The 112390-nt window shown below is 65.6% G+C and carries 105 protein-coding genes (2 of these 105 only partly in view); 50 read left to right on the top strand and 55 right to left on the bottom strand.

Annotation, left to right across the window (positions count from 1 at the left end):
* The 4 genes from BIWAKO_RS30200 to BIWAKO_RS30185 all read right to left on the bottom strand — a co-directional run.
* A protein-coding gene (locus BIWAKO_RS30200) for a DMT family transporter (RefSeq protein WP_069881785.1) crosses the window boundary here: on the bottom strand, positions 1-786 show its 5' portion. Its footprint begins 150 nt before the window's first position; only the first 786 of its 936 coding nucleotides appear in the window; it begins with the start codon at positions 784-786; the stop codon falls past the left edge of the window.
* A gap of 10 nt (positions 787-796) precedes the next feature.
* A complete protein-coding gene (locus tag BIWAKO_RS30195; RefSeq protein ID WP_069882933.1) occupies positions 797-1522 on the bottom strand; it encodes an alanyl-tRNA editing protein in 726 nt (241 codons plus the stop codon).
* A gap of 115 nt (positions 1523-1637) precedes the next feature.
* Complete coding sequence (locus BIWAKO_RS30190) at positions 1638-2468, bottom strand: AraC family transcriptional regulator (protein ID WP_069881784.1); 831 nt, start codon at positions 2466-2468, stop codon at positions 1638-1640.
* Positions 2469-2573: 105 nt separating this feature from the next.
* Positions 2574-3575, bottom strand: a complete 1002-nt coding sequence (locus tag BIWAKO_RS30185; protein ID WP_074471637.1) for a helix-turn-helix transcriptional regulator — start codon at positions 3573-3575, stop codon at positions 2574-2576.
* Between the two features lie 319 nt (positions 3576-3894).
* On the opposite strand from BIWAKO_RS30185, the gene BIWAKO_RS30180 reads away from it, so the two are divergent.
* Positions 3895-4686 carry an acid phosphatase gene (locus BIWAKO_RS30180; protein WP_069881783.1) on the top strand — a complete coding sequence of 264 codons (792 nt, stop codon included), beginning with the start codon at positions 3895-3897 and terminating at the stop codon, positions 4684-4686.
* A gap of 78 nt (positions 4687-4764) precedes the next feature.
* On the opposite strand, the gene BIWAKO_RS30175 is transcribed toward BIWAKO_RS30180, so the two are convergent.
* The 3 genes from BIWAKO_RS30175 to BIWAKO_RS30165 form a co-directional block, all read right to left on the bottom strand.
* A complete protein-coding gene (locus BIWAKO_RS30175) occupies positions 4765-5181 on the bottom strand; it encodes a GFA family protein (RefSeq protein ID WP_069881782.1) in 417 nt (138 codons plus the stop codon).
* Positions 5182-5325: 144 nt separating this feature from the next.
* Positions 5326-5790 carry an SRPBCC family protein gene (locus BIWAKO_RS30170; RefSeq protein ID WP_069881781.1) on the bottom strand — a complete coding sequence of 155 codons (465 nt, stop codon included), beginning with the start codon at positions 5788-5790 and terminating at the stop codon, positions 5326-5328.
* Positions 5787-6107, bottom strand: coding sequence for an ArsR/SmtB family transcription factor (locus tag BIWAKO_RS30165; protein ID WP_069881780.1), 321 nt, complete (start codon positions 6105-6107; stop codon positions 5787-5789). Before BIWAKO_RS30165 ends, BIWAKO_RS30170 begins: the two co-directional genes overlap by 4 nt.
* A gap of 342 nt (positions 6108-6449) precedes the next feature.
* Here BIWAKO_RS30165 and BIWAKO_RS30160 point away from each other — a divergent pair, with 342 nt between their 5' ends.
* On the top strand, positions 6450-7115 hold the full coding sequence (locus BIWAKO_RS30160) for a DUF5701 family protein (protein WP_069881779.1): 666 nt from the start codon (positions 6450-6452) through the stop codon (positions 7113-7115).
* Between the two features lie 98 nt (positions 7116-7213).
* Here BIWAKO_RS30160 and BIWAKO_RS30155 read toward each other — a convergent pair whose 3' ends face one another.
* Positions 7214-8326, bottom strand: coding sequence for a Gfo/Idh/MocA family protein (locus tag BIWAKO_RS30155; RefSeq protein ID WP_069881778.1), 1113 nt, complete (start codon positions 8324-8326; stop codon positions 7214-7216).
* 353 nt (positions 8327-8679) lie between these two features.
* Here BIWAKO_RS30155 and BIWAKO_RS30150 point away from each other — a divergent pair, with 353 nt between their 5' ends.
* Positions 8680-9039: a DUF2200 domain-containing protein gene (locus BIWAKO_RS30150; RefSeq protein WP_069882931.1), complete on the top strand. Its 360-nt coding sequence runs from the start codon at positions 8680-8682 to the stop codon at positions 9037-9039.
* 10 nt (positions 9040-9049) lie between these two features.
* Here BIWAKO_RS30150 and BIWAKO_RS30145 read toward each other — a convergent pair whose 3' ends face one another.
* Positions 9050-13288 (bottom strand): autotransporter domain-containing protein, encoded by a 4239-nt coding sequence (locus BIWAKO_RS30145; protein ID WP_069881777.1) that lies wholly within the window; start codon positions 13286-13288, stop codon positions 9050-9052.
* Between the two features lie 331 nt (positions 13289-13619).
* On the bottom strand, positions 13620-15017 hold the full coding sequence (locus BIWAKO_RS30140; RefSeq protein ID WP_069881776.1) for a DUF2252 domain-containing protein: 1398 nt from the start codon (positions 15015-15017) through the stop codon (positions 13620-13622).
* Positions 15018-15304: 287 nt separating this feature from the next.
* On the opposite strand from BIWAKO_RS30140, the gene BIWAKO_RS30135 reads away from it, so the two are divergent.
* From BIWAKO_RS30135 to BIWAKO_RS30125, 3 genes are all read left to right on the top strand, one after another.
* Positions 15305-15511 carry a DUF3311 domain-containing protein gene (locus BIWAKO_RS30135; RefSeq protein WP_069881775.1) on the top strand — a complete coding sequence of 69 codons (207 nt, stop codon included), beginning with the start codon at positions 15305-15307 and terminating at the stop codon, positions 15509-15511.
* A 54-nt stretch (positions 15512-15565) separates the two neighbouring features.
* Positions 15566-17110 carry a monocarboxylate uptake permease MctP gene (gene mctP, locus BIWAKO_RS30130; protein WP_201788668.1) on the top strand — a complete coding sequence of 515 codons (1545 nt, stop codon included), beginning with the start codon at positions 15566-15568 and terminating at the stop codon, positions 17108-17110.
* A 155-nt stretch (positions 17111-17265) separates the two neighbouring features.
* Positions 17266-17475, top strand: a complete 210-nt coding sequence (locus BIWAKO_RS30125; RefSeq protein WP_141740293.1) for a hypothetical protein — start codon at positions 17266-17268, stop codon at positions 17473-17475.
* A 67-nt stretch (positions 17476-17542) separates the two neighbouring features.
* Here the strand turns inward: BIWAKO_RS30125 and BIWAKO_RS30120 are convergent, their stop codons facing one another.
* Positions 17543-18502, bottom strand: coding sequence for a LysR family transcriptional regulator (locus BIWAKO_RS30120; RefSeq protein WP_084652021.1), 960 nt, complete (start codon positions 18500-18502; stop codon positions 17543-17545).
* 121 nt (positions 18503-18623) lie between these two features.
* Between BIWAKO_RS30120 and BIWAKO_RS30115 the strand changes: the two genes are divergently transcribed.
* The 3 genes from BIWAKO_RS30115 to BIWAKO_RS30105 all read left to right on the top strand — a co-directional run bounded on the left by BIWAKO_RS30115 (position 18624) and on the right by BIWAKO_RS30105 (position 20417).
* Entirely contained in the window at positions 18624-19352 is a 729-nt protein-coding gene (locus BIWAKO_RS30115) for an SDR family oxidoreductase (protein WP_069881773.1), read from the top strand.
* Complete coding sequence (locus BIWAKO_RS30110; protein ID WP_074471636.1) at positions 19352-19699, top strand: Atu4866 domain-containing protein; 348 nt, start codon at positions 19352-19354, stop codon at positions 19697-19699. The genes BIWAKO_RS30115 and BIWAKO_RS30110 overlap by 1 nt, the downstream gene beginning before the upstream one ends.
* 196 nt (positions 19700-19895) lie before the next feature.
* Positions 19896-20417 carry a nuclear transport factor 2 family protein gene (locus BIWAKO_RS30105; protein WP_069881772.1) on the top strand — a complete coding sequence of 174 codons (522 nt, stop codon included), beginning with the start codon at positions 19896-19898 and terminating at the stop codon, positions 20415-20417.
* Here BIWAKO_RS30105 and BIWAKO_RS30100 read toward each other — a convergent pair.
* The 8 genes from BIWAKO_RS30100 to BIWAKO_RS30065 all read right to left on the bottom strand — a co-directional run bounded on the left by BIWAKO_RS30100 (position 20399) and on the right by BIWAKO_RS30065 (position 27718).
* The gene (locus BIWAKO_RS30100) at positions 20399-20830 is read right to left on the bottom strand and encodes a LysR substrate-binding domain-containing protein (RefSeq protein ID WP_069881771.1); all 432 of its coding nucleotides are present in this window, start codon (positions 20828-20830) and stop codon (positions 20399-20401) included. The genes BIWAKO_RS30105 and BIWAKO_RS30100 overlap by 19 nt on opposite strands.
* A 111-nt stretch (positions 20831-20941) precedes the next feature.
* Positions 20942-21523 (bottom strand): hypothetical protein, encoded by a 582-nt coding sequence (locus tag BIWAKO_RS30095; RefSeq protein WP_069881770.1) that lies wholly within the window; start codon positions 21521-21523, stop codon positions 20942-20944.
* A 324-nt stretch (positions 21524-21847) separates the two neighbouring features.
* Positions 21848-22555, bottom strand: a complete 708-nt coding sequence (locus BIWAKO_RS30090) for a L,D-transpeptidase family protein (RefSeq protein WP_069881769.1) — start codon at positions 22553-22555, stop codon at positions 21848-21850.
* 343 nt (positions 22556-22898) lie between these two features.
* Positions 22899-23912, bottom strand: coding sequence for a proline racemase family protein (locus BIWAKO_RS30085; protein WP_069881768.1), 1014 nt, complete (start codon positions 23910-23912; stop codon positions 22899-22901).
* 37 nt (positions 23913-23949) lie between these two features.
* Positions 23950-24735: an ABC transporter permease gene (locus BIWAKO_RS30080; protein ID WP_069881767.1), complete on the bottom strand. Its 786-nt coding sequence runs from the start codon at positions 24733-24735 to the stop codon at positions 23950-23952.
* Position 24736: 1 nt separating this feature from the next.
* A complete protein-coding gene (locus BIWAKO_RS30075; RefSeq protein WP_069881766.1) occupies positions 24737-25570 on the bottom strand; it encodes an ABC transporter permease in 834 nt (277 codons plus the stop codon).
* A complete protein-coding gene (locus tag BIWAKO_RS30070) occupies positions 25570-26628 on the bottom strand; it encodes an ABC transporter ATP-binding protein (protein ID WP_069881765.1) in 1059 nt (352 codons plus the stop codon). The genes BIWAKO_RS30075 and BIWAKO_RS30070 overlap by 1 nt, the downstream gene beginning before the upstream one ends.
* A 46-nt stretch (positions 26629-26674) precedes the next feature.
* On the bottom strand, positions 26675-27718 hold the full coding sequence (locus tag BIWAKO_RS30065; RefSeq protein ID WP_069881764.1) for an ABC transporter substrate-binding protein: 1044 nt from the start codon (positions 27716-27718) through the stop codon (positions 26675-26677).
* 105 nt (positions 27719-27823) lie between these two features.
* On the opposite strand from BIWAKO_RS30065, the gene BIWAKO_RS30060 reads away from it, so the two are divergent.
* The gene (locus BIWAKO_RS30060) at positions 27824-28876 is read left to right on the top strand and encodes a GlxA family transcriptional regulator (RefSeq protein WP_069881763.1); all 1053 of its coding nucleotides are present in this window, start codon (positions 27824-27826) and stop codon (positions 28874-28876) included.
* 90 nt (positions 28877-28966) lie between these two features.
* On the opposite strand, the gene BIWAKO_RS30055 is transcribed toward BIWAKO_RS30060, so the two are convergent.
* Complete coding sequence (locus tag BIWAKO_RS30055) at positions 28967-30046, bottom strand: TRAP transporter substrate-binding protein (protein ID WP_069881762.1); 1080 nt, start codon at positions 30044-30046, stop codon at positions 28967-28969.
* A 150-nt stretch (positions 30047-30196) separates the two neighbouring features.
* Here BIWAKO_RS30055 and BIWAKO_RS35665 point away from each other — a divergent pair, with 150 nt between their 5' ends.
* From BIWAKO_RS35665 to BIWAKO_RS30040, 3 genes are read left to right on the top strand one after another with little or no spacing between them, the layout of a single operon-like run.
* Complete coding sequence (locus BIWAKO_RS35665) at positions 30197-33202, top strand: PAS-domain containing protein (RefSeq protein ID WP_141740292.1); 3006 nt, start codon at positions 30197-30199, stop codon at positions 33200-33202.
* On the top strand, positions 33199-33594 hold the full coding sequence (locus BIWAKO_RS30045; RefSeq protein ID WP_069881760.1) for a response regulator: 396 nt from the start codon (positions 33199-33201) through the stop codon (positions 33592-33594). Before BIWAKO_RS35665 ends, BIWAKO_RS30045 begins: the two co-directional genes overlap by 4 nt.
* Positions 33591-34742, top strand: coding sequence for an adenylate/guanylate cyclase domain-containing protein (locus tag BIWAKO_RS30040; RefSeq protein ID WP_069881759.1), 1152 nt, complete (start codon positions 33591-33593; stop codon positions 34740-34742). Before BIWAKO_RS30045 ends, BIWAKO_RS30040 begins: the two co-directional genes overlap by 4 nt.
* 236 nt (positions 34743-34978) lie before the next feature.
* On the opposite strand, the gene BIWAKO_RS30035 is transcribed toward BIWAKO_RS30040, so the two are convergent.
* Positions 34979-35206, bottom strand: coding sequence for a hypothetical protein (locus tag BIWAKO_RS30035; RefSeq protein ID WP_069881758.1), 228 nt, complete (start codon positions 35204-35206; stop codon positions 34979-34981).
* A 50-nt stretch (positions 35207-35256) separates the two neighbouring features.
* On the opposite strand from BIWAKO_RS30035, the gene BIWAKO_RS30030 reads away from it, so the two are divergent.
* From BIWAKO_RS30030 to BIWAKO_RS30005, 6 genes are all read left to right on the top strand, one after another.
* Entirely contained in the window at positions 35257-36027 is a 771-nt protein-coding gene (locus BIWAKO_RS30030) for an SDR family oxidoreductase (protein WP_069881757.1), read from the top strand.
* Between the two features lie 21 nt (positions 36028-36048).
* Positions 36049-36492: a cupin domain-containing protein gene (locus BIWAKO_RS30025; protein ID WP_084652019.1), complete on the top strand. Its 444-nt coding sequence runs from the start codon at positions 36049-36051 to the stop codon at positions 36490-36492.
* A gap of 105 nt (positions 36493-36597) precedes the next feature.
* Positions 36598-37806, top strand: coding sequence for a bifunctional alpha/beta hydrolase/OsmC family protein (locus tag BIWAKO_RS30020; RefSeq protein ID WP_069881756.1), 1209 nt, complete (start codon positions 36598-36600; stop codon positions 37804-37806).
* Complete coding sequence (locus BIWAKO_RS37450; RefSeq protein ID WP_371332115.1) at positions 37746-38234, top strand: MFS transporter; 489 nt, start codon at positions 37746-37748, stop codon at positions 38232-38234. The genes BIWAKO_RS30020 and BIWAKO_RS37450 overlap by 61 nt, the downstream gene beginning before the upstream one ends.
* Positions 38235-38267: 33 nt before the next feature.
* Positions 38268-38678, top strand: coding sequence for an antitoxin Xre-like helix-turn-helix domain-containing protein (locus tag BIWAKO_RS30010; RefSeq protein ID WP_069881754.1), 411 nt, complete (start codon positions 38268-38270; stop codon positions 38676-38678).
* On the top strand, positions 38672-39367 hold the full coding sequence (locus BIWAKO_RS30005) for an RES family NAD+ phosphorylase (protein WP_069881753.1): 696 nt from the start codon (positions 38672-38674) through the stop codon (positions 39365-39367). Before BIWAKO_RS30010 ends, BIWAKO_RS30005 begins: the two co-directional genes overlap by 7 nt.
* A gap of 410 nt (positions 39368-39777) precedes the next feature.
* On the opposite strand, the gene ltaE is transcribed toward BIWAKO_RS30005, so the two are convergent.
* The 4 genes from ltaE to BIWAKO_RS29975 form a co-directional block, all read right to left on the bottom strand.
* Positions 39778-40824, bottom strand: coding sequence for a low-specificity L-threonine aldolase (gene ltaE, locus BIWAKO_RS30000; protein ID WP_084652017.1), 1047 nt, complete (start codon positions 40822-40824; stop codon positions 39778-39780).
* A 273-nt stretch (positions 40825-41097) separates the two neighbouring features.
* Positions 41098-41700 (bottom strand): alpha/beta hydrolase, encoded by a 603-nt coding sequence (locus tag BIWAKO_RS29995; RefSeq protein ID WP_069881751.1) that lies wholly within the window; start codon positions 41698-41700, stop codon positions 41098-41100.
* A gap of 135 nt (positions 41701-41835) precedes the next feature.
* Positions 41836-42534, bottom strand: a complete 699-nt coding sequence (locus tag BIWAKO_RS29990; protein WP_069881750.1) for an NAD-dependent epimerase/dehydratase family protein — start codon at positions 42532-42534, stop codon at positions 41836-41838.
* A 1869-nt stretch (positions 42535-44403) separates the two neighbouring features.
* Positions 44404-44862 (bottom strand): Lrp/AsnC family transcriptional regulator, encoded by a 459-nt coding sequence (locus BIWAKO_RS29975; protein WP_244523587.1) that lies wholly within the window; start codon positions 44860-44862, stop codon positions 44404-44406.
* A gap of 181 nt (positions 44863-45043) precedes the next feature.
* On the opposite strand from BIWAKO_RS29975, the gene BIWAKO_RS29970 reads away from it, so the two are divergent.
* The 3 genes from BIWAKO_RS29970 (at position 45044) to BIWAKO_RS29955 (ending at position 48197) form a co-directional block, all read left to right on the top strand.
* The gene (locus tag BIWAKO_RS29970; protein ID WP_069882927.1) at positions 45044-46153 is read left to right on the top strand and encodes a trans-sulfuration enzyme family protein; all 1110 of its coding nucleotides are present in this window, start codon (positions 45044-45046) and stop codon (positions 46151-46153) included.
* 68 nt (positions 46154-46221) lie between these two features.
* Entirely contained in the window at positions 46222-47073 is an 852-nt protein-coding gene (locus BIWAKO_RS29965) for a DMT family transporter (RefSeq protein ID WP_201788667.1), read from the top strand.
* 422 nt (positions 47074-47495) lie between these two features.
* Positions 47496-48197, top strand: coding sequence for a L,D-transpeptidase (locus BIWAKO_RS29955; RefSeq protein ID WP_069881744.1), 702 nt, complete (start codon positions 47496-47498; stop codon positions 48195-48197).
* 71 nt (positions 48198-48268) lie between these two features.
* Here the strand turns inward: BIWAKO_RS29955 and BIWAKO_RS29950 are convergent, their stop codons facing one another.
* Entirely contained in the window at positions 48269-48448 is a 180-nt protein-coding gene (locus tag BIWAKO_RS29950) for a hypothetical protein (RefSeq protein ID WP_176733443.1), read from the bottom strand.
* A 99-nt stretch (positions 48449-48547) separates the two neighbouring features.
* Positions 48548-49264 carry a GntR family transcriptional regulator gene (locus BIWAKO_RS29945; protein WP_074471635.1) on the bottom strand — a complete coding sequence of 239 codons (717 nt, stop codon included), beginning with the start codon at positions 49262-49264 and terminating at the stop codon, positions 48548-48550.
* Positions 49265-49348: 84 nt separating this feature from the next.
* On the opposite strand from BIWAKO_RS29945, the gene BIWAKO_RS29940 reads away from it, so the two are divergent.
* The 9 genes from BIWAKO_RS29940 to BIWAKO_RS29900 are packed head-to-tail and all read left to right on the top strand — an operon-like array spanning position 49349 to position 59708.
* The gene (locus BIWAKO_RS29940) at positions 49349-50368 is read left to right on the top strand and encodes an Ldh family oxidoreductase (RefSeq protein ID WP_069881743.1); all 1020 of its coding nucleotides are present in this window, start codon (positions 49349-49351) and stop codon (positions 50366-50368) included.
* Positions 50369-50373: 5 nt separating this feature from the next.
* On the top strand, positions 50374-51615 hold the full coding sequence (locus BIWAKO_RS29935; protein ID WP_069881742.1) for an iron-containing alcohol dehydrogenase: 1242 nt from the start codon (positions 50374-50376) through the stop codon (positions 51613-51615).
* Between the two features lie 18 nt (positions 51616-51633).
* Entirely contained in the window at positions 51634-53112 is a 1479-nt protein-coding gene (locus tag BIWAKO_RS29930) for an NAD-dependent succinate-semialdehyde dehydrogenase (protein ID WP_069881741.1), read from the top strand.
* A gap of 48 nt (positions 53113-53160) precedes the next feature.
* Positions 53161-54276: a mandelate racemase/muconate lactonizing enzyme family protein gene (locus BIWAKO_RS29925; RefSeq protein WP_069881740.1), complete on the top strand. Its 1116-nt coding sequence runs from the start codon at positions 53161-53163 to the stop codon at positions 54274-54276.
* Between the two features lie 33 nt (positions 54277-54309).
* Positions 54310-55908, top strand: a complete 1599-nt coding sequence (locus BIWAKO_RS29920; RefSeq protein ID WP_069881739.1) for an ABC transporter substrate-binding protein — start codon at positions 54310-54312, stop codon at positions 55906-55908.
* An 11-nt stretch (positions 55909-55919) separates the two neighbouring features.
* The gene (locus tag BIWAKO_RS29915) at positions 55920-56855 is read left to right on the top strand and encodes an ABC transporter permease (protein ID WP_069881738.1); all 936 of its coding nucleotides are present in this window, start codon (positions 55920-55922) and stop codon (positions 56853-56855) included.
* Positions 56855-57736, top strand: coding sequence for an ABC transporter permease (locus BIWAKO_RS29910; protein ID WP_069881737.1), 882 nt, complete (start codon positions 56855-56857; stop codon positions 57734-57736). The genes BIWAKO_RS29915 and BIWAKO_RS29910 overlap by 1 nt, the downstream gene beginning before the upstream one ends.
* Entirely contained in the window at positions 57733-58719 is a 987-nt protein-coding gene (locus BIWAKO_RS29905; RefSeq protein WP_069881736.1) for an ABC transporter ATP-binding protein, read from the top strand. Before BIWAKO_RS29910 ends, BIWAKO_RS29905 begins: the two co-directional genes overlap by 4 nt.
* The gene (locus tag BIWAKO_RS29900) at positions 58716-59708 is read left to right on the top strand and encodes an ABC transporter ATP-binding protein (protein ID WP_069881735.1); all 993 of its coding nucleotides are present in this window, start codon (positions 58716-58718) and stop codon (positions 59706-59708) included. The genes BIWAKO_RS29905 and BIWAKO_RS29900 overlap by 4 nt, the downstream gene beginning before the upstream one ends.
* A 119-nt stretch (positions 59709-59827) precedes the next feature.
* Here the strand turns inward: BIWAKO_RS29900 and BIWAKO_RS29895 are convergent, their stop codons facing one another.
* The gene (locus tag BIWAKO_RS29895; RefSeq protein WP_069881734.1) at positions 59828-60856 is read right to left on the bottom strand and encodes a GlxA family transcriptional regulator; all 1029 of its coding nucleotides are present in this window, start codon (positions 60854-60856) and stop codon (positions 59828-59830) included.
* A 121-nt stretch (positions 60857-60977) separates the two neighbouring features.
* Here BIWAKO_RS29895 and BIWAKO_RS29890 point away from each other — a divergent pair, with 121 nt between their 5' ends.
* Positions 60978-61790 (top strand): SDR family NAD(P)-dependent oxidoreductase, encoded by an 813-nt coding sequence (locus tag BIWAKO_RS29890; RefSeq protein WP_069881733.1) that lies wholly within the window; start codon positions 60978-60980, stop codon positions 61788-61790.
* A gap of 61 nt (positions 61791-61851) precedes the next feature.
* Positions 61852-63177 (top strand): epoxide hydrolase family protein, encoded by a 1326-nt coding sequence (locus BIWAKO_RS29885; RefSeq protein WP_069881732.1) that lies wholly within the window; start codon positions 61852-61854, stop codon positions 63175-63177.
* A gap of 188 nt (positions 63178-63365) precedes the next feature.
* Here BIWAKO_RS29885 and BIWAKO_RS29880 read toward each other — a convergent pair whose 3' ends face one another.
* The 7 genes from BIWAKO_RS29880 to BIWAKO_RS29850 form a co-directional block, all read right to left on the bottom strand.
* The gene (locus BIWAKO_RS29880; RefSeq protein ID WP_069882925.1) at positions 63366-64352 is read right to left on the bottom strand and encodes an ABC transporter ATP-binding protein; all 987 of its coding nucleotides are present in this window, start codon (positions 64350-64352) and stop codon (positions 63366-63368) included.
* Complete coding sequence (locus BIWAKO_RS29875) at positions 64349-65368, bottom strand: ABC transporter ATP-binding protein (protein ID WP_069881731.1); 1020 nt, start codon at positions 65366-65368, stop codon at positions 64349-64351. Before BIWAKO_RS29875 ends, BIWAKO_RS29880 begins: the two co-directional genes overlap by 4 nt.
* Positions 65365-66180, bottom strand: a complete 816-nt coding sequence (locus BIWAKO_RS29870) for an ABC transporter permease (protein WP_069881730.1) — start codon at positions 66178-66180, stop codon at positions 65365-65367. Before BIWAKO_RS29870 ends, BIWAKO_RS29875 begins: the two co-directional genes overlap by 4 nt.
* Before the next feature lies 1 nt (position 66181).
* The gene (locus tag BIWAKO_RS29865; RefSeq protein ID WP_069881729.1) at positions 66182-67114 is read right to left on the bottom strand and encodes an ABC transporter permease; all 933 of its coding nucleotides are present in this window, start codon (positions 67112-67114) and stop codon (positions 66182-66184) included.
* A gap of 115 nt (positions 67115-67229) precedes the next feature.
* Entirely contained in the window at positions 67230-68843 is a 1614-nt protein-coding gene (locus BIWAKO_RS29860; protein WP_176733442.1) for an ABC transporter substrate-binding protein, read from the bottom strand.
* Between the two features lie 40 nt (positions 68844-68883).
* Complete coding sequence (locus BIWAKO_RS29855; RefSeq protein WP_084652012.1) at positions 68884-70095, bottom strand: enolase C-terminal domain-like protein; 1212 nt, start codon at positions 70093-70095, stop codon at positions 68884-68886.
* A 7-nt stretch (positions 70096-70102) separates the two neighbouring features.
* The gene (locus tag BIWAKO_RS29850) at positions 70103-71377 is read right to left on the bottom strand and encodes an enolase C-terminal domain-like protein (RefSeq protein WP_244523586.1); all 1275 of its coding nucleotides are present in this window, start codon (positions 71375-71377) and stop codon (positions 70103-70105) included.
* A 167-nt stretch (positions 71378-71544) separates the two neighbouring features.
* Here BIWAKO_RS29850 and BIWAKO_RS29845 point away from each other — a divergent pair, with 167 nt between their 5' ends.
* Positions 71545-72249, top strand: coding sequence for a GntR family transcriptional regulator (locus BIWAKO_RS29845; RefSeq protein ID WP_069881727.1), 705 nt, complete (start codon positions 71545-71547; stop codon positions 72247-72249).
* An 87-nt stretch (positions 72250-72336) separates the two neighbouring features.
* On the opposite strand, the gene BIWAKO_RS29840 is transcribed toward BIWAKO_RS29845, so the two are convergent.
* Together BIWAKO_RS29840 and BIWAKO_RS29835 are read right to left on the bottom strand one after the other, a co-directional pair.
* Positions 72337-72750, bottom strand: a complete 414-nt coding sequence (locus BIWAKO_RS29840; protein WP_069881726.1) for a nuclear transport factor 2 family protein — start codon at positions 72748-72750, stop codon at positions 72337-72339.
* A 14-nt stretch (positions 72751-72764) separates the two neighbouring features.
* Positions 72765-73457 (bottom strand): GntR family transcriptional regulator, encoded by a 693-nt coding sequence (locus BIWAKO_RS29835; protein WP_069881725.1) that lies wholly within the window; start codon positions 73455-73457, stop codon positions 72765-72767.
* Between the two features lie 241 nt (positions 73458-73698).
* Between BIWAKO_RS29835 and BIWAKO_RS29830 the strand changes: the two genes are divergently transcribed.
* The 7 genes from BIWAKO_RS29830 (at position 73699) to BIWAKO_RS29800 (ending at position 82123) form a co-directional block, all read left to right on the top strand.
* On the top strand, positions 73699-75531 hold the full coding sequence (locus tag BIWAKO_RS29830; RefSeq protein WP_069881724.1) for a gamma-glutamyltransferase family protein: 1833 nt from the start codon (positions 73699-73701) through the stop codon (positions 75529-75531).
* 57 nt (positions 75532-75588) lie between these two features.
* Positions 75589-77109 (top strand): ABC transporter substrate-binding protein, encoded by a 1521-nt coding sequence (locus BIWAKO_RS29825; RefSeq protein WP_069881723.1) that lies wholly within the window; start codon positions 75589-75591, stop codon positions 77107-77109.
* Positions 77110-77127: 18 nt separating this feature from the next.
* A complete protein-coding gene (locus tag BIWAKO_RS29820) occupies positions 77128-78144 on the top strand; it encodes an ABC transporter ATP-binding protein (RefSeq protein ID WP_069881722.1) in 1017 nt (338 codons plus the stop codon).
* A complete protein-coding gene (locus tag BIWAKO_RS29815) occupies positions 78141-79277 on the top strand; it encodes an ABC transporter ATP-binding protein (RefSeq protein ID WP_244523585.1) in 1137 nt (378 codons plus the stop codon). The genes BIWAKO_RS29820 and BIWAKO_RS29815 overlap by 4 nt, the downstream gene beginning before the upstream one ends.
* A gap of 5 nt (positions 79278-79282) precedes the next feature.
* A complete protein-coding gene (locus BIWAKO_RS29810) occupies positions 79283-80224 on the top strand; it encodes an ABC transporter permease (protein ID WP_069881720.1) in 942 nt (313 codons plus the stop codon).
* Positions 80225-80227: 3 nt separating this feature from the next.
* Positions 80228-81109 carry an ABC transporter permease gene (locus BIWAKO_RS29805; protein ID WP_141740290.1) on the top strand — a complete coding sequence of 294 codons (882 nt, stop codon included), beginning with the start codon at positions 80228-80230 and terminating at the stop codon, positions 81107-81109.
* A 315-nt stretch (positions 81110-81424) separates the two neighbouring features.
* A complete protein-coding gene (locus BIWAKO_RS29800; RefSeq protein WP_244523584.1) occupies positions 81425-82123 on the top strand; it encodes a cysteine hydrolase family protein in 699 nt (232 codons plus the stop codon).
* A gap of 88 nt (positions 82124-82211) precedes the next feature.
* Here the strand turns inward: BIWAKO_RS29800 and BIWAKO_RS35660 are convergent, their stop codons facing one another.
* The 5 genes from BIWAKO_RS35660 to BIWAKO_RS29780 form a co-directional block, all read right to left on the bottom strand.
* On the bottom strand, positions 82212-82532 hold the full coding sequence (locus BIWAKO_RS35660; protein WP_176733441.1) for a hypothetical protein: 321 nt from the start codon (positions 82530-82532) through the stop codon (positions 82212-82214).
* An 875-nt stretch (positions 82533-83407) separates the two neighbouring features.
* The gene (locus BIWAKO_RS29790) at positions 83408-84472 is read right to left on the bottom strand and encodes a Cj0069 family protein (RefSeq protein WP_069881718.1); all 1065 of its coding nucleotides are present in this window, start codon (positions 84470-84472) and stop codon (positions 83408-83410) included.
* A 4-nt stretch (positions 84473-84476) separates the two neighbouring features.
* Positions 84477-84611 (bottom strand): hypothetical protein, encoded by a 135-nt coding sequence (locus BIWAKO_RS37195; protein WP_274533601.1) that lies wholly within the window; start codon positions 84609-84611, stop codon positions 84477-84479.
* Positions 84612-84641: 30 nt separating this feature from the next.
* Positions 84642-85112: a chromate resistance protein ChrB domain-containing protein gene (locus tag BIWAKO_RS29785; RefSeq protein ID WP_069881717.1), complete on the bottom strand. Its 471-nt coding sequence runs from the start codon at positions 85110-85112 to the stop codon at positions 84642-84644.
* The gene (locus BIWAKO_RS29780) at positions 85109-86080 is read right to left on the bottom strand and encodes a Fe-Mn family superoxide dismutase (protein ID WP_069881716.1); all 972 of its coding nucleotides are present in this window, start codon (positions 86078-86080) and stop codon (positions 85109-85111) included. Before BIWAKO_RS29780 ends, BIWAKO_RS29785 begins: the two co-directional genes overlap by 4 nt.
* A gap of 98 nt (positions 86081-86178) precedes the next feature.
* Here BIWAKO_RS29780 and BIWAKO_RS29775 point away from each other — a divergent pair, with 98 nt between their 5' ends.
* On the top strand, positions 86179-87165 hold the full coding sequence (locus tag BIWAKO_RS29775; RefSeq protein ID WP_069881715.1) for a chromate resistance protein ChrB domain-containing protein: 987 nt from the start codon (positions 86179-86181) through the stop codon (positions 87163-87165).
* Between the two features lie 16 nt (positions 87166-87181).
* Positions 87182-88597 carry a chromate efflux transporter gene (gene chrA, locus BIWAKO_RS29770; protein ID WP_069881714.1) on the top strand — a complete coding sequence of 472 codons (1416 nt, stop codon included), beginning with the start codon at positions 87182-87184 and terminating at the stop codon, positions 88595-88597.
* 85 nt (positions 88598-88682) lie between these two features.
* Here the strand turns inward: chrA and BIWAKO_RS29765 are convergent, their stop codons facing one another.
* Positions 88683-89546 (bottom strand): LysR substrate-binding domain-containing protein, encoded by an 864-nt coding sequence (locus BIWAKO_RS29765; RefSeq protein ID WP_069881713.1) that lies wholly within the window; start codon positions 89544-89546, stop codon positions 88683-88685.
* Between the two features lie 209 nt (positions 89547-89755).
* Between BIWAKO_RS29765 and pbfA the strand changes: the two genes are divergently transcribed.
* The 3 genes from pbfA (at position 89756) to BIWAKO_RS29750 (ending at position 93053) form a co-directional block, all read left to right on the top strand.
* Positions 89756-91117, top strand: coding sequence for a (R)-1-hydroxy-2-aminoethylphosphonate ammonia-lyase (gene pbfA, locus BIWAKO_RS29760; RefSeq protein ID WP_069881712.1), 1362 nt, complete (start codon positions 89756-89758; stop codon positions 91115-91117).
* A gap of 35 nt (positions 91118-91152) precedes the next feature.
* Positions 91153-92163: a 2-hydroxyacid dehydrogenase gene (locus BIWAKO_RS29755; RefSeq protein ID WP_069881711.1), complete on the top strand. Its 1011-nt coding sequence runs from the start codon at positions 91153-91155 to the stop codon at positions 92161-92163.
* A gap of 119 nt (positions 92164-92282) precedes the next feature.
* Positions 92283-93053 (top strand): 2'-5' RNA ligase family protein, encoded by a 771-nt coding sequence (locus BIWAKO_RS29750; protein ID WP_069881710.1) that lies wholly within the window; start codon positions 92283-92285, stop codon positions 93051-93053.
* Between the two features lie 202 nt (positions 93054-93255).
* Here the strand turns inward: BIWAKO_RS29750 and mnhG are convergent, their stop codons facing one another.
* From mnhG to BIWAKO_RS29715, 7 genes are read right to left on the bottom strand one after another with little or no spacing between them, the layout of a single operon-like run.
* Positions 93256-93624: a monovalent cation/H(+) antiporter subunit G gene (gene mnhG / locus BIWAKO_RS29745; RefSeq protein ID WP_069881709.1), complete on the bottom strand. Its 369-nt coding sequence runs from the start codon at positions 93622-93624 to the stop codon at positions 93256-93258.
* A complete protein-coding gene (locus BIWAKO_RS29740; RefSeq protein ID WP_069881708.1) occupies positions 93621-93902 on the bottom strand; it encodes a K+/H+ antiporter subunit F in 282 nt (93 codons plus the stop codon). The genes mnhG and BIWAKO_RS29740 overlap by 4 nt, the downstream gene beginning before the upstream one ends.
* A complete protein-coding gene (locus BIWAKO_RS29735) occupies positions 93899-94384 on the bottom strand; it encodes a Na+/H+ antiporter subunit E (protein WP_069881707.1) in 486 nt (161 codons plus the stop codon). Before BIWAKO_RS29735 ends, BIWAKO_RS29740 begins: the two co-directional genes overlap by 4 nt.
* Positions 94381-96015, bottom strand: coding sequence for a monovalent cation/H+ antiporter subunit D (locus tag BIWAKO_RS29730; protein ID WP_069881706.1), 1635 nt, complete (start codon positions 96013-96015; stop codon positions 94381-94383). Before BIWAKO_RS29730 ends, BIWAKO_RS29735 begins: the two co-directional genes overlap by 4 nt.
* On the bottom strand, positions 96015-96356 hold the full coding sequence (locus BIWAKO_RS29725) for a Na+/H+ antiporter subunit C (protein WP_069881705.1): 342 nt from the start codon (positions 96354-96356) through the stop codon (positions 96015-96017). The genes BIWAKO_RS29730 and BIWAKO_RS29725 overlap by 1 nt, the downstream gene beginning before the upstream one ends.
* Positions 96347-99253 carry a monovalent cation/H+ antiporter subunit A gene (locus BIWAKO_RS29720; protein ID WP_371332234.1) on the bottom strand — a complete coding sequence of 969 codons (2907 nt, stop codon included), beginning with the start codon at positions 99251-99253 and terminating at the stop codon, positions 96347-96349. Before BIWAKO_RS29720 ends, BIWAKO_RS29725 begins: the two co-directional genes overlap by 10 nt.
* Positions 99253-99756, bottom strand: coding sequence for a GreA/GreB family elongation factor (locus tag BIWAKO_RS29715; RefSeq protein WP_141740289.1), 504 nt, complete (start codon positions 99754-99756; stop codon positions 99253-99255). The genes BIWAKO_RS29720 and BIWAKO_RS29715 overlap by 1 nt, the downstream gene beginning before the upstream one ends.
* Positions 99757-100303: 547 nt before the next feature.
* On the opposite strand from BIWAKO_RS29715, the gene BIWAKO_RS29710 reads away from it, so the two are divergent.
* The 4 genes from BIWAKO_RS29710 to BIWAKO_RS29690 all read left to right on the top strand — a co-directional run bounded on the left by BIWAKO_RS29710 (position 100304) and on the right by BIWAKO_RS29690 (position 105652).
* Positions 100304-101074: a DeoR/GlpR family DNA-binding transcription regulator gene (locus BIWAKO_RS29710; protein ID WP_069882920.1), complete on the top strand. Its 771-nt coding sequence runs from the start codon at positions 100304-100306 to the stop codon at positions 101072-101074.
* Positions 101075-101146: 72 nt separating this feature from the next.
* Positions 101147-103579 (top strand): GcvT family protein, encoded by a 2433-nt coding sequence (locus BIWAKO_RS29705; RefSeq protein WP_069881702.1) that lies wholly within the window; start codon positions 101147-101149, stop codon positions 103577-103579.
* The gene (gene purU, locus BIWAKO_RS29700; RefSeq protein ID WP_069881701.1) at positions 103576-104478 is read left to right on the top strand and encodes a formyltetrahydrofolate deformylase; all 903 of its coding nucleotides are present in this window, start codon (positions 103576-103578) and stop codon (positions 104476-104478) included. The genes BIWAKO_RS29705 and purU overlap by 4 nt, the downstream gene beginning before the upstream one ends.
* Before the next feature lie 238 nt (positions 104479-104716).
* Positions 104717-105652, top strand: coding sequence for a bifunctional 5,10-methylenetetrahydrofolate dehydrogenase/5,10-methenyltetrahydrofolate cyclohydrolase (locus BIWAKO_RS29690; RefSeq protein ID WP_069881699.1), 936 nt, complete (start codon positions 104717-104719; stop codon positions 105650-105652).
* A gap of 96 nt (positions 105653-105748) precedes the next feature.
* Here BIWAKO_RS29690 and BIWAKO_RS29685 read toward each other — a convergent pair whose 3' ends face one another.
* From BIWAKO_RS29685 to phnY, 5 genes are all read right to left on the bottom strand, one after another.
* Entirely contained in the window at positions 105749-107413 is a 1665-nt protein-coding gene (locus BIWAKO_RS29685; protein ID WP_069881698.1) for a Na/Pi cotransporter family protein, read from the bottom strand.
* Positions 107414-107535: 122 nt separating this feature from the next.
* Positions 107536-109251, bottom strand: coding sequence for a putative 2-aminoethylphosphonate ABC transporter permease subunit (locus BIWAKO_RS29680; protein ID WP_074471634.1), 1716 nt, complete (start codon positions 109249-109251; stop codon positions 107536-107538).
* Positions 109248-110339, bottom strand: a complete 1092-nt coding sequence (locus BIWAKO_RS29675; protein ID WP_069882918.1) for a putative 2-aminoethylphosphonate ABC transporter ATP-binding protein — start codon at positions 110337-110339, stop codon at positions 109248-109250. The genes BIWAKO_RS29680 and BIWAKO_RS29675 overlap by 4 nt, the downstream gene beginning before the upstream one ends.
* A 123-nt stretch (positions 110340-110462) precedes the next feature.
* On the bottom strand, positions 110463-111482 hold the full coding sequence (locus tag BIWAKO_RS29670; RefSeq protein WP_069881697.1) for a putative 2-aminoethylphosphonate ABC transporter substrate-binding protein: 1020 nt from the start codon (positions 111480-111482) through the stop codon (positions 110463-110465).
* A 102-nt stretch (positions 111483-111584) separates the two neighbouring features.
* Positions 111585-112390: the 3' portion of a phosphonoacetaldehyde dehydrogenase gene (gene phnY / locus BIWAKO_RS29665; protein ID WP_069881696.1), read on the bottom strand. 646 nt of this gene lie beyond the right edge of the window; only the last 806 of its 1452 coding nucleotides appear in the window; the start codon falls outside the window, past its right edge; it ends in the stop codon at positions 111585-111587.

Genomic DNA, 112390 nt, shown 5'->3' with positions numbered 1-112390 from the left:
CAGGGCGACGAGATGGAAGGAGGCGCCGGTCACGCTCGGCCCCAGCGTACTGACGCAGCGATTCCAGATGATGAAGGCGAGCAGCGAGGCGAAGACGCCGATATAGAGCACCGCCGCGATCGGGCCGGGCGATATCGGGATCGTCGCGCCCTGGGCGAGCTCCGAGATCCAGAACGGCAGCAGCACCAGGAGGCCTGCCGCCATTGTCGCAGCCAGGAAGAGGAGCGGGTCGAGATCGGCCGGGCGGCGGCGCAGCAGCACCGAATAGACCGCGTAATTGGCGACCGCGATCAGCACCAGCGGCTCGCCGCCAGTGAGGCTCAACCCCGACAGCGTCGAAGGCGCACCGCGCGCGACGATCCAGCTCACGCCGACGAAGGAGATGGCGATGCCGCTAAGCGTGCGGGCCGAGACACGCTCGACGCCGAGCATGAAGGCGGCAAGCGGCACCATCAGCGGCAGGGTCGAGTTCAGGAAGGCGACGCTCGCGGCCGGCGCGCTCTGCAGGGCGAGATAGCCCAGCGCATTGTAGCCGGCGATGCCGAAGGCGCCGCAGGCGAAGACGAGGCCGCGCGCGCGGATGAGCGCCTGCCGTTGCGCACTGAGCGTGCCGAGAACGAAGGGCAGCAGGCAGGCGAGCGCAACGAGCCAGCGGCCGACCGCGAGCGAGACAGGGGGGAAGGAGCCTGCGAGAGCCCGCCCGAGCACGAGATTCCCGGCCCAGAATAGCGGCGGCAGCGGCAGGAGCAGCAAGGGCTGCGCCCAGAGGCGCTGCAGAAGGTTCATCGCGCCGGCCTCACGCGACGCCGGACAGGCCGATGCGCAGCCGGCGGTTGTGCCGGCCCTTATTGTCGATCTTCAGGATGCTGATCGGCGGCGAGACCCCGGTGGACGCGAGATGCGTGCCGCCGCAGGCCTGCCGGTCGAGCCCGACGATCTCGACGATGCGGACCTGACCGTCCGCCGTCGGCGGCGGGGCGACAGAGCGCGAGCGGATCAGGCCAGGCTCCGCAAAGACCGCGGCTTCCGCGACGTGGCTCTGCCGCACCGGCAGATCCTGGCGGATCAGCGCGTTGACCCTGCCTTCGATGGCGCGCAGGCGCTCGTTATCCGCCTCGGGCAAATCGAAATCGATGCGCGCCGTGCCGTCCTCGTTCATCTGCACGCCGGTGACGAGCGCACCGTTGAAATCCTGGAAGACGACGGCATTCACGATGTGCAGATCGGTGTGCAGCGCCCGCATCACCTGCCGGAACGGGCCATCGACCCGGGCTTCGACAGGGGCGGCCGGCAGTTCGAGCGGTTCCGCCAGCAGGTGCCAGAGCTGACCGCCCTCGCTTTCGAAGCCCGCAATCGCGACTTCGCCGCCAGTCCAGGCGAGCGTGCCGCGATCGGGCAATTGGCCGCCGCCGCCGGGATAGAACGGGCTTTCCGCGAGAACGACCCGGCCCGGCCGTGCCTCCATGACCTCCGTCGCCAGCGTCAGGACATCGGGATGATCGAGGCAGTAGTAGCGGGACATGAAACTCACCTTGCGGGCGGCCCCGACGGGGGCGTGCCTGCAGGCGAGAATGGCGCGGCGCGGCGCGCGTCTATTGGCGAAAATTGAGAGCGCGATCAGATCGCCCGTGTGTGCTTCAGCCGGCGGCGGCGCGCACCCATTGCAGCGGCGTGATGCCATAGCTGCGCTTGAAATGCCGCGTCAGCGCGCTCTGGTCGTAGAAGCCGGCGTCCTGCGCAGCAGCAGCGATCGTCGCGCCGCGCCCGAGCGCCTCGGTCGCGGCCCTGAGGCGTAGCTGCGTCAGATAGGCATGCGGGGTCAGCCCCGTGCTGCGCTTGAACAGGGTGATGAGCTGGAAAGGCGTCAGCCCGACCTCCAGCCCCATTTGCTCCAGCGTGAGGTCCTCGGCATGACGCTCCCGCATGATCTCGCGGATGCGGGCGGCCTTGGCGCGGTCCCGTGACGGCACCATCAGCCGCGGTTCGCCCGCGGCATGGCGCCGGATCAGGGCACCGAAGCTGCGCAGCAGAAGCTCGCGCTCCTCGAGCGGATCGTCGCCCTGGTCGAGGATGCGGTGCAGGTCGAGGAAGGCCTCGATCAGATCGGGGTCGTGGACGGCATTGCTGCTGAAATAGGCGGTCTCGTCGAGGCCGAGCGCAGTCTTCAGCGTCTCGATTGCCGGCGGTGTCAGATAGAACCCGCGATAGAGCCAGCGCCGGCTCCAGCCCATCCGCCCGGAATGGGGCTCGTCGGGGTTGAACACCAGCAAGCTCGAGGTCTTGGCCTCGTCGCTGCGCCCGCGGCTCTTGAATTCGGCGCCGCCGGTTTCGGTGACGGCGACGACAAAGCCGTCATGGCTATGGGGCGCATAGTCATGGCTGGTGAAATCGGCAACGAGGCAGCTCAGGCCCGGAACCCGCGGGTCGTGCCAGTAGCGCGAGGAGTTGCGGAGGTCGATGCGGGCCAAGCTGCGATCCGGACGGTGAGGGCGGCTGCGATGGTGCGACGATCCATGCAAGATCGCAACCAAGCTGCATTACCGAAAGCGCGACGGCCGCTCCTCGACCCGCACTTATCCGAGCCGCGATTGTTCACGGAACTGACGTGGCGTTACGCCGGCAATGCGGCGGAAGGCGCGGCTGAAATGCGCGGGATCCGTGTAGCCGGTCGAAAATGCGACATCGATGATCCTGGAATCCGTGTCGCGCAGCAGCCTGGCCGCATTCTCATATCGGACCGTGTCGAGGATGTCCGAATAGGTCAGGCCGACATGCGAGAGCTTCCGCTGAAAGCTTCGGGCGCTGACGCCCGCCATCTCCGCGACCTCGGCCAGAGCCGGGGTTCGCTCATCCAGATAGGCCGGCAACATCAGCTTGAGCAGCCCGACGATGTCAAAGGCCGAGGGACCATCGGCGTGATCGTGCGGCGGAGCACATGCGTCGGTCGAACGGTTGGAAAGACCAAGGAGCGAGATCGGCAGGCTGATCCAGGCCGCTTTCTGGCCTGACAGGAACCGCACATTGGGCCAGGCGGCCCGCGTCGCCGGACCCGGCGTGTAGCGCGCCTCGAAGGCAATCGTCGCCGGCATCCAGTCGGGCCCTGCGAATTGCCGGATGATGTAGACCGGGAAAATGTTCTGGATCCATTGCGCGTATTCCAGATTCAGCAGCCCATTCGTCCCGGCGAGCCTGCTGCAGACCCGCGCGTGATCGTCATGGTGCTCGATCCACATGCTCAGGATCGTATCCTCCCGTGAGGCCCAGCGGCAGGCGTGCCGCAGCGCAACGAGCAGCGTCGGGGAGTGGGCGATCAGCGCCCGGGTCCTTTCTCGCAAATGCAGGAAATGCAGCCGTTGGGTCGCGAGGAAGCCGAAATCGTCGATGCCCTGGGTTCTCCCGGCGGTTGCCGCGAAGCGCAGCACCGGCAGGAGCGGGAGGAAGAGATCGCTCTTGTCCTCCAGCGACGAGGGAAGCCGGAACTTCTCCAGGAGCGAATGTGTCGGCGCGCCCATCTCGTCCAGAATTCCGACGAACGGCAGAAGGAACTGGCCGCGCGTCAAAGGGATATCAGCCATCGGATCTCGCCGTGATCGCCGGGACGACGTGTTTCATGGGGCTGGGGCTTCCCTGGGATTCGCGCAACCTGAGCAGAATAGCCGCTCGCGATTGGCGCGAAATGGCAAGACTGCGATCTACCTATGCACGAAATGCTGCGAACAGGTGTTCGTCTGCCGGGCGGGAAGTGCGCTACGTCAGGCGGCCCGGCCTTGTCAGGCGATTCCATCAATCGCAACGGGACATAAGGCGATCCCCGGGCGGGTTATGAATTCGGCGATGTCGAAAGGAATGGGAATGTCTATGACTGCGACTGTGGCTCGGGCCGCAGGGACGTCCATGCTTGCGCTCATCGCGCTCTGCGGGCAGGCCTTTGCGCAATCGGGTGAAGCCCAGCCCAAGGTCACCGATCCGCATTTCAAGATCGCGCCGGGCTATCTCAAGCCATCGGAGCTACCCGACAGCCTGGTCCTGCTGGGCCCGCCGCCCGAGAAGGACTCGGCTGCGCTGGCCCGGGACGAAGAGGCGCGCAAGGCGACGCTCCCCCTACGGAACACCAGCCGCTGGACGCTCGCCCGTACCGACGCCGATCTCGCCTTTCCGCAGGCCGCCGACAATTTCTCCTGCGCGATGGGTGTCCGGATCGATGAGAAACAGACCCCGCGCCTCTATGCGATGACGCAGAAGATGCTGTCCGATTTCGGCCTCTCCACCTACGGCGTGAAGAACAAGTACAACCGCGTCCGGCCCTTCGTGGTTCACAACGAATCGACCTGCAGGGCGGATCAAGAGGCGATTCTGCGGAGCGATGGCTCCTATCCATCCGGACACACCGCCGCGGGCTGGGGATGGGCCCTCGTCTTCGCGCAGATCAATCCCGAGCGCTCGAATGAACTGCTCGCGCGCGGTCTCGCCTTTGGGCAGAGCCGCGTGATCTGCGACGCGCATTGGCAGAGCGATGTCGATGCGGGGCGGATCATGGGCGCGGCAACCGTCGCGCGGCTGCAGACCAATGCGGCCTTCCTCGCGGATCTCAAGGCGGCGAAGGCGGAGGTGAAGGCAGCGAAGGCGAAGCGCGTGAACCCGATGCCGGATTGTGCTGCCGAGACCGCGGCCCTGTCCGGGCAGTAATATGTCCCAGCCGGGCGGCCGCCATGCACCTCCACAAGGGGCGCCGGCCGCCCATCGAAGCTCCGCGTCCGCCGCCGGTCACCCTGGCGGCATGCGCTCGAAGACCGGCAGCGCGGGGTCGATCCTGTCCCAGCCATGGCCGCGAATGCCATAGGCGACCATGTGGGGATTGAACTGGCCGGGGTCGTCAAGGCTCGCCGCGTGGACCGCGATCAGCTCCGGCGCCGCCTGGAATGTCAGGTAGACCGGCGTTCCGCAGGTCGGACAGAAGGCGTGGATCTTTTCGTTCCCGCTATCGCCCGCCACCCGCCAGGTCTTCGCGTCGCCTGCGATGGCCACATCGGCGCGCCCGGCGAAGGTCAGATAGGAGCTATGCCCCGTACCACTGCGCTTCTGGCAATCCCTGCACTGGCAGTGGATCTCGACGATGGGTTCGCTGCTCGTCTCGTAACGGATCGCGCCACAGGCGCATCCGCCGGCAAAGTGCCTGGTCATCGTCGTTCTCCTGCTGCCAGATTGCCGATGGCACTGGATCGCCGCACGTCCGTTCGGGCGCGGGATGGGCGATCCAGCTGTTTGTTCGAGCATCGGATCTTTCCGGAAAGCGGATTCCACGTTCCGGTCCGATGCTCTAAGGGCTCAGGCCGCTTTCTTCTTGCCGAAGACGTCGAGCCCCCGGCCGGTTTCCAGGAAGGATTTCAGGCTGGAGAGAACCGCCGGCCACCCCTGGCTGATCCCCTTCGCCATGCTGCTGCCGGCCTGCAGCTCGTCATGGCTGACGGTCAGCCGGGTCATTCCGTCATAGTCGTCGATCTCGAAGGTGACCCGGCTATGGCTCGCCGGATCGGCGGCCTGCGCGGGGCTCGCCCATGTGATGACGAGGCGTGACGGCGGCGAGACCTCGACGACCTTGCCGACCAGCTCGACGGTCCGCGCGTCATTGGCGCGGATATGCTGCCAGCCCGATCCGGCCTGCCAGTCGGAGACGTTCTCATGGCCCCAATAGCGCCGAGCGACCTCAGGTTTGGTGATGGCCTCGAACACCTTTTCCGGGGTCGCGACAATATAGGTCACATAGACAAAGCTGGTCGTTTCCGTGGTCATTCTTCGCCTCCTTCAATGTCTTTCTTCAGGTCGTGGAGCAGGCTGAGCCTGTGCCGTTCGAACTTGCGGACCCAGCGCTCGTAGACCTCGTGGATCGGCACCGGATTGATGAAATGCAGCTTTTCCCGGCCGCGCCTGACCGTGCTCACCAGATTGGCCGCCTCCAGGATGCCGAGATGCTGCGTCGCGGATTGCCGGGCCATGTCCAGGTTCTCGCAGAGCTGGCCGAGCGTCTGCCCGTTCCTTTCAAACAGCAGGTCCAGCAGCTTTCTGCGCGTCGGGTCCCCCAGCGCCTTGAACACGTCGTCGGCGTCCATCGTCCTCACTCACTCTGCAGGGGTAGGATATGCAGGTAAACACCTGCATGTCAAATGGCGGCGGCTGAGCGATCGCGGGACGCCTTGCGATCGAACGCGTGTCGGAGCACGGCGCCTCCATCTTTCGATCGCCCCGGCTTCGTCTCTCGTCCTATCGAGACCGCGCTGCAGCGGCACGGTTTCGCGGGCGGGATCGACTGCGGACCGCGAGTCCACCCGCATGGAACAGACCGGCAACGTGAAAACGGTCCCCGCTCCCCCTAAATGTCCTGGCGAGACCCAGATCAGCTTTCAGAAAAACCGCCCGATTTCAGTCGAGGCGGAAAGGGGAGACGGCCGCGCATGCTCAATCATTTTGACCGACAGGCGGAGTGGCTCCTGAAGGTTGGCTATCCCGAAATGATGGGGATTTCCGACGGGCAGTTTTGCGCGAAGCTGGCGCCGCTTCGATCCAGGTTGACGCTCGCAGAGCCGGTCGAGCGCCGTGGAAATATCCCCCTGTGCATTGCCTTTCGTGAAGGCGTCGTCGGCATCGCCGATGCCATGTCACGCATTCAGGCAAGATCGGCCAACGGGATTGTCGACATGACACCGCTTTCGCCGGCGGACTTTCATGTCCTCTACGAGCTGGAAATCCCGACCGGCGAATTCTACCTGCTGCTCGACGTCGACACGGGACGGGATTCCCTCAACGTCAGCCCGGAGAACGCGCTGGCCGCCATCAGGGGGCAGGGCAGAACTCCGCTGACATTGGCGGAAGGCGTCGCCCTTACTGCGCAGGTTCCGGAATTGCTGACGAATGGCAAAGATTACAATTGCATCCAGATGCCTGGATCACGGAAGCCGTCTGATCAGCGGGTGCCGTCAATCTGGTTCAGCAAGGGTGCGCCACGATTGGGTTGGTGTTGGGATCGCAACATCCATACCTGGCTCGGATCCGCGTCCGCCGCCTGTCGACTGGGCGCGACGAGCCCGACCATGGGCGGCCCCCCGGCCATGCCGGCATGAGATGAAGGCGCAGAGGCGAAACGATCGCGCGAACGATCGCTGCGGGGCGCCCTGTCCCGATCCGCGATGGCCGGCAGCCGCCAGACGGCGCGACGGCGCTACACCTCCGTCCAGCGTCCCTCGCGGAAGCTCCTGGCGGCGGCATCGACCGTGCGCTCGATGCGCAGGCCGGTCTCGAAATCGATGAGATGAGCCGGCTCGCCGGCGATGGTCCGCATCAGCTCGCGGCATTCGATGATCTTGAGCTCGTTGAAGCCGAGCCCATGGCCGGGCGCAGGAATGAAGCGGTCATAGGGCTCGTGCACCGGCGCCGTCAGGATGCGGCGAAAGCCCTGGAGATCGCTGCGTCCCTCGGCGGTGTAGAGCTCGATCTCGTTCATCCGTTCCTGGTCGAAGCTGATCGTTCCCTTCGCCCCGAAGACCTGCACGAAGATCCGGCCCTTGCGGCCCCAGGCCGAGCGATTGAGCGCGACGAGCCCGGACGCGCCCGAAGCGAAGCGCAGCAGGATGGTCGCGATGTCGTGCGTCTCGACCGGCCGCGCCCCGCCCTCCTGCAGCGGACGCGTCGGATAGGGTTTGCCCATGTCGGCCATGACCTGCGCCACCTCGCCGACCAGCACCTTGAGCAGCGAGAAGGCATGCACGCCGAAATCGTCGAGCGCGCCATGGCCGGATTGAGCCGCGCTCTTCCAGGAGAAAGGCGCTTCGGCATCGGCCATGAAATCCTCGTCCATCTCGACGCGGACATGGTTGACCGACCCGATGGCGCCTTCGCCGATCAGCCGCGCCGCCAGCCGGATGGCCGGATTCTGGATGTAGTTGTAGCCCAGTGCCGCGACCTTTCCCGCCGCCCTGGCCGCAGTGAGCATCGCCTGCGCATCGGCAAGGCTCGTCGCCATCGGCTTCTCGCACCAGACATGCTTGCCGGCCTCGAGCGCCGCAATCGCCATCTCGGCATGGAAGGCGTTGGGCGTGGTGATCGAGACGATGTCGACCTCGGGATGGGCGACGAGCGCTCGCCAGTCGGCGGTGGACCCGGCGAAGCCGAACTCGCGCGCCCGTCTTGCAGCCAGCGCATCGTCCACCTCGCACAGCATGGCGAGCCTTGGGCGGGCGACATCGCCGAAGACCGGAGCGACGGCGTTCCAGGCCAAAGCGTGGCATTTGCCCATATAGCCGGTGCCGATGAGGCCTATGCCAAGTGCGCGCATGCAAGTTCTCCCGAGCTTGGGGGATGGTTGTGCTGGTCGGGGTGAAGGGTTGGCTCAGACGGTGCCGCCGAGGGTTCGCAGTTCCTTTGCCGTCGGCCATCAGGGCGCCCAAGCATCAAGAGAGCAAACCTGACGCCATCGTTCAAGGTGCGAGGCGGCCAGAGCCGCTCCCGCATGGCGTCGGAATGCAATTCCCTTGGCAGGGCGTGCCAGCAGACGAAGCTGACCTTGAGCACACAGGACGCCTGCGAGCTGGAGGCTGGCCGCCCCGAACCTTGAACGATAGCGTCAGGTTTGCTCTTTTGGCGCTTGGGCGCCACCAGCGCTGGCGCCGACCTGGGGTAGTGGACGTGATGACCCAGCACCGCATTTACACAATGAGCGTCGCCAAGGTCTATCCGCTTCTGGTCGCCAAGGCGGAGAGGAAGGGCCGCACGAAGGCGGAGGTCGACCAGATCATCCACTGGCTGACCGGCTATGGCCAGGAGGCGCTCGCCTGTCAGCTGGCGAAGAATACTGATTACGAAACCTTCTTCGCTGAGGCGCCCGCGCTCAATCCTGCGCGAGCCGATATCAGCGGGAAGGTCTGCGGCGTCCGTGTCGAAGAGATCGCCGAGCCGCTGATGCGGGAGATCCGCTACCTGGACAAGCTCATCGATGAACTCGCCCAGGGGAGGGCGATCGATAAGATCCTACACCGTCGGCCGGGATAGGTCCGGCTCCTCAGAACCTGACGTCGACCCTTCCTTTCAGGGCCTGATACCTGGAGCGTTCGCCGATGGCGGCGGAGTAGGTCAGGCCGAGGCTGGTGGCGGAGGAGAGGCGCCAGTCGAGGCCGGCCTCAGTGGCGAGCGCATTGCGGTCGATCGCAGCGGCGTAGACCTGCGCCGGGGTGGAGCCGAGCAGGAAGGCGGTCTTCGCCACCGGGGTCAGATCGCCAAAGCCGTGACGCCAGCCGAGCATGGCGCGGGCGAAGAGCGGCGCCGTGCCGAGCTGCGCCTCGGCGCGCAGGCCCAGCGTGCTGAAGCCGAGCGTCTGCTCAGAGGAGAACAGCCTGAGCGCGGCCGCGCCGCCCTGTTCGGTGCCGGCATCGGTCGAGACCCGGATCAGGGCGAGCTGCGCGAAGGGCTCCAGCGCAAAGCCCTGGAAGGCAAAGCCATGGCCGAGCTCGGCGAAGGCCTGCGCGGTCGAGCCCGGGCGCTGCAGGTGCAAGACATCGCCAAAACCGCGGATCGCGACCTGGCGGCGGATATCGCTCTCCGACCAGGAATAGGCCGCGCCCATATCAAGGCGCAGGCTGCCGAAGCGGGCGCCGGCATAGAGGCCGGCATGGCCGCTTTCGAGCCTGCCGGAGGAGAGCCGGGCGTCAAGATCGAAGCGCGACTGGCTGTAGCCGCCAGCGAGGCCGAGCCTGAGCGAGGAGCCGGGATTGTCATAGACCAGCATGTCGGCGCCGAGGAGCGCGCCGCCGCTGCGGCGCGACTGGCTCGCCGCATTGCCATCGGCATTGCTGTTGCCCATGCCGCCGAAGGCTTCGCCCCAGAATGCGTAGCGCGACTGCGGCAGCGGGGCGGGCATGGCGACCGCGCCCTTGCGGCCGGGCAGGTCGGCGCTATAGGCGGCCGCGACCTCTCCGGCAGGCGCCGTCAGCAGCGGCCCGCGCAGGCGCGACAGTATGGTCTCGCGCACCAGCCGGCTCTCGTCGATCATCACCGCGACGGCTTGCGCATGCGCTTCGCCCGAGAGCAGGTCGAAGCCGGCGCGCGCCTCGGCCGCTGTGCTGGAGAGCAGCGTGTCATAGACCGGGTTGCCGGCGCTGAGCCGCTCCGCCGCATTGGCGATCAGGCCCTGGTTGCGGGTCAACGCGACCGTGGCGAACCCGGTCTGGTTGCGCGCCATGGTCAGCGTGACGCTGGTTGCGCCATAGCTCAGCGACGGCGTCAGGAAGGCGAGGTTGGAGGTGACGTTGGCGAACTGGCCGGAGACGCCGCCCGCGGCGGTGAGGATCGTATAGTTCGTGCTCGCCGCGTAATTGCCGGTCTCGGCCAGGACTGCGACCGTGCCACCCGCGAGCGTCGCCAGGCCCGAGGCCACGATCCGGTCGCTCTGGCCGGCCGCGTTGACCTCGACCTGATAGATCGAACCCGAGGCGAACGCGACATTGCCGGAGACGGTCAGCGTGCCGATCGAGTTGCCGGGCGCCACCGTCGCGCCGCCGCCGACGCTGATCGCTCCGACCGTGCCGGAGCCGCCGAGCGTACCGCCGGCCAGCGTCACCGCACTCGCCAGCGAGCCGTTGACCACGAGCTTGCCGGCCTGGACCTGCGTGCTGCCGGCATAGCTGCTGGCGCCCGACAAGGTCAGCGTGCCGGCACCAGCCTTGGTCAGACCGCCGCTGCCGGTGATCGACCCGGCGAAGCCCGTCGAGCTGTTGTCGGAACCGGCGGTCAGCGTCCCCGCGCCGAGCGTCACCATGCCCGCGCCGGCAAGCGAGCCGATGCTCTGGCTGAACCCGGCCAGATCGAGCCGCGCGCCCGATGCCACCGTGAAGGCCGAGGCGGCTGAGAACGAACCGACCTGGCCCGCCCGCAGGGTTCCGCCTGAGACCGTGGTCGCGCCGGAATAGCTCTGCGTGCTCTTCAGCAGCAAGGTGCCGGCCCCGGCCTTGCTGAACGCGCCCGTGCCCGAGAAGGACTGCGAGAGAGTGAAGCTGTTGCCGGCATCGGCAATGTCGAAGCCGCCGCCCGCCGTGCCGAAGACAACGGCGCGGTTGAGCTCGGTCAGCGTCGTCCCGGTCACCTGCAGCACGCCGCCGTTCAAGGTCAGCGCGCCCGAGGTCGAGCCAAGATTGCTCTCCCTGGAGATGCTGATCGCCCCGCCCGCGATCGTCGTGCCGCCGGCATAGCTGTTCTCCTGCGTCAGTGTCAGCGTGCCCGTGCCGACCTTCCTGATGCTGCCGGCGTCGTAGATCATCCCGGTGAAGCTGGTCGAAGCATGGGTCGCGCCGGTCTCCAGCGTCGAGCCGCTCTCGATCCGGATCTGGCCAGCCCCTGCGATCGAGCCGGCCGTGACCGTGCCGAGATTGTCGTTCACGCCGAGCAGCGCACCAGACGCGATCGTATAGTTCGAGGCCGCCGACATGGCGCGGGCGCCGTTGATGTGGAGCGTCCCGGCCGACACCGTGGTCGCGCCGGAATAGGTGCTGGTGCCGGAGAGCGCGAGCTGACCGGTCCCGTCTTTAGTCAGCCCGCCCGCGCCCGAGATCGTGCCGCTATGGCCGAAGACCTGGCCGCTCGCCACCTCGATCGTGCCGCCAGCGCTGCCCAGGGTCACCGCGCGCGCCGTACCGAAGCCGCCAGCGAGCAGCGTGCCGCCGTCCAGCGTCAAGCCGCCCGAGGCCGCGCCGAGATTGGCGTCCGACCCGACCGCGAGCTTGCCGCCCAGGACCGTCGTGCCACCGGCATAGGCGTTGTTCCCGGTCAGCGACAGCGTGCCGGCGCCGGTCTTGGTCAAACCCCCTGTACCCTCGAGAATGGTCGAGACGGCGATATCGTGGCCATTGCTGTCGAAGACGACGCCGTTGGCGCCGAGAGTCAGCTGGGTGAAGCCGGACTGGTAGGAGAGGTAGTCGGCCTCGTTGCGGGTCGCGCGCAGGATGCCGCCGTCGAGGTTGAGCGTCGCCGTGCCGGCGCCCTTGATCACCTGGCCGGTCTCGAGCACGCCGCGGCCGTTCGTGGCATCGCCGAGCAGGTTCAGCGTGCCGCTGGAGCCCGAGTGGGTTGCCAAGGTCGTCGTCAGCGCGCTGACCTTGCCGCCATTGCTGACGGTCAGCGTGCCGGTGCCCTCCCAGCCGACAGTGATCCCCTCGCTGTTGCTCCAGGTCGAGCCGGTGCCGGTTACTGTGACCGTGCCGGTGCCACCGGGACTTACACCGAGAAAGCTATTTCTGCTCGTAACGGAGCCGCCATTCTCGATGTTCAGCGTGCCGGTACCGGAAATGCCGACAGAGAGCGAGTTAACATTGGTCCAGGTCGAACCCGCACCGGTCACCGTCACCGTGCCGGTGCCGAGGCCAGCGCCGATGGAGGCGAGGCCGCTGGTGACCATGCCGCCCTTCTCGATCGTCAGCGTGCCAGTGCCGCCGTAACCGATGACGATTGCGTCGTCACTGCTCCAGCGCGAGCCGGCGCCGGTCACCGTCACCGTGCCCGTGCTGCCAGAAAGCGAGCCGACATAGGCAAACAGAGTGCTCGTGACCTTGCCGCCATCGGCGATGGTCAGCGTCCCGGTGCCGCTATTGCCGACATGGAGCTCGCCAGTGTTGCTCCAGGTCGAGCCCGCGCCGGTCACGGTCACCGTGCCGCTGCCGTTGGAGGCATTGCCGACATAGCCAGTCACATTCGAGGCTGTGCCGCCATTCTCGATGGTCAGCCTGCCGGCGGCGCTCCAGCCGACATAGAGGTCGCCGCTATTGGTCCAGGTCGAGTTCGCGCCGGTCACCGTCGCCGTGCCGCTTCCAAGATAACCGATAACGCCGACCGTGTTCGAGACCTTGCCGCCATTCGCGACAGTCAGCGTCCCCGTGCCGAGGTCGCCGACCACGAGTCCGGCGGTGTTGGTCCAGGTCGAGCCGGTGCCGGTCACCGTCACGGTGCCGGTACCGCCGGCGCTCGCGCCGAGATAGCCAGTGGTGTTCGAAACCGTGCCGCCGTTCTCGATGGTCAGCATGCCGGTACCGGTATTGCCGATGGTGAGGCTTGCACCACCAAGATTCCAGTCCGGCAGCGGCGGTCCGGGCACGGTGGGATCAACGTCGCCGGTTCCGGTCACCGATTGGGCGAAGGCAGCGGGCGCGGCGGCGAGCAAGGCCAGGCCGAGCGCGAGCGCTGAAACGGATTGGCACAGCCGCACTGGCAGCAGCTGCGCCGGCAGCACCCGCGCAAGCTTCGAACTGTTTCGCATCGACATTCATAACCCCCGGCCGCAACCGGAGGTTTAGGTCACGGCGCCGGCAAGGCAATGAACTGCAGTTCACACCCCGCCAAATCGGTCTGGTGTGGCAGGTCTGCCGCGGCCCGCTGGCAAGGCTGAATGTCGGTTATCTGTCCTGAAGCCCGATTTCTGCCGCCGGGTTTGTATCGCGCGCCAATTCGCATCCCCGGTGTTCTATGCCGATTTCCCTTTGAGTCGCGATGGAGCGCTCTCCGATACATCGCCCGAGACGCCGGACGCCGCCTTGCCTGCGGGGATCGTCACCGCCCCCGGCGAGCGCAGCTCCCGCTTGCGGGGCTGTTCACGCCGCTTTGGTTCGCGCCTCCGTTGTCTTGCCGGGGTCCTTGGCTGCAACGAGCGCTGCATGGTCCAGTGCGGTCTGCACAGCATAGGCCATCGCGAAACTCGTCAAGGCGTCGTCGAAGATCTCGGACGCCCCCATGTAGCCGGCGATGGCCGCCGCATCGCCCGAGCGGGCATGCGCGCGTGCAAGCGTGCGGCCGCAGAGCTCGGCATAGGCCGTCAGGGCTTCGCCCTCGACGACTTCGGCAATCGATCCAAGATGACGGTTCTTGAGCTGCCGGACGTAGAAGTGACGCCCGCTGGCGCTGTCATCCGCCCAGCCCAGGAAGACGTCGCTCGCCGCCTGCAACATGCGTTGGCCTTCCACCACGCGCTGCCCCTGATGCGGCGGTCCCGGGTTCTTGCCCTTCGTCAGCCGGGAGAGGACGGAGGTCTGGGCCTCCTTGACCTGCAGGAACAACGGCTCGTCATCGGCCGTCATGAACAGGCCGATGACGCAGAACGTTCCGACGCTGCCGACGCCGACGACCTTGAAGGCGAGGTCCCGCAGGCCGTAGCGCGTCACCAGCACGCGGCGCTCGGGCGGCAGAGTCTCGCGATAGTGATGGAAGACCTTATGGGCCTGGAGCGAGCGCGTGCCGTCGCGTTCCTCAGGCAGATGATAGATCAGCGGCGGCCGGTCCTCGATGCCCCAGGAGCCGTCCGCCCCGGCATGCAGACGGGGAAAACTGCTGTCCTGCTGCGGGTTGCGCGACGCCTTGGTGAGCAGGCCTTGCACCTGCTTGCGCAGCGCCGGATCGTCGATCCGTTCCAGTTCCGCTCCGAGCTCGGTGCGCGCATGCCAGGCCTCCAGCGGAGTGAGCTTGGCCAGCCTGCGCAGCCGGCGGCGATAGGCGCTCACCGTGGCGGCAACGGTGAGCCGGGCGGCCCTCCTGGAGAATCCGGCGTCGAGCGCCGCTACGGCGACGCTGGCGGCCAGGCGCTTGAGATCGACGGCGAAGTCGATGCCCGACAGTGTTTCGTCGAAATCGTTGATGTCGAACAGGACGTTCTCTTCCGGCGTGGTGAAGGCGCCGAAATTCATGAGATGACAATCGCCGCAGGCCTGAACGGGCAGGCCGGCCGATGGGAGACCGGCCAGATCTTCCGCCATCACGGCCGCCGCACCGCGCAGAAAGGCGAACGGGCTCAGCATCATGCGCTCGTAGCGGATGGGCAGAAGCTCCGGAATGCGGCCGGCATCGGTCCCGGCGAGAATGGCGACGGCGTCGCTGCCGGGGCGGGGCGTCCAGTCGGCATGGCTCTCGCGCGGAACCTTGCCGCGCAGGGCCTTGCCGGCGGCGTAGCGCTCGGCACGGGACAGAAGCTGCGGCTTGGCCGGTTGATGTCGCGTCATGGGGGGCCTCGATCGTGCCGTTTCGGCCCGCATGGACATGCTGTTCGTCGACGGACCTGTCCCTGGCGGCGGTATCCTGCGACCCGTCGCCTGTGCAGACCCCGTTTATACCAGCCTCCGGAAGCGATAACCAAGCAAGGACCCGTGATCCGGATGCTGTCCGATTCCCAGGCGGCCAAGCATCTGTTCTCGTTGTCGCATGTATTGGGTGAGACATTGCCAGATCATGCCCAAGAGGAGCATACTATCTGATCTGGCCCCAAGGCACGATGTCGGGAGGGTTCGGAATGAACGGCTCCGGGGAAAGTCGCTGCGGATGGAGCTGGTGGTACCTGCTCTTCATCGTCCAGTTCATCGCGGTCCTCTGGCCGCCGTTCTACAACCGGATCGAACCTGTCTGGGCAGGTGTTCCGTTCTTCTATTGGTACCAGATGCTCTGGGTGCTGATCGGAGCGGCCTTCACCGCCATCGTCTACTTCGGGACCAAGGATTAGCTCGCCCGACCAGACCTTGTGCCTGAGGACGACGAGCTCCGAAAGGAGCGTGTCATGCAGGACGTGAACTGGACCGCCACCACGGTGTTCGTGGCGTTGTTCGGCTTCATCACGTGGCTCGGCTTCGCTGCCGCCAACTGGCGCAAGGCAGATCTCGACCAACTGCACGAATGGGGCCTCGGCGGCCGCAGATTCGGCACCTGGATCACCTGGTTCCTGGTCGGTGGCGACCTCTACACCGCCTATACCTTCATCGCCGTGCCGGCTCTCGCCTTCGGTGCCGGAGCTGTCGCCTTCTTCGCGGTGCCCTATACGATCGTGATCTACCCGATCCTGTTCCTGGTGTTTCCCAGGCTCTGGCATGTCTGTCACAGGCACGGCTACATCACGGCTGCCGATTTCGTCCGCGGCCGCTTCGGCAATCGCTGGCTGGCGCTCGCGGTGACCATCACGGGCATCCTCGCGACCATGCCCTATATCGCGCTGCAGCTCGTCGGCATCCAGGTTGTCATCGGCGCGCTCGGCATTTCCGGGACCGGCCTTGCCGCCGACCTGCCGCTGATCTTCGCCTTCCTGGTCCTGGCGGCCTTCACCTATTCGAGCGGCCTGCGCGCGCCGGCCTCGATCGCGATCGTCAAGGACATCCTGATCTATGTCACCGCCTTTGCCGCGATCATCGTCATCCCGATCCAGCTCGGCGGCTTTGCCAAGATCTTCGCCGCGGTGCCGGACACGAAGGTCCTGCTCGAAACGCCGGCTCCCGGCTCGACCGGCGCCTACAGCACCTATGCGACGCTGGCGCTCGGATCGGCGCTGGCGCTGTTCCTCTACCCGCATTCCATCACCGGCATTCTCAGCGCCAACGGTGGCCAGGCCATCCGGCGCAATGCGGCCATGCTGCCGGCCTATTCCTTCCTGCTCGGCATTCTGGCGCTATTTGGCTTCTTCGCGATCGCCGCCGGCGTCCGCAGCATGCCGGAATATGCGGCGGGCTTTGCCGAGTTCGGCAATAATTTCGCAGTGCCGGCCCTGTTCCTGCACAGTTTCCCGGCCTGGTTCGTCGGCATCGCCTTCGCCGCCATCGGCATCGGGGCCCTGGTTCCCGCCGCGATCATGTCGATCGCGGCCGCCAATCTCTATACCCGCAACATCCACCGGGAGTTCATCAACCGGAACCCGACCGACCGGCAGGAGGCCCAGATGGCGAAATGGGTCTCGCTGGTCGTCAAGCTGGGCGCGCTCGTCTTCATCCTGTTCGTGCCGACGCAATATGCCATCCAGCTGCAGCTGCTCGGCGGCATCTGGATCATCCAGACACTGCCGGCGGTGATGCTCGGCGTCTATACGCGCTGGTTCGACGGCTGGGCGCTGCTGATCGGTTGGCTGGCCGGGATCGTCGCCGGCACGCTGATGGCCTTCGCCTCCAATCTGACGCCGACCTTTCCGCTCCGCTTTGGCGGGCATGTCTTCCCGGGCTACACCGCCGTCTACACGCTGGTCCTGAACCTCGTCATCGCCGTCGTGCTGACCGTGCTTTTCCGGGCGTTGGCCCATTCGACCGCGGCCGACGAGACGATGGCCGCCGACTATTCCGCCTGACACCCCGGGGACCAGGCCGAATTTGGGCCACGTCCTCCCCGCAGCGCCACGCTTTCCCCTTCGCCTGGGCCGGGATGGCGGAGCCGCAGACTATTTGGCGCGTCGCCCCGGTTGTGAGATCGTCGCTTGATCAGGAGCGAAGAAGCGAGGGCCCTATGGATACGGACCAGGAGGCCAAGAACCGCGTCACGCAGATCATGCAGAAGCACCTGGAGCTTGCGCAGGAGCAGCTCGAAATGGCTGAGCGTGGCGTGCTTTTGTCGATCGATGGAGCACCCGAAGGGATCAATCTGACCAGGGAAGCACTAGCCATCCGCGTCGAGCAATTGCAGGGCGCCCTCCATCGACAGCGAGGGCGCGGCTGATACCAGCCACGCGCTCGCCAAGCGGGCCTAGATCGCCGTGCGTCCGTCCGGAGGCAGGAGCGGCGATCTAGCTCTTTGTTAAGGCATCGGATTTTTCCGAAAACCGGATTCCACTTTTCGGTCCGACGCTCTGGCGCTTCCGGCTCTTGCGGATGTGGTCGACGAAGGCGCGCAGCTTCGGCGCCATGTTCTGGCGGCTCGGATAATACAGGAAGAAGCCCGGGAAGAACGGGCAATACTCTTCGAGCACGGGAACGAGTTCGCCGCGCTGGATGGACGGCCGAAACGTTTCCTCCAACCCGATGGTGATGCCGCCGCCCGCGACCGCCATGCGGATCATCAGCGCCATATCGTTGGTGGTGGCTTCCGGCTTCACGTCAACCGCGAAACCCTGGCCCGCCTCCGCGAACTCCCACCGGTAGGGAGCCGCTCGTGGCGCCGGGCGCCAGCCGATGCAGCGATGCGCTGCGAGCTCGCGCGGATGGATCGGCGTCCCCCGGCGCGCCAGGTAGTCGGGAGCGCCGACCGCGACCTGGCGCTGCGGGGCGGAGACCGGAATGGCGATCATGTCCTGCTCGATGACCTCGCCGAGCCGCACGCCCGCGTCGTAGCCGCAGGCGATGATGTCGATCTCGTCATCGGTGACCAGGACGTCCAGCTGCACGTCCGGGCATGCCTCCCCGAAACCGGCGAGAAGCGGGCCTGACAGGAAACTCTCGGCGATCGAGGAGACGGCCAGCCGCAACTGGCCGCGCGGTCCGGAGCCGAGGTGATGAGTAGCCTCGGTCGCCGCGCGGATCTCGGCCAGCGACGGGGCGATGTCGGCATGGAGACGCTCGCCGGCTTCGGTGAGCCCGACGCTGCGGGTGGTGCGGTGGACGAGGGCGATGCCCATTGCGTCCTCGAGCCGCCTGATCGTCTGGCTGACGGCTGAGCGCGTCACGCCGAGCCGGTCCGCGGCTGCCCGGAAGCTTCGTTCCTCGGCGACCAGGACGAAGGTCGCGAGCGCGTTGAGGTCGGTTGCCATTGGTTAGAATGTCTAACCACCATGTCGCCGCTTGGCCAGATACCGGCGACAGAGCTGAGCGTCCATCTTCTCGATCACGGGTTCCGCACCACTGAGCGGAGCAAGCGAAAGGAGTTGGATCATGGCTATGGACAAGACCGTTCTGGTGACCGGGGCATCAAGCGGCATCGGCGTGGGCATCGCCCGCGAGCTCGCCGCCGCCGGAGCCCGTCTCATGCTGGGCGCACGCAGGGTCGAGCGACTCGACGCCCTCGCCGAGGAGCTTCGGCAGGGCGGCGCCAAGGTCGACTATCGCCGCCTGGATGTGACGCGTCGGGACGATGTCCTGCGCTTCGCCGACGCAGCCCGTCAGCAGTTCGGGCAGATCGACGTCATCGTCAACAATGCCGGTGTGATGCCGCTCTCGCCGATGGCCTCCCTGAAGGTCGACGAGTGGGACCTCATGGTCGACGTCAACATCAAGGGCGTCCTCTACGGAATCGCCGCGGTGCTGCCGGAAATGACGTCCCGGGGCTCCGGCCACATCGTCAATATCGCCTCGATCGGTGCGCTCAGCGTCTCGCCGACGGCGGCCGTCTATTGCGCCACGAAATATGCCGTCCGGGCGATCTCGGACGGCCTGCGCCAGGAGCGCGGCGATATCAGGGTCACCTGCATTCATCCCGGCGTCGTCGAAAGCGAGCTCGCCGACACGATCACCGATCGCGCGGCGGCCGAGGCCATGAAGACCTATCGTGCCATCGCACTCCAGCCTGACGCGATCGGACGGGCCGTCCGCTACGCGCTGGAGCAGCCCGAGGACGTTGACGTCAACGAGATCGTCATCCGCCAGACCAGGGCGCCGCACTGATGCGGGCCCGGAGCATCACCGTAGCGACGGGTCTCGTGGTGGCGCTTGCAGGTGCTGCCTTGGCGGAGAAGCCCATGATGCAGGCCACACATCCCTTTGTCGGCATGTGGGTCACCGACGACAACCGGATCCGCCACGAACTTCTGCCGGACGGCCGCTATGTCGAGGCGCGCGGCAACCGCGAGGGCGCCTATCGCGGGCGATACGAAGTGACAGGCCGACACATCGAATACTGGGACGATACCGGCTTCACCGCCGACGGCGACTTCGCCGACGCCGACACCCTCCACCATGCCGGCATGGTTCTTCGCCGGCGTGACCGGCCGTCCTCTGCGACGGTCCCCTAATGCATTGGCCCGAAAGTGGATTGCGGCTTTCAGAAAAATTGATGCAAAAACAAAGGGTTAGATCGCCGAGCCGGATGCGATATCCGGTCAGATGACCTACGCCGGGCTCCGGCCGCGGCCGCCCGCGCAGTGGCAGCGCGGGCCGCTTTCCCAACCACCCTGAAGCGCAACCACCCTGAAGCGAAGGAGACGTTCAATGAACTCTGCTGCCCCATTCAATCGATCTGCGACCGCCACCCGGCGCATCGGCCTGGCAGTCATCGTCGCCCTGGCCATCGCGCCGGCCATCGCCGCGCCGGTACGGGCCGACACCGCACGCAACGAGAGCATCGTGCGCGACGCGTTCCAGCGCTGGGCCGCCGGGGACAATGTGTTCCAGCAGCTCCTGGCTCCTGACATCGTCTGGACGATACCGGGCTCTGGTCCCGTCGCGGGCACCTATCGCGGCATCACGGATTTCACTGAGCGGGCCTCCGTGCCGCTGGTCAGCCGCCTCGCAACCCCGCTCGTTCCCCAGGTCCGGCACATCTGGGCCGTCGGCGACCGGGTGATCGTCCGCTTCGACGCGACGGCCACGACGACCGGCGGACACCCTTATCGCAACCAGTTCGCCTGGTTGTTCCGGATGAAGGACGGCAAGGTCGCGGAGGCCGAGGCGTTCCTCGACCTCGCCGCCTACCAGCAGGTCGTCGACAACAATCAGCCGCGCCAGCGCTGATGCTTCGAACGGAGCCGGCGGGCCGGCATCGGTTCAGGCCGGGAGCGGTCGGGGATCAGATGCGCGCGCTGCCCGGTTCCGTTGCGCCGGCCTGCTCGCAGGAGCGACAGAAAGGCCTGCGCAGCCCGGCAGACATAGCGCTCCTTGTGCTGCAGGGCGTAGAAGCGGCGTCGCGGCACGGTCGCAGCGACCGCAACCGGCGTCCCGGCGCGCAGCGCCACCGCGACCACAAGGCGCGAAACCACGGTCGCCCCGGCGCCGGCCTCCACCGCCGCCCTGACGGCTTCGTTCGAGGGCAATTCAAGCGCGATGCCGAGGTCCACGAGGCTCAGGCCGTCGCGCGAGAGCCTGGCGATGCTGCCGAATTCGCCGGCCTGCTGCCCGTCCTGGAAGGCGGCGGATGCAGACGGCATTCTCGCTGCAGAACTGGCGCTCTGGCTGCAACCAGGTGCGATGCTCGCCTCCTTTCGAATTGGAGCTCGCACCTGGCGTATCCGCCCATTGGCGGCGGTAAGCCGACGGGCTCAGTTCTTCTGGAAATGGAAGCCTTCAGCGAAGGTAAGCTCCACCATATCGCCACGCTTCAGGCGCCTGATCGCGTCTTGAATGCCAGGATCCGTGACTTCACGCGTCCGCGGTCCAAGCGGTCCGACATAGCTCACCACGCCTGTCGCCGGATCGAAACTCTCGAACCGCGCGGTCACGGTCAGTGTCCGCACGATGAACTTGTCCGGCAGGTTCTGGAAGCTGGGGTTGCTGACCGCCTCGGTGTAGACGATTGTCGGCTTGGCGCCCTTCCGAGCGCGCTTGGCACCAAGGATCACGCCTTCGACGCGCCGGATCCGGACGTTGTCGCCGGCGTTGATATTCTGCAGATCGCCGAACACGGACGGCACCGCGACGGGCCAGGTTTGGCGGCCCTGCCGGACGATCACCATGCGCTCGGCGGGGTTCACCTCGGCGACCTCGACATCAAGCTGCTCGACCTCCACCGGGCCGACGCCGGCGACGATGACTGTCTGGCTTGTCACGGTCGGACCGGTCGCGCAGCCCGCAACTCCCACCGCCAGGGAGACCGCAAGAACCAAGCTCATCTGCTTCAACATCGGGCTTCTCCATTTTCAAAAAGCAATCCGGCTTGAGAGCTGTTGCCGGCCCCCGGATCCCATCTGCAGATTAACGAAGGAACGAATGGATGACTGGGCGAGCTTCAGAAGGAAAGGCCAAGTGCGGCCACAACACAATAGGTGTTCGAATGGCTTAGCGGGGGCGCGATGAGACGTGGCCTCAGCTGACCGGCAATGTCCGATTTCAGGTCATCACGCGATGTCGGGACGCGGCGTGCCCCCGATTCCGGTCACGCTGCGAGACGAATGCCCGGCCCCGAACAGGCGCCGTCGCTGTCTTCGGGGCCGGGGGCTGATGCCTTGCTACGCCGGCAGGACGACGACCTTCGTCTTGACTGGTGTGCGCGAGTACAGGTGCATCATGTCCTGGCTGAGCAGGCCGACACAGCCGCTCGTGATGCCGTTCCCGATCGATTCCGGATCGCTGGACGCATAGATCGTGTAAAGCGTGTAGGCGCCGTTCTGATAGAGATAGAGCGTGCGGGCCCCGAGCGGGTTTTCGAGGCCACCGGGCATGCCGCGGGCGTATTTGGCCGCCTCGGGCTGGCGCTTGATCATCTCCTTGGGCGGTGTCCAGGTCGCCCATTCCGCCTTGCGCCCGATATAGGCGTCACCGCTCCAGCGGAACCCGTCGCGGCCGACATTCGCGCCATAGCGGGTGGCCGATCCGTCGTCCTCGACGCGGTAGACATAGTAATTGCCGGGATCGACGATAATCGTGCCGGGCGCTTCCTTGGTCTCGTAGCGAACGGTCCGGCGATAATATTTCGGATCGACCTTGCTGACATCGACCGCCGGGATCGGGAATTTCTCCTCGGGCACCGGCCCGTAGATCTTGGCCGCCTCTGCGAGGCTCATGCCGTCGGTCGTGCAGCCGGCGAGTCCGAGCGCGCCGACGCCGGCGGCAGAACCGACCAGAAACGACCGGCGGCTGATAAGTCCCGCGCGACGCCCGATCAGAGCGATCTCGTCCATCTTGCCGGCATCGGCATTGCCACCGTCCATGATCATGATTTTGGACTTCCCATGTCTTGCTGCCCGACGAGAGGATACTCGGGCATACACCCGCTGAGCGTCTTAGCTGCGCTAAGATTGCCGGTACATGGCCCGGCTGGCAAGCTCTGGCCTTTGTTGCACGGGGCTTGCCATGCACCAAGGCCGCTGCCGTCCCCGCTGTCTCGCAGCCTCACGTCGCGCTGGCTTCGACAAAAAAGTGCAGGTCATGGCATCGCTCGGGCCGGCGGCGCCTCGGCTCATTCGCCCGGCATTTTGCGCATTCGGGCCGGGCCTTGGGGACGCCATGAAGCCGATCGCGCCGGGACAGCCTGGCTTGGCTGTCCCGGCGCGATGCCGGTCAGGCGACGAGGAAGCCAGCGTCGACCGGATCGTCGCGGTTGATCGTCCAGCGTGCGGTGCCGAGCAGCCCGGCGGTGCCCTTCACGGTCGGGCGCACGGCGCGCGTGCCGTTCAGGTTCGCCTCGCCGATCAGGCAGCCTTCGAAGGTTCCCGAACCGAGCAGCCCTTCGGAGCGGATCGGCTGGTGCAACGCGAGCAGGCCGCGCGCCTCATACATCGCCATCATCGCGCTGGTGCCGGTGCCGCCCGGCGAGCGGTCGAGCTGGCCGGCGGAGAAGACGTGGACGTTCTTGTAGAAGGCGCCCTCGATCGTCGGCTCGTGCCAGAAGGTCACGAAGTTGAAGTTGTTGATGTGGCTCGACGCCGGGTGCTGGATGGCGACCTTCTGGCGCAGCTGCTCGCGGGCGATGATGCCGAGCCGGGAGAGCTCCGAGCCGTTCTCCGGCGAGATCCGCAGCGAGGTGCCGCGCAGGTCGATGATGCCGAAATAATTGCCGCCCCAGACGATGTCGGCCTTGAGCTGGCCGATGCCCGGCAGGTCGAAGGGCACGTCCTGCGCCGCGACATAGGCCGGCACGTTCTCGAAGCGCGTCCACAGCACGTCTGGTCCGTCATTGGCGACCTCGGCCGTCACCAGGCCGGCGGTGGTCTCGAAGCGGATCGTCGTGCGGCCATTGGCGCCGCGCCGAACGAGCCCGAGCGCGACCATCGCCATACCGACCGCGATCGTGCCGTGACCGCACATATGGGAGTACTGCGTGCCGTCGATATAGATCAGGCCGGCATCGTAGTCCGGGCTCGACGGCGGCGTCAGGAACACGCCGAACATGTCCTTGTGCCCGCGCGGCTCGCGCATCAGCGCGCAGCGCAGCCAGTCGTAGTTCTCCTCGAGGAAGCGGCGCTTCTCCAGGATGTTCGAGCCGGCGGGGTAGGGGATCCCGCTATGGATGATGCAGAGGGGCTCGCCCTCGGTGTGGGTGTAGACGACGTCGAAGACATTCTGCTGGCGCATGTGCGGGCTCCTTGGGACAAAAAGGGGGTGGGCGGGATCAGCGGCGCTCGGAGAGCACGTCGAGGCCGATGGTGAGGTCGAGCAGCACGATCACGATCGCGGCGACGATGATCGTCAGGCCGGAAACCGCCGCGATCGTCGGGTCGATCGTGTACTGCACGTAGTTGAACAGCTTGACCGGGATCGTGGTCAGCTCGGCCGTGGTGTTGAAGATGCTGAGCTCGACATTGATGAAGGAGGCGATGAAGGCGAAGATCGCGCCGCTGACGAGCCCGCTGCGGATCTGCGGCAGCGTCACCAGGAAGAAGGTCGTCAGCGGCCTGGCCCCGAGATCGGCCGACGCCTCCTCCAGGCTGCGCTGCTCGTCGCTGAGCTGCGGCAGCACGGCGCGCAGGACGAAGGGCATGATGATCACGACATGCCCGACGAGCAGGGCCGTGAAGCTGCGGACCAGGCCGATCGCGCTGCCATATTGCAGCAGCGCCGCGCCGAGCACGACATGCGGCAGGATCAGCGGCGACATCAGGATTTCCGACAGCAGGCGGCGGCCGGGAAAGCGATAGCGGGCGATCGCGATCGCGGCGGGCACCGCCAGCACGACCGCGACGATGGTCGCGGCGACCGCGAGCAGCGTGCTGGTCATGAAGGCCGAGACATAGGACGGGTCGCCCAGCATCTTGCCGTACCAGGCGAGCGTCAGTCCCTGCGGCGGGAAGGCGAGGAAGCTGGTCGTGGTCAGCGAGGCGCCGACCAGCACGACGAGCGGCAGGGCGAGATAGGCGAGCGCCGCAAGCGAGATGATCCTGACGAGGTGGGTGACCATTTCAGGCTCTCCTCGGCTCGCTGAGGCGCCCGGCGAGCGTGACGAGCACCAGCGTCAGCACCAGCATGGTGATGCTGAGCGCACCGCCATAGTTGAAGTCGAAGACCGAGCTGTATTGCTGGAAGATCAGCATGGAGAAGACGGTGATCCGCCCGCCGCTGAGCAGCGCCGGCGTGACATAGGCGCTGACCGCCAGCATGAAGACCATGACCGCGCCGGCCATCAGCCCGGGCAGGCTGAGGGGGAAGGTGATCGTCCAGAAGGTGCCGGCCGGCGTCGCGCCGAGATCGGCGGCGGCGTGTTCGAGCGCCGGATCGACCTTGGCGAGCGCGTTGCCGACCGCCAGCACGATGAAGGGCAGCAGGATGTAGACGAGACCGATCAGGATGCCGAGCTCGGTGCCGAGGAAGCGCATCGGCCGCTCGATCAGGCCAAGCCCGATCAGGCCGTCATTGATGAGGCCGTTGCGGCCGAGCAGCACCATCCAGCCGAAGGAGCGCACGATGTTGCTGGTGAACAGCGGCACGATGAGCAGGATCACGCAGAACCGGCGCCAGGGCCGCCAGCGCACCACGCGCACGAGATACCAGGCGAGCGGATAGCCGATCACGACCGAGACGAGCGTGGTCAGCGCGCCGATCCGGAACGTCACCCACAGCACATCCCAGTGATAGCTGTCGGCGAGGATGCGCAGGTAATGCGCGAAGGTCAGGTGACCGTCCGGCGTGGTCAGGCTTGCGATCAGGACGACCGCCATCGGCGCCAGGAAGAAGGCGACGAAGAACGCCGCCGGCAGGGCGCAGAGCAGCACGACATTGCGCAGCCTCCCACTCATCACGCGTCCCCCGGCACGAGGCGGAGATCGCCGGGGCGGATCGTGGCGAAGACCGGCTGGCCCGGCGCGAGGCCCGACAGCGCCGATGGCGCAAGCCTGGCCGTCAGGACGGTGCCGCCGGCCAAGACCGTGACGAGGGCATGGCTGCCGACATGGGTGATCTCGGAGAGTACGGATGGCAGGGAGAGCCGATCGGCGGCGGGCTCCGGCGCAATGAGGATATCCTCGGGCCGCAGCACGCCTGTCAGCACGCCTGGCAGGGCGTCCGCGGCGGGACGGATGATCGCGCCGTCCAGCAGGGACAGGCTGCCGTCGCCGCGCCGCTCGACCTCGAGCAGGTTGGCATCGCCGATGAAGTCGGCGGCGAAGCGGCTCGCCGGCCGGGCATAGATATCCTGGCCGCGGCCGATCTGCTCGATGCGGCCGCGGTTCATCAGCACGATCCGGTCGGCCATGCTCATTGCCTCGTCCTGATCATGGGTCACGAACAGGAAGGCGATGCCGAGCCGGTGCTGGATCTGCTTGAGCTCGCCCTGGACTTTCTTGCGCAGCTTCAGGTCGAGCGCGCTCAGCGGCTCGTCGAGCAGCAGCAGCTGAGGCCGGTTGACGATGGCGCGCGCCAGCGCCACGCGCTGCTGCTGGCCGCCGGAGAGCTGGGCCGGCAGGCGCTCGCCGAAGCCGGCGAGGCCGACGAGCTCGAGCGCCTCGGTGCTGCGCCGGGTTGCCTCGTCCTTGCCCGTGCCCTGGCGGCGCGGCCCATAGGCGACATTCTCCAGGACGCTCATATGCGGGAAGAGCGCGTAGTTCTGGAACACCGTGTTCAGCGGGCGGCGATAGGGCGGCAGCCGCGTCACATCCTCGCCGGCGAGCCTGACCGTGCCGGCCTCCGGCGTCAGGAAGCCGGCGATGCAGCGCAGCAGCGTGGTCTTGCCGCAACCCGACGGGCCGAGCAGGGCGATGAACTCGCCCTGTTCGACGGAGAGGTCGATCTCCGTCAGGGCCGCGTGCCCGCCGAAATGCTTGGACAGGCCGTCGATGGCAAGGATGGGGGTGCTCATTCTGCGGCCCGTGGTGCTCGTGCCCGGTCGTTCGCTTGGCGGACGCTCACTTGCGCGCGATCTCGCGGTTCCAGGCATCGACGACACCTGAGCGCAGCGCGTTGATCTCGCTCCAGTCGAAGAGCTGCAGGGTCTTCACCGAGCCGGTCTCGCCCCAGGGCAACTTGCGCGCGGTCTCGGGCTTGACGGCGACGTTCTTCACGGACGGGCCGAGATAGAGCTTCTCGGCGAGGCAGCCGGAGGCTTCCGGCGTCAGCGCCTGGTTGATGAATTTCGCAGCCGCGTCCTTCTTCGGCGTACCCTTCACCAGATGGAGGCGGGCATCGGTCGCCCAGGCGCCTTCCTTGGGCACGACGAAGCCGATCGGCAGGCCCTTGTCGGCAAGGTCCCAGGCGCCGACGTTGAAATGCGCGCCGATGATCGCCTCGCCGCTCTGGTAGGCATTGGTCGCAGCACCCGAGGAATCGAAGAACAGGGCGGCCTTCAGCTCCTTGATCTTCTTGAAGGTCGGGGCGAGGTCGCCGGCCTTGCCGCCCCAGATCTTCGAGAGGAACATGACGAAGGGCACGCCCGCCGAATTCGCCGGGGAGGGGATGGTGACCGCGTCCTCGAATTCCGGCTTCCAGAGGTCGTTCCACGAGGTCGGTGCGGTCTTGACCTTCTGGGTGTTGTAGGTGAGCCCGAGCGAGTAATAGCCGGTGCCGACCGCATAGGTGGTCGAACCGCTCTTGTAGACCGCCTCGGGCAGCGTGTTGGCGAGATTGGGGATCGCCGCCGCGTCGAGGGTGTCGGTTACACCTGCGGCGAGCGCCAGCTCGCTGATGCCGCCATCCATCCAGGCGACGTCGATGGTGGGAGCCGCCTTCTGTTGCTGCAGCTTCGACAAGGTGACGGTCGATGTGCCGATCTCCGCCTTCACGGCGATGCCGGTCGCCTTGGTGAAGGGTTCGGCGACGCAGGCGCGGAAGGCGTCGCCCCAGTTGCCGCCATACCAGGCGACCGTGATCGAAGCGGGTTGCTGGGCCAGCGCCGGCGCGGTCAGCAGGGTGGTAGCGAGCATGGCGGTCGCCAGCCGGACGGGTCTGTGCATCGTCGTTCTCCTCTGCCTGAGCGTCTTCGCGCTTCTACGATCATGGTGGGCGCGGCGACGGAAAGGCACTAGAATTCGCCGGCCGGAAATTTGAATAATCACGACATGAACACAGCGCAGTTTCCGCCATTGGCCAGCGAGCGGCCGCAATCCGCGCCCATTCCCGTTTCGCGGCTGCGGATCGGCTTCGTCCTGCTCGACCAGTTCACGCTCGCCGCCTTTTCCGGCCTGATCGATGTGCTGCGGCTGGCGGCGGACCATGGCGGCCGCAGTCGCCAGCTGCATGCGAGCTGGACCGTGATGAGCCTCGACGGAGAGCCGCGGCGCTCGAGCTGCGGTGTCTCGGTTACGCCGAATGCGGCCCTGCTCGATCCGGCCGGCTTCGACTATGTCGCGGTCTGCGGTGGCAACGACTATCTCAACGACGCCTTGCCCGAGAGCCTGCTCGACTATCTCAGGCAGGCGGCGGCGTCGGGCGCGCGCCTTCTGGGCATCTGCACCGGCACCTTTGCAATCGCCAGGGCAGGACTGGTCGGTCCGCGCCGGGTCTGCGTGCATTGGAACGTGCTGGATGCCTTCAAGCAGCGCTTTCCCAGGGTTTCGGCGGGGGTGGAGCGGCTCTTCATCGACGAGGGCGACCTGATCACCTGCGCCGGCTCGACGGCCGCGATCGATCTCGGCCTCTATCTCGTCGCGCGCCATTGCGGCCGCGACAAGGCCCAGCAGGCGATGCGCCACATGATGCTGCAGGACATGCGGCCGGCCGAGATGCCGCAGCCGCATTTCTACGCGGAGATCCGCTCGGATCTCGACATCCGGGTTCAGCAGGCCGCGCAGTTCATCGAACAGCGCCTCGACAATCCCCCGCCGATCGCCGCGGTTGCACGCTATGTCGGCGTCAGCCCGCGGCAACTCGAACGCCTGTTCGGCGCTTCGCTGGGCCAGAGTCCCGCGGCCTTCCAGCGCAAGCTGCGGCTCGACTATGCGCGCTGGCTGATCCTGAACAGCAAGCGCTCGCTCACCGACATCGCCATGGGCGCAGGCTTTGCCGACAGCGCCCATCTCTCGCGCGACTTCAAGGCGAGCTTCGGGGAATCGCCGCGCACGCTTCGGCAGAAGGGGTCGATCGGCGCGCCGATCCCCTATCCGGACCGATGATCGGGCCTCTCGTGCTGGCATCGGCTTTCGCGAAAACCGCGATCCCCGCTTCGGGCCGATGCGTTGACGACCGCGCCGGCGCGGCAGCGGTCAATTAAGCCTGCGACTGTTCAGGAAGGCGCGCTCCGCAATATCGCTCCATTCCATGATCGAGCTGCGGAATTCTTGGTAGCTTGCGTAGATCTTGCGGGAGAGGTCGTCGCCACTTCCGGCCTCCGCGACAACCTCCTGACTTGTCTTGATGAAAGCTCTCAGTAGGGAATCGTCGAATTTCTGAATCTTGACAGTGCCTTCCTCTCGCAGTTTTCGCAGCCACAGGGCGTTATTTGCGTTGAATTCTGCCAGGGAGCGCGAGTACTCGCCTGCCGCGCAAGCCTCGATCAGCCGTTGGTCGCTCTGATTGAAGCTTTCCCAGACGCGCCGATTGATTCCGAGGGTCAGGCCAGTGCCTGGCTCGTGGAACCCCGGATAGTAGAAGTAGCGAGCAGCCTTGTGCAGGCCGAGCGCCATGTCGAGCCAGGGGCCGACCCATTCGGCGGCGTCGAGGGCGCCGGACCGGATCGACCGGGCAATCTCGCCGCCTGGCACATTCACCACGATTGCGTCCATGCGCCGGAGCACCGCCGCGCCAAGCCCCGGTATCCGGTAACGCAACCCCCTGAAACCGTCCGGCGAGGTGATCTCGTCGACAAACCAGCCGCCGGTCTGGGTGCCGGTATTGCAGCAGAGGAACTGCTTCAAACCAAAATGACCGCTCAGTTCGTCCCACAACTCCTGCCCACCGCCATAGTGCACCCAGGCGAAGAGTTCGTCCGCGGTGTAGCCGAAGGGGACGGCTGCAAAGAAGTTGAATGCCGGCGACTTTGCTTCGAAATAATAATCCGCCGAGTGAAACATCTCGGCAATGCCGGCGGCCACCGCGTCAAAGGTCTCGAATGGCCGAACCAGCGCACCGGCAGGAAACACCTCGATTGCGATGCGGCCGTTACTCACCTCGCTGATCGTCTTCGCCAGGCGGATTGCGCTACTTTGAAGCCCGGGAGAGCCCTCAGGCCAGTCGGTCACCATCTTCAGCTGTCTGACGCCCTGCGCGAGCGCAGGGGCCGGGAAGCCCGACATCGCGCCCGCAGCAATCGATCCGGCCCCCGCCAGAAGATCCCGCCGTCTCATGAGGAATGACCTCCAAGGACATAGGTCCCCGCACCCGCCCAACTGTGCGGTCGGCAGTTTTCGGTCGATCTTCGATTGTTTCTCGCAACTATATGCTTAGACCATGCTAGGCTGATCCGCAATCTTGTCGAGGGTTGGGTGCAGTCGTCCGTGACAGCATTATCAACCGATAGGTCGGACGTTCGACAGTATCTGGCACGGAGCCTCGGCGTACGCGCGCGGCTGCTGCTCGCGTTCTTCGGGATAAGCGCCTTTGCCGTGCTGGCGGCGGCCGCGGGAATCTACGCCTTCCGTGAGGTTGGCGAGCGGCTCGACATTGTCGACAGGCGCGTTTCACCGACTTTGACGTCACTGGAGCTCTCACGCTCTGCCGAACGCATCATTGCAGCCGCACCCTCCCTGCTGGCCGCCCCGGACCGGAAGCGCCGGGACGCGATCAAAGTCGAGCTCGAGGACGAGGTCGGTCGTCTCAACAGCAAGCTGGTCGAACTGAAGAACGATCGAATGGAGGCATTGCCGCTCCTCAGGATCGAGCCGATCATCTCATCGCTGACGGTCAATCTCGCTGGGCTCGAGGGCGTGGTCGCGCGCCGGCTCGACGCCAATGAACGTCTCAAGACATTGGTGCGCGGCGTTTTCCAGACGAATGAAGAGACCGGACGCCTGCTCTCGAACTGGCTGACGGTTGTGGACCGCCAGGTATCCCAACTCGTCGAGGGCCTGCGAAAGGCGGAGCCCAGTGCTGACGCGACGCAGCGGCTGGCATCGCTGATCGAATTGCGGCGGCCGGCGCAAACGGCGCAACAGCAGTTTTCCGAAGCAGTGGACATGCTCGCCGAAGCCTCGACCACGGACCAGGATCGACGCCTTTCCGTTCTGGCTTTCCAACTCGGCCGGACGTTGCGCGATCTCGACGTCACGGCGAACGGAATGGATCCGAAGCTGCGGCCTCTGTTCCTGGAGCAGGTCGCCAAGTTGCGGGAGTACATTGCAGGCCCGAATGCCATGGTGGAGGCGCGCAAGCAGGAACTTGCCCTCATCGGGGACGGCCAGGGGCGGCTCGCGGAGAATGCCGGCCTGGCGCTGCAGCTCACCGCTGCGGTCGATCAACTCGCGACTGCAGCCAAGCAGGATATCGGCGATGCGACCCATGATGCACTGTCGGTCCAGCGCCTGAGCACCCGCGTTCTGGTTGCCGCCGTGGCCCTGAGCCTGCTGACCTCCATTCTGATCGTATGGCTCTACGTTGGCCGCAACATCGTCCGCCGCCTGACTGCCTTGAGCGACGGCATGTTGGCCATCGCCGGCGGCAGGCTCGATGTCCAGGTTGCCGCGCAAGGCACTGACGAGATCGCCGCGATGGGGCGGGCGGTCGAGGTCTTTCGGCGCAATGCCATCGAGCTTGAGCATTTGCTGGAGGAGCGAAAACAGGCGGCGACGCGGCTCGAGCAAGTGGTCGATGAGCGGACCCGGGAGCTGGAACAACGCGGCTCCTTGCTGCGCGTCACATTCGACAACATGGGGCACGGCGTCGTGATGTTCGATCGCGATCGGCGGATGGTGGCGTGGAACCACCGCTTCCAGGAGCTTCTGGAGCTGCCGGACGAGCATGTCGGAGCCCACGTCTCATTCGAGGATTTCATTCGCTTTCTGGCCGAACGCGGAGAATTCGGCCCCTGCAATGTCAAGGACGAAGTCAGACGGCGCCTGGTATCCCTGGACCGGTCCTTCACGGATGTCCGGACCCGCCCTAACGGCACGGTGCTCGAAATCCGGCGCAACCCGGTCCGCAGTGGCGGGTTTGTTTCGATCTATGCCGATGTCACCGAGCAGAGATCAGCCCAGGCCCTTGTCGAATTAGCCCGTGCGCGCCTCACCGATGCGATCGAGAGCATTTCGGACGGTTTCGCTCTCTGGGATAGTGCAGATCGGCTCGTGATCTTCAACAGCCGCTGTCACGAATTGCTGGATGCTGCGGACCTGTTCATCGCTGGCGTTCGTTTCGAAGAGCTTCTGCGGGCCTTCAGCGACAGTCGCCGATACGGTTCGGCGCAGGAAGGCGATCGCGCTGCATGGCTGGAGAGCCGTCTGTCCCTGCATCGCAACGCTCCGAGCACTTGCGAAGTCCACCTCGCCAGTGGGCGATGGCTTCGTGTCAGCGAGTATCGGACCCAGGAAGGCGGAACCGTAACGATCTGGACTGATGTCACCGTCGCAAAACAACGCGAACGTGATCTTGAAGCGGCCCGCGATACGGCCTCTGAAGCAAGCCGGACCATGGAGGAGGCCTATCGCGAGCTGAAGGCTGCCCAGGCCAATCTGGTCCATGCCGAAAAGATGGCCTCGCTCGGCCAACTCACGGCCGGCATCGCCCATGAAATCAAGAATCCGCTGAATTTCGTCAATAACTTTGCCGATCTGTCCCAGGAGCTGCTGATCGAGCTCAAGGAGGCGCTCGGCCCGACCTTGCATGGATGCGAGGCGCAGGCCCTCGCGGATGTCGACGATCTCATGGTCACGTTGTCCGGTAACCTGGCCAAGATCGCGGAGCATGGGCGACGAGCGGATGGAATCGTCAAGAGCATGCTGCTTCATTCGCGCGGTGGCAGCGGCGAGCGCCAGAGCGTCAGCCTCAATGCGTTGATCGAGGAAGCGCTCAATCTCGCCTATCACGGGGCTCGCGCGCGGGACCAGACGTTCAACGTCACCCTGGAGCGCGACCTCGATCCCGGGCTTGGCCCGCTCGAACTCGTTCCTCAGGATATGACGCGCGTGTTTCTAAACCTGTTCGTGAACGGCTTTTATGCAACCACCGAACGCCAGCACGATCCTCGAACGGCTGGCGACTATCGTCCAACCCTGACCGTGGTCACGCGCGATCTCGGAGATCAGGTGGAAGTGCGCGTGCGCGACAACGGCATTGGCATGACGCCGGAGGTGCGGGCGAAACTCTTCACTCCATTCTTCACCACCAAGCCGACTGGAGAAGGGACCGGGCTTGGCCTCTCGATCAGCTACGACATCGTGGTTCAGGAGCATGGTGGTATGGTGCTGGTTGACAGCAACCCCGCCGAGTTCACCGAATTCGTTATTCGATTGCCGCGCGGCGCAGCGCGGGCACGCAAGCTGAAGACCAGCATGGGAGCAAGATCATGACGGTCAGCCTTCTGGTCGTCGACGACGAGCCGGATGTCGCCGAATTGTTTTCCCAGCGGTTCCGCCGCGAGGCGCGCAACGGCGATTATGCGCTGCATTTCGCCGGATCGGGGGAGCATGCCCTGCAGCAGCTCAGGAAGGGCATTCATCCCGAACCGGTCTTCATCCTCTCCGATATCAACATGCCGGGGATGGACGGTCTGCAGTTGCTGCATGAGATCGGGCTGGGATGGCCGCATCTGCCGGTGATGATGGTGACGGCCTATGGCGACGAGGATCGACGGCGCCAGGCGACCGCGAAGGGGGCGGTCGACTTTCTCAGCAAGCCTGTCGATTTCGATTATCTGAAGCAACGGCTACGCGCTTTCGCCGTCGCCGGATCGTCCCCATGAGCACCCCCGCCCGCATCCTCGTGGTCGATGATGAGGCGGATGTCGAACTGCTGATCAGCCAGCGCTTTCGCCGTCAGGTCCGCGCCGGCGAGTTTGCCTTCGTGTTTGCGCGCGACGGCGAGCAGGCCCTGCGCCTGCTCCAGGATGGTGGCGCCGCGATCGATCTGATGCTGCTGGATATCAACATGCCGGTGATGGATGGCCTCACCTTGTTGGCCCGGCTGCGCGAGCTGCATGCGCCGGTGCGAGCCATCATCGTGTCCGCGTACGGCGACATGCCGAATATTCGGACCGCGATGAACCGCGGCGCGTTCGATTTCGTCACGAAGCCCATCGATATGGTGGATCTCGAGCTGACGATTCGCAGGACTCTGGACGACGTCGCCAGGCTGCGCGAGATCGAGCAGCGGCGCGCCGCCGCCGAGCGGGCTCGCAGCAATCTGGCGCGCTACTTTTCGCCCAATCTCGTCGAGATGCTGGCAGAGCGCGACGAGCCTTTCGGGCCGGTCCGGCGACAGAATGTGGCCGTGTTGTTTGCCGATATCGTCGGCTTCACGGCGCTGTCAGAGCGGATGAGGCCGGAAGACGTCATGCTTCTTCTGCGGCAGTCCCACGAGAGGATGACGACGCGGATCTTCGCGTGCGGGGGCACGGTCGAGAAATATATCGGCGATGCCATTCTCGCGATTTTCGGAGTGCCCACGACCACCGACCGGGACGCGGGCCAGGCGCTCAAATGCGCTGACGGGATGATGGCTGCGCTCTGCGACTGGAACCGGGAGCGCAGTGCTGCCGGAGAAGCGGTGCTGGGCATGGGCATTGGGGTCAACTATGGCCCGGCGGTGGTCGGCGACGTCGGCAGCGCGCGCAACATGTCGTTTACGGTCATCGGCGACACCGTGAACCTCGCAAGCCGCCTGCAAACCCTCACGCGAAGCTCTCAAACATCGTTGTTGGTTGCCGACGCGGTTGTCCAGGCTGCCAAGGGGCAGTGCGACGATGAGCTTGCAGAGGTCCTTCGCGGGCTGAAGGACGGCGGAGACAAGGCCGTGCGCGGTCGCAACGAGGCTGTCCGCGTGTGGCAGGGCATTGCGCGTGAATTCGCACTCGGGCCGGGGCAAGAGGTCAGCGTCGGCGATTTGCTCTAGACGCTCGGTGTCCCAAGCGGCTGGCAGCATCTGTTCAATCGAGCTGCTGCGCGGTTTTGGCAGGCATCGCTTGAAACGACATAGAAATTCGGAAGACTGTTCCTGATCCGCAGGGCCGGGGCAGTCTCTTGACGCTGCTGCCGGCAAGGGTTTTGTTGAACGTGAGTGCAGGACGTCGGTTGCAGTCATCTCGACGGCCTGTTGGTGCGGCTCTCTGATCGCCGGGGACGCCGTCGTCACCCGTCTCGATCTCCGATGTCAGCCAGATCGAAGACACTCCACGGGCGGTGGCGAAGCGACCTGATCTGTCGCTCGCCACGGCAAGCAAACGTACTCAACAGTGTCGTTTCGCCGCTTATGATGAAGGAGCCTTCAAATCCGGCAGACGTCCACTCGAGGAATTCGATGACTTCCAGGGTCGGCTCACCGCCAGTCGTGCGCAGTCGGGTGAGCCCGCGGTTCATGATCCGGCTCCGCCGGCATTGTGGCGCCGCCAACCATCGGAGACCGGGCCATGAAAATTGCCGTCATTGGAGGTACCGGCCTGATCGGTACGAAAACCATTGCGATCCTGCGTGCCGCTGGCCATGACGCATTGGCCGCTGCTCCGAGCACCGGCGTCGATACTGTGACGGGGGCAGGGCTGGACGAGGCCCTGACAGGGGCGCAGGTCGTCATCGACCTTGCCAATTCGCCCTCCTTCGAGGCGTCGGCTGTCCTCGCCTTCTTTTCCGCACACGAGGCCAATCTCCTGGCGGCCGAAGCGCGGGCGGGGGTTCGCCATCATGTCGTCCTCTCCATCGTCGGTACGGACAGGTCTCCCGACAACGGCTACTTCCGCGCCAAGCTGGCTCAGGAAGCTCTGATCAAGGCGTCCGCGGTTCCCTACACGATCATCCGCTCGACCCAGTTCATGGAGTTTCTCCCGAGCATCGCGGAAGACGGTCAGAAGGACGGCCAGGTTCGCATTGCGACCGGGCTGTTTCAGCCGATCGCGGCGGACGACGTCGCCGCAATCGTTGCAGAGGTTGCGCTGTCGGCGCCAGGCAATGGAACTGTCGACATCGCAGGACCGGATCGGGCTCCGTTCAACGAGATTGTCGGACGCTATCTCACGGCGGTAGACGATGCGCGGCCTGTCGTTGCGGATCCTGACGCCCGGTATTTTGGCAGTCGCGTTGAACATGACACGCTCGTTCCCCAGGGCGAGGCGCGCCTGGGCCCCACCAACCTGACGGAATGGCTCGCGCGCAAGCGTGGCATGACGGCAGCGGCATCAGCCTGAAGCGGAGGCAAGCCAATGAGAATGACGTTGAGCGCCGCAACTGCGGCCTTGTTGCTGACCACAGTCACTGCCGGTGCCCAGGCGCCGGCTTCGCGCGACAAGGGGGTAACGCTGCCCGGCGCCAGGAACGCAAAGGTGACGCAGGTCTACCAGCACGCCGTGCCAGGAAACCCCGGCAAGAGCATCAAGGGGGTCATGGTCGAATACGGGCCGGGTGGCTATTCGCCATCCCACACCCACGCGAAATCCGCGATCATCTATGCGACTGTCATTGCAGGCGCCGTCCGCAGCCAGGTCAATGACGGGCCGGTCGTGACCTATCGGACCGGTCAGAACTGGACCGAAATGCCTGGCGATCATCATCGTGTCAGTGCCAATGCGAGCAAGACGCGGGCGGCGAAGCTCCTCGCTGTCTTCCTCGTGGATGACGTGGATGCCGAGCTTACGATCCCCGATAAGAGATGATGGGACCTCCGGAATTTTCGACATCGGTTTGATCGCAGTCATGGTTTTTGCGGGGGGCATTCCCGTCGATGAGACCGGCTGCTGGTCTGAAGAGGAGAGGGCCCGATGGAATCGAGAAAAATCCAGTTCCCCGGTCATTCCGGGGACAATCTGGCGGCTCGTCTCGATTCGCCGGCGAAACCGCACGCCTATGCGCTGTTCGCCCATTGCTTCACCTGCGGCAAGGACATCGTTGCGGCCTCGCAGATCGCCCAGGCTCTGACAGGTCGCGGTATTGCCGTGCTGCGGTTCGACTTCACCGGGCTAGGCGCCAGCGAGGGTGAGTTCGCGAACACCAACTTCTCGTCGAATGTCGAAGACCTTGTTGCGGCAGCCGATTACCTGCGAAAGAACCACGCGGCGCCGTCATTGCTGATCGGCCATAGCCTGGGTGGGGCGGCGGTGCTTGCGGCGGCCGCTCATGTGCCGGAAGCAACCGGCGTCGTCACCATCGGGGCCCCGGCCTCGGCAGTCCATGTCACGCACAACTTCGCCGCGGACGTGGCGGAAATCGAGGAGAAGGGAACGGCGACAGTCACGCTGGCGGGCCGCTCCTTCACCATCACCAGGCAGTTCCTCGACGATGTTGCGGACCAGAACATCCTCGACGGTCTGGCGAAGCTGAAGAAGGCGCTTCTGGTGTGCCACGCGCCGCGCGACGAATATGTCGGCATTGACAATGCAAGTCAGATTTTTGCGGCAGCGCGACATCCCAAGAGCTTTCTCTCGCTCGATACGGCGGATCATCTGCTCCGAAAGCGGCAGGATGCGATCTACATCGCAGATGCGATTGCCGCCTGGGCATCGCGTTATCTGGCGCGGGACAAAGAGGTGACGCCCTTGCCGCCAGGCATCGTCGAGGTGCGCGAGACGCGCACGGGGCCCCTGGCGCAGCATGTCAGGGCTGGGTCTCATGTGCTCCTGGCCGGAGAGCCGGTCGCGCTCGGCGGGGATGACGCCGGTCCAGGCCCCTATGACTACCTTATTGCCGCGCTCGGCGCCTGCACCTCGATGACGATGCGCCTCTATGCCGACCGCAAGGGGCTAGCTGCCGATCGGTTCGCCGTGCGCCTGTCCCATAACAAGGTCCACGCGCAGGACTGCGCCGATTGCGAAACCAAGGAGGGCACCATCGGCGAGATCACCCGCGACATCACGATCGAAGGCGATCTTTCGGACGCGGCCCGGACACGGCTGATGGACATTGCCGACAGGTGCCCGGTCCATGTCACGCTCTCGCACGAGATCAAGATACGTTCGAGACTCATGCCGTAGGACAGCAATTCCCGCATGTCGGCCATGGGCCGACTCCGGTCGCCAGATACCGATTGTCCCATGTCCCAGACGGGTCGCTTCGGGACATCGTCGACAATTTCAATTGCCGCGAAGGGATGCTGGTGGCGCGGTCCTTGATGGCTGAGACTGATGCTGCGCTGACGATCCTCGTCGCTGTCGGCATCATCAACCCCCGGATCATCCAGTTTTTCAGCGTCCTCGCGGAGGGGCATCGCCTTCAACAACCTTGGCTGGCAGGCATCGGGGGGCGATTTCTCGATCGAGAAGATCTCGCAGCGGCCGTTGCGCTGACATCCGTCGGGTTCAACACCGTGCGCAGCGTAGGTCCGCTTGCTCCCCGACAGCGCTCAGCAGCTCCGAGGCGGCATCATCGGCCGAAGTGGGGCGGATGTTGCCATTTGGCATAATTATCCTTATTTTATGCCGAAGTGAGGTGAGCCATGCTTGTCGAGATCCCCCGGACTGTTGCGACCCCGGCGGTGCCGGAGATTACGGTCGAGGAGGCCGCCGCGGCCGCCCGGGCGGTGATCAGGCTCTTCGAAAAATGGGGCCTGACCGACGCCGTCGCGCGCGAGATGCTGGGCGGGCTTTCCGCCCGGACCTATGCCCGCTGGAAGGCAGGGGACCACGGCCGGATCGACCGGGACCTCGCCACCCGCCTGTCCCTGCTGATGGGCATCCACAAGGGCCTGCGCACCCTCTTCACCGATCCTGAGCGCGGCTATGCCTGGGTCGGCAAGCCGAACGACGCCTTTGGCGGCCGGGCCCCGGTCGAGATCATGGCGCAGGGCGACATCTTCTCGCTGGCCCGCGTGCGCTCCTATCTCGACGCCGAGCGTGGTGGTTGGTGAGCGAGGCTGCGCCCGTCCTCCGCGTCCACTGGCTCAAGGCGTACCGGATCATCCGGTCGATCTATCCGCCGATCGACCTGTTCGAGGACATCGCCGACCCGAGCGACTGGGAAGCGCTGGCCTCGATCGAGTCGAAGACCAACCCACGGATCTGGGAGCAGATCGGCCGGCTCGATCTCGTTCCGCCGGCGCGGCGTGTGGCCGGGCACGGGGCGAGCTATTTGATGGCGCCCTTCGTCCATATCAGCACCGATCGGCCGGGCCGCTTCACCGACGGCACCTGGGGCGTCTATTCCGCCGGCCAGAGCGATGAGGTCGCGATCCGCGAGGTCGCGCATCACCATGGCCGGGCGATGGCGGCAAGCCGGGAGGAGGGCGGCTGGACCTCGCAGTTCCGCGTGCTGATCAACCAGGTCGATCTCGACCTGCATGATGTCCGGGCCCGGGCCGACCTGCACGACGCGGACGACTATTCCGCCTCCCAGGCCGTTGCACGGCAGATGCGCAGGGCGGGCTCGAACGGGTTTCTGTACCGCAGCGTGCGCTGCCCCGGCGCAGAGTGCATCGCGATCTTCTGGCCGGACCTGATCCCGATCCCGGTCCAGGGCGACCATTACGACTTCCACTGGGACGGCGCCCGCGTCGACCGGGTGCGGAACTGCCGAACCGGGGCAATTCTGGCGCTGTAGCCGAAGAAACGGACTCAAGCCCTTGGCCGGGCACGCAATTCGGTCCAGCCCATTGAGAGGACCAGAACGTGAAGCGCAGTCGCTTCGCGGAAGAGCAGATCAGAGCCCCTCGGCAGTGGTGCTGAGCGAACGATGGTCTTTAGCGCCGCGCAAGACTGGCGTCTTGAACGTGACCGGGCTGGGCTCGCTCATCCGCATCGGCATCGACCAGGTCATGCAAGCGTGCAATCGCCGGCTCTGTGACTTCGATCACAGACGGACCGGCAGGTGCTCACGGTAGGGTCGCACTCCCTCCCCATCTGGACCCGCCGCCATGGCGGGTCTTTTTTTGAGCGAATGCTCCTGGCATGCGGCCTGATTCCGATGCAGGGGTCCGGACCCGCACCCGTCCTCCGACCGGCGCAGGGCCCTCAGGCCTGCGCTCTCAATCCGGCGGGCGCGCTTTGCCTGTCGAAGAAGACCTCGCAGGCCCCGGCAACCCGCTCGACGGACGCGTCATCCACGTCGAGATGCGTCACCCAACGCAGCGTTCCGTAGCGGCCGCTGACGCCAATGCCGCGACCGCGCAGAAAAGTGGCGAATGCGCTGGTGTCGAAATCCTTGGGCGTCATGAACACCATGTTGGTGCGTGGCGGTCCCGCGCCAAGCGCGGGGTAACGCGCCAGCACGCTCGCGAGAACTGCGGCGCGCCGGTGATCGTCACCGAGCCGCGCGACATTGTGCTCCAGGGCGTAGATCGCGGCCGCGGCCAGCACGCCGGTCTGGCGCATGCCGCCGCCCAGCATTTTCCTGATCCGGCGGGATTTTTCGATGAAGTCCCTGGGGCCGACGAGGACGGAGCCGACCGGCGCGCCCAGCCCCTTGGAGAGACACAAAGACAGGGTGTCGAACTGCGCCGCGATCCAGGCCGCGTCCCGGCCGCTCGCCGCCGCGGCATTCATCAGCCGGGCACCGTCCAGATGCGTCGCAAGCCCGCGCGAGCGGGCGAGCTGCGTTGCGGCTTGCAGGTAGGCGTCGGGCAGGACCAGGCCGTTGAAGGTGTTTTCCAGCGCCAGCAGCCGCGTGACCGCGAAGTGAAAGTCGTTGGGCTTGATCGCGTTCGCAATGGCCTCCAGCGCGATCGTCCCATCAGCCTCGTTGGGCAAAGGCTGCGGCTGGATCGAGCCCAGCACTGCGGCGCCGCCGCCTTCGAGCCGATAGGTGTGGGCCATCTGACCAACGAGATATTCGTCGCCGCGGCCGCAATGGGCCATCAGCCCCGCGAGGTTCGCTTGCGTGCCGGTGGGGAAGAAGAGGGCGGCTTCCTTTCCCAGGCGCTCGGCGACCATCGCTTCCAGGCGACTGGTGGTCGGGCAGTCATCGTAAACAGCGTCGCCGACCTCGGCTGCAGCCATGGCAGCCCGCATCCCCTCATCGGGGCGCGTGACGGTATCCGAACGGAAGTCATCCACTAGCATCGATCAGATCCTGGTTGAGCATGAACGTGCCGGCGAGAGGGATCGCTGGCTGCTCCATGGAAAATGACGCAAGGCCTTCGTTCGAGCCAGCCCTGGCTTGGACCTCCTGTACCTCACTATGAGCACTTGACGCGGTATCCAGCTCGGCTTTGCGGGCGGGTCACTGGCGGGGCGTCGAGGCTCAACTCCTTGAATCTCGCGTCATGGCCTCGCCGGCCTGCCTCATGGCCTCGATGCGATGATCCCGCGGCATGAAATGCGAGCCCGCGGATGTCAGGCGACAGTCGCCAACCAGCCACGCAGCAGCGCCAGATCATCGTCGGTGAGGCCATGGCCCGAATTCAGGCTGTGGTGATCGACGATCGCCCCTGCGCCACGCAGTTGCGCAGCCATCGCGGCACCGTCTCCGGCCTGCCTTCGAACATCGTTGATCGCATCGACGACGAGCACCGGCATGGCCCGCAACCGTGTTTCCGTTGGTGTCGCGAACGGCGAGAGCGGGCGCAACAAAGCGGCTCCCCCGACCAGATCCGGGAAGAGCATCACCAGCGCGGCAGCCATGATCGCGCCGTTCGAGAACCCGACCAGGATCGGGCTGCTCCGGCCAGGATGCCCCGCGATGATCTCTGCGACGAAAGCCGCGAGAGCAGGAGCTTCTGCCCGGATGCTGTCTTCGTCGATGCTTCTATCAGGCAATCGCCTGAAGAACGCATAGCCGCCCTCCCATGCGACCGCCCCGCGCACCGAGAATACGGCTGCGCCCGGAGCCGCCGCTGCCGCGACGGGAAGCATATCCGTTTCCTTGCCCCCGGAGCCGTGGAGCAGGATCAGTGGCGGGGATGATGGATCACTGGGCTCAACGAAACTGAATTGCATCGGGCAAGCGGGCTTCGACCTGGGGAGCGGATCGGCAGAGAGCCGATAAGCATGACGACTGCGTGTCAGCTTCGCAGCCATCTCCGACAATTGCGGCAGGTGCTGACACTGCCACGTGGGCGACCCGGATGGCGTTCACGGGGCGGCGTGGCCTGTACTCCCGGCGCCGGCTCGCGTCGCCTGGGAAAGCCGGTGCATCTCGGCGTTCTCGTAGAGGTGCCGGCCGGGCGCCGCATCGCCGATGAGCGTCACGATCGCGTCGGCCACCGTCTCGGCAGGGATGGCCCCGTAGCGCGACAGCGGGCCGAGCATGAGCGGGGTGAGCGCCGCGAAGACGCGCTGGCCGATCGCCTCCCAGACCCGCCGCTCGGTGCGCCCGCCGAGAAGGAAGCCTGGCCGGATCAGGTCGACCCGCGCGAAGCCGAGAACGGCGACCGCCCGCTCGATGGCTCCCTTGGTCTGCAGGTAGAAGCCCGGGCCGCCGGCGCCGACCGCGGTCACCAGGATGAACTGGCGGGCCCCGAGCGCTCGCGCGGCCCTGGCGACGGCGAGCACATAATCATGGTCGACGCGGAACATGGCCGGCTGCGACCCCGCCGTGCGGATGGTCGTGCCGAGACAGGAGATCGCGACGTCGATACCGTCGGGCGCGATCGGCTTCAGGACGGCCTCGGGCGCCTCGCAGAGCTGTTCGAAATCGACCTGATGCCCGGACGCAGTTGCTCCCCGGCGCACGAGGCTGACGAGATCGATCTCGGGACGCGCAGTGAGCCGGGCGCGGACAAGGCTGCCGACCAGCCCGGTGCTGCCGGCGAGGAGTACGCGTTGGGTCATGGCAGGGCGCGCATGGTCAGGGGTTCCTCATCGGGCGATCACTGAACGCTAGCCGAAAGTCGCCGACTGTCGAAGCATCTGCGTCTCGCTCCAGCGGTTGGCGGGATGGCCTTCACCTGCGGGGTATGGGCGCTAGCCGTGAAGGTGTCGGTATCCTCGCCACCGCTGACACCCCTGTCAGCGCTCGTGCGAGCAGAGAAATGATTCTCGGCCGCGCCCTTCATTCTGAACGAACGCGAACCATTTCGTTCATCCCGCGTTCCCATTCGGACAGCTCTTTTCGGCGGGAGCAAACAGGGAGCATCCCAATGCGTCGGCTTTTACTCGCTAGTATCATCCTTGGGGCGGCGGCCACGATGGCCAACGCCGCGCCGCAAGCCTTGCCCGCGCCCGGAGCGCTGGACAGGCTGCCCGCGGAATACACCCGCCACAATCGCGATCACCGGATGGCTGAGATGGAGTATCACGAGCAACGGCAACGCCACTACCGGCGCGACCGTTACGACGATGGCTACGGGTATCGTCGACATGGTGGCCCACCGCCCTGGGCTCCTGCTCACGGTTACCGGCGTCATTATTCTGAACGCTGGTAATGCAGAAAGAGACTGGGTGCCGGGCGGGCGTCGAGCCCTGCCAGGTGCCTAGTCGTGGGTTACGGCCATGGTTTAGGGTCGTTCCCGTCTGCAGAAATCAGCGACACCGCCACTTTCGCCACCATCAATTCCTGCGATGATCGGTGCAGTCGCGACGAGCATCCTGTCCGGGCTGGTCGGCGTCTCCAACGGAGGGTAGCCTGGCGGTGCGGCGGGGGGCGGAGCCTGTATTCCTGAAACCGGCGCGCGACTATCGAAGCCGAATTCAGAAATAAGTGGAGCGCATATGGAGCGCCGGTCTTTTCTAGCAGCCCTGCTCGGTGGCGGCCTTGCGGCTGCGCTTGGCCAGGTCGCATCAGCGAACGCGTTGCCGGCGGACACCGCGAGATCTCTCGACGAAGCGCCCGCGGAATTCATGCAAGGGCCACCCACGCCCCGTCGGCCTGGCGAACAGCCGCCGTCTCTGGGATCGCAGGGCCCGACCCGCAACGCGCATCGCTGGCGCATGCGCAGGCGTCGGCCGCTGCCGCCCCCGCCGAGACACCGGCGGCCACCCCCGCCGCGGTGACGCCGAAGCGTGACGCAGCTGGACAATGGCCCTTCTGCCGGACTTCGTGAGCCTCGGCGCCGAACAAATCGGGCTGCCGCGCGTTCCCCACGCATTCCCGAGGAGGCGGCAGATCAGGCCGCCTCGAGCGCAATGGCACTGTGTCAGGCCACTGGCGCGCAGCAGGAGGTGGAAGCATGGAACGTCGGGCATTCCTCACTGGATTTCTGGGCTTGAGTCTTGGTCTGGCCCTCACTCTGCGGCCCCAGGGCGCGCAAGCCGCCCCGCGGCTCCAGGCGCCCGAGGCGCCAAACGCAGATCTTTCCGATCTGACGCTCCCGGACGGAACGCCATTGGACTGGGCCCAGCAGCGAGGTTCTGATTGGGATCGTCGGCATCACCGTCCGCCGCAGCATCGCAGACACCACCGCCGCCGTCGGCGCCAGGTCTGCCGTGTGCATCGTGACAGCTTCGGCAGGCGGATCCGCCGCTGCCATTGGGTCTGGACATGACGGCATCATGATCAAGCCGACGGCCGAGCAGCGATGACGACGCCCGGCCATTCCGGCGCGCTGGGCCAGGCCAGGCGCAACGACATGACCACGCAGCGAGGCGAACGCCGCCGGCATCCGCCAGGCTCGGCGACCGCGGCTCGCTCGGACTGAAGCTCACACTCCGCTTCCCCCGGCCAGAAGCGCCACTACAGTCCGACGACGGATCTGATGACGCCTAGCGGCGCCGGATCGTCGGCCCGACGACCTCACGCATGGCGACAAAGGTGCGGTATTCGGCCACGGTCGGGTCGTCATGAAACACCTCTTTGGCGAAGGCGGCATAGGCAGCCATGCTCTCCAATTGCAGGTGGACGACGAAATCGGCGCCGCCGGTCACATACGACGCCTGACGGACCTCCTGCCTGTGCTGAAGCTTGCGTGAAAAATCGCCGTAGGTTCGGGAGCCCTGGTTGAGCGAGACGAGGACGTGGACCGTCACCGGCACTCCCAGCGTCTCGGGACTGACGATCGAGACATCGGCCGTGATGACCCGCTCGGCTCTCAACCGCCGGAGCCGTCGCAGCACTGCACTGGTGGACAGCCCCACACGCTCGGCCAGCACCCGTGCCGGCGTTTGATTATCCGTCTGAACCTCACGCAGCAGCGCGTGATCGAAGCGGTCGAGGTCGACCATTTTGGTCATATGACTACCTCAAGAAGACGATTTTGATCATCCAATAGCGATCATCGGCGAAAATGGACAGCTGATTTCAGACAGGATTTCAGCGGCCCGAAGCGCATTGCCGGGCTTTTGCAGGGGTCCGATCGTCGTGGGTACAAAGAACTGGACACAGCGCAGCCTGGCCGCGCAGGCCATGGGCAAGGTCGATCCGCGGACCAAGGGCGTCGTTCCTCCGCTGCACCTGTCCACCACCTATCTCCGCGACGAGGACAACGGCTATTCGACCGGCTTCGTCTATGGCCGGCCCGACAACGAGACGATCCGTGAGGCGGAGAGCGTGCTCGCCATGCTCGAACAGGCGCAGGCCGGCGCGCTGCTGTTCGGCTCGGGCATGGCAGCGGCGACCGCCGTCTTCCAGGCGCTGTCGCCGGGCGACCATGTCGTTGCCTCCAAGGTGATGTACTGGGCGCTGCGCAACTGGCTGCTGACGGAGGCGACACGCTGGGGGCTCGTCATCGATTTCGTCGAGACCGACGATCTCGAGGCGCTCGAAGCCGCAGTGCAGAAGGGCCGCACCCGGCTCGTCTGGATTGAGACGCCGTCGAACCCGCTCTGGACGATCACCGATATCGCGGCGGCGGCCGAGATCGCGCATGCGGCCGGTGCCAGGCTCGCCGTCGATTCGACCTGCGCCTCGCCGGTGCACTCGCGGCCGCTGCAGCTCGGCGCAGACATCGTGATGCATGCGGCGACAAAGGTGCTGAACGGCCATTCCGACGTCGTCGCCGGCGCGCTCTGCGCCCGCCACAACGACGAGCTCTGGCAGCGCATCCAGACGGTCCGCCGCGGGCAGGGCGGCATCCTCGGCCCGTTCGAGGCCTATCTCCTGATGCGCGGCATGCGCACGCTCCACCTCCGGCAGGAGCGGCAGTCGGCGTCCGCGATGGCCCTGGCGCAGCGCCTGTCCGCTCATCCTTTGGTCTCGCGCGTGCTCTATCCGGGCCTGCCGCAGCATCCCGGCCACGACATCGCCGCCAGGCAGATGGAGGGCGGCTTTGGCTACATGCTCTCGATCCAGCTTTCGGGGGGCGAGGCCGCGGCCGTGAAGACGGCGGCCAATGTCCAGCTCTACAAGCGCGCGACCTCGCTCGGTGGCGTCGAGAGCCTAGTCGAGCACCGCGCCTCGATCGAGGGCGCGGGCTCTCCCTGTCCGCCGGATCTGCTGCGGCTTTCGACCGGCATCGAGGACATCGAAGACCTCTGGGCTGATCTCGACCAGGCGCTTGCCGCCGGCCATCGCTGATCCGCGCGGCCGCCATGTCCAGTCACGGCGATACTGCGACGTTCCGGGCAGAGCGGTGGCCGCTTGTCATGCTCGTCATCACCGCATGCGGGTGGGGGCTCAACTGGACGGTCCTGAAATTTGTCCTGCAGGATTGGCCTGCGCTGTTTGCGCGTGGCGTCGCCGGGTTGATCGGAGCAACTGCGCTGGCGACCGTCGCCTTGCTGCGACGCGAGAGCCTTGCACTCCCGCGCGCGGATCGCCGGGCAGTGGCCATTGGAGCTGGCATCAATGTCTTCGCGTGGATGGGCTTTACCGCGCTGTCGCTCAACTGGCTGACCGTCACGGAGGGGGCTCTCATTGCCTACTCCATGCCGATCTGGGCGATGTTGCTGGCATGGCCCGTCAATGGCGAACGGCCGACATGGCGAAGCGTGCTGTCGGTCGGGTTGGGGATGACAGGGATCGCCGTGCTAATGGGCGGTCCCAATGTCGGGAGCGAGAAAGTGCCGGGCATCGCCCTGGCACTCGCGGCTGCCATCCTGTTCGCCACCGGCACGGTGATCGGTCGCAAGTCCACCCGAATGCCGCTTACGGCCTTCATGGCGTGGCAGGTCGGCCTGGGCTGTCTTCCGATGGTCCTCATCGGCCTGTTCTTCGAGCAGCCACGCATCCTCGCGCTGTCGACAAATGGCCTCTACGGCTTGCTCTATATGGCCCTTGGGCCGATGGCGCTTTGCTACCTCACATGGTTTTCAGCCCTCAGGCGGCTGCCAACATCCCTTGCGGCGACGGGAATGCTCACCGTCCCGATCGTTGGAACCTTGTCTGCTGCGGCGCTGCTCGGCGATGCGCTCGGCCAGAAGCAGGCTTTGGCCATCCTGCTGACGCTGACAGGGGTGGGAATGGCGCTCAGCGCCCGGCAGCCGTCGGCACGGTGAGATCTGAAGACCGCTGCCGATATTCGCATGCCGCCCGTGAGCCGACGCCGGCAGCGGCCGCTTTCGGGCTGCGCCGCGCGTCACTCCCGAGAGGGCAGGGGCGTGCCGTGAGACAGGATCTGGCGCGTCGGTTCAGTCTTGCACGGCTGCTTTGGGACGCGACGAGATCTCGGCACAGGTCGATCGGAGCCGGAGGTCAGGGGCGGCATCGATGCGCAGGTCGCCCGCAATACCACGCTTTACGCCTCAGCCGGCTACTCGGTCGGCTTCGACGGGCGCTCCCGCGCCTATGACGGCCGCCTCGGCGTCAAGGTCACGTGGTCGGCGGCGGCCCGCGGCGGCTTCGCCTTTCTGAGTCGGGTTAACGTGGCCCTAACGATGTAAGTTCATGTTTCTCAAAGAGCCTTGCCTGAGAGACATCCATGCCGACCCGTCGTTGCTTTACCATGTCTGCCTTGACCTTTGCCGCTGCCGGGCTCGCAGGGTGCGGCACGAGAAGCAGCGTCGGGCTGCCAAAAGTTTCCCCGGCCAGGGCGAGCCCGACGCGCACATTGGCGCGCCCGAACTACGCCGAAGTCTACACGGATTATCCAGGCGAGCGGTTTACGGTCCAGACGGTGGATTATCGAAAGATCGATCCGGGCTATCTGCGCCAGACTGTCGAGCTTTCGCGAGACGAGACCCCGGGCTCGATCATCGTCGATCCGGCCTCTTACCATCTGTATTTCGTCGAAACGCCCCGCGTTGCGACCCGCTATGGCGTCGGTGTTGGACGTGAGGGCTTCGGCTGGTCCGGCCTGGCGCGGGTCAACATGAAGCGGGACTGGCCCGATTGGGTTCCGCCGCGCGAAATGATCGAGCGTGAGCCGGCAATCAAGGCCCAGCTCGAGAAGACGTCGAGGGGCCTTGGCGTGCGCGGCGGCCCCAATAGTCCGCTGGGCGCGCGGACACTGTATCTTTTCGGCGAAGGCCGGGATCTTGGCTACCGAATTCACGGCACTCTGGAACCCTACAGCGTCGGCACCAACGTCTCGTCGGGCTGCATCCGGATGATCAATCAGGATATCGTGCATCTCTACGCACGCGTCGCCCCCGGAACGCCTGTTACCGTACTGGCTGCGTGACATTCGGCCGGGCGGCGCGGCGCTGTTCACGCCGCGACCCGTGTTCGGCTCCGACGGTCGCCCGCATCCGGTCAGTGCCCAGGGGCTTTTCCCGCCGGCGTGTTGCTTTCGATCTGCGAGACATGGTTGAGGGCGATGACCCATCGGTTGTCGCGCTTGCGCCTCAGGCGGGTGTTGACGCCGGTCTGGTTGCCGGCGGCGCGCACCAGCTTGTCGTCACTGATCAGCTGGGCGGCATCGGGTGCCAGCATGTCGATGCGGATGTCGGGAAAGGCGATGCGACCGGAGAGGGATGGGACATCGGACCGGACACGTCATCCCGTCCGATAGTCCTCGGATGCGAGCCTTGATCAGGACGCGCGCGGGTAGCGTGTAAAGAACGTCGCAAAGCGCTCGCTCGATCGCATGATGTGGCTGCGCATGGCCTCTGCCGCCGCGTCCGCATCCCGCGCTCGCAAGGCGCAGAGGATCCGCGCATGCTCGTCATTGGCCTCAGAGGTCGCCTGTGAATGATAGAAGAGCCGGAAAAGATGCACATGCGTATGCAGGTTCGACAGCGCCTCGCGCACCAATTCGTTGCCGCTGCCTGCCGCGATCAGATCATGAAATTCGCTGTCACGTTGCGCGAATTGACCATAGGCAGTCTGCGGATCCTCGGCCTCGAGGGCTTTCATCTCCTGCGCCATGCTTTCCAGGGCTTCAATCGAGGCGTCGGACATGGTGATGGCGGCCTTCGCCGCGGCGAAGGGCTCTAGCAGCAGGCGCAGTTCGTAGAGCTGCTCAAGGCGTGACTTGTTTAACTGGTCGGCAGCGCTGTAGCCGACAAGGTGCCGCTTGACGACCAGCCCCTGTGTCTCCAGCCGCGAGAGCGCCTCCCGGATCGGTGTTTGGGAGACGCCGAGTTCACGCACCAGATTATCCACCGAGATCCGCCCACCCGGGGCAATCTTGTGGGACATGAGCTGGGCATAGATTGCGTTGTAGACTTCGTCGCCCAGCCGGGTCGGGCGCCGCAGCACGGTCGGTGCTGTGAAACTTTGTTTCTCCGAACTGCTGTCTTTCGGCATTTGTTTGCTCCCAGCCTTGACGCCCCAAAATCCTAGCATCATAGTCCGCCCACCTCAATCCTATATCCGATCGGATTTGATATCATGCGGCTGCTTGAGGTTTCGAAGGTGAGGGACGTGGCGGGCAGGGCGCTCGCCCAGGCGGGGGTTCCTGCCGATCATGCCGTGCTCCAGCTCGACCTCCTGCTCGAAGCCGAGCTCCGCGGCGTCCCGTCTCACGGCCTGCTGCGGCTTGACCGGGTCATTGAACGGATCGCCAACGGCGTCGCCAACCCTCATGCCAAGGGGCGCCAGACTTGGCGATCCGATGCCTTCCTGGCGGTGGACGGGCAGATGGGCCTCGGCCCGGTCGTCGCCAACGCAGCGATCGCCGTAATTCAGGAGCGGGCCCGACGAACCGGCATCGCGCTGGCTGCCATCACCAACTCGAACCATCTCGGCATGCTCGGCTGGTACGCCGAAAACGTCGCGGCCCAGGGCCAGGCGCTCATCGCACTCTCGACAAGCGAAGCTCTCGTGCATCCATGGGGTGGGCGAAAGGCGCTCATCGGCACCAATCCCATTGCGATCGGCGTGCCGACGGAGGGCGAGCCCTTCGTCATGGATACGGCGACCAGCATCGTGTCGATGGGTGAAATCCATGATCACGCGCATCGTGGCGCGGGCATCCCCGAACACTGGGCGCTCGACGCCGACGGCAACCCGACGACCGATCCGAACCGCGCCAAGACCGGGGCGCTCGCCTCCTTCGGCGGAGCCAAGGGCTATGCGCTCGGGCTTGCTTTCGAATTGCTGGTGACCAGCCTTGCCGGCGCCGCCATCGGCCCTGATGTGCGCGGCACGCTCGATGCGACCGATATCTGCAACAAGGGCGACGTGTTCATCGTCATCGACGGGCCGCAGCCCAGGCTGGCTGACTATCTCGATCTCATCCGAGGCACCGAGCCCGCCCAGGGGTTCGATCGCGTTCTTGTGCCCGGCGACAGAGCCCGCGAATGCCGCAAGCAGCGCCTCGTCGAAGGAATACCCGTCGCCGAAGAGGTCTGGGAGCGCCTGCAGGTGCTCGCGAACTCACCCATCTCCCCCAACCGCAAATATGGTTAGAGCGAATGCCCGCAACCTTGTTCGGAACTCTTCGCACCCCGCGAAACCTGGTGTTTGGAGCTGGTCAGCGTGGCGCGTTGCCAGCGTTCGCCCGCTCGCTCGGGCAGCGCGCCCTGGTCGTGACGGATGAGCGCCTGGCGGCGGATCCGACCTTCGCCGCACTGATCGACGCCATCGGCCGTGCTGGCGTTGCCACGAAGGTCTTTTCAGGGACGATCGCAGAGCTTCCCGCATCCTGCATCACCGCAGGCGTTGAAACAGGCCGTGGCTTCGATCCCGATCTGATCATCGGCATTGGCGGCGGAAGCTGCATCGACGCCGCCAAGGTGATCGCGTTGATACTGGCGCATGGCGGAACGGCCAGCGACTACTACGGCGAATTCAAGATCCCTGGCCCGGTGCTGCCGCTCATCGCGGTGCCGACGACATCGGGCACCGGCTCCGAGGTCACGCCGGTTGCCGTGATCGCCGACCCCGATCGCGCCGTGAAAGTCGGAATCGCCAGCCCCCATCTTATCCCGCACACCGCGATCTGCGACCCTGAACTGACCTATTCATGCCCGCCGTCGCTGACGGCCATTTCCGGCGCCGATGCCTTGACCCATGCCATCGAAGCCTTCACCACAATCCGGCGCGACCCGACCGCGACCATCGCTCACGAACACGTCTTTCTCGGCAAGAACGCCCTGAGCGATCACTATGCGCGGTTGGCGATCTCCCATATCGCAGCAAGTCTCAAACCGGCCTACGACAACGGAGCCGACACGGTTGCCCGCGAGCGCCTGATGCTGGGGGCGACGGCCGCGGGCCTGGCCTTCGGCACGGCCGGCACTGCCGCGGCCCATGCTATCCAGTATCCGGTGGGGGCCCTGACCCATACGCCGCATGGCGCGGGCGTTGCGGTGATGTTGCCCTATGTCATGGAGTTCAACCGGTCGCATGCTCGCGCCGCCATGGCCGAGATCGCCGATGCGATGGGCGTCGAGACAACCGGGCTCTCGGAGGACCGGAAGGCAAGTGCCGCCATCGACGCTGTCGCGGCGCTCTTCGGGTCGATCGGAATACCCCGCACCATCGCGGAGCTCGGGGTCGGGCGCGACCAGCTGCCCCTCGTGGCCGAACAAGCCATGGGCGCTGCGCGTTTGATCAAGAACAACCCACGTCCACTCGACCCGGAGTCGATGGCGGCGCTTGTCGCTGCCGCCTTCCACGGGGATCGCAGCGCGGCTGCGCGACTGGCTTCATAAGGGAAAGGCACCCCGCAGATGAACCTTCATCAAACGACGGCCGCTCGGCTCAGCTTCGACATTGCGGATGTCCCGACCGATCTCTTCATCGCCGGCAAATGGCGGATGGGCGCGACCGGGAAACGCATCGAGGTCCATGACCCATCGACGCAGGCCGTCATCGCCTCCGTTGCCGATGCCAGCATTGACGACGCCCTGGATGCCGTGCGGGCGGCCCATGAGGCAGGCCCGGCCTGGGCGGCCACGCCGCCGCGCAAGCGGTCCGAGATCCTGCGCCGCTGCTTCGAACTCATGATGGAGCGCAGGGACTTTCTGGCCGAACTGATCTCGCTTGAGAACGGCAAGGCGCTCAGCGACGCCAAGGGCGAGGTCGCCTACGCCGCCGAGTTCTTTCGCTGGTTCTCGGAAGAGGCGGTGCGCCTGAATGGCGACCTGTCGATCGCGCCGAGCGGCGCCAACCGGATCCTGGTTGAGCACCAGCCGATCGGCGTTGCCGTGCTGGTCACGCCCTGGAACTTCCCGGCTGCCATGGCGACACGGAAAATCGGCCCGGCCCTTGCCGCCGGCTGCACGGTCGTGCTCAAGCCTGCCACCGAGACGCCCCTCACAGCCTATGCCCTTGCGGCTCTCTACGCGGAAGCCGGCGTGCCCGATGGCGTCGTCAACGTGATCACGACCTCCCGCTCGGGCGCGACGGTCAGCGCGATGCTGCACGATCCGCGCGTTCGCAAACTCTCGTTCACGGGCTCGACCGAAGTGGGGCGCAAGCTTCTGCACGAGGCCGCCGATACGGTGATTTCCTGCTCGATGGAACTCGGTGGCAATGCCCCGTTCATCGTTTTCGACGACGCCGATCTCGAGGCCTCCCTGGATGGCGCGATGATCGCCAAGATGCGCAACGGCGGTGAAGCCTGCACGGCGGCCAACCGCTTCTACGTTCAGGAAGGCATCCTGGCCGCCTTCTCGAAGGGGCTGGCGGAACGGATGGGCGGCTTGGTCGTCGGCGCCGGCTACGATGCCGCGACCCAATGCGGCCCGCTCATCAATGCCGATGCCGTCAGCCGCATCGATGGCCTCGTCGAGGATGCCGTCAAGCGCGGCGCGACGGTGCTGACAGGTGGCAAGCCGCTCGACCGCAAGGGCTTTTACTATCCACCGACCGTGCTGAGCGGGGTTCCGACCGATGCTGCCATCAGCAGCGATGAGATCTTCGGTCCCATTGCGCCAATCTCGTCCTTCAGGACCGAGGAGGAGGTGATCCGCCTGGCCAACGACACCGAGTACGGGTTGATCTCATATGTCTACACGCGCGACCTTTCCAGGGGATTGCGCGTCGCCGGCAAGCTTGAAAGCGGCATGGTCGGCCTGAATCGAGGGCTCGTGTCGGACCCGGCCGCCCCGTTCGGCGGCACCAAGCAGAGTGGCCTCGGCCGCGAGGGCGCGCATCACGGCATCCTCGAATTCTGTGAGACGAAATACGTCGCAGTGAGCTGGTGATCTCCCTGCGATGATCATGTGGGTGGAAAGCACGAAGGGTGGCTCATAATGAAGATTGCCAAGGTGGAGACATTCCAGGTCGAGTGGGGCGCGTCCGCAAAGGGGGGGCGCAGCGCATTCGTGCGGATCGAGACCGAGGATGGTCAATATGGCCTGGGTGAAGCCTCGCCCATGCAAGGCGGTCTGGCTTCGCTTGTCATTATCGCCAACGACATGGCGCCGGCCCTGATCGGGAAGGATGCTCTCGACCATGCCGTCCTGCTGGACACCCTGTTCCACAAATGCGTCAAGCTCGGACCGGAAGGGGCCACGACGGCCGCACTCGCCGCGCTCGACATCGCGCTCTGGGACCTCAAGGGAAAGCTCCTGGGCCAGCCCGTCCATAAGCTTCTCGGCGGGGCCTGGCGCACGGCTCTGCCCTGCTATGCCTCAGTCGGCGGCAATGCCTGGCGCACCGTGGACCAGGTCGTCGAAGTCGTCATGCGGCGCGTGGAGAAGGAGCGGCCCGCGGCGGTGAAGATCCGCTGGGACGGCGACCGGACCAGGCAGGACGTCGATATTCCCGGGGACATTGCCAAGGCCAAGGCTGTCCGCAAGGCGCTGGGCGATGAGTTCGTGCTCGGGTTCGACGCCAATAACGGCTATTCGGTCGGCGGCGCGATGCGTGTCGGCCGGGCGCTCGAAGACCTTGGCTACACGTGGTTCGAAGAGCCCGTTCAGCACTACCATGTCGCTGCCATGGGCGAGGTCGCCCAGCGCCTCGACATCACCGTGTCCGCCGGCGAGCAGACCTATACGCTCCAGGGGCTCAAGGACCTGATCAATGCCGGCGTGCGCATGGTGCAGCCTGATATCGTCAAGATGGGAGGCATCACCGGGCTGATGCAATGCGCCGCCATCGCCTATGCTCATGGCGTCGAGCTCGTCCCGCACCAGACCCAGCCTTCCGTCGGCCACCTCGCCAATATTCACGTGCTGTCGACCATCATGCATCTCAGCAAACCGGTCGAATTGGCGGATAACTGGGAGCGGGCCGGATCGCTCTTCAAGAAGAACCCGTCCGAGCCCATCGATGGCCGCTTCGAATTGCCGACGGCCCCTGGACTCGGAATGGAATTCGACGAGGCCGAGATGATAAAGCGGAGCATTCCCATCAGCGCCTGACGTCAGAACAAAACAAAAAGGGAGGAAAAAACAATGAAACTAACCAGAAGAACGTTTCTCGCTCAGGCCTCGACGATTGCAGCAGCCGCGGCGATGGGGGCTCCCGTCGCTCATGCAAAGGACGAGGCGATCTCGATCGCCCTGGCGGCGCGCTCGCCCACGAGCATCAACCCGCAGCAGCCCGGGATGACCGGGGGCGACAACTGGGCGATTCACCAGGTGTTCGATACCCTCGTGAAATCAGACGAAGGGACGTTTGCAATCCGGCCTGAGGACTTCCGCCCCAGTCTCGCCGAGAGCTGGGAAAGCTCCGAGGATGCCAAGACGTGGACCTACAAGCTGCGCCGGGGGGTGAAGTTCCACAAGGGCTACGGTGAAATGACGGCTGACGATGTCGTCTTCACCTTCGCCCGGCATCTCGATCCGAAGATCGTGACCAACCAGAAGCCGCTCTACTCCAATATCGACGCGGTCAAGGCGCTCGATCCCCACACCGTCCAGTTCACCCTCAAACGGCCCGACCCGCTGTTCAATGGCAGCGTCGTGACCACGCTTGCGGCCTCGATCCTCTGCCGGAAGGCCTTCGAGGAGAGGGGCAAGGACTTCGCCATGAACCCGGTCGGGACGGGCCCATACCAGGTGGAAAGCGTCAGCCCCAGCGACGGAATCCAACTGGCTGCCTTCCCAGATCACTTCGCTGGGCCGGCGGTTACCAAGACGATCCATGTCCGCTTCATTGCCGACACAACCGCGCGAACCCTCGCCTTCGCCTCAGGCCAGGTCGACATGATCGAAGGCGTCCGCTCTCCCGGCTGGCTCCCATCGATGCGTCAGCGCTCGGCCAGCACGATCTTCGACGCCACGGCACCCGGCAGCTTCAACCTGCTCCACCTGAACCTGACGCGGCCGCCGCTGAACGATATCCGCGTGCGGCAGGCGATCCGCTACGCCATCAACAGCGACCAGATCGCAGCGGCGTTTGCCGGTCTTGCGGTCCCGATGGTCGGGGTCATCGCTCCGCAATTCGCCGGAGCGGTCAAGAAAGCGGATTTGCCGCCCGAGCTGCAGTTCAACTACGATCCCAAGAAGGCCAAGGCGCTGCTGGCCGAGGCGGGGCACCCTGGCGGCGTGACCATTCCCTGCTTCACCAGCCAGCGTGAGGATTATGCGGCGATCATGCTGATGCTCCAGGAGCAGCTGCGCGCCGTCGGCATCAATCTCGATCTCAAGATCATCGACCATGCGACCATGCATTCCGAGAACCGCAAGGACCGGAATTCGATCGCCCTGTACTCGTCCAGCTACCCGCCGGTGCCGACGCAGCCCTTCCTGCAGCTGTTGTCGGCCGAGGCGGACGTGAAGGCCGATGGCGCTGGAGCGGAAAACTACAGCCACTACGGCGTCGCCATTCCCGGTATCGACGCACTCATCGAAAAGGCTCAGGACGAGCCCGATTTCAACAAGCGCATCGCGCTCATCCAGGACATCGAGAAGCAGGTCCTGCGTGATCTGCCGCTCCTTGGGATTGTCACGCTCTCCTATGTCATCGCGCGCAATCCGCGTGTGAACATCGGATTCCCGGTCAAGTCTGGCTACGCCTATTGGCGTTTGAACAAGGCCACGCGCGTCTAAAGGGGTAGACCATGCTGCGTGTCATCGGAGCGAGACTGCTCGATGCCGTGCCGACGGTCCTGCTGGTGCTGACGCTCGTGTTCATCGCGCTGCGCCTGCTCCCTGGGGACCCGGCACTCGTCGCCCTCGGCGATTATGCGACCGCGGAACAGCTTGCGCTGTTTCGCGAGCAAATGGGGCTGAATGCCCCTCTCTGGCAGCAGTACTTCACCTTCATCTGGGACATGCTGACGCTCGATTTCGGGCAGTCCCTGATCGATCGAACGCCGGTCCTCCGGCTGCTGGCCGATAATCTGCCCTACACGATCGAGCTGACGCTTGTCGCGACGGGGATGGGGCTGCTCGTCGGGATACCGCTCGGGGTGGTCGCGGCGGTCAACCGCAACAAGCTCCCCGACGCCGGCGTTCGCGTGTTCTCTCTCATCGGCTACGCGATCCCGGACTTCTATCTCGGGGCGCTCCTGCTGATCGTGTTTGCCCTGACCCTCGGCTGGTTCCCGATCAATGGCGGGGGCACCGGATTTGTCGACCGGATGTACCATGTGTTCCTGCCGGCGGTGACACTCGCCATGGTCAAGACGGCCTTCCTCGGCCGGTTGACACGAACCTCCCTGCTCGAGGTCCTTGGCAAGGACTACATCCGCACGGCACGGGCAAAAGGCGCACGGGAGAACCGCGTCATCTACCGGCATGGGCTGCGCAACGCCTTGCTGCCGATCACGACCGGGCTGGGGCTCAGCCTTCTGGCGACGCTGTCTGGGTCGGTCGCGATCGAACTGGTCTTCAACCGGCCAGGCATCGGCGAAGTCCTGATCAGCGCAATCGCCAAGCGGGACTATCCGGTCATCCAGGCGGGCGTCGTGGTGTTCGCCTTCTTCGTTGTTCTGATCAACCTGCTGGTCGACCTCGCCTACATCGTGGTCGATCCCAGAATTCGGGTGAAGTGATGACACTTGCCACGGAACAGACCCATGTTCTCGCGCCCGAAGAGCCGCGTTTCGGATTGCTGCGCAGCATCATCCTGGGCCAGCCCTCCACGATCGTGGCGACGATCATTATCGCCGTCTTCCTTGCCATCGCCGTTCTGGCGCCTGCGATTGCACCTTATGATCCGCTGGCGCAGAGCTATCTCGCGATCAACGCATACCCGTCGGCCGAACACTGGCTCGGCACGGACCAGTTCGGACGAGACGTGCTGTCGCGCCTGATCTTCGGATCACGCAATTCGCTGATCTTCGGTCTGATCTCTCCGACGCTGGCGGCGATCTTCGGCACGGCGCTTGGCGTTGCGGCCGGGTATTTCGGCGGAATCATCGATCGTCTGGTGACCCGGATCATCGACCTCCTGCTGGCTTTCCCGGAGTTGCTGCTCGCCATCATGATCGCAGCCGTGCTCGGCGGCGGCTTCTGGAACGTCGTGGCGGTGATAACCATCGCGTTCGTGCCGGGCTTTGCCCGCGTGGCGCGGGCCTCGACGCTCGCGGTCAAGCAGGAACCCTATGTGGAAGCGGCCATCGCTGCGGGTGTCACCACGCCCATGATCATCGCCCGGCATGTGCTCCCGAATATCTCGGCGCCCATCGTGGTGCTGATGACGCTGTGGGTCGCATCGGCCATTCGGCTCGAGGCCTCCCTCAGCTTCCTTGGGATCGGCACCCAGCCGCCCAATCCGAGCTGGGGCAACATCATCCGCGACGGCCTGGGAAACATCTTTGGCTCCCCCTGGCCGATCATCGGAGCGGGCTTCGCCATCACGATGGTCGTCCTGGCCTTCAACCTGATCGGCGATGCCGCCCGCGACGTGCTCGATCCGGAGACCGCTCAATGACGCCACCTCTTCTGAAAGTGGAGAATCTGGCGGTCGAATTCGGGCCGAAGACCAATCCCATCCGTGCCGTCAACGGCGTGAGTTTCGAGATCGAGGCCGGCGGCGCCGTTGGCATCGTCGGCGAGTCCGGGTCGGGGAAGTCGATCACGTCGCTGTCGATCCTGCGGCTGATCCCCGAGCCGCCGGGCCGCATCGTGCAGGGCCGGGTCGAGCTCAACGGGGTCAATCTTCTCGATCTGCCCCGGGCGAAAATGCCCGATATCCGCGGGCGCGACATCGCGATGATCTTCCAGGAGCCGATGAGTTCGCTCAACCCCCTGATGACCATTGGCGATCAGATCGGCGAAGCCATCATGCTCCATTCCCCGCTCGATCGCGAAGCGCGGCGGCGCCGGGTGATCGAGGTGCTGAACCTTGTGGGGATTCCCGATGCCGCGGGCCGGGTCGGCGCCTATCCTCACCAGTTCTCGGGCGGGATGCGCCAACGCGTGATGATCGCGATGGCGCTCGCCTGCAGCCCCAAGCTGTTGATCGCCGACGAGCCGACAACCGCGCTCGACGTCACGATCCAGGCCCAGGTGCTCGAACTGATGAAGCGGGTCCGGTCCGCGACGAACACTGCAATCCTCCTGATCTCGCACGATCTGGGCGTCATTGCCGATGTCTGCGAACGGGTCATCGTCATGTATGCCGGCCGTGTCGTGGAAGACGGCGACGTGCGATCGATTTTCCGCAGGCCAAGTCATCCGTATACGCGCGGTCTGCTGGAATCGATCCCCCACCTCAGGGACCAGCGCCGGCGCCTGTTCCAGATTCCCGGCTCGGTGCCCTTGCCGGGCACCGTCAAGCAGGGCTGCCCGTTCTACTCCCGCTGTTCGCTGCGGGTTGACGAATGCGCCAGGGAAATGCCGCCGATGTTCCGCTTCGGCGAGCACCATACAGCGGCCTGCTGGGTCACAGCAAAGGCGGAGGCCGTCCAATGATCGAGCCGCTTATCCGGACCGAGAATCTCAGCAAGACCTTTGGCGACGCCGGCGGCCTTTTCCGCAGATCGAACAGCAGCAGTGTCCGCGCCGTGGACGGCGTGTCCTTTTCGATCAACCGCGGCGAGACTGTCGCGGTCGTCGGTGAGTCCGGCTGTGGCAAGTCCACCATGGGGCGGCTGCTGCTGCGCTTGATCGATGCGACCGAAGGCAGCGTCTTCTTCGAGGGAACGGACATCAACACGCTCTCGCGCAGCGAGATGCGGCAGATGCGCCGAAAGGCACAGATGGTGTTTCAGGATCCCTACGGATCCCTGAGCCCGCGCAGGAGCATCGCCGACATCGTCGCCGAACCGCTCGAGGCTTTCGGCCTCGTCCGTAATCGGCGGGAGAAACGGGAGCGGGTCGCGGAACTTCTGAACCAGGTCGGGCTGTCCCCCAGCTTCATGGACCGGAACCCGCGCCAGTTCTCGGGCGGCCAACGTCAGCGGATCGGCATTGCTCGGGCCATTTCCGTCGATCCGAGTTTCGTCGTGGCCGATGAGCCCGTCTCCGCCCTGGACGTCTCGGTGCAGGCGCAGATCGTCAACCTGCTGCAGGACCTGCAGGAGCAGAAGCGCTTCACATATCTCTTCATTGCCCATGACCTCGCCGTGGTCCGGCACATCGCTGACCGCGTCATGGTGATGTATCTCGGACGCGTCGTTGAGATCGGGCACAAGGAGCAGATCTATTCGGCCCCGCAACACCCCTACACCCAGGCGCTCCTGTCGGCGGCCCCCGAGCCTGACCCGGATTTCAAGGCCAGGCGCATCATTCTCGAAGGCGACGTCCCCAGCCCGACACGCGTTCCTTCGGGGTGCAGTTTTCACACCCGTTGCCCGCTGGTGCAGGACATCTGCAAGGCAGAACGCCCGGCATTGCGGGACGTCGCGCCCGGCCAGAGTGCGGCGTGCCACTTTGCAAGGCCGAACCCCATTACGAATTGAGCCGAGCGCTTCGCGTCGGGGCGAAGACGGGCCGAAGCCGCCCATACCGCAATACCTTGTGGGGCCGGGCGTCAATGCCGCGATCCACGCTCAAGATACGCTTGAATAGGGTCGAGAGCTCAGTTGACCTTCATCTCGAGGGCCGGGGCCACCGGGACAAGGTGCAGGAGCGGCTCCGATGCTTGCGGAGATGTCGCTGCGGCCAAGTTGACGAGGCCGATCCTGTCGTTCCGCCGGATCGCCTGCGGCGGCTGCCCGAAGGCTCGCACAAAGGCCCGGCGCATCCGTTCGCGGTCAGCGAAGCCGGTCTCACGCGCGACCATGTCCATGGAGTGGCGACCCTGCTCCATCATCAGCCGCGCGGCCTCGACGCGCAGCTGTTCCACCGCTTTGGCCGGAGATCGACCCGTTTCGGCGAGAAACGTGCGACTGAATTGTCGAGGGCTGAGGTGAGCGGCGTCCGCAAGCTGGTCTACCGAAATCGCCGCGCCCAGATGCTGTTGGGCATAGGCAAGCGCGTTCTGGACGCGGTCGGACTTGGGAGCGATCTCCAGGAGCGCTGAATGCTGAGACTGGCCACCCGCGCGGCGGTGATAAACGACGAGCGATTTGGCAACGCGGCCCGCCACCTCCACGCCGAAGTCCTTCTCGACCATGGCCAGCGAGAGATCGATTCCAGCGGTTGCGCCGGCCGAGGTCCAGATCGACCCGTCGATGATGAAGATGCGGTCTTCCTCGACCTTGATGTTCGGAAAACGCGACTGAAGCTCGCGCGCATTCCGCCAGTGCGTTGTCGCACGCCGGCCGTTCAGCAAGCCGGCTTCAGCCAGGATGAAGGTGCCGTTGCAGATCGCTGCAATGCGGCGCGTGCTGCCCTGCGCCGATCGTAGGAGGTCGAGCAGGCCCGCAGTTGGCTGCGGGGGGCCGATCCCGGCTCCCACGATGAGCGTGTCGATCTCACCGGGCTCGAATGCTGTCGTCTCGATGATCATGCCGAGCGAGGAACTGACCGGGCCACCGGTCTCGGACAGCACGCGAATGTCGTAGCGCTGCTCGCCCGCGAGCATGTTTGCGAACTCGAATACGGACGCCGCCGCCAGGGACATCATCTGGAACCGCGGGACAAGGATGAACCCGATGCGATGCATGGCGTGGCTCCGACCTGATGTCCGGAATCGCTGTGTAAACGACTTAGGAGGCGAGTGCTAGAAAGCCTAGGTTGTGCCTCCCAGTCGGCCCGATGCTTGCTGAAGAAAGGCAGATATTGTCATGTTCCAGGATAATAAAGGCACGGCCCTGATCACGGGCGCATCTTCGGGAATCGGCGCGATTTATGCTGATCGTCTCGCTGCGCGCGGCTATAATCTCATTATCGTCGCTCGAAATAAGGACAGGCTTGACAGGCTGGCGGCCGATATTTCCGAGCGCACAGGACGTTCCGTAGAGGTTGTCGCAGCCGATCTGTCGTCGAAACCGGACCTTGCCCGGGTCGAAACCATCCTCGCGACGGATGCCAGCATAACGGTGCTGGTCAACAATGCGGGGATCGGCGCGCCCGTGCCTACCTGGCAGGCCGATGTCGATCTGATGGAACAGATGATCGACATCAACGTCACGGCCCTCATGCGGCTGGCCTACGCTGCGGTGCCTGGGTTTGTTGCTCGCGGCGCAGGTACGATTGTCAATATCGCCTCGACCGTCGCGCTGGCGCCCGAGTTCCTGCTGAACGGCGTCTATGGCGGCACCAAAGCCTTTGTCGTGGCGCTATCGGCCTCGCTGCAAAACGAACTCGCCGACAAGGGCGTCCGGGTGCAGGTTGTCCTGCCCGGAGCAACGGCCACCGACTTCTGGGACATCTCGGGCGTGCCGCTCGCCGGCGTGCCGACCGAGATCGTGATGCCGGCCGAGGCCATGGTCGACGCGGCGCTCGCCGGCCTCGACCTTGGCGAGACTGTCACCATCCCGGCGCTGCCCGATCGTGCGGGCTGGGACGCATTTGAGCACGCCCGCATCGCGATGGTGCCCAACTTCTCCAAGGCCGAACCAGCCCGGCGCTACCGAGAGGCTCTCGGTTCGGCCTGAGTTCGGCGCTTGGCCTGGCTTCAGACCCTCACGCCTCAACCTGTTGTCAAGGAGAACGCTGATGTCCGCTCGCCCCCAATTGTCGCGTCGCCAGGCGCTTCTGGCGACCGCCGCCTCTGTCGCAGCCTCCGGCCTCGCGCTGCGAAACGATCTCGCCGTAGCTCAGACCACCGCTGCTCCGGCTTCTGTTTCCGGCAGCGATCAAGATGGAGCAATCCGCCCGTTCCGCATCACTGTGCCGGACGCTGCGCTCGTCGATCTTCGCCGCCGCATCGCCGCGACCCGCTGGCCGGATCAGGAGACCGTCCCGGACCGATCGCAGGGCGTCCAGTTGGCGAGGCTGCAAGACCTGGTTCGCACCTGGGGCAGCGACTATGACTGGCGCAAGGCCGAGGCCAGGCTGAACGCTCTCCCGCAGTTCATCACCACGATCGACGGTATCGAGATCCAGTTCGCCCATGTCCGCTCGCCCCATCCGAACGCCATGCCGCTGATCATGACGCATGGCTGGCCGGGATCCGCGCTGGAACTGCTGAAGGTGGTCGGGCCCCTGACCGACCCCACTGCTCATGGCGGCCGGGCGGAAGACGCCTTCCACCTCGTCCTGCCGACCTATCCCGGCTACGGTTTCTCCGGAAAGCCGACAGAGGCGTGGGACCCCGGCCGCGTCGCCCGTGCCTGGGATGTGCTGATGAAGCGGGTAGGCTATGAGCGCTATGTCTCGCAAGGGGGCGACTGGGGCGCGATCATCTCGCAAGTCATGGCCGTGCAGGCCCCCGTGGGGCTGCTCGGCATCCATACCAATATGCCCGGCACGACGCCTCCGAGCGTGCTCAGGCTGATCCGCAACAGGGAGCCGGCGCCGGCTGAGTTCTCGGCCGGCGAGAAGCTGGCATTCGCCGGGCTTGAGACCTTCTATCGCAAGGGCTTCGGCTACGCCGAGATGATGAACACACGGCCGCAGACGCTGGGCTATGGGCTCTCGGACTCGCCGGTGGCGCTCGCTGCCTTCCTTTACGAGAAGATCGCGACCTGGACGCATAGCGGCGGCGATCCCGAACGGGTGCTGACGCGGGAGGAGATCCTCGACAACATCACGCTTTACTGGCTGACTAACACCGGCACCTCTTCCTCGCGCTCCTACTGGGATGCTGCGCAGGGCGAGGGCGGGCCGTTCAACGCGATTGAGATCGCGAAAGTGCCTGTCGCCGTTACCGTATTCCCCGGCGAGATCTACCGCGCGCCGCGGAGTTGGGGCGAGCAGAGCTTCAAGAAGCTGATCTACTGGAACGAGGTCGACAAGGGCGGGCACTTCGCCGCCTGGGAACAGCCCGAGCTGTTCGCGGCCGAGGTCCGGGCGGCATTCAAGCCGCTTCGCTCCGCGTAGCCGAGCAACCAAGCTACCATGCCGAAGGAGGCCGGACGGTGACCGCCGGCCTCCGCAATGCTCTCCGCGCCGAGGCCGATGAGGTAACACGGTGGCGGGGACGGCGACTGGGCTGAGTGGGGAACAGATGACAAGGCCGATGTGCTGCTGCCGCCTTGATCTGCGAGGCGGACATCAGTCGCATGAGCTCAAGATGCGCGTCCCTCGACGCTGCCGAGCGGCCAGGCAGACGCATAGTGGCAAGCGACCAGATGGCCGTCGCCGACGGGTCTCGCTTCCGGCACCTCCGACTTGCAGCGCGGTTGGGCGATCGGGCAGCGGGGGTGGAAGCGGCATCCCGTCGGGATCGCGGCCGGGCTGGGCGGATCGCCGGGCAGCAGGATGCGGTCCCGGGCCTTCGCGGGGTGCGAAATCGGCACGGCCGAGAGCAGCGCATGGCTGTAGGGGTGTTGAGGGGCCGAAAAGAAGGTGGTCTTCGGCGCGATTTCGACGATCTGGCCGAGATACATCACGGCCACGCGGCTCGCCATATGCTTCACGCTCGCCATATCATGCGAGATGAAGAGATAGGCGGTGCCTTGCTCGTCCTGGAGGTCCTGCAGCAGGTTGATGACCTGGGAGCGCACGGAGACGTCGAGAGCAGAGACCGGTTCGTCGGCGACGATGAGCTTGGGCCGCATCGCGAAGGCGCGGATGATGCCGAGGCGCTGGCGCTGCCCGCCTGAGAACTGGCGCGGCCATTGGCTGACATGGCGGGCGCTGAGCCCGACTGCCTCCAGCAGGCGCACGGCGGCGCTGGTCCGTTCGCCCCGCTGCGAGACGAGGCCATGCACTGCGAGCGGCTCCGTCACGATCGATCCGGCTCGCATGCGTGGGTCCAGCGACGAGAACGGATCCTGGAAAATGAACTGCAGATCGCGGCGGATGGCCTTCATGCGCGGCTGCGACAGGCCGGCGATGTCCTGTCCCTCGAACAGGATGCGCCCCGCGGTCGGATCGGCCAGGCGCAGCACGAGCCGCGCCAGGGTGGATTTGCCGCAGCCGGATTCGCCGACCAGGGCGAGCGTCTCGCCGGCATGGAGATCGAGCGACACACCGTCGACAGCCCGAATGCCGCCGGGAGCCCTGCCAAAGGTCTTCTGCAAACCCTCGAGGCGCAGGAGTGGTTCGTTCATGAGTTTGCGTCCGCGCTCATCGCTGTCGCCCGGGCGGCCGCCAACCGGGTGCTCTGCCGCGCCCAGCATGCGGCCCGGTGGCCGTCCTCGACCGGTTCGAGCGGTGGCACCTGCCGGGAACACGGGTCGAGGCGCTCGGGGCAGCGGGGATGGAAGGCGCAACCCGTCGGCATCTCCGTCAGATGCGGCACGGCGCCGCCGACCGTCGGCAACCGCCGTACGGACGGTGTCTCCAGCGAGGGCGTCGCAGCCAGCAGACCGACCGAATAGGGGTGGCTCGGCGCATCGAACAGGCGAAGGGACGTCGCCTCCTCGACGACCCGGCCGCCATACATCACCGCGACACGGTCGGTCAGTTCGGCGACCACGCCGAAATCATGGGTGATGATGATCACGGCCAGGTTCATGTCCCGGCGCAGACGGCGCAGCAGATCGAGCACCTGCGCCTGGATGGTGACGTCGAGCGCGGTGGTTGGCTCGTCGGCGATCAGGATCTGCGGATCGCAGGAGAGCGCCATCGCGATCATGACACGCTGGCGCATGCCCCCCGACAGCTCGTGCGGATAGGCGGCAGCGCGCTTGTCGGGCGCTGGAATGCCGACGAGGCTCAGGAGTTCGATGGCGCGCGTGCGGGCGGCTGCTCGCGAGAGGCCGAGATGCCGCCGCAGCGGCGCGCCGATCTGCTCGCCCACGGTCATGATCGGGTTCAGCGCCGTCATCGGCTCCTGGAAGATCATGCCGATGCGCCTGCCGCGGATCGCATCGAGGGACTGGCGCGGCAGGGTCAACAGGTCTTGCCCATCGAACATGACGTGGCCGGCCGTGACGGTGGCCGCTTCCGGCAGCAGGCCGAGCGCAGCCAGTGCGGTCAGGCTCTTGCCGGAGCCGGATTCACCGACGAGGCCGAGGCATTCGCCAGGATGGAGATCGAGATCGACGCCACGGAGCGCCTGAACCGGGCCGCTCTTCGCGCCGAACGAGACCTGAAGGTCGCGGATGGAGAGCAGCGGCGTCATCGTCCGGTCACCCGGTCGGGATCGAGCCGGTCGCGCAACCGATCGCCGAGGATGTTGAAGGCCAGGACAGTCAGCGTGATCGCGAGCCCGGCGAAGAGGGCGGGGAGGGGCGAGCCGAAGATGTCGGAAACGCCCTCGCGCACCATGTTCCCCCAGGATGGCGCCGGAGCCTGGGCCCCGAGCCCGATAAAGCTGAGCGACGCCTCCAGGCGGATCGCCGAGCCGATCCAGATCGTCAGCATGACGACGAGGGGGCCGGCAATATTGGGCAGGACATGCATGCCGATCGTGCCGAAATTGCCGCGCCCCATGGCGATCGATGCGTCGACATAGGCCTCCCGCTTCACGGAGAGGGCCGAGGCCCGCGAGAGGCGGATGAACGACGGAACGAGGGCTGCTGCGATGGCAATCGACAGGTTCTGCACGCCCGGACCGAGCAGGGCGACGATCAGCACGCCGAGCAGGAGCGGATCGAACGACATCATCATGTCGGTGACGCGGGTGACGATCGCCTCGGCCCAGCCGCCGAAGAAGGCCGACGCCGTGCCCAGGCTGATGCCGATGATGGCCGCCAGAAGGGGGGCGGCGACGCCGATCGTCATCGACAGGCGCGCCCCCTCGATCAGGCGAGAGAAGATGTCGCGGCCATATTCGTCGGCTCCGAGCCAATGCGCGGCGGAGAGCCCCTGATCCGCCGCGGCGAAATCCTGCAGCAACGGGTCATGCGTCTGGAGCCAGGGTGCGAACACGACGACGACCAGCAGCAGCAGCAGGATGGCGACGGCAATGCCCAGGAAGACGCGGTCGAGCATGTCAGGCTCCTTTCACGCGCGGGTCGATGACCACGTAAAGTAGGTCGGTCGCGAGGTTCACCAGGACGACCAGCATCGAGAGAAGCACGAGGCCTCCCTGGATGAGGCTGTAGTCGCGGGCGGTCACCGCGCCGACCAGCAATTGCCCGACGCCCGGCCGGTTGAAGACCAGTTCGATTGCAATGGTGCCGCCGAGCGTGGCGACGATCATCAGCGAGAGCTGCGTGGTGATCGGGATCAGTGCGTTGCGCACGATATGCTTCCAGACCACGACCCGCTCCGGCGTGCCGAGCGCGCGGGCCGTGCGGACATAATCGCGGCCCGAGACGTCGAGGACGGCCGTGCGGGTGAGGCGCATCAGGCCGCAGCCCTTCAGCAGTCCGAGCGTCATGGCGGGAAGGACGAGGTAGCGCAGGTCGAAAGCGGTGTCGCCGCCGCCGAGCAGCGGAAACCAGCCGAGCTTCAGCCCGAACACGATAAGCAGGATCAGGCCGAGATAAAAATCCGGAAGGGCCGAGCCGAACAGCGAGACGAGCCGGCTGGAATGATCGACGCCGCCACTCGGGCGCATCGCCGAGGCGACGCCCACGGGCACGCCGATCAGGATGCCGATCACGGTCGAAGCGAGCGTCAGCATGATCGTGTAGGGCAGGTGGCGCAGCATCGTCGCGGTGACGTCGACGCCGTTGACGAGCGATTGGCCGAGATCGAAATGCAGGAGGCCCCAGAGGAAGCGGCCGTATTGGACGAGCAGCGGCTGATCGAGGCCCAGCGTCCTGCGGACATTCTCGATCGTTTGGGCATTGGCGCGGTCGCCGAGCATGGCGATGACGGGATCGCCGGGCAGGATCCGCATCGCGAAGAACACGAAGGAGAAGACCAGGAAGGCGGTCAGAATTGCATCGGCCAATCGCTTGAGAACGAAGCGCCCCATCGTCTCGCAAACCTTTCAGGGCACGGCCGACGGCGCGAAGCCGCCGGCATGTGGCACTGGATCACCGGTGCATCGGCTTTCCCGAGAACCGCTCTCCATGTTTCGGGCCGATGCTCTAGCGGGCTACCCGGCGCGCCGTGGCGTATTCGTATTGGCCAAAGCCGCTAAGCGGCTTGTAGCCGAGGTCGACATGGCCCTGGATCGCGCTGACCAGGGGTTGGGTCTGCAGCGGTAGCACCGGCATGTCGCGCAGGATCTGGAGCTGGGCCTCCTTGAGCAGCGCGAGCTGCCGGTCGACATCGGTCGACCCGACGGCCTCGTCGACGAGCTTGTCGACGCTGCCGCCGATCTCGCCGTAATGCGAGAAATTGCGCAGCGCCGCCGGCTTGCCGACCGCTGCGGCCGAATGCAGGAACTCGTTGATCACGGCCGGCGCCGTCGGCGCGATAGCCGTGGACAGCATGTCGATCGTGCCTTCGTCCTTGCGGATGGCGGCGTGATAGCTCGCATGGTCCATGATCTTGAGCTTCACGTCGATGCCAACCTTGCGCAGCATGTCCTGCACCATCAGCATGTTCTGCTTGTAGTCGGAGCGTTCGCTCGACAAGGCTTCGATGCTGAAGCCGTTGGGGTGGCCTGCCTCCGCCAGCAGGGCCTTGGCCTTGATCGGATCGTAATCGTAGCGAAGCTCGGCGGGGATATCGGCCGTCTTCAGGGCGCCGTAGAACTCTTCCGGGACGATCGTGGGCAGCGGGCCATGGACCACGCCGAACACGGATTTCCAGACCTTGCGATCGACAGCATAGGCGATGGCCTGGCGCACGCGCACGTCGTCGAGCGGCTTGATCTTCATGTTGAAGTGCAGGAACTGCAGGCTCCCGGGCTGCATGATGCTGATCTGGGCATCGCTCCGCGCCTTCTGGATCTGGTCGACCCAGCGCGGCTCGCGCGGGCCGCTGGTCTGGTCGATCTCCTTGCCGATGAAGGCGATCGTCGCGGCATTGTCGGCCGGAATGTAGCGGAAGCGCAGGGTCTCGGTCGGCGGCGCGCCGCGGAAGTAATCCTTGTTCGCCTTGAGGACGATCGACTCCTGCGGACGGTACTCGGCGAATGCGAACGGCCCGCTGCCGATCGGCGCGCGGCCGAACTCGGCCCCAAGCTTTTCGACGGCCTTGCGCGGTACGATGTAGCGGCCAAAACCGGGCGTCAGGGCCGAGGCATGGAAGAACGCGTTCGGTGCCTTGAGGACGAAACGGACCGTGAGGGGATCGACGACCTCGATGGTGTCGATGTCCTTGAAGCTGGCGCCGTGCACGCCGCCGAGCTTGGGGTCGAGTTGGCGCTCATAGGAAAACCTGACGTCGTCGGCAGAGACCTCGCCATAGCCCTGGTGCCATTTCACGCCGGGCTTGAGATAGAAGGTCCAGACCTTCTTGTCGGGCGAGACCTCCCACCGTTCCGCGAGCTCCGGTTGAAGTGCGGCCAGCTCGATATCCATGGTGCCGCGCTTGGTGTTGACCAGCGAGTTGAAGACCTGGAGCACGATCGTCTCGTCGTCGCCGGTCTTGGTCAGGGCAGGGTCGATCGAACCGAGGTCGCGGGCCTGGAGCCGCAGCGTCAGCGTGTCGCTCGCGCCCTGCGCGAAGGCTCCGCCGTTGGGCGACAGGGCACTGAGGCCGGCCATGCTCAGGGCGCTCGCGACGACTGAGCGTCGTGTGATGCGTGTCATGATTTCCTCCTGTGGGAATGGCGGGCTCTTTCGGCCGCGCTCATTCGAAGACGCTGTGGCTGACCTTGTGCTTCTCGATGAAATCCCAGTCATAGGTGACGCCGAGGCCTGGCCCCTCCGGCACGACGAAGCAGCCGTCTGAGGCGACAGCGTCGAGCTTGTCGGAATATCCGTCGGTATAGAACGTGCCGACAGCCTGGCCGCGCGACGGCCCGACCATGGCCAGTTCATAGAAATTCGTGTTTCGGATGGCGGCCATGGCGTGGCGATGTGCAGGGCCATTGCCGTGGAGCTCGACATCGAGGCCCAGCGCCTCGGCGAAATGGGCGATCTTCATCGTGCCGGTGATGCCGATATCGAGATCGGGATCGGCCCGCACGAAGTCGGTGCCGTCGGCGAGAGTGAGCGTCGCCATCGCTTCCAGCCCGCGCACGTGCTCGCCGAGCAGGATCGGCGTCTTGATCAGTTCGCGCAGGCGACGATGGGCGTGGGCAGCAAGCCCGCCATCGCTATAGGGATCCTCGTACCAGAAGAAGCCGGCCTCATCGCAGGCCCGGCCACAGGCGAGGGCGTCCGCAAAGGTCTTCAGGTGGCAGGCTGAATCATGCATCAGCTTCATGCGGCCACCGACGCGCCGGCCGAGAAGCCGGATCGCGGCAGCGTCACGCCGCCAGCCGCCATCGGTCCAGCCGTGCATCTTGAAGGCGCGATACCCCAGGCCGTAGCATTCCTCGGCGAAATCGGCGAAGGCCTCGGGTGTGGCGAGGCCGCCGCCGTCGCCGCCAAACCAGGTCGAAGCGTAGGCCGGCAGGCGCTTGCCACGATGGCCGCCGAGCAGGTCACTGACGGAGTGGCCGGTGCGCTTGCCCGCCAGGTCCCAAAGGGCATTGTCGATCTGGCAGCCGCCGATCCGGTCTTCCTTGCGCAACCAGCGACGGATGTCCTCGTAGATCGTCTCGCGGGCATGGCAGTCCCGCCCGATGATCCATTTGGCGATGAAATGGGTCTGTGGGGCCGTGTCGGTGCGCCCGCCGACATATTCGCCGCGCGCCCCGTCCTCAGTTTCGATGCGGACGGCGATGCGTTTGCGTGTCGTGCGCACGCCGGGCATGTCGATGCCGCTCGGACTGACGTCGAAGGCGACGTTCTCCATGTCCTGTGCGAACAGGATGACGTCGATCCGGCGGATGCGCGTGGCGGCGGAACCGAGGACGTCGCGGGCGGCGCTTGCCGTGTCTTCTACGCTCAGCATGGCGCCCTCACTCGATCACGACATGCGATTTGGCATTGCGGGTGATGTAGTCCCAGTCGTACCTCACCCCGAGGCCGGGGCCCTCGGGCACCGGGAAGCATCCGTCCGCGCCGACATCGTCGAGGGCGTCGGAATAGCCGCATGCGTAGACCGGGGCGTTGAAATTGCCGCGGGACGGCCCGACCATCGACAATTCGTAGAAATTCGTGTTGCGGATCGACGCCATGCAGTGCCGGTGGGCCGGCCCCGGCGCGTGCAGCTCGACATCGAGGCCGAGCGCTTCGGCGAAATGCGCGATCTTCATCGTGCCCGTGATGCCGATGTCGAAATCAGGGTCTGCGCGCACGAAGTCGGTGCCGTCGGCGATAGTCAGCGTCGCCATGGATTCCAGCCCGCGCACATGCTCTCCGAGCAGGATCGGCGTCTTCAGCATCTCGCGCAGGCGCCGGTGGGCGTGGGCGGCAAGGCCGCCATCGCTATAGGGATCCTCGTACCAGAAGAAATTGGCGTCATCGCAGGCACGCCCGACTTCAAGCGCGTCGGCGAAGCTGCGCAGGTGACAGGCGGCGTCGTGCATCAGCGCCATCCTGTCGCCGATGCGCTGGCCAAGCAGGCGGACGGCCGCGGCGTCGCGCGTCGGGCTGCCATCGGTCCAGCCATGCATCTTGAACCCGCGATAGCCGAGCTCGTAGCATTCCTCGGCGAAGTCGGCGAAGGCTTCCGGCGTCGTGAGGCCGCCGCCTTCGCCGCCAAACCAGGTCGAGGCATAGGCGGGGAGGCGGGTCTTGTTGCCGCCGAGCATCTGGCTGACCGACAGGCCGAGCCGATGACCGGCAAGGTCCCACATCGCGACGTCGATCACGCCGGCGCCCATGCGGTCTTCCTTGCGGAGCTGGCGGCGGATGCGCTCATAGGCCCGCTCGCGGGCGAAGGCGTCGAGACCGAGCACGGCGCGGGCGCAGGCCGCCGCCTGGGCGAGCGCATTCGCCTGGCCGCCGACATAGGCGCCGCGCGCGCCGTCCCGGGTTTCCATCCGCACCGCGAGGCGCGTACGCTCCGACTTTGCGCCGGTCACGTCGATGCCGCCCGGGCCGACCCCAACCATCGGATAACTGAAGATCCAGAGCTCGATACGGACGATCTCGCTGGCGCGAGGGCCAGGTTCGGCCCCGATCTCCGTTTTGTCCCGTAGCCGCACGTCCATGGTGCTCGCTTCCAATCCCTCGTCGCGGCCGATTGTGACCCGAAGTACCGGGTCGCGAGGCCCAGTCTCGCTGGACATCCTCGGCTTCGTCAGATTATATAATATCTATAACTTCGCAGAAGGTGACGAATGTCAAGACGTCTGAATCGGGTTCAGGACGTCGCACAGGTTGCATCGACCCGCGTTGCAGTTCAGGAACGGGCGGCGAGCGGGCCGGAGATGGAATCGACAATGAGAGCGCCGAGATGACGGACGCATCGGCCCCTGCCAGCCGGATCGTGCCCTTCATGCAGGCGACGACCTATCAACGGCTGCGCGAAGCCATTCGCGCCGACATTGTCGCAGGGACCTTCGCGCCGTCAGAGCATCTGAAGATGGCGGCGCTGGTGCAGCGCTACGGGACGAGCCCTGCGCCGATCCGCGAGGCGCTCGGCCAGCTCGAAGGCGAGGGCTGGATCGAAATCCTGCCGAACCGGGGCGCGCGGGTTCGGTCGATCGAACGCGCGTTCATTCGCGAATTGTTCGAGATCCGCCTCGCCCTCGAGCCGCCGCTGGCCGGCTACAGCGCAGCGGTCGCAACAGCGCGCGACATCGACGCGCTCTGGGCGATCCATAAGGATTATGCCGCCGCCATCCGCCAGGGCAACTCGGCGGCCATCTCCGCGACCAACGGCGCCTTCCACACCAGCATCCTGTCGATCCGACCGAACAGGTCCGCGCTTGTCCTGCTCGACCAGCACAATGCGTTCGTGGGAGCGACGCGACGCCGCTTCGGCTTCCCCGACCACCGCCTTGCCGCGATGGTGCCCGAGCACGAGGCGATCATCGAGGCCTGCGCCCGCAATGACGCGACCGTCGTGCGCCGGCTGATGCGCGCGCATATCCAACGCTCGATCGACGAGCTGATCCCACGGCTGCCGGGCAGCGATCCGGATCATTCCGAGCGTTGATCGCTCCTTGGCCCCGTTTCGGGCTGCGTGGCGCATCAATGGCCGCAGGGCGGAGCAAGGCCGCGAGACACGCTCCGGGCCACCTGGTCAGTCGCGCGCCGGGGCCTTCGCGCCGGCGGGCTCGATTTGCGAGACATGGTTGAGGGCGATGACCCATCGGTCGTCGCGCTTGCGCATCAGACGGGTGTTGACGCCGGTCTGGTTGCCCGCCGCGCGCACCAGCTTGTAGTCGCTGATCAGCTGGGCGGCATCGGGGGCCAGCATCTCGATGCGGATGTTGGAAAAGGCGAGCTCGCCCTGCGAACCCGGCCCGCCGCCATAATCGGCGATGTAATGGTCGAGCGTTCCCTGCCAGTCCTTCTGGATGCGGCCGCGGGAGACGAAAATCACATCGGGATTGGCGAAGCCCGCCATATAGCCGTGGAAATCGCCGCGGTTCCAGGCCGCCTGCATCGTGGCGATGACCGCGCGGATCGCCTCTTTCTCAATAGTATCAGACATTTGGATCGTGCCTTTCAGAGCGCACTTTTGGCGACGGCCTCGTCTTCCTGCCGCTGCCGTTTGATCAGGACTTCCTGGGCCGCCGAGACGAGATGGCGACGCAGCGCGTTTTCCGCAGTCTTGGCATCCTGATCCAGGATCGCGTCGACGATCTGCTGATGCTCGCGGCAGGATCGTTTGACGCGTCCCTTGTCCTTGAGCTGGAATTTGCGGAAGGGCGCGAGTTTCAGCCGCAGCGTCTGGGCAACCGCGATCAGGTCGCTGTTATGGCTGCCCTGGAAGAGGAGGCTGTGAAACTGCGTGTTGAGCTCGGTGTAGCCATCGAGGTCGCCCTCGTCGGCCAGCGCATTCATCTGGCGGTGCAGGCTTTCGAGTTCGGCCCGCTCCCGCATCGTCATCCGATGTGAGGAGAGCCGGCCGCAGGTGGCCTCCAGCTCGGCCATCGCCTCGAACATCTCGTCGATGCGCTCTGTGGAAATCTGCGTCACCACCACGCCCTTATAGGGCTCGCGCTCGGCCAGTCCGCGGCCGCACAGGATATGCAGGGCTTCGCGGACGGGCGTGCGGGAGACTCCGAACTGCAGGGCGATCGAGGCTTCATCGAGCCGGGCGCCAGCCGGAAACTCGCCATTGATGACAGCCTCTTCGAGCTGTTCGGCGATGAAATCGCTGCGGCTTTTCTTGGTGGCGGCCGGCATGTCCGGCATCGCGCGTTCCTCTGTTCCAAACTCCGTCACGCGCAAGCCCACCCTCCCGGATCACCACCTCGGCTGATCCCGATGAGTACACAATCCTATTGCAATGTGGACAAAAAATATACAAAACGAGCCGCTCCCGCATGAGCTGCGGCACAAAATCCTGAGGCTTGTCTAACATCCCCGCGTGGATCTCCGGCTTGTCGACAGCCTGCCTCAGGCGGTCGCGGATGGCTGGAAATGAGGAATTGCCATGACTTTTACGACGCGACCGGAACTCAGGGGCACATTCGGAGCCGTTTCCTCGACGCATTGGCTTGCCTCGACCGTCGGCATGTCCCTTCTGGAAAAGGGCCACACGGCCTTTGATGCCGCGGTCGCGACCGGTTTCGTCCTGCAGATCGTCGAGCCGCATCTCAACGGCCCCGCCGGCGAGGTGCCGATCATCGTGACCCCGGTCGGCGCGGATCAGCCGATCGTCATCTGCGGGCAGGGGCCGTCCCCGGCGAAGGCCACCATCAAGCATTTCAAGGATCTCGGCCTCGACATCATTCCGGGCACCGGCCTGCTCGCCGCCTGCATTCCCGGCGCGTTCGGCGCCTGGCTGACGCTGCTGCGCGACTACGGCACGGCCGAGCTCGAAGACGTGCTGGCGCCGGCGATCTACTACGCGAAGACCGGCCACCCGCTGGTGCCGCGCATCGCCCGGACGATCGCCTCGATGCGCGAGCTCTTCGAGACCCACTGGCCGACTTCCGCAGAGATCTACCTGCCTGGCGGCGTGGCGCCTCAGTCCGGCAAGCTCTTCCGCAATCCGCAGATCGCGGCGCTCTACCAGCAGATCCTCGACCACGCGAAATCGGCCGGGAATCGCGAGGCGCGCATCAATGCGGCGCTCGATTTCTGGTATCGCGGCCCGGTTGCCGAGCAGATCGAGGAATTCTGCGCCACCCAAGAAGTCTGGGACGTCTCGGGCCGCCGCCACAAGGGCCTGATCACCGCGCAGGACATGGCCGATTATCAGCCGCAGGTCGAAAAGCCGGTCTCGGTGACCTATGGCGATTGCGAGGTCTTCAAATGCGGGCCGTGGTCGCAAGGGCCGGTCCTGCTGCAGATGCTGCAGCTCCTCAAGGGCACGGATATCGCCGATCTCGATCCGACCAGCGCCGATTTCGTGCATCTCGTCGTCGAGACGGCCAAGCTCGCGATGGCCGACCGCGATTCCTGGTATGGCGACAACTCCGACGTGCCGATCAAGGCGCTGCTTTCGTCCGGCTATGCCGATATCCGCCGCGCGCTGATCACGGGCACGGCCTCCATGGACGTCCTCCCCGGCACGCCCGAGGGGCGCAACCCCAACTTGCCGCCGCTGCGCACGGTCGGCACCATCGCGCAGCCCGGCCTTGGCGGTGGCGAGCCGACGGTTGCCCGCGAAGCCAAGCTGCCGAACGACCGGCAGGGCGAACCCGCGCTCACCCGCGAAGGCGCGCAGCGCGGCGACACCGTGCAGGTCAGCGCCGTCGACCGCTGGGGCAATATGGTGTCGGCGACGCCGTCGGGCGGCTGGTTCCAGTCGAGCCCGGTCATTCCTGGCCTCGGCTTCAGCCTGACGACCCGCGCGCAGATGTTCTGGCTCGAAGAGGGGCTGAATTCCACGCTCGCGCCGTCGAAGCGGCCGCGCACGACGCTCACCCCGTCAACCGTCTACCGGGACGGCAAGCCCTACATGGCCTTCGGCACGCCGGGCGGCGACCAGCAGGATCAATGGCAGCTGATCATGCTGCTGCGCCATCTCCACAAGGGCATGAACCTTCAGGAAGCGATCGACGCGCCGTCCTTCCATACCGACCATCTCGCCAGCTCCTTCTGGCCGCGCGAGATCAGCTTCGGCGCGATCACGCTCGAAGACCGCTTCCCGCAGCCAGTCCGCGACGAGCTGGCGGCGCGCGGCCACAAGATCACCGTCGGCGACGCCTGGTCCGAAGGGCGCCTCTCGGCGGTTGCCCGCGAGATGGATGGCGACGTGCAGCTGGTGAAGGCTGGCGCCAATCCGCGCGGCGTCCAGGGTTATGCGGTCGCCCGCTGACCCCGACCCGCTGCCCCCAATGAGACAAGCATTTCGGAACAGGAGAGGGGACTATCGATGAAACCGACTTATCTTGCACTCGCAGCCAGCCTGGCGCTCGGCGCCATGGCCGTGACGGTGGCGCCCGCCGCCGCCCAGACCGTTCTCAAGATCGGCCTGCAGGACGATCCCGATACGCTCGACCCGGTCTCCAACTGGAGCTTCGTCGGCCGCCACGTGCTGCAGTCGCTCTGCGACAAGATCGTCGACATCGACCAGAACGGCAAAATCATCCCGATGCTGGCTGCCAGCTGGGAATGGAGCGCCGACAGCACCGCGCTGACCCTGAAGCTGCGCAGCGATGCCGTCTTCCACGATGGCACCAAGGTCGACGCCGCGGCGATCAAGTACAATCTCGAGCGCGCGCTGACCTCGGGCATCTCGCGGCGCAAGGCTGAAATCAGCGCGATCAAGACCGTCGAGGCCGTCGATCCGACCACCGTCAAGATCACCCTCAAGGAGCCTTCGGTTCCGCTGCTCGCCGCGCTCAGCGACCGCGCCGGCATGATCGTCAGCCCGGCGGCCGGCGAGAAGCTCGGCGACAAGTTCACCGATGCGCCGGTCTGCTCCGGCCCCTACAAGTTCCTGGAGCGCGTGGTCCAGGACCGCATCGTCCTCGAAAAGTTCCCGCAATATTACGATGCGGCGAAATACGGGTTCGATCGCCTGATCTATCGCGGCATGCCGGATTCCAATGTCCGCCTGCTGAACCTGCGCTCCGGCCAGCTTGACCTGATCGAGCGTCTAGCTGCGACCGATGTCGATGCCGTCAAGGCCGACAAGGCCCTGGCGGTCGACCCTGTCGTCGGCCTCGGCTATTACGGCATCACCTTCAGCATCGGTGGCGACGGCGCCAATCTCGATGCCGGCAAGAAGGCCGCGATCCGCGAAGCCTTCAGCCTCGCGATCGATCGCCAGGCGATCAGCAATGTCGTCTTCGACGGCCAGGCCAGCATCGGCAACCAGCCTTTCCCGCCGTCGAGCCCGTTCTACGACAAGAGCTTCCCGGTTCCGGCCCGTGATCTCGACGCCGCCAAGAAGAAGATGGCGGAAGCCGGCGTGAAGTCGGTCAATCTGGAACTGCTCGTTCCCACCGATGCCGAGCGCCAGCAGGTCGCCCAGCTCATCCAGGCGATGGTCCAGGAGGTCGGCATCAAGGTCTCGATCAAGCCGACCGAGCTGATGACGCTGCTCGACATCGCCCGCCAGGGCAAGTTCCAGTCCCATCTCGTCGGCTGGAGCGGCCGCGTCGATCCCGACCTGAACGTCACGCCGATGCTCTCTTGTGGCGCCGCGACGAACGACGCCAAATATTGCAACGAGGCGCTCGACGCGATCCTGGCGAAGGCCCGCTCGCTGGGTGACCCCGAGGCGCGCAAGGCCGAATACGCCAAGGCCATGGCGATCCTGCTCAAGGACCTGCCGATCGTCTATCTCTACCACTCGCAGTGGATCTTCGCGCACAGCTCCAAGATCACCGGCATCAAGCCCGCTCCGGATGGCATCATCCGCCTGGCTGGCGTCAGCCGCAAAAACTGAGCTGGCATCAAGGCAGCCATGAACCTCCCTCTCCGAACCGTCCGGGCCGATGACGCAGCCGCGTCCGTCCTCGACGTCACCAACCTGCGTGTCGCCTTCGAGGGCGACACGCGTACCGTGACGGCGGTCGACGGCGTCAGCTTCTCGGTTCGGAAAGGGCGCACGCTGGCGATCGTCGGCGAATCCGGCAGCGGCAAGAGCGTGACCTCGCTCGCCGTCATGCGGCTCCTGCCGGAGCACAGCGCGCGCATTTCAGGCAATGTCCGTTTCGATGGCCGCGAACTGCTCGACGAGAGCAAGTCCGGCATGCGCAGCCTGCGCGGCAACCGGCTGGCGATGATCTTCCAGGAGCCGATGACCTCGCTCAACCCGTCCTACACGGTCGGCGAGCAGATCAACGAGGTCATCCTGCGCCACCGGCCGATCTCGAAGAAGGAGGCGACCGAACGCGCCATCGCCATGCTGAAGCTGGTGCGCATTCCTTCGCCCGAGACCCGCTACCACCAGTATCCGCATAATCTCTCCGGCGGCATGCGCCAGCGCGTCATGATCGCCATGGCGCTCGCCTGCGATCCCGAATTGCTGATTGCCGACGAGCCCACGACCGCGCTCGACGTCACCATCCAGGCGCAGGTGCTCGAGCTGATGCGGGAGCTGCAGCAGAAGACCGGCACCGCCATCATCCTGATCACCCATGATCTCGGCGTAGTCGCGGAATCCTGCGACGACGTCATCGTCATGTATGCCGGCCAGGTGGTCGAGCAATGCTCCGTCGAGGACCTCTTCACCTTCCCGCAGCACCCCTACACGGTCGGCCTGCTCGGCTCGCTGCCGCGTCTCGACGAGAAGCGCGAGCAGCTGGTCGCCATCTCCGGCACCGTGCCTGACATGGCCAATCCGCCCTCGGGCTGCCGGTTCCAGGCGCGCTGCCCCTTCCGCGTCGAACGCTGCGCCGAGATGCCGGACCTCATGGAGGTCACCGCCGGCCATTTCAGCCGCTGCTGGCGGGCGCCCATGCAGGACCTTGTGCCATGATCCCTCGTGCCATGATCCAGAGCACCTCCAGCGCCTCGGCCGATACGCCGATCCTTGAGGCCCGCGGCCTCGGCAAGAGCTTCGTCGTCAAGCGCTCTCTGCTTGGCCGACCGCTCGCCCGCGTCGGTGCGGTCGATGATGTCAGCCTCTCGCTGATGCCGGGCGAAACGCTCGCCATCGTCGGCGAATCCGGTTGCGGCAAGTCGACGCTCGGCCGCCTGTTGATGCGGCTGATCGAGCCCAGCGCCGGCGAGGTCTTCATCGACGGGCAGAACGTCACCCATGCCAGGCATGCTTCGATGCTCGCGCAGCGCCGTCATGTGCAGTTGATCTTCCAGGACCCCTATGCCTCGCTCAACCCGCGCATGACGATCGCCCAGACGATCGCCGAGCCGCTGATGCTGCACGACATCGTGCCGGCCGGCCAGCGCGCCCGCCGCGTCGCGGAACTCCTGGAAATGGTCGGCCTGCGTCCGGAACAGGCGAGCCGCTACCCCCATGAATTCTCCGGCGGCCAGCGCCAGCGCGTCGTCATCGCCCGGGCGCTCGCCTCCGAACCGAAGGCGATCATCTGCGACGAGGCGGTCTCGGCTCTGGACGTCTCGATCCAGGCGCAGATCCTCAACCTCCTGAAGAACCTGCAGAAGCGGCTCGGCATCGCCTTCGTCTTCATCTCGCATGATCTCGGCGTCGTGAAGCACATCGCCGATCGCGTCGCCGTCATGTATCTCGGCAAGGTCGTCGAGATGGGGACGTCCGAGGACATCTTCGCCGCGCCGCGCCACCCCTATACGCGGGCGCTGCTCTCCGCCATTCCGGTCGCCGCGCCGCCGAGCCACCAGCGCTCGCGCGCAGCGAGACTCCATGGCGATCTGCCGAGCCCGCTTTCGCCGCCCGAAGGCTGCCGGCTGCATACGCGCTGCCCGCATGCGCGGCCGGACTGCAAGAGCGTCAGCATGGTGCTCGAGCGCGAGGCGAACGGTCATTCCAATGCCTGCGCCTTCTGGCGCGAATTGCCGGCGCTGGATGCAGCCGAGATTGCCCGCGAACCGCGCAACCCGAAGCTCGAAAAGCTGTTTGCGGCGTTCGAGGCGATGGCCGCCCGGCCGGCCCAGACCGTGACGGGAGGCTGATAGCCATGTCTTCACTTCTCGCCCGCCGCCTCCTGCAACTGGTCCCGACAGTCCTTCTGCTGTCGATGATCATCTTTTCGCTGCAGCACCTCCTGCCGGGCGATCCGGCGCTGGTGCTCGCCGGCGAGAACCCCGACGAGGCGACGCTGGCTGCCATCCGCGCCCAGTATCACCTCGATCAGCCCCTGATCGTGCAGTATCTCTACTGGCTGAAGGGCGTGGCGACCGGCGATCTCGGCGAATCCATGCGCCATAACCGCCCCGTGCTCGACCTGATCCTGCTCAAGCTGCCGGTGACGCTGCAGCTCGCGATCATGGGCATCGTGATCGCGCTCACAGTCGGCATCACGGCGGGCGTCATCTCGGCCCTGCGCCCGAACAGCGCCATCGACTATTCCACCAATGTCGCGTCGCTTGCCGGCATCTCGGTGCCGAATTTCTGGCTCGGCATCATGCTGATCATGTTCTTCTCGGTCCATCTCGGCTGGCTGCCGGCCTCGGGCTTCGTCAGCCCCTGGGAAGACCTGAAGATGAACCTCGCGACGACGATCATGCCCGCTTGCGTGCTCGGGACTGCGATTGCCGGCGTCATCATGCGCCACACCCGCAGCGCCATGCTCCAGGCGCTCGAAAGTGACTATGTCCGCACCGCCCGCGCCAAGGGCCTCAGCGAATGGGTCGTCGTGTTCAAGCATGCGATGCGCAATGCGCTGACGCCGATCATCACGCTGGGCGCGCTCGAGTTCGGCGCGCTTCTCTCCGGCGCGGTCCTGACCGAGCAGATCTTCACGATCCCGGGCTTCGGCAAGCTGATCGTCGATGCCGTCTTCACCCGCGACTATCCCGTGGTGCAGGGCGTCGTGCTGGTGACCTCGCTCTTCTACATCACCCTCAATTTGCTGGCCGACATCGGATACATCCTCGTCAACCCAAGACTGAGAAGCTGACCTGTGCTGACGATCTCGGAACCCAAGCTTTCGGCCAATCCGGTCGCGAATTTCTTCCGCGGCCGCCTGTGGCGGCGGCTGTCGAAGCGCAAGAGCGCGTTGATCGGCCTCGCCGTCGTGCTCTTCATGGTGTTCGTCGCCGTCTTCGCGCCGCTGCTGGCGCCCTATGATCCGACGCAGCAGAGCTGGACCGCGGTGCGCAAGGCGCCGTCCGCCGCGCATTGGTTCGGCACCGACGAGGCCGGCCGCGACATGCTTTCGCGCATCATCTGGGGGGCCAGGGCCTCGCTGCTGGCGGGCCTGACCTCGGTCGGCATCGCCATGGCGATCGGCGTGCCGCTCGGGCTCGCCGCCGGCTTTCTCGGCGGCCTGGTCGACGGCCTGATCAGCCGCTTCACCGATGCGATGCTGGCCTGTCCGTTCCTCATCCTCGCGATCGCGCTTGCGGCCTTCCTGGGCCCCAGCCTGACCAATGCGATGCTGGCGATCGGCATCACCGCCATGCCGCTCTTCATTCGCCTGACGCGCGGCCAGGTGCTCTCGATCAAGGCGGAGGACTATGTCGAGGCGGCCAGCGCGGTCGGCAATCCGCAATGGCGCATCGCGGTGCGCCACATCCTGCCCAACATCCTGCCGCAGCTCATGGTCCAGGCGACGCTGACGATCGCGGCTGCGATCATCGCGGAAGCGAGCATGTCCTTTCTCGGCCTCGGCCTGCAGCCACCGGCGCCATCCTGGGGCTCGATGCTGAATTCGGCGCAGCGCTTCATGAGCAATGCGCCCTGGATGGCGCTCTGGCCCGGCATCGCGATCTTTGCAACCGTGCTGTCGTTCAACCTGCTCGGCGACGGCCTGCGCGACGCTCTCGATCCGCGCGCGCGCTGACCGACACGCTGTTCCGCTCGCGCGGCATGCGGGGGCGGGGCCGCCGGGGCGGGCTTCTCTATCGGGCAGGAGAGGGCAAGGCGCCCGCCGACCGGTTGAGCCGCTGTCCTCAGTCGGACGCGCGATAGAGGGCGTGCGGCAGACCCCCGCTTCTGCTGAAGATTTTCTCGGACAAGCAGCCAGAAGCAGCGTCGGAGCGCTTGTCTGTCGGCATGCAACCACTGCGCCGTGCTGTCGGATCTTCAGGCCGTGGGCGCGTGCCTGTGGTCCCTGGACGATCAACGCATCCTGGTCGAGCCGGCATGCGGCGCGGGCATGGCCACCCTTTACCAGAATGTCGCGGAACTCGCCGATGATCAGACCATATTGGTCATCGCGTCTGCGGGCGGTCCACAGGGCCAGGTCGATGCGTCCGCTGGCGACCATCGAGACCTGGTTCAACGTCAATTTCGGATGATTGCGATGTCGGTCGATTTCCAGGACAGCTCCATCGACAGGGCGGCTCTCGTCGTCATGCATTATCAGGTCGACGTGTTCGAGATCCTGTTCGGGGAGCAGCCATCGCCCTTGCTGGATCGATGCAACGCCCTGATCCGGCGCTGGCGCGCCACGGGCCGACCTGTGCTGTTCCCGAATTTTTCGCTGGGCGAGGGGTATGAACATGCCCCGCCAGCGGAGAACCGCCAGATCACGCCCTATCTCCCAAGCGGACGATTTCGCACCGGTCTACCCGTCGCAGGCCTCGCGATCGAGCCGGGCGACCTCGTCTATGCCTGTCCGCGCGCCAGCGTCTTCCGTGGCACGTCAATCGACGCAGACCTTCGCACGCGCGGTGTCAACACGCTTGTCATGGCCGGGATCAGCACCACCGGCGTGGTCCTGTCCAGCGTCGCCTGGGCCTGTGATGCCGATTACGATCTGCGCCTGGTCCAGGACTGCTGCTTTGATCCGGATCAGGAGGCCCATGACGCCCTGTTCCGCTCCGGGTTCGGCGGACGCGTCCTGGTCCTGTGAGGCGGAATGCGGCCTGACCCGTCTCCGGTAGAGTGTGTCAGGATTGGCGGATGCTGACGGGTGTGGCCTTCGCTGGGAGGGGAACCTGTCAGTGGGGCTGCTTGTCGGACTCCGAGGATTCCGATGGCGCCAGCTGCGGATTGGCCGCCCTGGTGGTGGTGCCGGGGTCCGGAGCGGCCTCGGCCATCGCGATGGCGTCGCCCTCGATCGAGGCCGCGAGGCGGCGGTAATCGTCGAAGTCGAACATCGCGCAGCGTCCGTCCTGGGACCACTGGGTGATCACCTCCCAGACGAGATCGTACTCCTCGCAGAGGCTGCGAAACCCTAGATCCTGCATTCGTGCGAAGCGATTGCGGAACGCAGGAATCTTAAGCATGAGACGGGCAAGGCCGCGTTCTTGAGCCGACATGGTACGCCCCTCGTGAACCCACCAGAAGACATAGGCAAGGAACGCATAGGCAAGGGCGGAAGGCGGGAGCGATAACGAGTATCGCCATTTCTGCCGGGAATACTGACACGAGGCGGCATCCGCTTCAAATCTACTTTGGAGTGCCGTCGACCATTTGTGCGTGGGATGCGGGATCGTAGTTAAGGCAGGTTTGCTGGATTCGCAGAGAGTCGCCGCCGGATTTCCAGGGCTGCATTACGATTTGAGCCGGTTGCGTTGCCGTCAGCCCTTGGCGCGCCCTGGCGCGGCGCGAGACGGAACGGGGCGGGTTTAGTCCAGCCTGATCAAGAAAGATCTCGTGCGACGTCCAGAAAGGCCTTGATCGCCTTGTTGTCCCGGGGTTCGCTCAGGCAGATCAGGGGGGCCTCCCCTGGCGATCATCGCGCTGGGAGCGTGGCCGCTCCTGCGGTGAGCCGGCGGCTCTAATCCGTTGTCGGGGGGCGCCTCTACGGCTGGGCCCCTCACGGCATTGGCCGGAATACCAGAACTGCGGCGCCCGACCCGAGCCGTCCTGCCGGCGCGGCTACAAAGAGCAGGTCCAGCTCCGGAACAAAGAGCGCGGTTCCCAAGCAATCCGATCAAGGCGATGAGCGGCAGAGTCGCAAGCGGGCGCATGGGATCACTCCTGGCTCCTTGAGGCGTTCACCTCGATAAGACCACTATGTCAGGGCCACGGCTCGATGCGGCTTCGGCCCCAGGATCGCACTCGGCTCAGGCTGCGCCGAGTGCGCCGCTCCATGGCTCGTTGGAACCGACTTCGGACGAACATGCGCGACGTCCTGGCCAACCGAACTGCTGGCGCCGTTCCTCGTATCGGCGCCCGCGGTGCGCGATATCTACGAACGCGGCGAACTGCCATGCCTCAAGCGCGAGGCGACAAGTCTTGCAATGGCGGCCGGCGCCTGATCCGGAATGGCGAAGACCGAGCTGACATTGATCTCGCAGAGCACATATGTGTCGTCGCCCGATGCCGTGCGCGGGCCATAGAGGAAATCCGCGTCCCAGATGATGGGCAAGGAGGCCGCGTCGATTCCCAAGAGCGCCATCATCTGAGGCGTCCATTCATCCTCCATCTTTGCCCTGAGCCTCTGAAACGGCTCGGCGGACGCGCCATGCATGATCCGTGGGCCGGGTTGCGCAGCCTCCGAATCCGGGCCTTCGGGAGGGGGAGGGACGAGTGCCTTGATGAGTTGGTGCCCGTAGCCGACAACCTTGTCTGCGCCCATGTAGCAGCGGATCATGCCCTCCGGCAGACGAGGCTGGAACGGCTGATCGATGATGCAGCCGTCGGCCGCGAAATAGGCTTCGCACCTTGCCATGAAGTCCGACAGGGCGAGTTCTTCCGGGATGCTCCCTTTCTGTGCGTGCAGCACCTGCACTATCTCGGGACCGGTCGACCGGCTGAGCTGCTCGACCTTCCAGACGCCTTGGCCGCCATTGCCGCGGTTCTGCTTCAGCACGCGCCGACCAGCCGCCCTCAAGCGCGCCGGGAACTCCGCCCGGAAAGAGGCCGCCGATCGATAGAGATGCGTATCGGCGCCCCATCCAAGATGTTTCGTGCGGTACAGAACCTCCTTCACCCCCATCTTGAGGATGGTGTCGGGGTGGGCGCTGACCCAGGGCCCGCGCGCCGCGACATCCCGCAGCAATGCGTCGAGCTGATGCCGTGTCTTGCCCGCGTGCAGCGGATCGACCCAGACAAGGACCCCGTCCGCAGCCAGGAGCTGATCGCGGACGTCTTCGCCGAACGTCTCGTCGTAGACGGCCGGCTCGGCGTCGAAGCCGATCGCGCTCAGCTCCTCGAATACGCGATGAAAGCGATTGTTCTGCGCTGTTGCGGTGCGTCGCGCTTCGCGATCACCTCGCCAAACCACGGCTACCTTCTGCACTGCGGTCGACATGATCTCACCCCGGCATTGGGTCGATGACTTTCCGAGAGTTTCTGATTGCCTCATCCAACCGCCGACCGATGGTCTGCGGCGGCGAAACGATCAGGCTGGCCAGGACGATTGCCAATGCGATCGTTACGGGCCGGTTCATGGGCTTTCTCCCATGCCGGAGCAATGGGCGTCAGGCGGCGGTCGCCCTCATCGACGGCGGCCAGCTATGGGTTTCGCCCGTCCGGCGGGATGCCCAGGCATAGAGCGCGTCATAGATGATGAAGCCGCGCTTCAGGACCTCATGGTCGTCCGGGGAGAGGTCGCGAAGTCCCATCGAGATCGCCAGCAACCCGGCTGATTGCGGTGTCAGGTCGTGTCGGTCGGTATCGGCGCCGCGGACGATGGCGGCGATCGCTGCGATGGCCGGGTCCTTGGCCAGGTCGTGCTTTTCGACAAAGGCGTCGAAGCTGCATCCCTCGCCGAAATGCGTGTATTCGACCCCTGGGACATCGTAGGGGATGGCGCCGGTTTCGTCGGCGACCTGCCTGACCTGGTCCGGTGGCACGAACAGGAATTCCGGCTCCTTGTCGATGAAGCGCGTGATCAGCCAGGGACAGGCGATCCGATCGATGACGGGGCGCTCGCGTGTGATCCATTTCATGGCGTTGGTCTCCCTTCAGCGCTGGTGAGTGGAACGGTTGGCGCGCCGATCGCGTGCCAGGCGGCTATTCCGCCTGCGAGCGAATAGGCGTCGAGGCCGCGGCGGCGCAGCTCGGCGACGGCATCGCCGCTGACCTGGAAGCCATAGACGCAATAGGCGACGATCGGCTTGCCCTCGGGCAGGTCTTCGGCCCAGTCGGCGATCCGCTCGGGGACGCGGATCTGTGCACCTGGGATCATGTCGCTGCGCTTGGCCAGATCTTCCGCGAGGCAGACGTCCAGGAGGACGATATCGTCCTGACGCTGCATGCGCGCCAGGAGATCCTCGGCGGCGATACCGGCTCCGGCGGCGGCGGCCTCGGCCTTGCCGATCGCATGCCTGCTCTTCGCCAGCCCCTGGAAGCGGGCGCCGACCCGCTCCCAATGGATGTTCCTCATGAAGGCATCGACATAGGCGCCAGCCTTCGCTCCGAAATCGATGTGATAGGCGTGCTCGTACATATCGAGCGCCATGATCGGGGTGCTGCCGGCGAGGCAGTTGGTGTGATCTTGCCCCCACTGGATCATCAGGCGCTGATGGCGCTCCGACCAGACCAGCAAGGTCCAGCCCGATCCACCGGCCTGCGCCTTCGCGCAGGCCGCGAATTTCGTTCGCCAGCCCGCGACACTGCCGAAATCGCGTTCCAGCGCTGCGGCCAGGTCGCCTGCGGCATCGCCTGTGCCGCCCAGCCCATCGAAATAGATCTCGTGCAGGATCGCCGAGTTCGCGGCGATGAGCTCCTCACGCTTCAAGCCGTTGAGGTCAAACACCGGAGCCTGGCTCCAGTCGAGCTCATCGAGCCGGCGCTCGATTGCATTCAGGCGCCGCACGGCGCCTCCGTAATTGTTCTCGTAATGGCTCGCCAGAAGCCGCTCGGAGAGCCCTTCCAGGCGCGGCGGCTTGAACGGCAATGGCATGATCCGGTGCATGGCGTCCTCGCTTGCGATACGCGACGAGCCGGACGCTACGCTCGAATCAAAAATGATACAAGTGTTGCTTTTATTTGTCTTGATGATACGGTGTGAACATGAACGTTGACGCGATACCGGCAGAGCAGCGCTGGCTCCTCCTGATCCACCAGTTGCCGAGCAAGCCAGCCTATTTCCGGGTCAAGATCTGGCGCCGCCTGCAAGGCATCGGCGCTGTCGCGGTGAAGAGCACGGTCTATGCGCTGCCGGCGAATGCCGAGACGCAGGAAGATTTCGAGTGGTTGCTGAAGGAGATCGTCGAGGGAGGCGGGGAGGCCATGATGTGCGAAGCCCGCCTGATCGATGGCCTTTCCGATGCCCAGGCACGGGCCCTGTTCGACGCTGCGCGCGACGAAGACTACGAGGCGATCGCCAAGGAGGTCCGCTCCCTTTCAAGCCGCCTCGAGGAGGCTGCAGCTCCGGAGGAAACGGTCGAGGCCACGACCCAGATCAAGCGCCTGCGCAAGCGGCTGGCGGACATCGCCGCCATCGATTTCTTCGGCGCGACTGGCCGTCTCTCGGCTGAGGGCCTGATCGCGGAACTGGAGCGCAGGCTCGCGAGGGATAGCGACATGACCAACACATCAACGGAGACGCCGCCACAGACCGCAGCCGACCTGAAGGGGCGGGTCTGGGTCACGCGCAAAGGCGTCCATATCGACCGCATCGCCTGTAGCTGGCTGATCCGTCGCTTCATCGACCCCGACGCCGTCATCCGCTTCGTTCCGGGCAAGGGATACGAACCCAAGGCCGGGGAGTTGCGCTTCGACATGTTCGAAGGCGAGATTACCCACGAGGGTGATCGTTGTAGCTTCGAGGTCCTGCTGGTCCGTGCCGGTCTCGCTGATCCTGCGCTCCGGGGCATCTCCGAGATCGTCCACGACATCGATCTGAAAGACCGCAAGTTCGGGCACGAGGAAACGACGGGCATCGCGAGCCTGATCGCGGGTGTCTGCGCGGCCAATCCGGACGATGAGCAGCGCATCGCCCAAGGCACGCCCGTCCTCGACAACCTCTACCAGTACTTCAAGTCGAAACGCGCCTGATCATCAGGAAACGGCCATGAACAAGCTCGAAACCATCGACGCTGCACCGACGATGCAGAATGCCGTGCCTGATCACGGCATTTCATTCGGGGAGGCCTTGCGTGTCTGGGCACGGGTCGCAGCGCTGAGCTTCGGTGGGCCTGCCGGACAGATCGCGGTGATGCACCGGATCATCGTTGAGGAGAAGCGCTGGATCGGCGAGACGCGCTTCCTGCATGCCCTGAACTATTGCACCCTTCTTCCGGGGCCGGAGGCGCAGCAACTCGCGATCTATATCGGCTGGCTCCTGCACAAGACGAAGGGCGGTCTCGTCGCCGGCCTCCTGTTCGTGCTGCCGGGCGCCATTTCCATCATGGCGCTGAGCTGGATCTACGCGATTTTCGGCAATGTCGGCAGCGTCCAGGCTCTGTTCTTCGGATTGAAGGCGGCGGTCCTGGCGATCGTGCTCGAAGCCGTCCTGCGGATCGGTCGGCGCTCGCTGAAGAACAATGTCATGATCGGGCTCGCCGCCGCCGCCTTTCTGGCATTGACGCTGTTTCAGGCACCATTCCCGCTCGTCGTGCTGGGCGCGGGCCTGATCGGCTATATCGGAGGGCGCGGTGGCTGGTCGGCGTTCCTGACGGGAGGCGGTCATGGCAAGCTCGGTGGCAAGCAGCTGGCCGACATCGATTCCGCGCTGGGCGAGGGCATTCCGGCGCATGCCAGACCGCCGCTGAGCTGGACGCTGAAGGTCGCTGCCATCGGCTTCTTCCTCTGGTTCGCTCCAATCATCGCCCTGCTGGCTCTGCTCGGCCAGGGCAACGTCTTCACGGAGATCTCAATCTTCTTCTCCAAGATGGCGATGGTGACCTTCGGTGGCGCCTACTCGGTGCTGTCCTATGTCGCGCAGCAGGCAGTCGAGCATTATGGCTGGCTGAAGCCGGGTGAAATGCTGGATGGCCTCGGCATGGCCGAAACCACGCCCGGCCCCTTGATCATGGTGACGCAGTTCGTCGGCTTCATGGGCGCCTATCGTGCGCCGGGCTCTCTGAATCCCCTCCTGGCCGGCACTCTCGGCGGGCTGCTGACGACCTGGGTCACTTTCGTGCCCTGCTTCCTCTGGATCTTCCTCGGCGCGCCGTTCATGGAGACGATGCGCAACAACAAGGCGCTCTCGGCTGCGCTCGGGGCGATTACTGCGGCCGTCGTCGGCGTGATCCTGAACCTGTCGATCTGGTTTGCGCTGCACGTGCTCTTCGCCGAGGTCCATCAGATCCGCGGCTATGGCATGGAACTCGACGTGCCGGTCCTGAGCACCGTCAACGTCGCATCGCTGCTGCTGACGCTTGCCGCCATGATCGCTGTGTTCCGCTTCAAGGTCGGGATGATCAAGGTCATCGCCGCTTGCTCGGTAGCTGGGCTGCTCTACGGATTCGCCACGGGCATGGTCTGATCTCGGCGAGCATCGCGAAGCGCAAGGTCTGACCGACAATTGAGCGGTCCGACCGCGCCGCTCCGGGGGCGAAGCTCCAGCCTGGTCAAGCGCGACCCCGTGCGACGTCCAGAAAGGCCTTGATCGCCTTGTTGTCCCGGCGTTCGCTCAAGCAGATCAGGGATTCCTCCATCAGGATCGGCGGCCCGTCGAGCGCGATGCGCACCAGGCCGCGATCGCCGCGCAGTTCGGCCTCCGAGACGAAGCCGATGCCGCCACCCGCCGCCACGATGTCGAGCGCAGCCTCGCGCCCTTCGACCTCGATGGCGTAGGTCAACCTGACGCCGGTCTCGGACGCGCGCTGTTCGAGCAGCCGGCGCGTCCGCGAGCCGCTTTCCCGGATCACGAGCGCCATGCCGGCAAGCTCCGCCAGCGACAGCGACCGGCGCGAGGCAAAGGGATGATCGGCTGCGACGACGGCGATGATCGGCGCCGCATTCAGCGGAACGAACTCGAAATCGCGATGCGGGGCCATGTCGCCGAGGACGCCGATATCGGCCTCGTAACTTTGCAGCTGCGCCACGATGGTCTCGGTATTGCCGGCGCTGACCGTGATCCGCACGCCCGGATAGATCTCGCGGAACGCCGTCAGCACATGCAGGACATGATGGACGGAATCGGCGGCGATCCGCAGGGTTCCAAGCCGCAGGGCGCGCGACTCCAAGAGCAACCCGCGCGCCTGGTCCTCGGCATCGAACAGGCGGTGTGTGATCGCGAGCAGCCTTTCGCCCATCGCGGTCAGGGCGATCTGCCTGTGCTGCCGGCTGAACAGCAGCACGTCATACTCCTCCTCGAGCTTGCGGACCTGATCGGAGATCGCCGGCTGCGTCAGGTTCAGCTCGCTCGCGGCGCGTGAAAAGCCGCCGGCGAGCGCGACCTGGTGGAAAGCACGAAGCTGGACATAGCGCATGGCGGGATCCGGGCAGGGTAGAGCCGGGGAGGCGACAGGCACTAATGCAACGATTCAATTTATGCGTCGATCGAAAATAACGATTTTTCAGATGATCCATCGCCGCCGATGATGCCGGCATCGAAAGCAGCCGCCTGTCCAAAGGCAATCGCCAAGGGGATCGCCCCGCCGCAAGACCGGCGCGTCGCCTCGGCACGGGAGTTTCAGGGATGTCAGGTCTTTCCGCCAAGCTCGTGCATACCGAAGGCGAGTCGAACACCTCGGCGGCGCGCGGCGCCTGGTCGGCGCGGCTCGATGATCCGGCGACGCGCGGCCTGCTGAAGCGCGACGCCGACGCCTTCCTGCACCAGAGCCTGTCGAGCCCCTGCGTCACGGCGATCGCCAAGGCGGAGGGCATCTGGATCGAGGACACGGCCGGGCGCCGCTACATGGATTTCCATGGCAACAGCGTCCATCATATCGGCTACGGCCATCCCCGCCTGAAGGCTGCGATCAAGCAGCAGCTCGACGATCTCTGCTTCGCGCCGCGCCGCTTCACCTGCGAGCCGGCGGTCGAGCTGGCCGAGACGCTGGGCCGCCTTGCCCCGGGCGATCTCGGCAAGGTGCTGTTCACGACGGGCGGTTCGGATGCGGTCGAGGTGGCGCTGAGACTCGCGCGCGCCGCCACCGGGCGCTTCAAGACCTTGTCCTTCTGGGATGCCTTTCACGGCGCGGGCTTCGGCGCCTCGAGCGTCGGCGGGGAGGCGACCTTTCGCTCCGGGATTGCCGGGCCGCTCCTGCCGGGCGCAGAGCATGTCGCGCCCTGGGCGAACCATCACTGCGCCTATGGCCATAACAGCCTGGAGGATTCGGCCCGCGCCTGCGCCAGCATGATCTCCTATGTGCTTGGCCGGGAGGGCGATTTCGCGGCCCTCGTCGCCGAGCCGATGCGGGCGACCCCGAACCCGCCGGCACCCGGCTTCTGGAAGCTGGTGCGCGAGGCCTGCGACCGCCATGGCACGCTGCTGATCTTCGACGAGATCCCGACCGGGCTCGGCAAGACCGGCCGCTTCTTCACCAGCGAGCATGACGGGGTGACGCCGGACATCCTCGTCGTCGGCAAGGCGCTCGGCGGCGGCATCTTGCCGATCGCCGCGGCGATCGCGCGGCGCGATCTCGATGTCGCCGGCGATTTCGCGATCGGCCACTACACCCATGAGAAGAACCCGGTGACGACGCGCGCGGCGCTGACCACGATCGCGATCATTCGCGAGGAGGGGCTGCCGGAGCGGGCGACCGAGCTCGGTGGCCAGGCGATGGCGCGTCTGCGCGCCTTCGGCGAAGGCTCGCCCCATGTCGGCGACGTGCGCGGGCGCGGGCTGATGTTCGGGGTCGAGATCGTGGCCGACAAGGCGGATATGGCGCCCGACAACGCGCTCGCCGAACGGGTCTATTATCGCTGCCTCGAAGCCGGGCTGAGCTTCAAGATCAGCCAGGGCAATGTGCTGACGCTCTCGCCGCCTCTGGTGATCCCGCAAGCCGACCTCGACCGCGCGCTCGACATCGTCGAGGCCGCGATCGCGGCGGGCTGAAGCGCCTCTCTCTTCCCTGGCCGAAAGGGTCCGCTATGAAAGCCGTCCGCACGGACCGTGAACTGGAATGCCCCGAGATCGATGCCGGCCTGCGGGCCCGTGGCGTCGAGCTCGTCACCTTGCCCGATGGCATCCCGGAGGCCGCGCTGATCGAGGCCGTCGCCGACGCCGATCTGATCCTGATGTGCTACACGCCGATCACGGCCCGCGTCATCGCGGCTGCGCCCAGGCTCAAGGGCATCGTCAAATACGGTGTCGGCATCGATGCGATCGATATTCCTGCCGCGAGCGCGCGCGGCATCCCGGTCGTCAACGTTCCCGAATATGCCGAGGAGACGGTCGCGGAGGGCGCGTTCGCTCTGATGATCGCGCTGGCCAAGCGCCTGCCCGAGATTGGTCGCGCCATGGCCGCCGATGGCTGGATCTGGCCCGAACAGCGCTGGCTCGGCCGCGATATCGCTGGTTCCACACTCGGGCTCGTCGGTGCCGGCAAGATCGGCCGCAGCATGGCCCGGATGGCGGGGCAGGGGTTCCGGGCCCGGGTTCTCGGTTACGATCCCCATGTCGACGCGGACACGCTCGCGGCATCCGGCATCGAGAAGGTGGACGATCTGCATGCGATGCTGCGCGCATGCGATTTCGTCTCGCTCCATTGCGTGCTGAACGCGGCGACGCGCGGATTGATCGGCCGCGCCGAACTCGCCTGCCTGAAGCCGTCTGCCGTGCTGGTCAACGTCTCCAGGGGAGCGCTGATCGACGAGGCGGCGCTCGTCGAGGCGGTGCTGGCCGGCCGTCTCGGTGGCGTCGGGCTCGACGTCTATTCGACCGAACCGCTGGCCAAGACGGGCCATGTGCTCAGCCCGCTCTTTGGCCGCGACGACGTCATTCTCTTCCCGCACCTGACCTTCTTCACTGTCGAGGCGATGCGGCGCCTCTCGGAGGATACGCTCGCCCGCTGCTTCGAGGTTCTCGGCGGGCGGCCGGTCCAGGTGCGCTCGCGCGATCCGCGCCTGCGGGCGCAGAGCGAGAACGTCGCCTTCGCCTGAGGCGCAATTCGACCTGCCTAGCCCCGCCTGCTCCGCCAAAAGCGCATCGCGCGCCGGGGCGCTTTTGATTAAACTGCCCCCGCCAGACCTTCTCTCTTGATGATGTAGGGAGCGCAGCGATGAAGGCGTCCGTCTTTGCAAGTCGTCCTGCCCCTCTGGATTGCCGGGACCGTCGATGCGCGCCGGTTCTTGCAGCGATTGGCCTCGGACTGGCCCTGGTGCTCGGCTTTGCCCGGGGGGCCGTCGCGCAACAGGCACCCCTGACGGCGATCGACATCGCGCTTGAACCCGACGCGACGATGCTTCAGCGCGCGAAGGACGCCAATGCGCGTCTGCTGAAGTCCTTCCCGAAGGGCTTTGCTCTCGATGAGACGCACCACCCGCACGTCACGCTGGTGCAGCAATTCGTCCGCACGGCGGAACTCGACAAGGTCTTTGCCGCCGCGAACGCGGTTCTGGCCAAGGAAAAGCCGACGTCATGGACGCTGAAGGCGTTCAAATACTATTACATCCCGTCTCCGCCGGTCGGACTCGCGGGGATCGTCGTCGAACCGACAGACGACCTGCATCGGCTGCAGGATGAACTGATCAAGGCCGTTGCGCCCTACACCGCGAAGACCGGGACACCGGCGGCGTTCTTCAGCAGGGATGGCGGGCGGGACATTCAAAAATCCCTGATCGAATATGTCTCCGGCTTCACGACAATCGCGGCGGGCAAGCGTTTCAATCCGCATGTGACGATCGGCGTCGGAACCGAAACCTATTTGAAGACGATGCTGGCTGAGCCTTTCGACGCGTTCACCTTCTCGCCGACCGGCGCATCGGTCTATCAGCTCGGCACCTTTGGCACGGCTCGGAAGGAACTGAAGGCCCTGCCGCTGACGCCTTGAGGCGAGGCTGCTCGGCGAGACGAAGCGGAGCGGCAGTACGGGCAGGCGCGACCTCAAGGCCGTGTCGGCCGACGATCGGCGCTTGGCTGGTCAGCGACGATGCCAACGCAGCGATCTTTCCCGGCGCGCCGGGCTCTTGCCGCCAATGTCTCGCTGTATCGAGGGCTGCGCTGGCCGCCGGCTCCAGGTCGCGATGCTGCCCTTATCCACCGTGAGTGCGGCGCGGGAGCGAGCGCGGAGGCGCTTCTCCGTTTCCCTCCGTTCGGTCGCGATAGAGGGACGCGCGGGCGAGCAGCATGAGGGTGACCGGCGTCGTGACGATCATGAAGACGCCGATCAGGAGTTCATGCACCACGGGCCGGGAGCCCAGCGCCGAGAAGCAGACAATGGACGCGAGCGCGATCGCACCGGTTCCCCAGCTCGTGCCCAGCGTGGGGGCATGAACGCGCTCGAAGAACCTGCGAAAGCGCAATGTTCCGATGGCTCCCAGCAGTGTCAGCCCGGAACCGAGAAGGAGCAGGAAGGCCGTGAGCAGGGACGCCCAGGCGGGGAGGTTCTCGGCATGGGTCATTCGATCACCTCGCCGCGCATGAGAAATTTGGCGAGCGCGATGCTCGATACGAATCCCAGCACTGCGATGATCAGGGCCGCCTCGAAATAGATCGCGCTTCCCGAGCGGATGCCGATCGTCAGCATCAGGAGCATGGCGGTAACGTACATGGCGTCCAGGCAGAGGACCCGGTCCTGCGCTCGCGGCCCCCGGATGACCCTGTAGGCGTAGCACCCCATGGCGGCGACGAGCATGGCCTGGGCGGCCGTTACCGACCACAGGAGGATCGTGGCAGTCATTCGAAAATGTCCATAAGCAGCGCCTCATACCGGTTCTTGATCACGTCGATCCACTCGGCCTCGTCGGCGAGGTCGAGGACATGGAGCAGGAGCACGCCGGAATCGGGGGCATATTCAACCCAGGCTGTCCCCGGCGTGCTGGTAACGATGCATGCCAGCACGGCCAGCGCCGTCTTGTCGCGCAGGTCGAGCGGTATGGCGACGAAGCCCGCGACACGGTCGCGACGATCTCCTCGGATGATGATGCCGGCCACCGCGATGTTCGATCGCAGGATGTCCAGCGTGACGATCCCCAGGAGCTTCGGAAAAAGCTGCCATCGCCTCAGCCGGGGCTTGGATGGATGAAGCGCCGCCATCGCACGGGAGGCTCCGATCGCGACGGTCGCCCCGACGAGGAATTGCCCGGTCGAGAAAGAGGTCAGCAGGAGCCACATCAGCAGCAGCGCTGCGGTCAGAAGCGGATAGGGCAGAAGGCGGTTCATCGCGCACCGCCCGGCAGATGCCCCGTTCCCAGAACGCTCTGGATATAGGTCGACGGGGCGTGAAGGGAACGGGCCGCAGCCTCCGTGTAACTGAGCATCGGACCGCCCCACACGGTCAGGACCGCGCAGAGCGCCAGCAATGCGACGATCGGCGCGACCTCGACCATGACCACGCGCGGAACCAGTTCCTCGAGGGGCGTCCAGAAGATGCGGACGCCGCTGCGCATCATGGCCACCAGGGTCGCAAGGCCCGATAGGATGACCAGCGCAACCAGCAGCCAGATGCTCCCCGGGATCTCGGCGATTGAGCCGAGTCCGTCGGGATTCAACATGCCCGTCAGCATCGCGAACTTGGCGATGAACCCCGATAGCGGCGGCAAGCCCGCGAGCAGGAGCGCGACGCATCCAAACGAGACGCTCAGGATGGCGAGCGCCCCCGGCACGGTCACGCCGACCTCCTGATCCTCGTGCTCCTCGCTCTCGTCCGTCTCGTCGCCATACGCCTCCATGGTGACGGACAACACGTCTGCCGCAGGCTCACGCGACCGCTCGACCAGCTCGATCAGCAGGAAAAAGGCAGCGACGCTGAGGCTCGAACTGACGAGGTAGAACAAGGCTCCCGAGACGACCGCAGTGTTGCCGATGCCGACGGCCGCGAGCAGGGTCCCCGCGGAGATGAGAACGCTGAAGCCGGCGAGCCGGCCCAGCGACTGGGACGATAGCACCCCGGATGTCGCGAAGAGGATCGTCGCCATCCCGCCCCAGAGCAGCACCGTTCCGCCGAACCCTGCCGCGCCCTGGGCCTCCGGAGCGAAAAGCAGCAGGGAGAGGCGCAGAAGCACATAGGTGCCGACCTTGGTGAGCACGACGAAGATCGCGGCAACGGGGGCGGCGGCCGCCATATAGGCGGACGGCAGCCAGAAGCAGAGCGGCCACATGCCCGCCTTGACCAGGAATGCGATGCCAAGGATCGCGACACCGGCGTGAAGGAGCGCCCGGTCCTCTGCGGGCACGCCCGGCAGGCGGACGGCCAGGTCAGCCATGTTCAGCGTTCCGGCGGTCCCATAGATCAGGCTGACGCCGATGAGGAAGAGAAGCGAAGCGGCCAGGTTGATCGCGATATAATGGAGGCCGGCTCGAACCCGGAACGCGCCCGATCCGTGCAGCAGCAGGCCGTAGGACGCCGCCAGCGTGACCTCGAAGAAGACGAAGAGATTGAAGAGGTCGCCCGTGAGGAACGCGCCCCCGAGCCCCATGAGCATGAACTGGAAGAGCGTGTGGAAATGCGGCCCGGCCCGGTGCCAGCGCGCCGTCGAGAAGACCAGAGCGGCGAGCGCCAGCGTGGATGCGAGGGCGAGCATCAGCGCCGACAGCCGATCGAGCACGAGCACGATGGCGAACGGCGCTGGCCAGTTGGCGAGGGCATAGGATGAGGACAGGGCGCCGCCCCCGTCGGCAACCCCGTCCGCCAGTCGCATCAGGACGATCGCCGTCACCAGGAGCAGCACGCCCGACGCAATGCTGAGAAGCGCCTTCAGCGTGTGGCGCAGCTCGTCGATCAGCAGGAGAGCCGCTCCCGTGATCAACGGGAGCAGGATCGGGACGATGAGAAGATGTCTCGTCCAGTCCATCAGTTCGGCTCTCGCCCGTCGACGTGATCGTTGCGGGTCAGCCCGCGGGCGACGAGCAGCACCACGAGCAGGAGCGCGGTCGTGGCAAAGCCGATCACGATCGCCGTGAGCACGAGCGCCTGCGGAACCGGGTCGGCCAGATCCGCCGGATTGCCTGCACCGCCGGGCCCCAGCACGGGGGCTGCACCGACCCGCAACCGGCCCATGCTGAAGATGAAAAGGTTCACCGCATAAGAGAGAAGCGAAAGGCCGATGACGAGCTGATAGGTGCGCGGACGCAGGACCAGCCAGACTCCCGATCCGGTGAGCACGCCTATGGCGATCGCAAGCGTCAGTTCCATCGCTGGCGCTCCTCTTCGAGACGGGCCGCGCGCAGGCGGCGGATGGATTGGTGGGCGATAGCGATCAGCATCAAAACCGTCGCTCCGACCACGACGCCGAACACGCCGAGATCGAACAGGGTGGCGCTCGCCAGCGGGACCTTCCCGACGATCGGCAGCTCCAGATACCGGAAATACGAGGTGAGGAAGGAATCTCCCAGGAGCATCGAGGCCGCCCCGGTGAACGCCGCCAGCAGGAGACCGCCGCCGATCCAGGCAACCGGAAGGATTCGCAGCCTGTCCTCGACCCAGACCGTGCCCGCCGCCATGTATTGCAGGATGAAGCCCGCCGCCATTGCGACACCTGCGGCAAAGCCCCCTCCCGGAGCGTCATGCCCACGCAGGAAGAGATAGGCGGCCAGTACGATTACGACCGGGAACATCCACTGCATGATGACGGACGGCACGTAGAGATATTCCGCCTTCGTCGCTCCGACCTCCGTCTCCGGCTCAGCCTCGTCATTGGACCGCTGGATGCGCTGCTGCTCGGGCCTCTCGATGCTGTCCGGTGCGGGGCGGAAGCGCCGGAGCAGCGCGAATACGCTCAGTGCCACGACGGCGAGGACCGTGATCTCGCCCAGCGTGTCGAAGCCGCGGAAATCGACGAGAATGACGTTGACGACATTCAGGCCGCCGCCTTCGCTATAGGCCTTCTCGACGAAGTATTTCGCGATCGAGTCCGGCGGCGCCCGCGTCATCACCGCGTAGGAGATCGCCGTCATGCCCAGGCCCGCGACGACGGCGATGGCAAGGTCCCGGAAACGGCGCAGGCGCGGTCGCCAGCCTTTCGGTTCGGGCACGTCCTGCGAGCGCTTGGGCAGCCACCGCAGACCGAGCAGGATAAGCACCGTTGTCACGATCTCGACGACGAGCTGGGTGGCCGCAAGGTCCGGCGCAGAAAGCCAGACGAAGGTCAGGCAGGTCACGAGCCCTGTCCCGCCGAGCAGGGCAAGGGCCGCGAGCCGATGGAACTTGGCCTGATAGGCGGCTGCGACGGCGCAGATCATGCCGATGGACCAAAGGCCGGTGAATGCGAAATCCGTCGCCCCATTGCCGTGAGGACCGAAGGAAAGGCCCGAAGCGAGCAGCGGGACGGCTCCTGCGGCGACGGCCACCACCACCACCAGGCGCATCTGGGGCTGAAGGCGACTGGTGCCGAACGCGCCTTCGAACAGATGCGCCCATCGCCACGAAATCGCGACCATGACCCGCTCGAAGATGCGCTGTCCCTGAATCCGACCGAAAAGCGGGGGACGCTCGGAACGTTCGAGGTAAGCGCCGGCGACGCGATACAGCAGCACGCCAGCAACCAGCGCGACGATGCTCATCGCCAGGGGAAGGTTGAAGCCGTGCCACAGAGCCAGGCTGTATGGCGGCGTGGCGTCGCCGAGCACCGACGACACCGCGACATGCAGGAACGGGCCGATGGTGTATGCCGGGAAGACGCCGACGACGAGGCAGGCGACGACCAGGAACATGACCGGGAACCGCATCCAGAACGGCGGCTCGTGGGGTTCGCGGGGAAAACTCTCGGGCGGCGCTCCCAGGAAGATCGAATGGATCAGCCGTAGGGAATAGGTCACGGCCAGCGCGCTGCCGAGCACGGCCGCGTAGGGGGCGGCGGTGTCCAGCCAGGAATCGGCGTGGGTCTCCACGGCCTCGGCGAAGAACATCTCCTTCGACAGGAAGCCGTTCAGCAGCGGTACGCCAGCCATGGCGGCGCAGGCCACCATGGCCAGGGTGCCGGTGATCGGCATGTACCGGAACAGTCCGGAGATCCGCCTCATATCGCGCGTGCCGGTCTCGTGGTCGATGATGCCGGCCGCCATGAACAGCGATGCCTTGAACGTCGCGTGGTTGAGCATGTGGAAGATGGCCGCGCCGGCGGCGAGCGGGCTGCCGAGGCTGAGCAGCAACGTGATCAGGCCCAGATGGCTGATCGTGGAGTAGGCGAGAAGTCCCTTCAGGTCATTCTGGAACATGGCGAGGTAAGCGCCGAGCACGAACGACGTCATTCCCGCGATGCCGAGGATCATGAACCATTCCGGCGTACCGGAGAGCACCGGCCACAGCCGCGCCATCAGGAAGACCCCTGCCTTGACCATGGTGGCCGAATGCAGGAACGCCGATACGGGCGTCGGCGCCGCCATGGCGTTGGGCAGCCAGAAATGAAAGGGAAACTGTGCGCTTTTCGTCAGCGTGCCGAGAAGTATCAGCAGCAGCGCCGGGACGTATAGAGTGTGCGAACGGATGAGGTTGCCCGATCGCAGGACGTCGTCGAGGTCGTAACTGCCCACGATATGACCGATGATCAGCACGCCACCCAGCAGAGCCAGGCCCCCCATGCCCGTGACCGTCATGGCCATGCGAGCGCCGTCGCGCGCTGCCTGGCTCTGCTGCCAGTAGCCGATCAGCAGGAAGGAAAAAATGCTGGTCAGTTCCCAGAACACGACCAGAAGCACCAGGTTGCCCGAAAGGACCACCCCCAGCATCGAGCCCGTGAAGGCCAGAAAGAAAAGGTAGAAACGCCGGACCGGATCGTCGGCGGACATGTAGTACCGGGCGTACATGACGACCAGGACGCCGATACCGCTGACGAGGGCCGCGAAGATCCAGGCGAAGCCATCCATCCTCAGCGTGAAGTTCAGTCCGAGAGACGGGATCCAGTCGATCTGAAACCGGAGGGCATCTCCGCCGCTCACGGATGGGTAGAGCGACAAGGTCAGGACCAGGCAGGCCAGCAAGGTGACGCCGGTAATCCAGGTCACCGGTTCGCGCGAGGCTCCCGGAGACAGGACCACCGCAAGACTGGCAACAAAAGGCAGAATGAGGATCAGCAGTAGCGGGGAAAGTTCCATCATTCTCCTTTGCCTGGGAGGCGTCGTCCGTTCTTAGGCCATCGAAGGTGATCCGCCAACGACGAGCAGATCGCAGGCGCGTTCGAGGAGGTGAGCCCTCGGACGATCCCCGACGTCGTCACGGGGTCGACTGCCACGACTTCGACCCATGGCGGCGCACGAATATCGGCCCCGATCATCGGGATTCGATCGCCCACCGAAAGCCCAAGCAATGTGATGCCGAGAGGCGTGATCACCGATAACTCGGCGGGCGGCCACATTCCGTCTGCGGGATCGATCAAGCGTCGGCGTTCGGGCTGGCCGGTGCCGCCGACACGATAGGTGACGAAGCCATCCAGCAAGACCGTTTGCTCCGGCATATCGTCCGCCTCACGCCACGAGGCGCGGTCCAGCTTGCGCAAAAGCGCCGACGCGAGCGGATGAATGTGCTCGCCGAGCAAACGCGCCAGCTCTTGCAGTCGCACATAATCGCCGGCCGAAAGCGTGGTGACTGGTCGTTTCAATGTGCAAATCATGTTTTCCGCCAGCGGGTTGCAGGCAGTCGTGAGAAAAATGTCTGAATGGGTTGCCGCTCTGAGTGACCAACGCAACCCGCGTTACGCGGGAATGCCAGCCTTTGCCCGGACCGGGCCGCGACGCAGCCGGGTCGGGGTCAGTCCCCCGTGATGGGGCACACCCGCTCGAAGAGAAGCGTTGGGGAATCGATCCACATGAGATGTAGGTGAAAGGTTGCTGTCGCGAAGTCAAGCGAGCTTAATGCGGCTATGGTAAAGTTATATCTTTATGTTTGCGAATGATAATTTCGAATATTGTGGATTTTATTTAGGGTGTATGGGAAATATTGCTTTGGATTGTAAGTTTATATTGATTTTAATATTGTGAATTATCTATCGCCGTGCGCTACAGCGCCGCACCGTGGTTTGATAACACTCGATTCCGTCGATGCCTTTCATGTTTTTCCAGGCCCGTTCGATTGCCAAGCGCGAATCGACGACATGTGGCAGATTGGGATGGCTTCTTCCGCCGACCAGGATTTTTGGCTCCGTTTCCATGACCCGCGACATCGCTGCGCGACGGCATCGCATCATCCTCGACAGTCTCGAAAGACAGGAATCGATCAGCGTCGAGGAACTCGCCCTGTCGCTCGACGTTTCCCGCGAGACGATCCGGCGCGATCTCAAGGCCTTGTCGGCCGAGGGGCTGCTCGCTGTCGTTCACGGCGGAGCGATCCGGGGCGAGCGTTCGGAAGCCTCCTTCGCCAGCCGCCGGACCGTGAACCGCGCAGGCAAGGAGCTGATCGCCACGCTCGCCGCCGCCATGCTGGGCGACGGCATGACCATTCTGCTCGATTCCGGCACCACGACCGAAGCGGTTGTGCGCGCGCTGGCGCGAACGGACCGAAAGCGGCTGGTCGTGCACACCACGTCGCTTGAGAACGCGCGGCTGGCCAGCCGGCTGCAGGGCGCCCGCGTCTTCCTGATCGGTGGCGAATTCGACCCCAACGAGGATGCGACCTCGGGCACGGAGGCCCTGCGGGCGATCGGACGCCTCTCGGCCGATTTCTCCTTCGTCAGCGTCGGCGGCGTCGACGCGGAAGGGCGGCTGACCGACTACACGCGAGCCGGAGCGGCCATCCGGAGCGCTCTCCTGAACGCCGCGGAACAAGGCTTCCTGATGGCCGACAGCAGTAAGTTCGGCCTTGTCCTTCCCAGCCGGATCGGCGGCGACGACGCTTGCGCGGGACTGCTGGTCGACCGGCTTCCGCCAGAGCCGATCGCCGCGAACCTGACCAGGAATGGAGTGCGTCTGATCGTTTCCTGATTTGCCCGTTTTGTGGTTTTTTGTTGTTTTCTGGATTTGGCCTGCTAGGCTGCCTCCATCGCGGAGGCGCTCATGTCCATTCCCACCCAATCTCGTGTCGTCATCATCGGCGGCGGTATCGTCGGCTGTTCCGTCGCCTATCATCTGACCAAGCTCGGCTGGCGCGATGTGCTCCTGCTCGAGCAGGGGCGCCTGTCCTCCGGCACCACCTGGCACGCGGCCGGTCTCGTCGGGCAGCTGCGCAGCCAGTCGAGCATGACGCGCCTGATCCGCTATTCCACCGAGCTCTACGCCTCGCTGGAGCAGGAGACGGAGCTCGCCACGGGCTGGAAGCGCTGCGGCTCGGTTTCGGTCGCACGCACGCCCGAACGGATGACGCAGCTGCGCCGGACCATTTCGGCGGCGCGCGCCCAAGGGGTGGAGATCGAGGAGTTGAGCCCGAAGGAGGCCGGCGAGAAATGGCCGGTGATGCGCACCGACGATCTCGTCGGCGGCGTCTGGCTCCCCGGCGACGGCAAGGCGAACCCATCCGACATCACCCAGGCGCTGGCGCGCGGCGCCCGTAGCCGCGGCGCCATCGTGCGCGAAGGCATCCGCGTCACCGGCATCGAGACCGAGAAGGGCCGGGTGAGGGCGGTGCAGACCGACCAGGGCCGGGTCGAATGCGAGGTCCTGGTCATCTGCGCGGGCCAATGGTCACGCGCGGTCGGGCAGATGTGCGGCGTATCGGTGCCGCTGCATTCGGCCGAGCACATGTACATCGTCACCGGCAAGATCGACGGCGTGACGCCGGACCTGCCGGTGATGCGCGATCCCGATGGCTACACCTACTACAAGGAGGAGGTCGGCGGCCTCGTCATGGGCGGCTTCGAGCCCGATGCGAAGCCCTGGGGCATGGACGGCATCCCCTATCCCTTCGAGTTCCAGCTCCTGCCCGATGACTGGGATCAGTTCGCCATCCTGATGGAAAACGCGCTGCAGCGCGTGCCGGCCCTGGAGACGGCCGAGATCAGGACCTTCCTCAACGGTCCCGAGAGTTTTACGCCCGACAACAACTTCCTCCTGGGCGAGGCTCCGGAAGTGGCGGGCATCTATGTCGGCGCCGGCTTCAACTCGATGGGGATCGCGTCAGCCGGCGGCGCCGGCAGCGCGCTCGCCGAATGGATCGTCGCGGGCGAGGCCACGAGCGATCTCTGGCCCGTCGACATTCGCCGCTTCGCGAATTTCAACAGCAACCCGGCCTGGCTGAAGGATCGCATCAAGGAAACGCTCGGCCTGCACTACGCCATGCCCTGGCCGAACCGCGAACTCGATACCGCAAGGCCCTTCCGCCGCTCGCCGCTCTACGAGCGCCTGGCCGCCAAGCAGGCTGTCTTCGGCTCCAAGATGGGGTGGGAACGCGCGAATTATTTCGCCCGCACCGAGGATGAGCGCACGATCCGCTATTCCTTCGGCCAGCAGAACTGGTTCGAAACGGTCGCAGCAGAACACCGCGCCTGCCGCGAGGCCGCGGGGCTTGTGGACATGAGCAGCTTCGCCAAATTCCTGCTTCAGGGTCCGCAGGCCGAAGCGGCCTTGCAGCGCCTCTCCGCCAATGATGTGGCGGTCCCGGTGGGCAGCTCGATCTACACGGCCTTGCTCAATGCGCGCGGCACCTTCGAAAGCGACCTCACGGCCGCCCGTATCGCGCCCGACACCTATCTGCTCCTGACCGGCACCGCCCAGGCGACGCGCGACGCGCACTGGATCAGGCGCCAGCTCCCGGAGGGAGCAACGCTGACGGACGTGACATCGGCCTATGCCGTGCTCTCGCTGGCGGGCCCGAAGGTCGTCGAGATCCTCGCCCGCGTCTCGCCCGTCTCCTTCGATCCCGTCGATTTCCCGGCCAATGCGATCCGGCAGATCACCATCGGCTATGCCACGACCTGGGCCTGCCGCCGCTCCTATCTGGGGGACGGCTTCGAACTCTACGTGCCGGCGGAATTCGCAGCCGCGATCTACGATCTGCTGCACGAGGCCGGAGCCGATCTCGGTCTCGTCGATGTCGGATATTACGCGGTCGACTCGCTGCGCATCGAGAAGGGCTTCCGCGCCTGGGGACGCGAGCTGACGCCGGACATCAATCCCTACGAGGCCGGCCTCGGCTTTGCCGTGAAGCTGAACAAGGGCGATTTCATCGGCCGCGACGCCCTCACCATTGCCCGCGCGGCGCCACGCACCAAGCGGCTGGTCGCGCTTGTCGGCCCCCGTCCAAACGGCCAGATGGCCTGGGGCGGCGAGGCGATCCTGGCGGATGGCAGGCCGGTCGGCGAGATCACCTCCGCGGCCTTCGGCGCAAGCGTCGACGGTATCGTCGCGCTCGGCTGGGCCCAGAGCCAAGAGCCGATCGACCAGGCCTGGCTCGACGCGCGCAACTGGACGATCGATCTCGCGGGCACGGCGATCCCCGTCACGGCGAGCCTCGCTGCACCGCTCGACCGCAGGCCCGCGGAGCTCAAGGGATGACCGATCTCACGCCGCTCGCCCCCGCCATCCCCAGGGACGTCGTCCTGCGCAAGCCCGCCCGTGTCCTCAACCTTGCCTGCGAGGACCGGCCCGGCATCGTGCATGCCGTCAGCGGCGTGCTCTATCGGCACGGCTGCAACATCCTGGAAAGCGCGCAGTTCAGCGATCCGCGCGACGCCCGCTTCTTCATGCGCGTCGCCTTCGCCGCCGGCGATCGTTTCGACGACACGGCCTTTCGACGCGAGTTCGACGGCGTGGCCGGCACCTTCCAGATGAGCTGGGAGGCGGTCGACACGGCCCGCCCGGCCCGCGTCCTGCTGATGGTGTCACGCTTCGGCCATTGCCTGAACGATCTGCTCTTCCGCCAGGCGACGGGGAATCTCAACATCACGATTCCCGCGATCGCCTCGAACCACCGGGATTTCGAGCCGCTGGCGCAGAATTACGGCATCCCGTTCCATTATCTGCCGGTCACGGCGGAGACCAAGGCGGAGCAGGAGGCAAAGCTGCTGGAGTTGGTTGCGCAGACCGATGCGTCGCTGGTCGTGCTCGCCCGCTATATGCAGGTGCTCTCCAATGATCTCTGCCGTGCGCTCGACGGGCGGGCGATCAACATCCACCATTCCTTCCTGCCGAGCTTCAAGGGCGCCAGGCCTTACCATCAGGCCTATGACCGCGGCGTGAAGCTGATCGGCGCGACGGCTCATTACGTCACCCCCGATCTGGACGAAGGCCCGATCATCGACCAGGACGTCGCGCGTGCCGATCATTCGCTGGCTCCCGACGATCTCGTCAGCGTCGGGCGCGACATCGAGGCGGTCGTGCTCGCGCGTGCGCTGCGCCTGCATATCGAGCGGCGGGTAATGCTGGCCGGCCGGCGGACCGTCATTTTCCGCTAGGGCTCTTCCGATGAAAATCGGATTCACCTGCAATCCCTTATCCCTTCGTCTTCACGCAATTTCGGAGGCAAGGCCGCTCCCCGGTCTTGCGGGAATTGCGCCAGATCATCTGTGTTCGCATCGGCTTTGTCCCGAAAACCGCAATCCACTTTTCGGGCCGATGCCTTAGGAGCGCCCGCATGCTGGCAAGCCCTGGCACCCCGCCGCTCCGCAGCGCGGCCAGCAGCCGGAGCATCCTGTGAGCGCCCGCATCCTCGATGGCCGGGAGATCGCGCGCGACATCCGGGCTGATACCGCCCTGCGGGTGGCTGAGCTTACCGCCAAGGCCGGAATCGTGCCGCATCTGGTGGTGATCCTTGTCGGTGGGAATCCCGCCTCTCGCGTCTATGTCGAGAATAAGATCCGCGCCTGCGCCGAGGTCGGCATCAGGTCCACCCTCGTCACGCTCGATCCCGGAATTGCGGCGCAGGACCTCATCGCTGAGATCGAGCGCCTGAACCGCTCTCCTGATGTCCACGGCATTCTCGTTCAGCTGCCGCTGCCGCCGCACCATGATATCCAGGCGGTCTTGCGGGCGATCTCGGTCCACAAGGACGTCGATGGCTTCCATCTCTACAATGTCGGCGGCCTGGTCGTCGGCCGGACGATCTTCTCGCCCTGCACGCCCTATGGCGTGATGCGGATGCTCGATCATGCCGGGATTCCGGTCGAAGGCCGCAATGTCACGATCGTCGGAGCCAGCAACATCGTGGGCAAGCCGATGGCCCTGATGATGATGGCGCGCGACGCGACCGTCTCGGTCTGTCATGCCAAGACACGCGATCTCGCCCAGTACACCATTCTGGCGGACATCCTGATCGTGGCGGCCGGGGTGCCCAGGCTGATCGGTGCGCAGATGGTTCGTACCGGAGCGGTCGTGATCGATGTCGGGATCAACCGGGATCCGCAGGGCAGGCTGCAGGGCGATGTCGATTTCGACGCCGTCAGGGAAAGGGCGTCCTACATCACGCCGGTTCCGGGCGGCGTCGGTCCGATGACGGTCACCATGCTGCTGGTGAACACGGTCTCGGCGGCGGAACGGATCGCCGAAGGCGGGCGCGCGCTCATGCTGCCGGAGCAGCCTGACGGCGGACCCGGGCGGCTGACGGGCCGCCCAGGCGCGGACGCCGCCTGAGCCGGCACGGCGTCGTCGCATTCGACAGGCAGACCAAACCGGCGCCCGATCGGGCAGGGCGCACGTGCTAGCCGCCTGCTTTCACTCAGCCTGCCGTCACTCGGCCGCCCGCATCAGGCGGCTTCCCATCAGCGCTCCCCTCTGTTCGAGAAGCCCGTGCACGGTGGCGGCGATATGGGCGTCGATGCGCTTCAGATCGCGCGCGATATCAAGCTGCAGGGCGCTGACGATCACGGCCTCGCGGCTGCCGGTGCGCATCTCGGCGAGATGGGCCTCGATCGCCCCTCGCTCCAGCTCGCGAAAAGTTTCCTTCTCGCGCACGATCCGGCGCGCGGTGGCTTCGTCCTGCGAGATGAAGACCGTGAGCGCCAGGCGCAGATGGTCCCGCAACCGGTCATGCGTCTCGGCAATGCGGGCAAGCGCATCCTCGGGCAACCGCCGCTGGTCGCGGATGCGTTTGCCGGCCATCTGCATCAGGTTCTTCTCGATGATGTCGCCGATATGCTCGAGATTGATCGCCAATGTGAGCACCTCCGAGAGCCGGTGCTCGTCGGCCTGCGACAGCGTCTCATGCGCGATCGCGCCGACATAGAGCTGGATCTGATTATAGAGGTTGTCGAGCACGTCGTCGGCCCGGCTGACCTCGGCCACACGGGCCGGATCGTCGCCCTCGAACGCCATCAGCGACGTCTTCAGCATCCCGTCGACGACATCGGCCATATGCAGCACTTCACGGGTCGCATTGGCGAGCGCGAGCGTCGGTGTGGTGAGCGCAGCAGTGTCGAGATAGCGCGGGCGCGCTGGGTCGGCCTCCGGCGCGGGATCGGGAAACAGCCGCGTCAGAACGCGCGCGAAGGCCGGCAGCGGCACAAGGAAGAGCACAGCCATCACGATGTTGAAGGCAAGGTGGAACAGCGCCGCAGATTGCGCGGGATGGCTCGCGAACCGCTCCACGACCGGTGTCAGCACGGGCAGGAGCAGCAGGCCGGCGGCGCAGCCCAGGATGCGGTTGGCGAGGTTGCCCACCGGCACGCGTTTGGCCGCGGCATTGCCGTTCATGGCCTGGACCAGCGGATTGAGCGCCGTGCCGAGATTGCAGCCCAGCACCATCGCCAGCATGGTCTGGGTTCCCACGACCCCGGTCGCAGCGAGGCTCATCACGACCAGAATCGCGGCAAGCGAGGAATGGGCGGCAAAGCTGAGCACCGCAGCCAGGAGCAGGGCGATCAGCGGATCGTCCGAGAGCGCACCGAGAACCGTGCGCAGTACCTGCGAGTGCTCGACCGGCGCCATGGTGGCCTGCATCAGGCGCAGGGACAGCAGCATCAGGCCCAGCCCGAACAGCGCCTTCGCCATTTCATTGGCGGCCAACCGGCCAAAACGGCGCATGCCGAGATAGCCGACGAGGAGCAGGAGCGGCACCATCATGCTGGTGTCGAAGCCGACGAGCTGCACGATCAGCGTCGTCCCGACATTGGCGCCGAGCATCATCGCCAGGGCCGGCGCCAGCGCGATCAGGCCGGCACCGGAGAACGAGGCGATCATCATCGCGGTCGCCGTGCTGGATTGCAGGCCAGCCGTCACCATGAGCCCCGCGCCGAAGGCCCGCCAGCGACTGTCGAGACCTGTCGCCAGCAGCGCGCGCAAGCGGCTGCCGAAGGCGGCCGATACGCCCGCCGTCACCAGCTGCACGCTCCAGAGCAGCAGGGCGACCTCGCCGGCGAGCGCAAGCAGGATCTGGGTCGGCGTCTGCGCTGACATGGTCACGTTCTCCCGCGCGCCGCTAAAGCATCGGCCCGAAAAGTGGGTTGCGGTTTTCGGTAAAGCCGATGCGCCACAGAAGGCTGGAGCATCGGACCGGATTCGATATCCGGTCCGATGATCTAGCGTTGCCGCCAGTGCTGCAGGCGGCCGAAGACCAGGCGGTCGAGGCCGGCATGGGCGAGTTTCACGGCAATGGCCGTGAACATGATGATGCTCGCCATGCCGGCCGCTGACGCCATGGCGCCCGCCTCATCCATATGGACGATCGCAATGGAGGCGAGCTTGGTGTCGGCGCCATAGAGGAAGATCACGGCCGAGACCGTGGTCAGTGCGTTGACGAAGACATAGACCGCGATGTCGAGGATCGCGGGCATGCAGATCGGCGCGGTCACCCGGCGGAATGTCGACCAGAACGGCACTTTGAGCGAGGCTGAAACCGACTCGAACTCGCTGTCTAGCTGCTTCAGGCTCGTCAGCGCCGTGATGTGCCCGACCGTGTAGAAATGGGCGATGGTGTTGATCACGAGGATCGTCAGCGTCCCGTAGAGGAAGCCGAGCGGATTCCAGCCCGCATTGAAGAAGAAGACATAGCCGAGGCCGAGCACCAGGCCGGGCACGGCCATGGGCAGCATCGCCAGGAACTGGGCGAAGGCGCGCAGCCGCGGGTAGAGCTTCACCTTCTCGATCAGATAGGCGCCGGTGAAGATCAGCGTCGTGCCGATCACCGCCGTCAGGGACGCGAGCAGCAACGAGTTGCCATAGGTCTTCCAGCCATCGGGCTCGACGGCGGCGAAGTCGTAATTGCTCAGCGTCAGCGACAGGTTATAGGGCCAGTATTTGACGAAGGAGCCCCAGAAGGCGATCGCGTAGGGGCTGACGATCGCGAAGGCGATCACAGCGACGAAGCCGAGCAGGGCGAGATCGCGGCGCGGGTCACGCCGCGGCACATAGGGGACGGCGCGGGCCGAGAGCATGGCGCCCTGGCGCCGTTGCACCACGCGGTCCACGAAGAAGGCAAGCACCGCCGGCACCAGCAGGATGATGCCGACCACGGCGCCCATCGGGAAATTCTGCTGGCCGACGACCTGCTTGTAGGCATCGGTCGCCAGCACGTTGAACTGTCCGCCGATCACCTTGGGAATGCCGAAATCGGTGATGACCAGCGTGAAGACGACGAAGACGGCGCTGATCACGCCATAGCGCGCGCCGGGAAGGGTGATCGTCCGGAAAATGCGCCAGCGCGAGGTGCCCATCGCCTCCGCCGCCTCGCGCAGCCGTCCGTCCGAAAGGGCGAGCGCCGTGACGAGGATCAGCATGGCGTGCGGAAAGCTGTAGAGCGCTTCGGCCGCGACGATGCCGACCGGGCCGTAGAGCGAGGCGCCCATCATCCAGGACTTGAGCAGCCCCTGGTTGCCGAAGACATAGATCAGCGCGAGGCCCGACAGCAGGGACGGCGCGAAGACCGGGATCATCGCCGCCGCATAGAAGACGCCCTTGCCCGGAATGCAGCTGCGGCGCAGCGCATAGGCGTAGAGAAAAGCGAGCGGCACCACGATCACCGTGGTCGCACTGGCGACCGCGAGGCTGTTGAGCAGCGAGAAGAACAGTGTCGGCGTCGTCGCATAGCTGACGAAATTCGCCAGGCCGACGAAGCGCCCGTGCGTGTCCTCGAGACTCTTGGAAAGGAGCGCCCAGAGGGGAAGGGCGATGATCAGGACCAAAACCGCGCAGAGCGCGACGATCAGGACCGCGGCGACATGGCGCTCGCTGATCCGTACTGGCGATATCTTCACGGATGCATCGACCATCGTCAGCCGCGGTGCGAGGTCGCTCATCGTGCGCCTCCCGCAAAGACATGCAAGGCCTCGGGCGGAAAGGCGACGGCGCGGACCTGTCCCGTCGTGATGCCGAGATCGCGCATCGCATTGGCCGAGAAATCGGCCGCGATCCGGGTCGAACGGGAGCTGGTCGGCTCCAGATGCGCCCGGCAATAGGAACCGAGGAAGGACAGGTCCCCGATCCGCGCTTCGAAGCGGTTGGGCGTATCCTCGCCGATGCTGCGGGTGCGAACCTCTTCCGGCCGCATCGCCAGGCGCACCGGCGTTCCCACGGCGAAGGGGGCCGCATTGGCGACGAGCAGGTCGAGCTCATCGACACGGACCCGGCCCGGCCCGGTCACGATCGCATCCATGAAGGTCATGTGCCCGACGAAATCGGCGACGAAGGGCGTGGCGGGGCGCCGGTAGATCTCTTCTGGCGTGCCGACCTGCTCGACTTCACCGTCCCGCATCACGACGATGCGGTCGGCCATCGCGAGCGCCTCCTCCTGGTCATGCGTCACCATGATCGTGGTCACGCCGAGCCGCTGCTGCAGCGAGCGCATTTCGTCGCGCAGGCGCACCCGGACCTTGGCGTCGAGGGCCGAAAGCGGTTCGTCGAGCAGCAGCAGCTCCGGCGAGGTGGCAAGCGCGCGCGCCAGCGCCACGCGCTGCTGCTGCCCGCCCGAAAGCTGGACCGGGTATTTCTTGCCCTGCTCGGGCAGGCCGACGAGCGTCAGCAGCTCCTCGACGCGGCGGGCGATCTCGGTCGACGAGCGACGGCGGTTGACGAGGCCGTAGCCGATATTGTCGGTGACGGTGAGATTGGGGAAGAGCGCGTAGGACTGGAAGACGATGCCGAAATCACGCTCCGACGGGCTGGCCCGCGACACGTCGCGCCCGCCCATCAGGATGGTGCCGCCATCCTGCTGGTCGAGGCCGGCGATGGCCCGCAGCAATGTCGTCTTGCCGCAGCCGGACGGTCCGAGAAAGCAGACGAACTCGCCGCGGCGGATGTCGAGATCGATATCGTGCAGCGCCCGGAACGCGCCGTAATTCTTGGCGAGATCGCGGATCGAGAGGAATGGAGGCGAAGTCGTGGACATGATGCCGACCTTCATCTGAACGGGCAGTGATCAGGCTCGCGGGCAACGGCGAAGCCGCTCACTTGGCGTCTTGCACGGACCATGCCGCCAGCCGCTTGCGCGGGCCGGCGGCATGGCAAAGACTCAGTTCTTCGGCGCTGACTTGGACTCGTAGCGCTTCGACCATTCGGCGAGCACGCGCTCGCGGTTGTCGGCCATCCAGGCCAGGTCGTTCTTGATCATCCCCGCCTCTGCATTGGCGGGATAGTTGGTCGGCTTGTTCTCGACGCCCGGTGCAGCCACGATGGCATAGGTCTTCGAGTAAAGCTCGTTCGCCTCCTTGGTCGTCGACCAGTCGGCGATCTTCTTGGAGACGGCGAGGTTCTTGCTACCCTTGACGATGGCGCTGGCTTCCATTTCCCAGCCCACGCCCTCCTTCGGGATCACGACCTCGATCGGCGCGCCCTTGGTTTTCTCGGAGGCGCCGCGCATGTCGAGCGCGAGGCCAATGGTGCGCTCGCCGCGGGCTGCCTGCACGCAGGGCGCCGAGCCCGAATGGAGATAGGCGCCGATATTCTCGTGCAGCCCGTCCATGAACTTCCAGCCTTCGGCCTCGCCCATGCTCTGCAGCCAGCCGGCGACCATCAGATAGCCGGTGCCGGAGGAGGCGGGATGGGGCATCACGATCTTGCCCTTGAAAGCCGGGTTGAGCAGGTCCTTCCACGAGGACGGCACGGGCACGCCCTTCGCCTCGGCGGTATTGTAGCAGACGACGCCGAGATAGGCGTCCATGCCGGTCCAGGTATAGGGGCCGTTGGTATCCCGGAACACCGGCTTCAGCGCATCGGCGCCGGCCGGCTTGTAGGTTTCCAGCAGCCCGGCCTTCTCGAACATCAGCAGGCTGGACGCCGCGAGCCCGATCACCATATCCGCGCGCGGATTGTCCTTTTCGGCGAGGAAGCGGGCGGTGATGACGCCGGTGGAGTCGCGGACCCAGACCACCTCGGCATCCGGCACGGCCTTCTCGATCGAGGCCTTGAACGGTCCGAGCTGGTCGTTCTCGAGAGCGGTGTAGATCGTTACCTTCGTCTTCTGCGCCTGGGCGACACCAGGTAGCGCGAGCGCGAATGCTCCGATGACGCAGGAAGCAAGCCAGTTCTTCATCTTCTCATCCCCTCGTGGTGATCGATTAGAGCGCTCTTTCGGCGTTTTCCCCTGAGATCGTAAAACGCAGGCGGATCGCTCCGCCTGCGTTGGTTTTGTTTGTCATGCGGTCCAGGGCAGGGACCATGTCTTGACGTTTGTGAAGCTCTTCATGGCTTCGACGACGCCCTCCTTGTAGCCGAGGCCTGAATCCTTGATGCCGCCGAAGGGCGACATCTCGATGCGGTAGCCGGGAACCTCCCAGAGGTTGACGGTGCCGACCTCGAGCTCGGCGACGAAGCGCTGGATATAGTCGAAGCGGTTGGTGCAGACGCCCGAGGACAGGCCATAGGCGGTCGAGTTCGAGATCGCGATCACCTCGGCGATGTCGTTGGGCACGCGGATGATCGGGATCACCGGGCCGAAGGTTTCCTCATGCACCAGCTCGCAGGTATGGGGGATGCGGTCGACCACGGTCGGGTGGAACAGCGCGCCCTCGGCCCGCTGGCCGTAGAGCACCTCGGCGCCTTGCGTGACGGCGTCGTCGACGCGCGCCTGGAAGAGCGCGGCCGAGCGGGCGTTGATGACGGTGCCGACATCGGTTGCCGGATCCATCGGGTTGCCGCATTTCAGCTTTTTCGCCTTCTCGACGACCAGCTTGGCGAAGGCGTCGGCGACGCTCTCGACCACCAGGATGCGCTTGACCGCGGTGCAGCGCTGCCCGGAATTCTTGGTCGCGCCGGCAACCGCGAGCTCGGCCGCCTTGTCGAGATCGGCATCCTCCATGACGATCAGCGGGTCGTTGCCGCCGAGTTCGAGGACGATGCGCTTGTAGCCGGCGGTGGCGGCGATGTGCTTGCCGACGCGGACCGAGCCGGTGAAGGTCACCAGATCGGCATCGGGATCGGTGATCATCGCATCGCCCATGG

Source organism: Bosea sp. BIWAKO-01 (assembly GCF_001748145.1).
GTDB lineage: Bacteria > Pseudomonadota > Alphaproteobacteria > Rhizobiales > Beijerinckiaceae > Allobosea.
This window is presented reverse-complemented; position numbering and strand designations above follow the sequence as displayed.

What these genes read in the sequence shown, in the direction of transcription:
- BIWAKO_RS30195 (WP_069882933.1), bottom strand. Translation starts at nt 1,522, where the DNA reads ATGTCCCGCTACTACTGCCTCGATCATCCCGATGTCCTGACGCTGGCG.
- BIWAKO_RS30185 (WP_074471637.1), bottom strand. Translation starts at nt 3,575, where the DNA reads ATGGCTGATATCCCTTTGACGCGCGGCCAGTTCCTTCTGCCGTTCGTC.
- BIWAKO_RS30180 (WP_069881783.1), top strand. Translation starts at nt 3,895, where the DNA reads ATGCTTGCGCTCATCGCGCTCTGCGGGCAGGCCTTTGCGCAATCGGGT.
- BIWAKO_RS30175 (WP_069881782.1), bottom strand. Translation starts at nt 5,181, where the DNA reads ATGACCAGGCACTTTGCCGGCGGATGCGCCTGTGGCGCGATCCGTTAC.
- BIWAKO_RS30170 (WP_069881781.1), bottom strand. Translation starts at nt 5,790, where the DNA reads ATGACCACGGAAACGACCAGCTTTGTCTATGTGACCTATATTGTCGCG.
- BIWAKO_RS30165 (WP_069881780.1), bottom strand. Translation starts at nt 6,107, where the DNA reads ATGGACGCCGACGACGTGTTCAAGGCGCTGGGGGACCCGACGCGCAGA.
- BIWAKO_RS30160 (WP_069881779.1), top strand. Translation starts at nt 6,450, where the DNA reads ATGCTCAATCATTTTGACCGACAGGCGGAGTGGCTCCTGAAGGTTGGC.
- BIWAKO_RS30155 (WP_069881778.1), bottom strand. Translation starts at nt 8,326, where the DNA reads ATGCGCGCACTTGGCATAGGCCTCATCGGCACCGGCTATATGGGCAAA.
- BIWAKO_RS30150 (WP_069882931.1), top strand. Translation starts at nt 8,680, where the DNA reads ATGACCCAGCACCGCATTTACACAATGAGCGTCGCCAAGGTCTATCCG.
- BIWAKO_RS30145 (WP_069881777.1), bottom strand. Translation starts at nt 13,288, where the DNA reads ATGCGAAACAGTTCGAAGCTTGCGCGGGTGCTGCCGGCGCAGCTGCTG.
- BIWAKO_RS30140 (WP_069881776.1), bottom strand. Translation starts at nt 15,017, where the DNA reads ATGACGCGACATCAACCGGCCAAGCCGCAGCTTCTGTCCCGTGCCGAG.
- BIWAKO_RS30135 (WP_069881775.1), top strand. Translation starts at nt 15,305, where the DNA reads ATGAACGGCTCCGGGGAAAGTCGCTGCGGATGGAGCTGGTGGTACCTG.
- mctP (WP_201788668.1), top strand. Translation starts at nt 15,566, where the DNA reads ATGCAGGACGTGAACTGGACCGCCACCACGGTGTTCGTGGCGTTGTTC.
- BIWAKO_RS30125 (WP_141740293.1), top strand. Translation starts at nt 17,266, where the DNA reads ATGGATACGGACCAGGAGGCCAAGAACCGCGTCACGCAGATCATGCAG.
- BIWAKO_RS30120 (WP_084652021.1), bottom strand. Translation starts at nt 18,502, where the DNA reads ATGGCAACCGACCTCAACGCGCTCGCGACCTTCGTCCTGGTCGCCGAG.
- BIWAKO_RS30115 (WP_069881773.1), top strand. Translation starts at nt 18,624, where the DNA reads ATGGCTATGGACAAGACCGTTCTGGTGACCGGGGCATCAAGCGGCATC.
- BIWAKO_RS30110 (WP_074471636.1), top strand. Translation starts at nt 19,352, where the DNA reads ATGCGGGCCCGGAGCATCACCGTAGCGACGGGTCTCGTGGTGGCGCTT.
- BIWAKO_RS30105 (WP_069881772.1), top strand. Translation starts at nt 19,896, where the DNA reads ATGAACTCTGCTGCCCCATTCAATCGATCTGCGACCGCCACCCGGCGC.
- BIWAKO_RS30100 (WP_069881771.1), bottom strand. Translation starts at nt 20,830, where the DNA reads ATGCCGTCTGCATCCGCCGCCTTCCAGGACGGGCAGCAGGCCGGCGAA.
- BIWAKO_RS30095 (WP_069881770.1), bottom strand. Translation starts at nt 21,523, where the DNA reads ATGTTGAAGCAGATGAGCTTGGTTCTTGCGGTCTCCCTGGCGGTGGGA.
- BIWAKO_RS30090 (WP_069881769.1), bottom strand. Translation starts at nt 22,555, where the DNA reads ATGATCATGGACGGTGGCAATGCCGATGCCGGCAAGATGGACGAGATC.
- BIWAKO_RS30085 (WP_069881768.1), bottom strand. Translation starts at nt 23,912, where the DNA reads ATGCGCCAGCAGAATGTCTTCGACGTCGTCTACACCCACACCGAGGGC.
- BIWAKO_RS30080 (WP_069881767.1), bottom strand. Translation starts at nt 24,735, where the DNA reads ATGGTCACCCACCTCGTCAGGATCATCTCGCTTGCGGCGCTCGCCTAT.
- BIWAKO_RS30075 (WP_069881766.1), bottom strand. Translation starts at nt 25,570, where the DNA reads ATGAGTGGGAGGCTGCGCAATGTCGTGCTGCTCTGCGCCCTGCCGGCG.
- BIWAKO_RS30070 (WP_069881765.1), bottom strand. Translation starts at nt 26,628, where the DNA reads ATGAGCACCCCCATCCTTGCCATCGACGGCCTGTCCAAGCATTTCGGC.
- BIWAKO_RS30065 (WP_069881764.1), bottom strand. Translation starts at nt 27,718, where the DNA reads ATGCACAGACCCGTCCGGCTGGCGACCGCCATGCTCGCTACCACCCTG.
- BIWAKO_RS30060 (WP_069881763.1), top strand. Translation starts at nt 27,824, where the DNA reads ATGAACACAGCGCAGTTTCCGCCATTGGCCAGCGAGCGGCCGCAATCC.
- BIWAKO_RS30055 (WP_069881762.1), bottom strand. Translation starts at nt 30,046, where the DNA reads ATGAGACGGCGGGATCTTCTGGCGGGGGCCGGATCGATTGCTGCGGGC.
- BIWAKO_RS30045 (WP_069881760.1), top strand. Translation starts at nt 33,199, where the DNA reads ATGACGGTCAGCCTTCTGGTCGTCGACGACGAGCCGGATGTCGCCGAA.
- BIWAKO_RS30040 (WP_069881759.1), top strand. Translation starts at nt 33,591, where the DNA reads ATGAGCACCCCCGCCCGCATCCTCGTGGTCGATGATGAGGCGGATGTC.
- BIWAKO_RS30035 (WP_069881758.1), bottom strand. Translation starts at nt 35,206, where the DNA reads ATGAACCGCGGGCTCACCCGACTGCGCACGACTGGCGGTGAGCCGACC.
- BIWAKO_RS30030 (WP_069881757.1), top strand. Translation starts at nt 35,257, where the DNA reads ATGAAAATTGCCGTCATTGGAGGTACCGGCCTGATCGGTACGAAAACC.
- BIWAKO_RS30025 (WP_084652019.1), top strand. Translation starts at nt 36,049, where the DNA reads ATGACGTTGAGCGCCGCAACTGCGGCCTTGTTGCTGACCACAGTCACT.
- BIWAKO_RS30020 (WP_069881756.1), top strand. Translation starts at nt 36,598, where the DNA reads ATGGAATCGAGAAAAATCCAGTTCCCCGGTCATTCCGGGGACAATCTG.
- BIWAKO_RS30010 (WP_069881754.1), top strand. Translation starts at nt 38,268, where the DNA reads ATGCTTGTCGAGATCCCCCGGACTGTTGCGACCCCGGCGGTGCCGGAG.
- ltaE (WP_084652017.1), bottom strand. Translation starts at nt 40,824, where the DNA reads ATGCTAGTGGATGACTTCCGTTCGGATACCGTCACGCGCCCCGATGAG.
- BIWAKO_RS29995 (WP_069881751.1), bottom strand. Translation starts at nt 41,700, where the DNA reads ATGCAATTCAGTTTCGTTGAGCCCAGTGATCCATCATCCCCGCCACTG.
- BIWAKO_RS29990 (WP_069881750.1), bottom strand. Translation starts at nt 42,534, where the DNA reads ATGACCCAACGCGTACTCCTCGCCGGCAGCACCGGGCTGGTCGGCAGC.
- BIWAKO_RS29975 (WP_244523587.1), bottom strand. Translation starts at nt 44,862, where the DNA reads ATGGTCGACCTCGACCGCTTCGATCACGCGCTGCTGCGTGAGGTTCAG.
- BIWAKO_RS29970 (WP_069882927.1), top strand. Translation starts at nt 45,044, where the DNA reads ATGGGCAAGGTCGATCCGCGGACCAAGGGCGTCGTTCCTCCGCTGCAC.
- BIWAKO_RS29965 (WP_201788667.1), top strand. Translation starts at nt 46,222, where the DNA reads ATGCTCGTCATCACCGCATGCGGGTGGGGGCTCAACTGGACGGTCCTG.
- BIWAKO_RS29955 (WP_069881744.1), top strand. Translation starts at nt 47,496, where the DNA reads ATGCCGACCCGTCGTTGCTTTACCATGTCTGCCTTGACCTTTGCCGCT.
- BIWAKO_RS29950 (WP_176733443.1), bottom strand. Translation starts at nt 48,448, where the DNA reads ATGCTGGCACCCGATGCCGCCCAGCTGATCAGTGACGACAAGCTGGTG.
- BIWAKO_RS29945 (WP_074471635.1), bottom strand. Translation starts at nt 49,264, where the DNA reads ATGCCGAAAGACAGCAGTTCGGAGAAACAAAGTTTCACAGCACCGACC.
- BIWAKO_RS29940 (WP_069881743.1), top strand. Translation starts at nt 49,349, where the DNA reads ATGCGGCTGCTTGAGGTTTCGAAGGTGAGGGACGTGGCGGGCAGGGCG.
- BIWAKO_RS29935 (WP_069881742.1), top strand. Translation starts at nt 50,374, where the DNA reads ATGCCCGCAACCTTGTTCGGAACTCTTCGCACCCCGCGAAACCTGGTG.
- BIWAKO_RS29930 (WP_069881741.1), top strand. Translation starts at nt 51,634, where the DNA reads ATGAACCTTCATCAAACGACGGCCGCTCGGCTCAGCTTCGACATTGCG.
- BIWAKO_RS29925 (WP_069881740.1), top strand. Translation starts at nt 53,161, where the DNA reads ATGAAGATTGCCAAGGTGGAGACATTCCAGGTCGAGTGGGGCGCGTCC.
- BIWAKO_RS29920 (WP_069881739.1), top strand. Translation starts at nt 54,310, where the DNA reads ATGAAACTAACCAGAAGAACGTTTCTCGCTCAGGCCTCGACGATTGCA.
- BIWAKO_RS29915 (WP_069881738.1), top strand. Translation starts at nt 55,920, where the DNA reads ATGCTGCGTGTCATCGGAGCGAGACTGCTCGATGCCGTGCCGACGGTC.
- BIWAKO_RS29910 (WP_069881737.1), top strand. Translation starts at nt 56,855, where the DNA reads ATGACACTTGCCACGGAACAGACCCATGTTCTCGCGCCCGAAGAGCCG.
- BIWAKO_RS29905 (WP_069881736.1), top strand. Translation starts at nt 57,733, where the DNA reads ATGACGCCACCTCTTCTGAAAGTGGAGAATCTGGCGGTCGAATTCGGG.
- BIWAKO_RS29900 (WP_069881735.1), top strand. Translation starts at nt 58,716, where the DNA reads ATGATCGAGCCGCTTATCCGGACCGAGAATCTCAGCAAGACCTTTGGC.
- BIWAKO_RS29895 (WP_069881734.1), bottom strand. Translation starts at nt 60,856, where the DNA reads ATGCATCGCATCGGGTTCATCCTTGTCCCGCGGTTCCAGATGATGTCC.
- BIWAKO_RS29890 (WP_069881733.1), top strand. Translation starts at nt 60,978, where the DNA reads ATGTTCCAGGATAATAAAGGCACGGCCCTGATCACGGGCGCATCTTCG.
- BIWAKO_RS29885 (WP_069881732.1), top strand. Translation starts at nt 61,852, where the DNA reads ATGTCCGCTCGCCCCCAATTGTCGCGTCGCCAGGCGCTTCTGGCGACC.
- BIWAKO_RS29880 (WP_069882925.1), bottom strand. Translation starts at nt 64,352, where the DNA reads ATGAACGAACCACTCCTGCGCCTCGAGGGTTTGCAGAAGACCTTTGGC.
- BIWAKO_RS29875 (WP_069881731.1), bottom strand. Translation starts at nt 65,368, where the DNA reads ATGACGCCGCTGCTCTCCATCCGCGACCTTCAGGTCTCGTTCGGCGCG.
- BIWAKO_RS29870 (WP_069881730.1), bottom strand. Translation starts at nt 66,180, where the DNA reads ATGCTCGACCGCGTCTTCCTGGGCATTGCCGTCGCCATCCTGCTGCTG.
- BIWAKO_RS29865 (WP_069881729.1), bottom strand. Translation starts at nt 67,114, where the DNA reads ATGGGGCGCTTCGTTCTCAAGCGATTGGCCGATGCAATTCTGACCGCC.
- BIWAKO_RS29860 (WP_176733442.1), bottom strand. Translation starts at nt 68,843, where the DNA reads ATGACACGCATCACACGACGCTCAGTCGTCGCGAGCGCCCTGAGCATG.
- BIWAKO_RS29855 (WP_084652012.1), bottom strand. Translation starts at nt 70,095, where the DNA reads ATGCTGAGCGTAGAAGACACGGCAAGCGCCGCCCGCGACGTCCTCGGT.
- BIWAKO_RS29850 (WP_244523586.1), bottom strand. Translation starts at nt 71,377, where the DNA reads ATGTCCAGCGAGACTGGGCCTCGCGACCCGGTACTTCGGGTCACAATC.
- BIWAKO_RS29845 (WP_069881727.1), top strand. Translation starts at nt 71,545, where the DNA reads ATGACGGACGCATCGGCCCCTGCCAGCCGGATCGTGCCCTTCATGCAG.
- BIWAKO_RS29840 (WP_069881726.1), bottom strand. Translation starts at nt 72,750, where the DNA reads ATGTCTGATACTATTGAGAAAGAGGCGATCCGCGCGGTCATCGCCACG.
- BIWAKO_RS29835 (WP_069881725.1), bottom strand. Translation starts at nt 73,457, where the DNA reads ATGCCGGACATGCCGGCCGCCACCAAGAAAAGCCGCAGCGATTTCATC.
- BIWAKO_RS29830 (WP_069881724.1), top strand. Translation starts at nt 73,699, where the DNA reads ATGACTTTTACGACGCGACCGGAACTCAGGGGCACATTCGGAGCCGTT.
- BIWAKO_RS29825 (WP_069881723.1), top strand. Translation starts at nt 75,589, where the DNA reads ATGAAACCGACTTATCTTGCACTCGCAGCCAGCCTGGCGCTCGGCGCC.
- BIWAKO_RS29820 (WP_069881722.1), top strand. Translation starts at nt 77,128, where the DNA reads ATGAACCTCCCTCTCCGAACCGTCCGGGCCGATGACGCAGCCGCGTCC.
- BIWAKO_RS29815 (WP_244523585.1), top strand. Translation starts at nt 78,141, where the DNA reads ATGATCCCTCGTGCCATGATCCAGAGCACCTCCAGCGCCTCGGCCGAT.
- BIWAKO_RS29810 (WP_069881720.1), top strand. Translation starts at nt 79,283, where the DNA reads ATGTCTTCACTTCTCGCCCGCCGCCTCCTGCAACTGGTCCCGACAGTC.
- BIWAKO_RS29800 (WP_244523584.1), top strand. Translation starts at nt 81,425, where the DNA reads ATGGCCACCCTTTACCAGAATGTCGCGGAACTCGCCGATGATCAGACC.
- BIWAKO_RS35660 (WP_176733441.1), bottom strand. Translation starts at nt 82,532, where the DNA reads ATGTCGGCTCAAGAACGCGGCCTTGCCCGTCTCATGCTTAAGATTCCT.
- BIWAKO_RS29790 (WP_069881718.1), bottom strand. Translation starts at nt 84,472, where the DNA reads ATGTCGACCGCAGTGCAGAAGGTAGCCGTGGTTTGGCGAGGTGATCGC.
- BIWAKO_RS37195 (WP_274533601.1), bottom strand. Translation starts at nt 84,611, where the DNA reads ATGAACCGGCCCGTAACGATCGCATTGGCAATCGTCCTGGCCAGCCTG.
- BIWAKO_RS29785 (WP_069881717.1), bottom strand. Translation starts at nt 85,112, where the DNA reads ATGAAATGGATCACACGCGAGCGCCCCGTCATCGATCGGATCGCCTGT.
- BIWAKO_RS29780 (WP_069881716.1), bottom strand. Translation starts at nt 86,080, where the DNA reads ATGCACCGGATCATGCCATTGCCGTTCAAGCCGCCGCGCCTGGAAGGG.
- BIWAKO_RS29775 (WP_069881715.1), top strand. Translation starts at nt 86,179, where the DNA reads ATGAACGTTGACGCGATACCGGCAGAGCAGCGCTGGCTCCTCCTGATC.
- chrA (WP_069881714.1), top strand. Translation starts at nt 87,182, where the DNA reads ATGAACAAGCTCGAAACCATCGACGCTGCACCGACGATGCAGAATGCC.
- BIWAKO_RS29765 (WP_069881713.1), bottom strand. Translation starts at nt 89,546, where the DNA reads ATGCGCTATGTCCAGCTTCGTGCTTTCCACCAGGTCGCGCTCGCCGGC.
- pbfA (WP_069881712.1), top strand. Translation starts at nt 89,756, where the DNA reads ATGTCAGGTCTTTCCGCCAAGCTCGTGCATACCGAAGGCGAGTCGAAC.
- BIWAKO_RS29755 (WP_069881711.1), top strand. Translation starts at nt 91,153, where the DNA reads ATGAAAGCCGTCCGCACGGACCGTGAACTGGAATGCCCCGAGATCGAT.
- BIWAKO_RS29750 (WP_069881710.1), top strand. Translation starts at nt 92,283, where the DNA reads ATGAAGGCGTCCGTCTTTGCAAGTCGTCCTGCCCCTCTGGATTGCCGG.
- mnhG (WP_069881709.1), bottom strand. Translation starts at nt 93,624, where the DNA reads ATGACCCATGCCGAGAACCTCCCCGCCTGGGCGTCCCTGCTCACGGCC.
- BIWAKO_RS29740 (WP_069881708.1), bottom strand. Translation starts at nt 93,902, where the DNA reads ATGACTGCCACGATCCTCCTGTGGTCGGTAACGGCCGCCCAGGCCATG.
- BIWAKO_RS29735 (WP_069881707.1), bottom strand. Translation starts at nt 94,384, where the DNA reads ATGAACCGCCTTCTGCCCTATCCGCTTCTGACCGCAGCGCTGCTGCTG.
- BIWAKO_RS29730 (WP_069881706.1), bottom strand. Translation starts at nt 96,015, where the DNA reads ATGGACTGGACGAGACATCTTCTCATCGTCCCGATCCTGCTCCCGTTG.
- BIWAKO_RS29725 (WP_069881705.1), bottom strand. Translation starts at nt 96,356, where the DNA reads ATGGAACTGACGCTTGCGATCGCCATAGGCGTGCTCACCGGATCGGGA.
- BIWAKO_RS29720 (WP_371332234.1), bottom strand. Translation starts at nt 99,253, where the DNA reads ATGGAACTTTCCCCGCTACTGCTGATCCTCATTCTGCCTTTTGTTGCC.
- BIWAKO_RS29710 (WP_069882920.1), top strand. Translation starts at nt 100,304, where the DNA reads ATGACCCGCGACATCGCTGCGCGACGGCATCGCATCATCCTCGACAGT.
- BIWAKO_RS29705 (WP_069881702.1), top strand. Translation starts at nt 101,147, where the DNA reads ATGTCCATTCCCACCCAATCTCGTGTCGTCATCATCGGCGGCGGTATC.
- purU (WP_069881701.1), top strand. Translation starts at nt 103,576, where the DNA reads ATGACCGATCTCACGCCGCTCGCCCCCGCCATCCCCAGGGACGTCGTC.
- BIWAKO_RS29685 (WP_069881698.1), bottom strand. Translation starts at nt 107,413, where the DNA reads ATGTCAGCGCAGACGCCGACCCAGATCCTGCTTGCGCTCGCCGGCGAG.
- BIWAKO_RS29680 (WP_074471634.1), bottom strand. Translation starts at nt 109,251, where the DNA reads ATGAGCGACCTCGCACCGCGGCTGACGATGGTCGATGCATCCGTGAAG.
- BIWAKO_RS29675 (WP_069882918.1), bottom strand. Translation starts at nt 110,339, where the DNA reads ATGTCCACGACTTCGCCTCCATTCCTCTCGATCCGCGATCTCGCCAAG.
- BIWAKO_RS29670 (WP_069881697.1), bottom strand. Translation starts at nt 111,482, where the DNA reads ATGAAGAACTGGCTTGCTTCCTGCGTCATCGGAGCATTCGCGCTCGCG.